General features: G+C 44.3%; 68 protein-coding genes and 1 pseudogene (1 of these 69 running past the window's edge). 33 read left to right on the top strand and 36 right to left on the bottom strand.

Annotated features, from left to right (window positions below; all coding sequences use genetic code 11):
- The 4 genes from QNI24_RS15465 to QNI24_RS07110 all read left to right on the top strand — a co-directional run.
- On the top strand, positions 1 to 90 hold a 90-nt coding region (locus QNI24_RS15465; RefSeq protein ID WP_430539204.1), incomplete at its 5' end, for an integrase core domain-containing protein.
- Position 91: 1 nt separating this feature from the next.
- Positions 92 to 1,234, top strand: coding sequence for an ATP-binding protein (locus tag QNI24_RS07120; RefSeq protein ID WP_267177655.1), 1,143 nt, complete (start codon positions 92 to 94; stop codon positions 1,232 to 1,234).
- 345 nt (positions 1,235 to 1,579) lie between these two features.
- Complete coding sequence (gene pyrC, locus QNI24_RS07115) at positions 1,580 to 2,632, top strand: dihydroorotase (RefSeq protein ID WP_267177654.1); 1,053 nt, start codon at positions 1,580 to 1,582, stop codon at positions 2,630 to 2,632.
- A gap of 49 nt (positions 2,633 to 2,681) precedes the next feature.
- The gene (locus tag QNI24_RS07110) at positions 2,682 to 3,143 is read left to right on the top strand and encodes a hypothetical protein (RefSeq protein ID WP_267177653.1); all 462 of its coding nucleotides are present in this window, start codon (positions 2,682 to 2,684) and stop codon (positions 3,141 to 3,143) included.
- Positions 3,144 to 3,375: 232 nt separating this feature from the next.
- On the opposite strand, the gene QNI24_RS07105 is transcribed toward QNI24_RS07110, so the two are convergent.
- Positions 3,376 to 4,020 (bottom strand): sulfotransferase family protein, encoded by a 645-nt coding sequence (locus QNI24_RS07105; RefSeq protein ID WP_267177652.1) that lies wholly within the window; start codon positions 4,018 to 4,020, stop codon positions 3,376 to 3,378.
- 108 nt (positions 4,021 to 4,128) lie between these two features.
- Positions 4,129 to 4,461 (bottom strand): PRC-barrel domain-containing protein, encoded by a 333-nt coding sequence (locus QNI24_RS07100; protein ID WP_267177651.1) that lies wholly within the window; start codon positions 4,459 to 4,461, stop codon positions 4,129 to 4,131.
- A gap of 242 nt (positions 4,462 to 4,703) precedes the next feature.
- Between QNI24_RS07100 and QNI24_RS07095 the strand changes: the two genes are divergently transcribed.
- Positions 4,704 to 5,129 carry a hypothetical protein gene (locus QNI24_RS07095; protein ID WP_267177650.1) on the top strand — a complete coding sequence of 142 codons (426 nt, stop codon included), beginning with the start codon at positions 4,704 to 4,706 and terminating at the stop codon, positions 5,127 to 5,129.
- 18 nt (positions 5,130 to 5,147) lie between these two features.
- Here the strand turns inward: QNI24_RS07095 and QNI24_RS07090 are convergent, their stop codons facing one another.
- Positions 5,148 to 6,605, bottom strand: coding sequence for a sodium:solute symporter (locus QNI24_RS07090; protein ID WP_267177649.1), 1,458 nt, complete (start codon positions 6,603 to 6,605; stop codon positions 5,148 to 5,150).
- Positions 6,606 to 6,697: 92 nt separating this feature from the next.
- Between QNI24_RS07090 and QNI24_RS07085 the strand changes: the two genes are divergently transcribed.
- Together QNI24_RS07085 and QNI24_RS07080 are read left to right on the top strand one after the other, a co-directional pair.
- On the top strand, positions 6,698 to 8,062 hold the full coding sequence (locus QNI24_RS07085) for a patatin-like phospholipase family protein (protein WP_267177648.1): 1,365 nt from the start codon (positions 6,698 to 6,700) through the stop codon (positions 8,060 to 8,062).
- Positions 8,063 to 8,200: 138 nt separating this feature from the next.
- On the top strand, positions 8,201 to 10,111 hold the full coding sequence (locus QNI24_RS07080; protein ID WP_267177647.1) for an MFS transporter: 1,911 nt from the start codon (positions 8,201 to 8,203) through the stop codon (positions 10,109 to 10,111).
- Here QNI24_RS07080 and megL read toward each other — a convergent pair.
- Entirely contained in the window at positions 10,066 to 11,289 is a 1,224-nt protein-coding gene (gene megL, locus QNI24_RS07075; protein ID WP_267177646.1) for a methionine gamma-lyase, read from the bottom strand. The two genes, QNI24_RS07080 and megL, sit on opposite strands and share 46 nt — an antisense overlap.
- 157 nt (positions 11,290 to 11,446) lie before the next feature.
- Between megL and QNI24_RS07070 the strand changes: the two genes are divergently transcribed.
- The 4 genes from QNI24_RS07070 to QNI24_RS07055 are packed head-to-tail and all read left to right on the top strand — an operon-like array spanning position 11,447 to position 16,763.
- Positions 11,447 to 12,940: a sigma 54-interacting transcriptional regulator gene (locus tag QNI24_RS07070; protein WP_267177645.1), complete on the top strand. Its 1,494-nt coding sequence runs from the start codon at positions 11,447 to 11,449 to the stop codon at positions 12,938 to 12,940.
- Positions 12,927 to 14,636: a bifunctional sulfate adenylyltransferase/adenylylsulfate kinase gene (locus tag QNI24_RS07065; protein ID WP_267177644.1), complete on the top strand. Its 1,710-nt coding sequence runs from the start codon at positions 12,927 to 12,929 to the stop codon at positions 14,634 to 14,636. The genes QNI24_RS07070 and QNI24_RS07065 overlap by 14 nt, the downstream gene beginning before the upstream one ends.
- A gap of 7 nt (positions 14,637 to 14,643) precedes the next feature.
- Positions 14,644 to 15,546, top strand: a complete 903-nt coding sequence (locus QNI24_RS07060) for a 5'-3' exonuclease (RefSeq protein ID WP_267177643.1) — start codon at positions 14,644 to 14,646, stop codon at positions 15,544 to 15,546.
- On the top strand, positions 15,543 to 16,763 hold the full coding sequence (locus QNI24_RS07055; protein WP_267177642.1) for a sigma-54-dependent transcriptional regulator: 1,221 nt from the start codon (positions 15,543 to 15,545) through the stop codon (positions 16,761 to 16,763). Before QNI24_RS07060 ends, QNI24_RS07055 begins: the two co-directional genes overlap by 4 nt.
- Before the next feature lie 44 nt (positions 16,764 to 16,807).
- Here the strand turns inward: QNI24_RS07055 and cysK are convergent, their stop codons facing one another.
- Positions 16,808 to 17,746: a cysteine synthase A gene (cysK, locus tag QNI24_RS07050; RefSeq protein WP_267177641.1), complete on the bottom strand. Its 939-nt coding sequence runs from the start codon at positions 17,744 to 17,746 to the stop codon at positions 16,808 to 16,810.
- 11 nt (positions 17,747 to 17,757) lie between these two features.
- The gene (gene cysG, locus QNI24_RS07045; RefSeq protein ID WP_267177640.1) at positions 17,758 to 19,200 is read right to left on the bottom strand and encodes a siroheme synthase CysG; all 1,443 of its coding nucleotides are present in this window, start codon (positions 19,198 to 19,200) and stop codon (positions 17,758 to 17,760) included.
- Positions 19,201 to 19,388: 188 nt separating this feature from the next.
- On the opposite strand from cysG, the gene QNI24_RS07040 reads away from it, so the two are divergent.
- The gene (locus QNI24_RS07040; RefSeq protein ID WP_267177639.1) at positions 19,389 to 20,369 is read left to right on the top strand and encodes a LysR substrate-binding domain-containing protein; all 981 of its coding nucleotides are present in this window, start codon (positions 19,389 to 19,391) and stop codon (positions 20,367 to 20,369) included.
- Between the two features lie 283 nt (positions 20,370 to 20,652).
- Here the strand turns inward: QNI24_RS07040 and QNI24_RS07035 are convergent, their stop codons facing one another.
- The 6 genes from QNI24_RS07035 to QNI24_RS07010 form a co-directional block, all read right to left on the bottom strand.
- Positions 20,653 to 21,321 carry a phosphoadenylyl-sulfate reductase gene (locus tag QNI24_RS07035; protein WP_267175178.1) on the bottom strand — a complete coding sequence of 223 codons (669 nt, stop codon included), beginning with the start codon at positions 21,319 to 21,321 and terminating at the stop codon, positions 20,653 to 20,655.
- Positions 21,321 to 23,024 (bottom strand): NADPH-dependent assimilatory sulfite reductase hemoprotein subunit, encoded by a 1,704-nt coding sequence (locus tag QNI24_RS07030; RefSeq protein WP_267175179.1) that lies wholly within the window; start codon positions 23,022 to 23,024, stop codon positions 21,321 to 21,323. The genes QNI24_RS07035 and QNI24_RS07030 overlap by 1 nt, the downstream gene beginning before the upstream one ends.
- A gap of 1 nt (position 23,025) precedes the next feature.
- Positions 23,026 to 24,819 (bottom strand): assimilatory sulfite reductase (NADPH) flavoprotein subunit, encoded by a 1,794-nt coding sequence (locus tag QNI24_RS07025; RefSeq protein ID WP_267175180.1) that lies wholly within the window; start codon positions 24,817 to 24,819, stop codon positions 23,026 to 23,028.
- Positions 24,820 to 25,031: 212 nt separating this feature from the next.
- Positions 25,032 to 25,793 (bottom strand): class I SAM-dependent methyltransferase, encoded by a 762-nt coding sequence (locus tag QNI24_RS07020; RefSeq protein WP_267175181.1) that lies wholly within the window; start codon positions 25,791 to 25,793, stop codon positions 25,032 to 25,034.
- A gap of 79 nt (positions 25,794 to 25,872) precedes the next feature.
- Entirely contained in the window at positions 25,873 to 26,172 is a 300-nt protein-coding gene (locus QNI24_RS07015; protein ID WP_267175182.1) for an FmdB family zinc ribbon protein, read from the bottom strand.
- A 74-nt stretch (positions 26,173 to 26,246) separates the two neighbouring features.
- Positions 26,247 to 27,797, bottom strand: a complete 1,551-nt coding sequence (locus QNI24_RS07010) for a peptide MFS transporter (RefSeq protein WP_267175183.1) — start codon at positions 27,795 to 27,797, stop codon at positions 26,247 to 26,249.
- A 250-nt stretch (positions 27,798 to 28,047) separates the two neighbouring features.
- Here QNI24_RS07010 and QNI24_RS07005 point away from each other — a divergent pair, with 250 nt between their 5' ends.
- Complete coding sequence (locus tag QNI24_RS07005; RefSeq protein WP_267175184.1) at positions 28,048 to 28,725, top strand: SDR family NAD(P)-dependent oxidoreductase; 678 nt, start codon at positions 28,048 to 28,050, stop codon at positions 28,723 to 28,725.
- 88 nt (positions 28,726 to 28,813) lie between these two features.
- On the opposite strand, the gene QNI24_RS07000 is transcribed toward QNI24_RS07005, so the two are convergent.
- A complete protein-coding gene (locus QNI24_RS07000; RefSeq protein WP_267175185.1) occupies positions 28,814 to 30,703 on the bottom strand; it encodes an autotransporter outer membrane beta-barrel domain-containing protein in 1,890 nt (629 codons plus the stop codon).
- 296 nt (positions 30,704 to 30,999) lie between these two features.
- Between QNI24_RS07000 and QNI24_RS06995 the strand changes: the two genes are divergently transcribed.
- Together QNI24_RS06995 and ligA are read left to right on the top strand one after the other, a co-directional pair.
- A complete protein-coding gene (locus tag QNI24_RS06995; RefSeq protein ID WP_267175186.1) occupies positions 31,000 to 31,614 on the top strand; it encodes a cell division protein ZipA C-terminal FtsZ-binding domain-containing protein in 615 nt (204 codons plus the stop codon).
- Positions 31,611 to 33,635, top strand: a complete 2,025-nt coding sequence (gene ligA, locus QNI24_RS06990) for an NAD-dependent DNA ligase LigA (RefSeq protein WP_267175187.1) — start codon at positions 31,611 to 31,613, stop codon at positions 33,633 to 33,635. Before QNI24_RS06995 ends, ligA begins: the two co-directional genes overlap by 4 nt.
- Before the next feature lie 28 nt (positions 33,636 to 33,663).
- Here the strand turns inward: ligA and QNI24_RS06985 are convergent, their stop codons facing one another.
- The 3 genes from QNI24_RS06985 to QNI24_RS06975 all read right to left on the bottom strand — a co-directional run bounded on the left by QNI24_RS06985 (position 33,664) and on the right by QNI24_RS06975 (position 37,524).
- Positions 33,664 to 34,053, bottom strand: a complete 390-nt coding sequence (locus QNI24_RS06985; RefSeq protein ID WP_267175188.1) for a hypothetical protein — start codon at positions 34,051 to 34,053, stop codon at positions 33,664 to 33,666.
- Between the two features lie 98 nt (positions 34,054 to 34,151).
- Entirely contained in the window at positions 34,152 to 36,314 is a 2,163-nt protein-coding gene (locus tag QNI24_RS06980) for a patatin-like phospholipase family protein (RefSeq protein ID WP_267175189.1), read from the bottom strand.
- A gap of 130 nt (positions 36,315 to 36,444) precedes the next feature.
- Entirely contained in the window at positions 36,445 to 37,524 is a 1,080-nt protein-coding gene (locus QNI24_RS06975) for a S1C family serine protease (protein WP_267175190.1), read from the bottom strand.
- Positions 37,525 to 37,803: 279 nt separating this feature from the next.
- Here QNI24_RS06975 and petA point away from each other — a divergent pair, with 279 nt between their 5' ends.
- From petA to QNI24_RS06935, 8 genes are all read left to right on the top strand, one after another.
- Positions 37,804 to 38,391, top strand: a complete 588-nt coding sequence (gene petA / locus QNI24_RS06970) for a ubiquinol-cytochrome c reductase iron-sulfur subunit (protein WP_267175191.1) — start codon at positions 37,804 to 37,806, stop codon at positions 38,389 to 38,391.
- On the top strand, positions 38,391 to 39,632 hold the full coding sequence (locus QNI24_RS06965; protein WP_267175192.1) for a cytochrome b: 1,242 nt from the start codon (positions 38,391 to 38,393) through the stop codon (positions 39,630 to 39,632). Before petA ends, QNI24_RS06965 begins: the two co-directional genes overlap by 1 nt.
- Positions 39,632 to 40,369, top strand: a complete 738-nt coding sequence (locus tag QNI24_RS06960) for a cytochrome c1 (protein ID WP_267175193.1) — start codon at positions 39,632 to 39,634, stop codon at positions 40,367 to 40,369. The genes QNI24_RS06965 and QNI24_RS06960 overlap by 1 nt, the downstream gene beginning before the upstream one ends.
- A gap of 114 nt (positions 40,370 to 40,483) precedes the next feature.
- Positions 40,484 to 41,116 (top strand): glutathione S-transferase N-terminal domain-containing protein, encoded by a 633-nt coding sequence (locus tag QNI24_RS06955; RefSeq protein WP_267175194.1) that lies wholly within the window; start codon positions 40,484 to 40,486, stop codon positions 41,114 to 41,116.
- Between the two features lie 7 nt (positions 41,117 to 41,123).
- Positions 41,124 to 41,525 (top strand): ClpXP protease specificity-enhancing factor, encoded by a 402-nt coding sequence (locus QNI24_RS06950; protein WP_267175195.1) that lies wholly within the window; start codon positions 41,124 to 41,126, stop codon positions 41,523 to 41,525.
- 1 nt (position 41,526) lies between these two features.
- Complete coding sequence (locus QNI24_RS06945; protein ID WP_267175196.1) at positions 41,527 to 42,684, top strand: mechanosensitive ion channel family protein; 1,158 nt, start codon at positions 41,527 to 41,529, stop codon at positions 42,682 to 42,684.
- 14 nt (positions 42,685 to 42,698) lie between these two features.
- Entirely contained in the window at positions 42,699 to 46,505 is a 3,807-nt protein-coding gene (hrpA, locus tag QNI24_RS06940; RefSeq protein WP_267175197.1) for an ATP-dependent RNA helicase HrpA, read from the top strand.
- A 12-nt stretch (positions 46,506 to 46,517) separates the two neighbouring features.
- Complete coding sequence (locus tag QNI24_RS06935; RefSeq protein ID WP_267175198.1) at positions 46,518 to 47,168, top strand: tetratricopeptide repeat protein; 651 nt, start codon at positions 46,518 to 46,520, stop codon at positions 47,166 to 47,168.
- Here the strand turns inward: QNI24_RS06935 and QNI24_RS06930 are convergent.
- On the bottom strand, positions 47,163 to 48,383 hold the full coding sequence (locus QNI24_RS06930) for a cysteine desulfurase-like protein (protein ID WP_267175199.1): 1,221 nt from the start codon (positions 48,381 to 48,383) through the stop codon (positions 47,163 to 47,165). The genes QNI24_RS06935 and QNI24_RS06930 overlap by 6 nt on opposite strands.
- A 163-nt stretch (positions 48,384 to 48,546) precedes the next feature.
- Between QNI24_RS06930 and QNI24_RS06925 the strand changes: the two genes are divergently transcribed.
- The 4 genes from QNI24_RS06925 to QNI24_RS06910 all read left to right on the top strand — a co-directional run bounded on the left by QNI24_RS06925 (position 48,547) and on the right by QNI24_RS06910 (position 53,186).
- Positions 48,547 to 49,014 carry a DM13 domain-containing protein gene (locus QNI24_RS06925; protein ID WP_267175200.1) on the top strand — a complete coding sequence of 156 codons (468 nt, stop codon included), beginning with the start codon at positions 48,547 to 48,549 and terminating at the stop codon, positions 49,012 to 49,014.
- A gap of 138 nt (positions 49,015 to 49,152) precedes the next feature.
- A complete protein-coding gene (locus tag QNI24_RS06920; RefSeq protein WP_267175201.1) occupies positions 49,153 to 50,949 on the top strand; it encodes a DUF885 domain-containing protein in 1,797 nt (598 codons plus the stop codon).
- Between the two features lie 70 nt (positions 50,950 to 51,019).
- Positions 51,020 to 51,541 (top strand): DUF6265 family protein, encoded by a 522-nt coding sequence (locus QNI24_RS06915; RefSeq protein WP_267175202.1) that lies wholly within the window; start codon positions 51,020 to 51,022, stop codon positions 51,539 to 51,541.
- 88 nt (positions 51,542 to 51,629) lie between these two features.
- Positions 51,630 to 53,186 carry an AbgT family transporter gene (locus QNI24_RS06910; RefSeq protein ID WP_267175203.1) on the top strand — a complete coding sequence of 519 codons (1,557 nt, stop codon included), beginning with the start codon at positions 51,630 to 51,632 and terminating at the stop codon, positions 53,184 to 53,186.
- 51 nt (positions 53,187 to 53,237) lie between these two features.
- On the opposite strand, the gene QNI24_RS06905 is transcribed toward QNI24_RS06910, so the two are convergent.
- The 6 genes from QNI24_RS06905 to QNI24_RS06880 all read right to left on the bottom strand — a co-directional run bounded on the left by QNI24_RS06905 (position 53,238) and on the right by QNI24_RS06880 (position 59,746).
- The gene (locus QNI24_RS06905) at positions 53,238 to 54,098 is read right to left on the bottom strand and encodes an alpha/beta fold hydrolase (protein ID WP_267175204.1); all 861 of its coding nucleotides are present in this window, start codon (positions 54,096 to 54,098) and stop codon (positions 53,238 to 53,240) included.
- A complete protein-coding gene (locus tag QNI24_RS06900) occupies positions 54,095 to 54,850 on the bottom strand; it encodes an undecaprenyl-diphosphate phosphatase (RefSeq protein WP_267175205.1) in 756 nt (251 codons plus the stop codon). The genes QNI24_RS06905 and QNI24_RS06900 overlap by 4 nt, the downstream gene beginning before the upstream one ends.
- Positions 54,851 to 56,848 (bottom strand): tetratricopeptide repeat protein, encoded by a 1,998-nt coding sequence (locus QNI24_RS06895; protein WP_267175206.1) that lies wholly within the window; start codon positions 56,846 to 56,848, stop codon positions 54,851 to 54,853. It lies immediately after the preceding gene.
- Complete coding sequence (locus tag QNI24_RS06890; protein ID WP_267175207.1) at positions 56,845 to 57,804, bottom strand: YheT family hydrolase; 960 nt, start codon at positions 57,802 to 57,804, stop codon at positions 56,845 to 56,847. Before QNI24_RS06890 ends, QNI24_RS06895 begins: the two co-directional genes overlap by 4 nt.
- A complete protein-coding gene (locus tag QNI24_RS06885; protein WP_267175208.1) occupies positions 57,773 to 58,558 on the bottom strand; it encodes a lysophospholipid acyltransferase family protein in 786 nt (261 codons plus the stop codon). The genes QNI24_RS06890 and QNI24_RS06885 overlap by 32 nt, the downstream gene beginning before the upstream one ends.
- 111 nt (positions 58,559 to 58,669) lie before the next feature.
- Positions 58,670 to 59,746 (bottom strand): M24 family metallopeptidase, encoded by a 1,077-nt coding sequence (locus tag QNI24_RS06880; RefSeq protein WP_267175209.1) that lies wholly within the window; start codon positions 59,744 to 59,746, stop codon positions 58,670 to 58,672.
- A gap of 147 nt (positions 59,747 to 59,893) precedes the next feature.
- On the opposite strand from QNI24_RS06880, the gene mpl reads away from it, so the two are divergent.
- Complete coding sequence (mpl, locus tag QNI24_RS06875) at positions 59,894 to 61,252, top strand: UDP-N-acetylmuramate:L-alanyl-gamma-D-glutamyl-meso-diaminopimelate ligase (RefSeq protein ID WP_267175210.1); 1,359 nt, start codon at positions 59,894 to 59,896, stop codon at positions 61,250 to 61,252.
- Positions 61,253 to 61,259: 7 nt separating this feature from the next.
- Here the strand turns inward: mpl and QNI24_RS06870 are convergent, their stop codons facing one another.
- A complete protein-coding gene (locus QNI24_RS06870) occupies positions 61,260 to 62,534 on the bottom strand; it encodes a cation:proton antiporter (RefSeq protein WP_267175211.1) in 1,275 nt (424 codons plus the stop codon).
- 27 nt (positions 62,535 to 62,561) lie between these two features.
- Positions 62,562 to 63,419 (bottom strand): alpha/beta hydrolase, encoded by an 858-nt coding sequence (locus QNI24_RS06865; protein WP_267175212.1) that lies wholly within the window; start codon positions 63,417 to 63,419, stop codon positions 62,562 to 62,564.
- Between the two features lie 72 nt (positions 63,420 to 63,491).
- Between QNI24_RS06865 and QNI24_RS06860 the strand changes: the two genes are divergently transcribed.
- Positions 63,492 to 64,634, top strand: a complete 1,143-nt coding sequence (locus QNI24_RS06860; RefSeq protein ID WP_267175213.1) for a patatin-like phospholipase family protein — start codon at positions 63,492 to 63,494, stop codon at positions 64,632 to 64,634.
- A gap of 25 nt (positions 64,635 to 64,659) precedes the next feature.
- Here the strand turns inward: QNI24_RS06860 and QNI24_RS06855 are convergent, their stop codons facing one another.
- Both QNI24_RS06855 and QNI24_RS06850 read right to left on the bottom strand, forming a co-directional pair.
- On the bottom strand, positions 64,660 to 65,325 hold the full coding sequence (locus tag QNI24_RS06855; RefSeq protein ID WP_267175214.1) for a YehS family protein: 666 nt from the start codon (positions 65,323 to 65,325) through the stop codon (positions 64,660 to 64,662).
- 24 nt (positions 65,326 to 65,349) lie between these two features.
- The gene (locus QNI24_RS06850; RefSeq protein ID WP_267175215.1) at positions 65,350 to 66,219 is read right to left on the bottom strand and encodes a pirin family protein; all 870 of its coding nucleotides are present in this window, start codon (positions 66,217 to 66,219) and stop codon (positions 65,350 to 65,352) included.
- A gap of 143 nt (positions 66,220 to 66,362) precedes the next feature.
- Here QNI24_RS06850 and QNI24_RS06845 point away from each other — a divergent pair, with 143 nt between their 5' ends.
- Both QNI24_RS06845 and QNI24_RS06840 read left to right on the top strand, forming a co-directional pair.
- A complete protein-coding gene (locus QNI24_RS06845) occupies positions 66,363 to 66,755 on the top strand; it encodes a VOC family protein (protein ID WP_267175216.1) in 393 nt (130 codons plus the stop codon).
- 77 nt (positions 66,756 to 66,832) lie between these two features.
- Entirely contained in the window at positions 66,833 to 68,905 is a 2,073-nt protein-coding gene (locus QNI24_RS06840; RefSeq protein ID WP_267175217.1) for a S9 family peptidase, read from the top strand.
- 10 nt (positions 68,906 to 68,915) lie between these two features.
- Here QNI24_RS06840 and alkB read toward each other — a convergent pair whose 3' ends face one another.
- Genes alkB through QNI24_RS06825 form a run of 3 tightly spaced genes read right to left on the bottom strand, consistent with a single transcriptional unit; the run spans position 68,916 to position 71,288 of the window.
- Positions 68,916 to 69,551 (bottom strand): DNA oxidative demethylase AlkB, encoded by a 636-nt coding sequence (gene alkB, locus QNI24_RS06835; protein ID WP_267175218.1) that lies wholly within the window; start codon positions 69,549 to 69,551, stop codon positions 68,916 to 68,918.
- A gap of 14 nt (positions 69,552 to 69,565) precedes the next feature.
- The gene (locus tag QNI24_RS06830) at positions 69,566 to 70,342 is read right to left on the bottom strand and encodes a class I SAM-dependent methyltransferase (protein WP_267175219.1); all 777 of its coding nucleotides are present in this window, start codon (positions 70,340 to 70,342) and stop codon (positions 69,566 to 69,568) included.
- Positions 70,343 to 70,361: 19 nt separating this feature from the next.
- Entirely contained in the window at positions 70,362 to 71,288 is a 927-nt protein-coding gene (locus tag QNI24_RS06825; RefSeq protein WP_267175220.1) for a hypothetical protein, read from the bottom strand.
- Positions 71,289 to 71,634: 346 nt separating this feature from the next.
- On the opposite strand from QNI24_RS06825, the gene QNI24_RS06820 reads away from it, so the two are divergent.
- Positions 71,635 to 72,150, top strand: a complete 516-nt coding sequence (locus QNI24_RS06820; protein ID WP_267175221.1) for a hypothetical protein — start codon at positions 71,635 to 71,637, stop codon at positions 72,148 to 72,150.
- Between the two features lie 56 nt (positions 72,151 to 72,206).
- Here the strand turns inward: QNI24_RS06820 and QNI24_RS06815 are convergent, their stop codons facing one another.
- The 6 genes and pseudogenes from QNI24_RS06815 to QNI24_RS06790 all read right to left on the bottom strand — a co-directional run bounded on the left by QNI24_RS06815 (position 72,207) and on the right by QNI24_RS06790 (position 80,874).
- Positions 72,207 to 72,578 (bottom strand): hypothetical protein, encoded by a 372-nt coding sequence (locus tag QNI24_RS06815; protein ID WP_267175222.1) that lies wholly within the window; start codon positions 72,576 to 72,578, stop codon positions 72,207 to 72,209.
- Between the two features lie 4 nt (positions 72,579 to 72,582).
- Positions 72,583 to 75,705, bottom strand: coding sequence for an nSTAND1 domain-containing NTPase (locus QNI24_RS06810; RefSeq protein ID WP_267175223.1), 3,123 nt, complete (start codon positions 75,703 to 75,705; stop codon positions 72,583 to 72,585).
- 185 nt (positions 75,706 to 75,890) lie between these two features.
- On the bottom strand, positions 75,891 to 76,370 hold the full coding sequence (locus tag QNI24_RS06805; protein WP_267175224.1) for an NYN domain-containing protein: 480 nt from the start codon (positions 76,368 to 76,370) through the stop codon (positions 75,891 to 75,893).
- A gap of 308 nt (positions 76,371 to 76,678) precedes the next feature.
- Positions 76,679 to 78,046 (bottom strand): annotated as a pseudogene (locus QNI24_RS06800) (DEAD/DEAH box helicase); the annotation flags it as partial.
- 181 nt (positions 78,047 to 78,227) lie between these two features.
- On the bottom strand, positions 78,228 to 80,594 hold the full coding sequence (locus QNI24_RS06795; RefSeq protein ID WP_283708588.1) for a M14 family zinc carboxypeptidase: 2,367 nt from the start codon (positions 80,592 to 80,594) through the stop codon (positions 78,228 to 78,230).
- A 43-nt stretch (positions 80,595 to 80,637) separates the two neighbouring features.
- A complete protein-coding gene (locus tag QNI24_RS06790; protein ID WP_267175226.1) occupies positions 80,638 to 80,874 on the bottom strand; it encodes an accessory factor UbiK family protein in 237 nt (78 codons plus the stop codon).
- 94 nt (positions 80,875 to 80,968) lie between these two features.
- Here QNI24_RS06790 and rnr point away from each other — a divergent pair, with 94 nt between their 5' ends.
- A protein-coding gene (gene rnr, locus QNI24_RS06785; RefSeq protein ID WP_267175227.1) for a ribonuclease R crosses the window boundary here: on the top strand, positions 80,969 to 82,551 show its 5' portion. It continues 757 nt past the right edge of the window; the window shows 1,583 of its 2,340 coding nt (coding positions 1-1,583); its start codon is at positions 80,969 to 80,971; the stop codon falls past the right edge of the window.

Genomic DNA, 82,551 nt, shown 5'->3' with positions numbered 1-82,551 from the left:
AACAAATGGAGAAAACACTACAACCACATTAGGCCACACAGTTCATTGAAATATATGACGCCAGTGGCATTTGCTAATCAGGCAGCATAAAATGAATTATCTCATCCAAGCCGCGGTACTAAGTTGGGGGAAAGGTCACAGTGAAGTATCCCTTTTAGAATGTAAAAGAGAGATTACAAACAAAGAAAAGCGTAGAGTAGCCTTTCTTGTTTCAATTATTTCTCTTGCAAATTCTGCTTCTATTCAAGGAAAAGATGCATACTTTATATATGGTGTAGCAGAAAATGATAATCAATTAGTAATTGATGGCTTGTCGGAAACACCAGATGAAGCAACATATCACCAACTAATAAATGTTAATACTAAAATCAGCAATGATATTGATTTTGAGTGTGGGTATGTTACCAATGATAATGGTACAGTATTATTAGTAACAATCAAACCTCAATCAAAGCTGATATTTTCACTAGTGGATATTCATTGTGCTAAACAGAAAAATAAAATTAGAATGCGAAAAAACATTTGTTATTCTCGCAATGGCCCATCACTCTCAGAACTATCCCCAGATCAAGTATTTGAGTATTATAGTTCATCAAAGTTTCCTAACTTAATCCCGTTTTTACTGAAATACGGAGACTCAGACAGTTGTAAGCTTAATCACGGAGAATCTTTTTCAATATACAATTATGAAATGCCATCAAATTTAGATATCGGATTATCTTTCTCAACTATGCTTGTCGGTTCTTTTTCAACGTTAACACCAAATTCTCTAAGTAATTTTGCAAGCTCAATTGCATTTGAATCTCGATATTTACTATTTGAGATAGGTGTTTTAAATTCAGGGAAAAAAGTTGCAAACAATTTACAAATTGACCTCGAAGTTAATACAGATAATTTAGAAATTATTTTAGGAAATGATTATAACCAAGGGGTATCAAGATCTCTTGATGTTAGAAACGAGCCTGAAAATACTACCGAGTTATCAAAAAACGGTGAAAAATACTCAGTCAAAATGTTTATCTCTAAAGTGAGAATTACAAAAGAGATATTAGGAAATAACTTTATAGCTATCAGGCCAATTAAAACAGGCGAGTTTCATTTTACTTTCACAATTGTTTGTGATGAGTTTTCTGAGCCTGTCATTCAAGATTTCAAATTCACTTGTGAAGTAATTGAAAATAAAATTTCTGTCTCTAAACTTATAAACATGTACCAAGAAGAGATTGATGATTAATAAAAGTTTGACATTTATAACAATGTCAAAGATAAAGATTTATAAAATTTTTCTTATTAAATTAAAACATTAAATATTGTTTAATATTCACTGGACACTAAATTAAAGTCTTTAGTTGTCAAATCAGCATTTTTAAAAAAAAAGTTAAAGAGTTTAGTTGGGCATCCAAAGGGCAAACTATTTATGGAATCAATACGTTAATTGCCTCTATGTCCAATACCCCTCAGTATCGGACGTTTTCCACAAATTGTGTTTGAACCCATCAAAAGAGAACAATAAAAAAGTCTGTCATCAATTTGGCTCAATGCCAGTATAATTACCGCATCTCAATCACACACAAATCCCATGGCTGCAGAATCAATCACAATCACTCAACCTGATGACTGGCATGTACACCTGCGAGATGGCGATATGCTGAAACAGGTCGCAACTTATACCGCCAGGCAATTTGGCCGGGCCATTATCATGCCCAATCTCACGCCACCAGTGACCACAGCGGCCATGGCCGCGGCTTACCGCGATCGGATTTTAGCTGCCACCGCTGATTATCCTGATTTTGAACCCTTGATGACGGCGTACTTGACTGACAGCATGGACCCACAAGAAATCATCGATGGCCATCAAGCGGGTGTTTTCACCGCAGCCAAACTGTATCCCGCCGGAGCCACCACCAACTCAGATGCTGGCGTGACCGATGTGCGTAAAATCTATCCGGTGTTGGCAGCGATGCAAGAAATCGGTATGCCGCTGTTGGTGCATGGTGAGGTGGTTGATGCCCAGATTGATGTGTTTGATCGCGAAGCAGTTTTTATTGAGCGAATCATGCAGCCTTTGTTACGAGAGTTTACAGCATTAAAAGTGGTGTTTGAGCACATCACCACCAAAGATGCGGTCGACTTTGTGATGGTCTCTGGTGACAATATAGCTGCCACCATCACCGTCCATCACCTCCAGATTAACCGCAATGACATGCTGGTCGGTGGCATCAAACCACACCTGTATTGTTTGCCCATAGCCAAGCGTGAATTGCACCGCCAGGCATTAAGAAAAGCTGCGACCTCAGGTTCTAACAAATTTTTTCTTGGCACCGATACAGCGCCACATGCCATTGGTGACAAAGAAAGTGCTTGTGGTTGTGCCGGTATTTTCAGCGCGCCGCATGCTTTGGAAAATTATGCGCAGGTGTTTGAGGAAGAAAATGCTTTGGACCAATTCGAAGCTTTTGCTTCATTGAATGGTCCTGTGTTTTATGGTTTACCCGTGAATCAAAACACAGTGACTCTAGAAAAAACCACCAAAAAAGTACCTAAAGTCTTAGGTAATGGATCATTAGAAATATCGCCATATCGTGCCGAAGAATTTATTTCTTGGTGTTTCTTAAAAAACCAAAGTAATTGATTAAATGTGTCGGCGGCATAAAAAACAATTGTATACATTAAGTGTTTTTTTGTTTTTATTTTTGACCGCTTGTACAGTAAAAAAGCAACAAGTTAAATCTGAGTTGTGTCCTTTGTTAAAGAATTTCGCCAACAGTATTCCAGTTGGAGAAACCAAGCAGATAGTGCTAGAGACTTGTTGGGAGTGTGAAAATTCACTATTGTGGAAAAAATGTGAGTCATTTGAATATGAGCCCGCTCAAGCAGTTTGTGCTTATTTCTTGGAATATGCCCGAACAGAAAGACCTCAGTATAATTTAGATAAAACCATTGCCTGTTTGGCAGAGGAAGATCGTGAACCAGTAAAAAACGCATGGATTGTCATGCATGATGTGGAGCTGGTTTTTTCCTCTGTGAATGGTGTGCAAGATGATGTTGGTATATCTTTGGAATTCGATGATGCTAAACATCAAGGCGTGCCTACATTAATAATATCCGCTCAACACTTCAACGAAAATTGGCCAGATGAGTAGAAGATTTATTTATACTGAGTATTGTGAAGCCTGACAAGTCTATTTGAATCCTATAGCTCAGGAAAGATAAAATTTCACCCTATCAAGCAGCCATAAACTGACATGGGCTTTGGCTTGAAATAACGGTCATTCATTTTCTCTAAAGAATTGGGGATTGAATGGTTGGCTCACAGTTTGATTTTCCCTAGGCACTGACCTGATTCAAGCGCTTTGAAGTTGAACGGTGTCAGTCTCAGTTGCTGTTGAACTTTTTTTCGTAGTCAAAAAATTTCCGCCGCTCCGGACCAAAAGCATCTGAGTTGACTTTGTTGGGGTGTTTGATGTCTTTCCAGCCGGTGACCATGCGGCCTTGATTCAAGTGCGGGAATGATTTGTTTTTGCTGCCATCGTGATTAACAAAATGTATTAACCGTTGAAAACTGTCAGCATCGCTGACATTTATTTTGAGCTGGTCATTGCGGTGCTTAAAATACCTGCGCACTTGTTGTTGGTGATTCTCATAACATTGGATCAAGTGTTCATCGGACAGCGGATTATGGGTTTGACTCAGTGCGAAAGTCTGTTCATAACAACGATTGAGTGTTGGGTTGAATTTGGCTTTCTTTTGGAGGTGTGGAATTAATTTACTCAGCATCATCTTGATTGATGGCAGCCAGTCATCAATGTTCCGTTCTAAATACACAAACTTTGACTCAGGAAACAGTGCATCCAGTTGTGGGTAGTCACAATAACAGGGCGTGTCCGCGATGGCATCAGCCAGCACAAAGCTGTGTTTGCTGAAAGCCGTGTGTGCCACTTTGAAACCTTCATCAAGTAAGGCAGCACAGATGCTGGTGGTGCCGGTTCTGGGCAGTCCAATGATGAAAAGCTTATTCAAAGTATATGGATGTTTAATTTTTTAATAAATTTAGGTTACACCATAACTCAAAGAAGGGGCATAAAAAAAGCGCCACATGGACGCTTTTCTGAATTCATCAATAAAGTTTTAGTTGATGTAAAAGTTATTGATGTTGGCTCGCCATTTCGGATCTGCCATGTTTGGCCAATCGTCCTTATCAAAGCCCTCAGCACGCTCGAGGCGTTCTTTGGGTTGGTTGATGCGGAAGCATTCTTCTTTGGTGTCAAGCTGAAGCGCTTGCATGGGCACAGCAAATAATTTATTACCTATATTCATGAAACCGCCAAAGTCCAACACAGCATACTCAATGCGACCGTCAGTTGAATCAATCATAAAGTCTTTGACTTGACCCAGGTCTTCGCCTTGGTAGTTTTTGACTTCATTGCCGATTAACGAATCTGATGATAGTATCGTACTCATGTCTGTATCTCCTTTTGTGGTTAAGAAAAGGTCCTGGTGGACCGCCTAATTCGTGTACCATTAGACCACGTGACAAATAAAATCACCGTGAATCAAATGTTAACTAACAAATGGGAAGTGTTTGTTATTATTGATTAATTTTTATTAGTAGGTGTTTGGCTTGATTTCGTTTAATCTAATCAAAATCCATAATCATGAATATGATACTTCTTTATTGGTTGATTTTTTAAAGAGAGGGATAAATGTATAAGTCTTGGAAGCCATTAGGGAAAAATCTAGAGTTTTTTCCAGGTATTGAAGTTAAACTTGATTGTCGGAATATAGCAATAGTCATTTCATATTGGCGTTCTGGACATTGTTTTTATGCTTTTGAAATAAGTTTTATTAATGCTTTAGCAGGGATCAAAGTGGTAGATGAGAGTAATTTCTTGTATCACTCCAAAGACTGGCCGAAAAATTCGGACTTTGAAAAAGCTGAGGATTCTCCGATTTGGGTTGAAAAAAACAGTGACAGAATTAACTTGTACAATGATACAGATCCTGAATTGAAGTTATATAATGAAATTGATAGCTACTATTTCAGTGGCCAGAATGTGGTTGTTGTTCTTGACGTTGAGTCAAAAAAACCAAGAATTAAAGAAATAGACCCTAAGTCTCTGAATGACTGAATAGATGCTTTTAACCTATCAATCGTGAACGTAATCAGTTTTTTTTGAAAAAAGCCACAAGCCGGCAAACACCAGCATGCCGTTGAGCAGTAAAATTTCATAACCAAATTGATAGCCGTTCAGCCATTGGGCACTGTGATTGGCCAGCAACAAACAAGCAATTGGTGACAGCACAGCAATCACTGCAATCCTTCGGCCTTGCAGTTGCCTGTTGGTGAACATGCCAAAGGCGAACAGTCCCAGTAAAGGGCCATAGGTGTAGCTGGCGGCTTTGAGCAGCGCATCAATCGCATTGGTCTGCATGACATAGTAAAACAATACCACCAGCGCCCAAACTAAGATTGAAAAACCCACATGTATGAACTGTCTTTGTTGTGGCGCCTCATCTGCTCGCTTTTTCAAAATGTCGAGATAAAATGAAGTGGTCAATGAAGTCAAGGCTGAATCAGCGCTGGAATAAGCACTGGCCAATAAGCCCAACACGAAAACCACAGATAAGGCCACAGGAAAGTGGAACAAGGCCACGGTTGGAAATAATAGGTCTGCACGTTCAGGCAGGGGCACAGCAAACGCCTCGGCGTACAGCAACAAACCAGCACCCAATAACAAAAAAATAAAATTCACTGCAACCAATATCAACACAAAGCTGTACATGTTTTTTTGTGAAGACTTGAGGTTTTTGCAGGACAGGTTTTTTTGCATCATGTCTTGATCTAAGCCAGTCATTACAATCACAATCAAAATGCCTGAAAGGAATTGTTTCCAAAAATAGCTGCTACTGGTCCAGCCATCAGCAAAGAAAAATACCTGGGAGTAGCTGCTTTCAGTCATTAGTTTGATGCCATCCCAGGTATTGGAGCCCAGACTCGATGCGATGAACCACAGTGCACCAACGGCTGCGGCAAGCATAAAAGTCGTCTGCAGTAAATCACTCCAAACAATGGTCTTGATGCCGCCTTTCACGGTATAAAGCCAGATCATGGCAATCGAAATCAAGGCCGTCAACCAATACGGCAAGCCAAACTCAGCTATGATGAAAGTGTGTAATACCAGTGCCACCAAATACAGGCGGAAAGCACAGCCAATCACCCGTGACAACAGAAAGAACGCTGATCCGGTTTTGTGCGCATGCCAGCCAAAGCGCTCATCTAAATAGGTGTAGATGCTGGTATAGCCACCGCGATAGTACAACGGCAGTAACACCTGTGCCACAATGGCATAGCCAATGATGTAGCCCAGAACCATTTGAAAATATGCAAACTGTGATGAGCCCACCCAGCCTGGTACAGAAATGAAGGTCACACCAGATAAGCTGGCACCAATCATGCCAAAGGCCACCACCGGCCAGGGTGATTGGCGTGAACCAATGAAGAAATCTTGGTTGGTGGCTTTTTTACTGGTCAGCCTGGCCACTGACAGCAGAAAAATAAAATAGAGGCCGGTCACCACGGCCAATGTGATTGGATCAATTTGCATGTTTTGATTGTACTATGAAAAATGAATGGATAGAAAACAGGCCGCCCGTGTGGTAGTATTTATACTTTAAAGCCATTTAATTTCAACAGCTTATGAAACAAAAGTCAAAATTTTTGCTACAGATTTTATTCGCTGTGTTATTGATCTCTGGCTGTGCCAACAACAAACAAATAATCAACCAATCTTTAAGCGATGAATCCAAGCGCTTGACTGTGCCCGAGCGTTTTGAACAGTATGGCCATAATGACGATGTGACCATCATTTTAACCTTCTCCGGTGGTGGTACCCGTGCCGCAGCTTTTTCATATGGTGTGATGAGAGGTTTGAAAGAAACGTCTATCAAATTGAATGACACCAATCAGGTTGATATGTTGTCTTTGGTTGATGTGATTTCTTCGGTTTCCGGTGGTAGTTTCACCTCGGCCTATTACGGTCTGTTTGGCGAAAAATTATTCACTGATTTTGAAACAGACTTCCTCAAAACCACTTTGCAGAGCCGTTTATCCAGACAGCTGTTGATTAACCCAATCAACTGGTTTCGCTTCATGTCCAGTGGCTTTTCACGCAGTGATTTAACCACCCATTACTATCAAAAATATATTTTCAAAGACAAAACCTTCGCCGATATGCGCAATGATTCACCCTTGATCATGATCAATGCCACCGATGTAGCCACTGGTACAGGTTTTACGTTTTCTGATGATCATTTTCGCTGGTTGTGTTCAGACCTGGCTGCCTTTCCTGTCGGAAAAGCAGTGACCGCCTCATCGGCAGTGCCGGTTTTGTTCTCTCCTGTGTTATTAAAAAACCATGGTGGCTGCGATCCCTTTGAATACCAAAAAAGTCAGGTCGATGATGACATCAGGTACAAGCACCAAGCGCTGAGAATCAGGAATTTTCGCAACAAAGAAAAGCATCCCTACCTGCATTTAGTCGATGGTGGTGTGGCAGATAATCTCGGGGTACGTGCCTTGCTCAATCAAATCTACCGCCAAGATGATAATTTTTGGCAGACTTTGAAAGCATACAGACTGACCAGCACCAAGCGGGTGTTATTCGTGGTGGTCAATGCGGCAGCGACATTGAACCCAGAGTTATCATTATCAGCCAAAACCCCCAGTTTGTCGCAGACCTTAAATGCGGCGACCACCATTCAATCACAGAACTATAATTCAGACACCCTGGATTTATTGGAACTGAGCGTGCCGAAGTGGACTGAACAGGTCAAAGAAGGGCGCTGTGCTGAATTTTTTTCTGCGGATTGTGATGATTTCGCCTTTTATACCACTGAACTTAATTTTGGCCATGTCGGCGAACCCGAAGCTTCACAGCTGGCAGCCATTGAAACCGCATTACAATTACCTACTGAGGAGGTCAATCAATTGATCCAGGCTGGTGAGCAGCTGGTGTTGAACTCAAAGGTGATACAAGCTTTTATCAAAGACATCCAAAACTGATGTCATCCTGTATGCAGGTCAGCTGGGTGGTGGCGTTAAATGCCACCGAAGTGGTGGGATGTGATACCAGTGGTTTTGTCACTGGAAACTCAAAGTACTGATGATAAACTGTGTCCTATTCAATGAAACATAAATCTCATGGCAGAAAAGTCACAATTTAAATTACTTGGTGAGCGCCGCTTCCTCCCTTTCTTTTTGACCCAGTTCTTTGGTGCTTTCAACGACAACGTATTCAAAAATGCTTTGGTCATCATGATTGCTTTCCGGGTGGCTGAGGAACAGGTTGATATCTTGACCAATTTGGCTTTTGGTTTGTTTATCTTGCCGTTCTTTTTGTTTTCTGCATTTGCCGGCCAAGTGGCTGATAAATATGAAAAATCAATGTTGATTCGACGGGTCAAAATCGGTGAGATGTGTATCATGACTTTGGCATCTTTGGGGTTTTACCTCAACAGCATACCACTGCTGATTTTTGTGTTGTTCTTGATGGGCGCACAGTCCTCTTTATTTGGGCCTGTGAAGTATGGGTACCTGCCTGAAAAACTCAACAACCATGAATTGATGGGTGGTAACGGCTTGGTTGAGGCCAGCACTTTCATATCAATTTTACTGGGCACCATTTTGGGCGGTGTGCTCATTGCGCTGGATTCTTTTATCCCGGTGTCTGTTGCGGTGGTTACCTTTGCTACCTTGGGATATTTGTCTGCGCGCAACATCCCATTGTGTGAAGCAGCTGAGCCTGGGATTAAGCTGGACTGGAATCTGTGGCGAGCATCGGCGAAAAACTTGAGGATTATTCCTGAAAAGCGGGTGGTTTTCTTATCTATCTTGGGTATATCTTGGTTTTGGTTTTTTGGTTCGGTGTTTTTGGCCCAAATGCCGAATTTTTCTCGCACCGTTCTCAATGGCAATGAACATGTGGTGACGCTGTTGTTGACCATGTTTTCCATCGGTATTGGGGTTGGGTCTTTGTTGTGTGAGAAGCTTTCAGGGCGCAGGGTGGAAATCGGCTTGGTGCCAGTTGGTGCTTTGGGCCTGGCTTGGTTCGGCTTTGATTTGTATTGGGTCAGTCACCAATGGCCGGTGTCGGACTTGAGTGATCTGGGCATAGCTGCGGTGATGGCTACACCAGGCGCCTACCGGGTCTGCTTTGATTTGGCCATGATTGGTATTTTCGGTGGTTTGTATATTGTGCCGCTGTATTCACTGGTACAGGAACGCTCAGATGCCAACAAAGTCTCTAGGGTCATAGCCGGCAACAACATCATCAATGCCATGTTCATGGTGGTTGCGGCCTTGCTGGGCATGCTGGTGCTGGGCGTGATGGGGTTGAGCATTCCCGAGTTGTTCTTAATTACAGTCGGTTTGCACATCGTTGTGTGTCTTTACATTTTTACCATTGTGCCCGAGTTTATCTTGCGTTTGATTGCTTGGTTGTTGGTGTCGCTGGTTTATCGAGTCAAATACAAGGGGCTGGATAACATCCCTGCCGAAGGCCCTGTGGTGTTGGTTTGTAACCACATTGCATTCGTTGATCCGGCCATCATCATGGGTCGCGTCAGAAGACCAACCAAGTTTGTCATGCACCACAAAATTTATAACAAGTTTGGCATGAAATTTTTATTCAAATCGGCCAAAACCATCCCCATTGCCAGTGCCAAAGTGGATCCTGAAATGATGGAGGCAGCTTTTGAATCGGTCAAAGCAGCGCTGGAGGACGGTGATGTGGTGTGTATTTTCCCGGAGGGCCGGTTAACGCCTGACGGCCAGATTGGTCAATTCAAGAAAGGCATTGAACGCATCATCAAGGAAACGCCAGTGCCAGTGATACCCATGGCGTTGAATAATTTGTGGGGCAGCATGTTTTCTCGTTTTTCGAAACAAGTGATTAAGCGACTGCCCAGAAAGTTCATGGCCAAAGTTGATTTAGTCGTCGGTGAGGCCATCCCACCCGAGCAAGTGACTGCTGAAAAACTAGAGGCAGAAGTCAAAGCACTGAAAGTTCAGGCAGAAATGGTCAATCCAGAATCGGCGGCAAAAACTGACTGAAAGGCTTGTTCTAAATCAGCAATGATGTCGTCAATGTGTTCCAAACCAACCGAAAGGCGTATCAATGTAGGGCTGATTAAATGTGCCATCAGTTCCTCTTCGGTGTATGTGGAATGCGTCATCGAAGCTGGGTGTTGAATCAAGGTCTCAGCGTCGCCCAAACTGACCGCACACAAGATCATTTGCAGGGCGTTGACAAAGGCTGCAGATTGTTCGCGGGTGGCATCCAGTTCAAAAGCGATCATGCCGCCGGCTTGGTGCATTTGTTGTTTGGCCAGCTGTTTTTGTGGGAAATGATCCAGCCCGGGGTAGAAAGTGTGTTTGACAAAAGGCGAATTACTCAGGTAATCAGCCACTTTTTGGGCGTTTTCACAATGCCGGTCCATTCTCACATGTAAGCTTTTTAAGCCGCGCAACAACAACGACACATCAAAACCGGAAATCACCGCACCAGTCATGTCTTTTAAGCCCACCATGCGAATCTCATCAATGTCCTGTTGTTTGCCAGCAACGAAACCGGCTATCAAATCACCATGACCGCCCAAGTATTTGGTGGCTGAATGAACCACCAAGTCAGCGCCCAAACTCAATGGGTTTTGTAAATAGGGTGTGCAATAGGTGTTGTCTATCATCAGTCTGCAATCATGTTTATTGGTGATTGCTGCCAGTGCCTCGATGTCAATCAGGCGCATGTTGGGATTACTTGGGGTTTCAGAATAGACCATTTTGGTTTTATCTGAGATGTGACGGCTTAAGTTTTCTGCTGCGGATAAATTAAGGTACTTAACTTCAATGCCAAACTGTTTCAAACCATGTTCAAGAAAAGAAAAAGTGCAGCCATATAAGCTTAAATCAGCAATCAGCTCATCTCCAGGTTTGAGGAATGACCACATGGCACTGGTGATTGCGCCCATACCAGAGGCGGTGGCCAGTGCTGCTTCAGCCTGTTCTAACTGAGCAAAGCGCTGTTCCAGCAGCTGTTGTGAAGGCGAGCCGAGTCTGGCATATATGAACCGTTCGTTCTCCCCTTGGAAGGCAGCGCCGCCTTGTTCGACTGTTTCAAAAGCATAGGTGGAGCTGATTTGAATCGGTGGTGTTAAGGCGCCTTGGTGTGCTTCAGGGTGGTAGTTAGCGTGTATGGCTTGGGTGGCAAAATGGCTTGAGTGATGTTTTGTCATATCCTTAGTTCTATTAATTCTGAGCTTTCAGCCATTTTAAGTTGTGGTGAAATTACAACCAAGTTAGAATACGTAAAAATTTCATTACAACCAAAGCTTGGCAAGCCTTAAGCAACTGATAATAAACACATAATACATTGTACAGAATACTTTACACATGAAGTTAGCAATCACCACTGAGAATAAACTGGGTATCACAGATGATGTTTTGGCTTTGTTGCGCGAACACCATGCCGATCTGATAAAGGTTGAAGTTGAGGCTGGCAAAATATATTTGCAGACCCAAGAATTAGATAAACCGACTCAGGGTACGCTCGCTACTTTGTTGATGAAAATCCCCGGCATCAAATGGGTCAATCAGATAGATGTGTTACCCGGCGTACAAACCCAAAGCATGTTGGCCTCCTTGATGCAGGCGATGCCTGATCCGGTAGTTGGCATCGACAACAAGGGGCAACTTTCTTACGCCAACGAAAAAGCCAAATCTTGGTTCAAAGCACACACTGCGGATAACCAAACACCTTCAAAAATGAGTCAGATTTTTGTTGCCAAGGGTTGGCAGGATAAAGTCAATGCAGCGGCCAACTCGCACATTCCAGTCAACATCAATACCATTGCCGGCAACATGCTACTAGAGGTGCAGGCGATAAAAGGGACCCAGGATAAAGTTCTGGGTGCTTTGTTGTTGTTCCGTAATCCAGATAAGATATTGGCCAGTAGTTATGTCATGAAAGGTGAGGAGATTGATGGTTTGGAACGCATGGTTTATCAATCAGAGGCTTTTGCCCAAGTACTACAAAAAGCCAAGACTTTGGCTGTTGTTGATGCGCCGTTGAACATTGTGGGTGAGACTGGAACGGGTAAAACTTTGTTGGCTCATGCCTGCCATTCTTTGAGTAACCGCAGCAACGAGCTGTTTACTGTGGTTGACTGCCAATCGATGAAAAGTGACGAAATGGAGGCGAAACTGTTTGGCTCAGGCAATCGCCCTGGCATCTTTGAATTGAACCGCACAGGTACCTTGTTTTTTTCGCACATTGAGTTCATGCCGCAACACACCCAAGAAAAAGTGCTGAAGGCATTAAAATCGAACAACCAAGCCACTGGTGTCAGGGTGGTGGTTTCCTCGGCACAGAAACTCAGTGTTCACCAACAATCAGGAAAAATGCTGCCTGAATTGATGGTGATGCTGGATGTGTTGCGTTTAGACGTACCACCATTGCGTGAGCGTACCGAAGACATTGAGCCATTGATGCAACATTTTCTGCATCAGTTCAATCAACAACTGGGCCAAGATTTGTCCTTTTCTTTGGATGCCACAACTAAAATGAAACGCTATTATTGGCCGGGTAATGCCAGCCAATTGCGACATGCCATTTACAAAGCAATGATGTTGGCCAAAGACGGCGTTATTGATGCCGCCGACTTGGATTTGGAAGGAGCCATAAGCTTAGAGGCTGACTTAGAGGACATGACTTTGAATGAGGCTGTCAGTGAGTTTGAAAAACATTTTTTACAGCATTGGTATCAAAAGTACCCTTCAACCAGAAAATTAGCCAGGCAACTCGGGGTGTCGCACACCACTATTGCCCAAAAAATAAACAAATACAAATTAAACCTATCCAAACGAGAAACGTATGAAAATAATTGAAGCCCATGGCGGTGAATTAATCGACCTCATTCCTGATGAGAAACTGAAGGCTGAACGACAGCAACTGGCCAATGACATGCCAAGTTGGGATCTCACAGACCGACAAGTTTGTGACATTGAGTTATTACTTAATGGGTCATTTTCACCTTTGAATGGGTTCATGAATCAGGCTGACTATCAGGCGGTATTAAATGACATGCGCTTGGCCGATGGCACGCTGTGGCCCATGCCCATCACATTAGATGTCGATGAAGAAACCATGTCAGCAGCCAAGGCCAGTGGTCATTTAACCTTGCGTGATGAGGAAGGTGTGGTGTTGGCAGTGCTGAAAGTTGAGGATGCTTGGAAAGCGGATAAAGCAGCTGAGTCGCAAGCCGTTTTTGGCAGTACCGACATCAAACACCCAGCGGTCAATTATTGTATGAACATCGCCGGTGAATATTATTTAGGTGGTGAATTGCTGGGCTTACAGCTACCGACTCATTACGATTATCGCCAACATCGCCATACACCGCATGAGACTCGCACCAAATTCAAAAAACTGGGTTGGTCACGGGTGGTGGCATTCCAGACCAGAAATCCGATGCACCGCGCCCACCAAGAACTGACTTTCCGTGCCGCTCAACGGGTTGAGGCCAACCTGTTGATTCACCCAGTGGTTGGTTTAACCAAGCCGGGGGATATTGATCATTTTACCCGCGTGCGTTGCTATGAAAAAATTATGGACATGTATCCTGAACGCACCACTGCTCTGTCATTGTTGCCGTTGGCGATGCGCATGGGTGGTCCAAGAGAAGCTTTGTGGCATGCCATCATCCGTAAAAACTATGGTTGTACCCATATCATTGTTGGCCGTGATCATGCTGGGCCCGGTGATGACTCAAATGGCCAGCCATTTTATGACCCATACGCAGCCCAAGAGTTATTAAAGCAACACGAAGACGAATTGGGTATCAAAATGGTTGAGTTCGAGATGATGGTTTATTCTCAAGACAAAGCCCAATACATCCCCATTTCTGAAGTTGAGGAAAAAGAAAACATCCTCAACATTTCAGGCACAGAACTCAGGCGCCGATTACAACAAGGCTTGGACATACCTGACTGGTTTTCTTACCCAGATGTGGTTGCTGAGTTACGCAAATCTCACCCACCACGCAACAAACAAGGGTTCACGGTGTTTTTTACTGGCTTGTCAGGTTCGGGAAAATCGACCATCGCCAATGCTCTGCGGGTGAAGCTGATGGAAATGATCAACCGACCGGTTACTCTATTAGATGGTGATGTGGTGCGCAAACACCTTTCTAGTGAGTTGGGTTTTTCAAAAGAACACCGCAACATCAACGTCCAGCGAATTGGTTTTGTGGCCAGTGAAATCACCAAGAATGGTGGTGTAGCCATCTGTGCCCCAATCGCGCCCTATGAAAAAATGCGCTCAGAGGTTCGTGACATGATTGAGCCCTTGGGTGGTTTTGTTGAAATCCATGTAGCGACTCCTTTGGAGGAATGTGAAAAAAGAGACCGCAAAGGCCTGTATGCATTGGCACGCCAGGGTGTGATCAAAGAATTCACCGGTATCAGTGATCCGTATGAAGAACCACAGGATCCTGAAATGAAAATCGATACATTAGATTTTTCACCGGATCAGGCAACCCAAAGAATTGTGTTGAAACTGGAAGCCATGGGCTTGATTGCCTGAGCATGTAATGACTGATTCAAAACCACAAAAACCGACGGCCTTTCTGATTGATTCATCGGTTTTTGTGTTTCGCAGTTATTTTTCCATGTCACCAGATTTGGTTGACAGTGCAGGCGACAGCAACCATGCGGTCTATGGTTTTGCACGATTTTTGGTGCGGTTCATGAAACAAACCCAGCCGCAGTATATCGCCACGGCTTTTGATGAGGCTTTGACCACCTCGTTCAGGAATGAGATTTACCCACCCTATAAAGCCAATCGCGATCCGGCTCCTGCCGATTTAAAAAAACAGTTCAAGCACTGTCAACAACTGGCCAAATTATTGGGCATTGCGGTGTTTGCTGATGACAGTTACGAAGCCGATGACCTCATCGGGACGCTACACAATACATATGCAGAAAAAGGCCATAACATTTGTATCGTCAGTGCTGATAAAGACCTGGCCCAATTAGTTAGACCGTCAGATTGGTGGTGGGATTATGGCAAATCAAAACCATTGGGTTACAACGCATTGACAGATAAATTTGGGGTCAGGCCAGATCAAGTCTGTGATTTTCTTGCTTTGGCCGGCGATCAAGTAGACAACATCCCTGGTGTGAAGGGAGTTGGGGTCAAAACGGCTCAGGTTTTATTAAACCATTTCAATGACTTAGATACCTTGTTGTCGCGCTGTAACGAGATTGAGTTTTTGAGTTTGAGGGGTGCTAAATCATGCCAGCAAAAAATTAAAAACCAAAAAGCGGAAGCTTTGTTGTCCAGACAGTTGGCAAAAATTGTGGTGGATGCACCGATAGAAAATGATGCTATAATCAAATCTAAAAGCGACCAATCAGCGTTGATTGATTTTATCGAAGCGATGAATTTTGGGCCCATGTTAAGACGAGAATTGATAGAAATAGCGGTTAAATGAGCAGCGAACAAAAAAAGATTTTAATAGTAGATGATGAACCGGATATCTTGCAACTATTGGAAATATCTCTTACCCGGATGCAATTCAAAGTTTACAAAGCGGAAAACTTGGGATCAGCCAAATACCAGCTGTCAAAGACCACTTTTCATTTGTGCTTAACAGATTTCAAATTACCAGACGGTACAGGCAGTGAATTGGTTGACTTTGTTGCCAGTCATTACCCCAACACACCCATCGCAGTCATCACCGCATTTGGCACCATCAACCATGCGGTTGAAACCCTCAAGAAGGGGGCCTATGATTTCATCACTAAGCCAATCAGTTTGGAAACCCTCAGACAGCTGGTCATCACTGGCTTGCAGCACAGTAACCAAGAGGAAGACCAAGGGGAAGCGGTCAAGATTGGTATACCCACAGATTATTTCAAAGGTTTGGACGACGCCATTGGTAAATATGCCCAAAGTAAAGCGCCAGTCATTATTTATGGTAAAAGAGGCACATGGAAAGAAAAGTTTGCGCAGCTGATACACAAAAACAGTGGACTTGCACAGCATGAAATAACTCTGGTTGACTGTCATGATGCCGATTTGAACTTAACTCCTGAGCAAGCTGGCACTTTGGTGTATAAAAATGTTGAAAAGCTGCGTCCCGAACAACAAACCACCTTGATCAATTTCGTAAAGGCTTTGTCAGATAATCAGCGTATTGTGGTAACGACCGACTGGAGTGAAGATGAGTTCAAGCATTCCTTGGGAGTAAAAAAATCATTACTCAGGGTCTTATGTGTTGGCGAGATTGAAACCCAATCAATTGCTGAACTGAATGATGATTTGATTGAAATTTGTAAGACTCGTCTGGAACAATTGGCTGACAAATGGAACAAGTTGCCGTGTAAAATTCATCCCACTGCGATGGCCAAACTCAAAGGCCATGAGTTTTCAGGTAACATGCGCGAACTGGATTTTGTGCTTTCTAAAGCTGCAGTCAACTGTCAAAATCAACTGATACGAGAAGAAGATTTACAGTTAGAGAACACTGGGTTCAAACCTCAACTCAGTAAAGAGATGAACTTGGAAAAGTACATTGAGGAGATTGAAATTCGCGAAATCACCAATGCATTGGCCAAAGCCGATAACAACAAAACCAAAGCGGCTGAACTGTTAGGTATCAGTTTCAGGGCTTTGCGTTATAAAATTAAAAAATTGGGCATTGATTAAAATCCTCTCAACCAACGCCCTTGATAGATAAGCTTAGTGGGTTTTCAGACCTCGTCAGAGCCTTCATTGAAATCTTCAAACAGGTAAGTACTCAAATAGCGTTCTCCGGTATCAGGTAACATGGTCAGAATCACTGAACCAGGTTGTGCTTTTTCAGCCACATGCATCGCTGCAGCAAAGGTGGCACCGGCCGAAATGCCACAAAAAATACCTTCTTGTGACGCCAAGGCCAATGAGTATTTCTTTGATTCGTGTTCATCAACAGGAATCAGGTCATCGTAAATTTCTTGATTCATCACTTCAGCAATAAAATCTGGTGTCCAGCCTTGTAGCTTGTGTGGTGACCACTCTTTGCCGGCCAACAAAGCCGCCTCTTGCGGTTCGGTAGCGACTATTTGGATGTCAGGTCTGGCCAGTTTTAAAACCTCTCCAACCCCAGTGATGGTGCCGCCGGTGCCATATCCACTGACAAAATAGTCCAGTCTTTTGCCGGCGAAGTCTTTAAGGATTTCAGGACCTGTGGTTGAGCGGTGGTAGGCTGGGTTGGCTGGATTTTCAAATTGCCTGGCCAAAAACCAATTGTTTTGTTCAGACAATTCCTTGGCTTTTCGAACCATGCCCGTGCCTCTTTCAGCAGCTGGGGTCAAAACCACCTTGGCCCCCAAAGCGCGCATTAACTTACGCCGTTCAATTGAAAACGTTTCGGACATAACGGCAACAAAAGGATAGCCCTTGGCGGCACACACCATGGCCAGTGCAATACCGGTATTGCCCGAGGTGGCCTCAATCACTGTTTGGCCAGGTTCAATCAAACCTTTGGCTTCTGCATCAGTAATGATGGCATGTGCCAAACGGTCTTTGACAGACGCCATGGGGTTGAAAGATTCGACCTTGACATACATATCAATGCCCTCAGGTGCCAGTCGATTGATTTTTACTATGGGTGTGTTGCCGATGGTTTCTAATATGGATTGATAAATCATGTGAATACTCTTTATGCTATTTTTAGTTGATTGGTTGTAGTTATCTTGGGGTGGTCGTTGATAAACCAAGCCAAATTCTCATTCAATGCGGCCACTTCGCCAATGATAATCAAAGCAGGTGATTTAACTTTATGCTTATTAATCAATTCAGTCAACTGACTTAACTGGCCACGAATAACGCGTTGTTGTTGGGTGGTGCCATTTTCAATGATGGCGACAGGGGTACAGGCTTTCCTGCCGTGGTTAATTAGTTCCTTACTGAGTACAGCTGACTTCATTAAGCCCATATAAACAGCCAGGGTCTGTCTTTTTCTGGCCAAGGCTGGCCAGTCCAATACATCAATGGAGTTTTTACAGTGTGCTGTCACAAACAGCACATTTTGGGCATGATCACGGTGGGTCAGTGGAATACCGGCGTAGGCAGCACAGCCAACTGCAGCCGTGATTCCTGGAATGATTGAAAACTTAACCCCAGCAGATTGACATTGTGCTAGCTCCTCACCCCCTCGCCCAAAGACAAACGGATCACCTCCTTTGAGCCTGACTACTTTGTTCCCTTGCAAAGCATATTTCACCAACAGCGAATTGATCTCATCTTGCGGGACACTGTGAAAACCTTGGGTTTTGCCAACACTGATGATTTCGGCATCACGACGAATCAGCTCTAATATGTCATTAGAAACCAAGCGATCGTGCAGTACGATGTCGGCTTCTTGAATCGCTCGCAGTGCTTTGATGGTTAACAACTCAGGGTCACCCGGACCGGCGCCGACCAAAAGCACTTCACCGCCTTTATCGACTTGGTTGTGGATGTCATCAATGAGTTTGTCGTCATCAGGCACTGCTCTGCTGTTGATCAAATCAGTGGCATGACTGCTGCTGAAGAAGCGTTCCCAAAACCTTTTTTTAAGGGTGAATGAAAGTGGTAATTGGTTGACCTTGTGGCGTAAGGATTGTGCTTTTTCAGCCAAGCGCCCCAAGTTCTTCGGCAATACCTGCTCAATTTTTTCTCTGATGTTTCTGGCCAGTACGGGCGCCGAGCCAGCACTTGAAATGGCCACCATGATGGGGTCTCTGTCCACCATGGCTGGTGTGATGTAGTTACACCACTTTTTTTCATCCACGGTGTTGACTAAAATTTGGTTTTCCTCACCAATCTGAAACACCCTGGCACCAATCTCATCATTGTCAGTGGCAGAAATGATTAACCTGAAATCTGATAAATACAAAGCCGTTAAATAATGTACTGATTCGGCCAACAAATCGGCCCTGATAAGGTGCAGTTTTTGTTGTTGTGCCAGTGTTTCAATGGGTGGCTCAAAGCTCAGGCTGATGCAGGTGATTTGGGTACCGGCTTTCAATAACATTTTGATTTTGCGGTATGCCACTGAGCCGCCGCCCAAGACCAGAGTGGGCTTGTTCTTGATGTCGATATTGATTGGCAGGTATTGCATCACCAGCTCCGAAAATTTGATGAATTCAATATTACAGATGGTGCATTGATTGTAAAAATACCAAATAGGTATGTTCATATAACCTTTTTTTATTGGACGTTTAGATGTCTAAAACTTGCATGTAAGGAAATTATCAGTTAACCTGTCTCTTATAAAACTAAGACTCATAATTGTTTAGCGATAAAAGCATGAAATTACAGCAACTTAGGTTTTTTGAAGCCGTGTGCAGAGAGAACCTTAACGTAACCGCAGCGGCCAAAGCGCTGTTTACCTCACAACCAGGTGTCAGTCGCCAAGTCAGGATGTTCGAAGACGAGCTGGGCGTTTCATTGTTCAAAAGACAAGGCAAATCATTGGTTGCATTGACTGCTGCAGGTGAAGAAGTTTTGCTGCGGGTCAAAAGGGCGCTGAAAGAAATAGAAAATATTTCAGCGGTTTCAAAGGAGCTTGGCCAAGTCAAACAAGGGCGATTGAATATTGCCACAACCCACACCCAAGCCAGGTATGTATTGCCTGCGGTAATTAAATCATTTCATCAAAAGTTTCCTGAAGTTAAAGTTAATTTACACCAAGGCACATCCAAACAAAACATCCAATCAATTCGTGATGGCGAAGCTGATTTCACCATTGCATCAGGTAACATATCTGATGACAAACAGCTGGTTAAGATTGATTGTTTCAAGTGGCAGCGGTATGTGGTGGTTCCAAAAGATCACCATCTGGCGGACAAAGAAAACATCACGTTGGCAGAATTATCCAAAGAACCACTGATTGTTTATGTTTATAACGATCAAGAAAATTCATCATTGGTCAAAGCTTTTCGGGCAGCAGGCTTAGATTTTCAAATCGTTTTTACAGCCCGAGATTCGGATGTGATCAAAACCTATGTGCGTTCCGGCCTTGGGGTTGGTATCATTGCCTCAATGGCGATTGAAGCGGGTATTGATGATGATTTGGTGGCATTGGAGACCAAAGACATTTTACCGTTGTGTTCTACCTGGATAGCGTTCCAACCGAGTTTGTATTTGCGCCAGTACATGCAGGAGTTCATCACCTTGTTTGCGCCGCATGTATCAAGCAATCAAGTACAAGATGCCATTGATCAGGAGAATGCGGTGGTTGATCCACAGAAACAATCCTTGCCGGTAGATTCAGTGTGGCATATTTGAATCTTGCTTCCCTGCTTTCATCTTTTGAAAAAAGCAAATTGAACAAAAGCACATCATCTAGATGAAAGGCGGCTGCGCAAGATGGCTTGGTTTGATGGGCTTGTCGCTCTGACCCGCTGCGCGTGCCAACCGCTATAAGCCGAATGAATCTTGCTTCCCTGCTTTCATCTTTTGAAAAAAGCAAACTGAACAAAAGCACATCATCTAGATGAAAGGCGGTTGCGCAAGATGGCTTGGTTTGATGGGCTTGTCGCTCTGACCCGCCAGCGTCTGTAAAATTGCATTAAAAATTGATTTCGTGGATACCACATTCTCTTTTCAGGCCATGAAAACGGGTTTGCGTAACGTCATTAACCGCACTCAATGGTCGGGTGGTGTGAACATCACCAATAGAAACATATCCCTTTTCCCACAAGGGGTGGTAAGGCAGCTGGTGTTTTTTTAGGTACTGATAAACATCGCGATCAGTAAAATCAATGATGGGATGAAACTTGGTGATGTCTCCTTTTTGTTCAACCATCGGTGTGTGTGCCCTGGATGCCGCTTGACTGTTGCGCAATCCAGAAAACCAGGTTTTTACTTTTAGCTCTTTGAAGGCTCGCTCCAGTGGTTTGACCTTGGTGATTTGGTTGTATTGTTCAATGCCAGCCAGATCTTTGCGCCACAATTTGCCGTATCTGGACTCAAGCCAAGCGGGTGAAAGCTCACTTTTGTAGACTTTTAAATTCAGCTTCAGTCGCGCAGTCAATTCGTCAATGAACTGGTAAGTCTCTGGGAATAAGTAGCCTGTGTCTATCAATACCACTGGCAAATCGCGTTGGTGTTGCGTCAGTAAGTGTAAGCACACTGCCGATTGTGCCCCGAAACTTGAAGTTAACACATACTGCGAGGGCAAATGTTCAAAAGCCCAAGCGACGCGTTGATCAACGGATAGTTGTCTCAGATCAATCATCACACCACCGCCAGAGGTAAATGAACTTGTGAGCCATGTGTCACAGCATCAATATGGCCTTGGCGAATGACAAAATCACCAAACCACTCACCATCCAACGCGTTGCTGGCATAGTCTGCAAATAAAGCATCCAACTCTATAAGGATGGTGTCCTCATCGATGTTTTCTAGGTACATTCGGTTCAGTCGTGTACCAGTGAATTCTCCGCCCAAATACATGTTGTATTTACCTGGCCCTTTGCCAACAAAACCTAACTCAGCCATATAAGGTCGAGCACAGCCATTGGGACAACCGGTCATGCGTGTGATGATGGCCCGGTCCTGAATGCCGTGTTTGATTTGTAAATTTTCAATTTTATTTAATAATGTGGGTAAGTAACGTTCAGCCTCAGCCATCGCCAATGAGCATGTGGGCAAAGCCACACAAGCCATGCCATTGAGTTGGGCCAATGATTGGCGGTTATTTTCAAGCACACCAAAAGGCGTTAGGGTATCAATGACCACCGCTTTTTCATCAGCGGTTAATTGACCAATGATTAAGTTTTGATTGGCGGTGATGCGAAAATCGCCATAATCTAAATGAGCGACTTGTTTCAGCGCACTGCGCAGGGCAAGTGAATCGCTGTCAATGACTCGACCGTTTTGGATGAACAGGCACAAGTTCCAGGTGCCATCGTAATTTTCTGACCAGCCGAACTCATCTCCAGTGGATTTGAATTCGAAGGGTTTTTCTGCCAGTAGTGACCAGCCCAGACGTTTGTTCAGTTCTTGTTTGAACCAGTCGATGCCGCGATCATCGATGGTGTATTTAAAACGCGCATGTTTGCGGTTGGTGCGACAGCCATAGTCTCGCTGTATCTTGACCACCTGCTCGGCCACTTGTGTAACTTGGTCAACGGCACAAAAACCAATCACTTGAGCCAACAAGGGGAAGGTCTCTAAATCACCATGAGTGGCGCCCATACCGCCACCAACAGTGACATTGAAACCAATCAGTTGGTGTTTTTCTACTACCGCTATAAAGCCCAAATCGTGGGCAAAAACATCCACATCATTGGCCGGTGGAATGGCCATTGCAATCTTGAATTTACGCGGTAAATAGGTTTCACCATAAATGGGCTCGATATCTGGTGTGCCAGCGACCTTTTCCTTATCCAGCCAAATTTCATGGTACGCGGTGGTTTGTGGTGTCAGGTGACTGCTGATGGCAGCAGCAGCTTGATAGGCTTGTTGGTGCACTTCAGATTGATGGGGATTAGGCGTGCACATGACATTCCTGTTCACGTCTCCACAGGCAGCGATGGTGTCTAACAATGATTGGTTGATCGATGCAATGGTGGTTTTTAGGTTCTTTTTAATCACACCGTGTAATTGAAAGGCTTGTCGGGTGGTTAAACGGATTGAACCACCACCGTATTGAACCGCTAAATCATCCATCGCCAACCATTGTTCAGGGGTACAAATGCCAGCTGGAACACGAGCACGAATCATAAAACTATAAAGCGGTTCGAGTTTTTGCTTGCGCCGAGTGACCACTGATTCGCGATCATGTTGTTGGTAAATGCCGTGGAACTTGGTTAACTGTGTGTCGTCTTCTGCCAATGAGCCCGTGACATTGTTATCCAAGCCGTCAGCAATGCCGCCACGTAAATAGTTACTGGCAGTTTTGATTGTTTCAACGGCCTCTAATTTTTGCTTTTTCATCTTAATAGACATCCTTTTGATAACGTTTTTGACGTTTGAGTTGTTGTAAATAAGCAGTTGCTTCGGCGTTATCGAGCTGGCCATGTTGTTCAATGACCTGTATCAACTCAGCTTCAACGTCTTTGGCCATGTGGTCTTTGTCACCACATAGATAGATGTGAGCACCTTTCTCAAGCCATTGCCAAATAAGCGCACTATGGGCTTTTATTTTGTGTTGGACATAGATTTTTTCTGCTTGGTCACGTGAGAAGGCCAAGTCAATGCGGCTCAACAATCCAGTTTTGAGGTACTGCTGCCATTCCAGCTGATACAGGAAGTCATGATCAAAATTAGGGTTGCCAAAGAATAACCAATTATCACCGGTATGTTTCAAAGCCTGACGTTCTTGCAAAAAGCCCCTGAATGGTGCGACCCCAGTACCGGGGCCTATCATGATGATGGCCGTTTGGGGGTCTTCCGGCAGTTTGAAATGGTTGTTGGGTTCAATGAATATGTTGACTTGATCTCCTACATCCAAAGTGCCGTGGAAACTGCCACTGACTAAGCCCATGCGCGTTTCTTTGCCATCGACTAAGGCAATGGTTAAGTGCACTTCATCAGGGTTGGCATGATGGCTTGAAGCGATGGAGTACAATCGTGGTGTGATTTTGGGTAAATGATCAATCAAAGTTTGGGCATCTATAGCAGCTGGATATGCAGTCATGACATCAATTAATTGGCAAGTTTTTGTCAAATCAACAAAACCTTGGTGGCTGCTGATGCGTTGTGAAAGCTCCGATAGATTAAAGTTTTCGGCATACTGATGTAAAAACTTCTTGTTCAGCAAACTGATTTCCAGTTCACTAATTAAAACTGATTGTAAGTCATGTTGCTGCTTATCAAAAGTCACTGGCGTTGAGGGATCCAGTTTTAATTGCTGGAGTAAAGCGGTCACATCATCCGCGCGGTTAGGGGCGCAGATACCAAGACTGTCACCGGCTTGGTATCTCAGGTTTGATCCTTCCAATGATAATTCTATGTGATAAACCACCTTGCTGGATTCAGTGGTGGTGATGCGTTGTGATGCCAGAATTTCAGCGGCGAAGGGTTGCTTGCGACTGATTGTATTTGTGGTGTCATTTATCGCGGTTGTCAGTGGCACCACATTAGAGCCTTTGAACTCAGTTGTTTTGAGCTTTTCTATGAGCAAGTTTAAAGTTTCTTGCTGCCAGTTAGCTGCTTGTTCTTCATAATCCAAATCACAATCGACTCGGTTGGTCATTCTTTGGGCGCCGAGTTTTTCCAGCTGTTGATCAAAATCAATGCCGGTTTGACAGAATTGCTCGTAACTCGAATCGCCCAGAGCCAAAACACTGAAATGAAGTTGTTTCAGCTTGGGTGCCTTGGGTGAAAACAAATACTCATATAATATTTCCGCATCATCTGGCGCATCACCCTCGCCGTGGGTTGAGACTATAAGCACCAAATACTGTTCCTTGGTTATTTGTCGGGGTTGGAAGTCTGCCATGGATACCAATTGCACAGTCAGGCCTTCTTGCTGTGCTGTTTGGTAATATTTGTTGGCTAGTGATTTGGCGTTACCGGTTTGGCTACCATAAAGCACTGTCAGTGATGAAGCTGTATGTGGTTGATTGGTAATTTCAGCAGCCACTGGTGGTGTTTGTGTCGAAACTTGACCCGCTAAATAACCGGATAACCAAGTTTTTTGTTGTGCACTGAGGCTGGCTAAAACAGTGTCGAGTTGAGACAGTTTTTGTTGGTCAATAGGTGTCACATCGCCCAAGTTTGTTAACATTTAACTTCCAAATAAAAAACATGAAAAGGAAGTATAGATGTCTATAATTCTGCTGTGAAATATCAAATAGGCATACCTTTATTACTTTTAACGGTGGTGCAACACCAGCAATTGTAAGTAACAGCTAAGCATATGTTATGAGCGATATTTTGGACATAAAAAAAGCCACTGGAATAACCAGTGGCTCTGATTGGCTAACTTTGATTGCCAAATTATTTTTTCACTTTTTTGAACTTCAGCGTCCAGCGATCGGTGTTACCGGTGACTGATTTTCTGCCCACTTCGTATTCCAACTCATCATCGGCTTTGTAGTGTATGTCAGAGAAATCCACCAATTCGAAACCAGCAGCTTGAATTTCTTTGATGGCCTTTACTGGGTCAAAACGGCGGCGGTTTTCGTCGTTGTTGCCTTCCATGTGTCGTCTGGTGTGGTCAACCACTCCATATATGCCACCCATTTTCAAAGCTTCCCAAGCAGCATCGTTCATCGCCATGCGACCGTCTTCAGCAAAATTGTGGTAGTTTCTAAAGGTCAATACCATATCGACTTTCTTAACACCCAAATCAGCATTTTCTAAGGAATAGAAACGAGCCCCTTCTTTGCGGTAAATGTTAGATGCTTCAGCACCCACTTGGACGTGTGACAATGCTTTGTTGTCTTTGATCATGCTTTCAACACGACCAGTACCCAGAGCCACTATCAACTCGCCATCGTCTTTCAATACCGGTGCCAGAATTTTCGTGTACCAGCCACCACCGGGTACCAATTCAACTACTTTCATGTCATGTTTCAAACCAAAGAACTCTAAGGTTTGAACCGGTCTGCGATTTCTGTCTCGGTCCGTCTCTGCCTCTGTTCTCAATTCAGATTTCATCGCCTCTTTGATGAGGTCGGATGTTGAGTGCTCGTGATTATCTGCTTGAGCGGTCATAGCCATGCCAGCAAACAGGCCTGCGATTAAAAGTTTTTTCATTGGTGTCTCCCTAAGTTAAAACCTTCGGATTGTATCAGTGGGGTGTGTATTGCTTGTGAAATTGAGGCCGATTCTTGCCTTAATCTGCATCAATGGTATCCGGGCCTTTACCGGCGCTTTTTTCATATTTGCCTTTACCAACCTTGCGGTATTGGGTAAAGCCTTGTTTTTCGATATTTTTTTGGCTCAATGTGGACTGGCTTGAGCCAGTTATGGAGCCTTGGAGGTTTACGCTTCTGATGATTTTTTTAACTGGATAGCCACAATAGGTGCAATGAGTTAGTTTTTTATCACTGAGTTTTTGCATCACATCAAAGCCACCCAAGCAATAAGTGCAGTGCTGGTCTTTGTTGAGGTTTTCATAAGTATAAATAGGCATAGTTTTTAATCTCAGGTACAAAAAAAGCACCATCACTTTTCAGTCATGGTGCCTTTAAACTCAAAACACAAGAGTCAGTGAATACCGTGCATGCGCTTTTTCAAGAAAGGTGAGATGATGAACATGATCAAACCTGCCGCAATTGGTATCGCTGTGAATACCAAGAAAAAGCCAGATAAGCCAATGGCTTCATTCATCGCATCAATGGTGCTGGCGGTTAAACCACCTAAGAGGTTGGCAAAGAAGTTGGCTAAGAACCAAACGCCAAACATCAGGCCAAGTAAGCGTTTAGGGGTTAATTTACTGACATATGACAGCCCTACTGGAGACAAGCAGAGTTCGCCAGTGGTGTGGAAGAAATAAGCAGCTATTAACCAAAACATAGATACCGATGCAGTACTTGCACCAGATTCAATGCCCATCGCACCATAGGCCAAGAAAGCAAAGCCGATACCTGCGAAGATTAAGCCCAAAGCAAATTTAGCTGGGCCTGATGGGTTGTATTTTGATTCCCAAATTTTTGAGAACAAAGGTGCCAAGGTGATGATGAAGAAAGAGTTCAAAATACCGAACCAAGAGGCCGGCACTTCAATTTCACTGGCTGAAGAAAACTCAGTATAAACTTTCCAAATCACAATCGCCCAAATTAAGACAAAACTAAAGCCCAGGAACGCATTTGAAAGCGGGATGGTTTTGAAGGTTTGCTTGAATAATAACCCCAAGACCCATGTGACCACCAGTATGGGCACCACAGTTAAAAAGAAATTGGCCCAGACGTATATGGTTGCCGTGCTTCCGGTCAGTACTCTTTGGGTGTAGTCTTTTGCAAATATTGTCATAGAAGAACCGGCTTGTTCAAACGCCCACCAGAATACAATAACGAAAAGTGATAAAACACCAATCACTATGATGCGGTCTTTTTCAATGTTGGTCAGTTTGGTATCAGCCACTTCACTTGGGTCTAAATCGATTGCTTTTTGCGGTTTGGCTCCGTTGTCACCAAATACGCTTTGGGCAAAATAAAATTGTAACAAGCCAAAGAACATGAATACGCCCGCCAGTCCAAAGCCGTAAGACCAACCAACTGTTTCACCGACGTAGCCACACAGCATGATGCCCAAGAACGCGCCGGCATTGATGCCCATATAAAAAATGGTATAAGCGCCGTCTTTCTTGGTGTCGTCTTTATACAATCCGCCGACCATAGAAGAAATGTTTGGCTTAAACAGGCCGTTACCAACAATCAAAAGGCCCAAGCCCAGATAGAAACTTGAAACGGTTTCAACAGCAAGAGCAGCATGCCCCAATGTCATCAACAACGCACCCACAACCACAGCTGTTTTAAAGCCCCAGAACTTGTCGGCAATCCAGCCACCAACCAGTGGTGTCAAGTAGACCAAACCAGTATACCAAGCATACAAAATGGCGGCGTTTTCACGCGACCAACCCCAGCCCCCACCATCGATGGCAGTAACCAAAAAGAGCACCAAAAGTGCCCGCATACCGTAGTAACTGAAACGCTCCCACATTTCAGTAAAGAATAAAATAAAAAGTCCTGCCGGGTGGTTCAGGACTTGAGGATCGAGATTCGCTGTAGAGTTGTCTAGCTGACTGGTTGTATTCATATTGTTATAGTTTTTTGATTAAGAATTACATAGCGCACACTTTGGTAGAAAGCCACACCACGACCAAGGGCATAGATGATAACACAACTTTTCTGAATGCCAGCCGACAACTTAATACAAATTATTAACCAGTTGTGATGGCTTTAAATATGATTTGGCAAGTGAAACACAAATCACCTTAATCTGATTTTATTTTTCTATTATGAAAAAAAACTGATAGAATTCTTCCACCTTATTCGAGTTAATCATCATGTCGGGTGACTTAAAATTAAGCAATAAAACCATTTTTTTAACCGGGGCTTGTGGCGGTTTAGGCTCTGCCCTTGCTGTGAAATTATCACAACAAGGTGCCAATTTGATTGTCAGCGATAAAAACCCCAAGGCACTGGATCGCTTGTGCGACGAATTGGTCAAAAGGAAATTGCCAGAGCCAGTGATTTACCCGATGAACTTGATTGGTGCCACACCCAATGATTATCTGGAACTGGCCAAAGTCATCAAACAACACTTTTCAGGCTTGGATGGTCTGATTCATACGGCTGCTGAATTCGGCAGTTTAACGCCCTTTTTGCTGTATGAAGCTTCGAGGTGGCTGAAAGAAATGCAGGTGAATGTCAATTCGCCGATTTTTTTAACCCAAGCCTTGTTGCCAATGATATTGAAAAATAAAGGCACCATTGTATTTACATCGGATGATCAAAGCACTTTGGCCAAGGCCTATTGGGGACAATATGGCGTGGGTAAAGCAGCGATAGAACAGTTTGCTAAGATTCTGGCCCAAGAGTGTGAGAACCAAGGTGTGAATGTCGAAATCATGACACCGCCGCCGATGCACACCCAATTACGAGCCAAAGCTTGGCCGGCAGAAAACCCTGAAACGTTGGCCAAACCAATGGATGTGGCTGCGCTTTACGTTGATTTGTTCTGAGTCATTGAATTAAAAAAACCCCAGCAAAGCATTGCCGGGGTTTTCACTAAGTCTTGAGCCGTCCCAGGCTCTTTACTCTTACTTGATGTTATAAAATGCCACCGGCAGTTTCAAATCCATTTTTGAATATGATGTCAGTTTGTTCATCGTAACCGACATCAAAAGAGCCAAAATTGTCACTGATGTTGGACCAGTCAAAGCCGCGCTCATCACCATCTGAGTCGCTAAACTCTGGGGCATTGAAGTCATCACAATAATCGACCGCTGGTGATGTGTTGGGATTAATGTGGTAATCACCATTGGCACGATCTATGAATTCAGGGTCGTCCACAGTGATGCCGAAAGTGGTGCCAACAATCGAAGTGTCCTCATGTACTATCATGCAATCAAACACACCAACAACAGGCGAAGATGAATCATATATGTTAACGGGGTTGTTTTCATGCACAATACTTGATTGCAGTCTCAAACTGGATGAGCCGTTATCAATAATTTCATCGTCGTTATTGATGTTGTTATCTGCAACAGTACTCCAACTGAGGTTGATAGTTGCCCCAGAGAGCAGTCTGAACACATTGTTATCAGAGAAACCATCGGCACCATTATCGCCATTGCCGGTTACCAATAAGCCCTCACCTTCAAAACTGGTATCAGCAGCTAAGGCATAAACGGCAGTACCAAAATTGGCACGGTTGCCTTGGATATGGGTGCGGTTAAGATCTGCAGTGGCACCTGTATCCAATCGGAATGCACCGCCAGTAGTTAATGCTGTATTTTCATTGACTTGATTACAAGAGCCAGGGCTCCAACATTCAATTGAGTTGCCAAATAAGTCAGTGGTGACGATGCCGCCAGTGGCTTCGGCCAAATCAGCCAAATACATACCGCCACCTTGGTCTGCATCGTTGTTAACAATCAAAGCGTTGGTGAAGTTAACCCTTGTGCCACTGCCTGTGGCATAGATACCACCTCCAAAGCCACCATCAACATCATCCGAATTGGCCTCGTTGCCGGCCACTAGTACGGGTTCCTCGTTGTAGCCATTACAACCAAAGAAACAGAATTGGGCACCATTGAGGTTCACCGTACTGCCGCTGGCTGCATAAATACCGCCGCCGTTTTCTGTGGCGCTGTTACCCTGAATGCCTTTGAGGTCTAGAAACCCGCCTGAAGTGCCCACATAGGAAGTGAAATTACAGCCACTGACCAGAGCCACACCACCACCATTGCCGCTGGTGGCTTGGTTATTAAAAATACCATAGCCATTGTTGGCTTCTCCATCAATAAAGACCGATGAAGTGCCACTGCCATCACAGTAGATACCACCACCTTCATCAGCAGTGTTACTGGCTACCATCAAGTTGAACGCAACTAAATCAGTGTCACCGAGTATCAAAGAGATACCACCACCAAGAATCCCAGTATTGAAATCAATCCACACGTTGTTCAGGTTCAAACTGGCATCGGAATTTAAGGATGTTAATCCCCCGCCTGCAGCAAAACCTTGACCTGTTCCTCCAGTGAGTTGTACAGTGTCTAAAGTAATCACATTTCTTTGTGTGTTACCAGTGATCAGCACCACAGGATCAGCAGTTGCTGCTTCGATAACCGTAGCGCTTGGTAGCCCTGTTTGATTATCAGCAACGGCCGCAGCACAATCGGCATAGCCACCTTTCAAAGTAACGCTGTAATCATTGATAGTTAGGTTTTCCTGGTAGGTGCCGATGGCAACTCTGACTTCGGGAACCCCAAAAGTCAGTGCATCATCCAGTGCATCTTGAATTTTGGTTGTACCCAGCCTGAAATCACAGTCATTGGTATCACCCACGGTGTAGAATGCAGGGCCTCCTTTGTTCACCACTTGAGCCTTTTGATTTTCCTGTACATTTATGGCATGTTTCTCCGCCTCTGATGTCGCTCTTGCCAATACACCTGTGGTGCTTGACAAGATGGCTGCTGTTAAGATTAATTTTTTCATTGTTCACCTCTGAATCTTTCTTACTTATTAATTTGATTCCCTATCAAATTTTGTAACATTATTTTACACCTTAGTTTTTTATTTTCCCAAATAAAACCGAGACTTCAATCACAAAAATGAACAAAAAGCCATATATTTGAATGGAATGCATCTTTTTTTTATCAAAAAATACATTTTTGCTGGTCAGGTTCTGCCTAGATTTGTGTTAATGTCAAGCAACGTCAGTCGCAATTGGTTGCAGTCTTCAGAGGGTTTTTGTATGATTCACTTACTTATCTTTTTAGCATCATTAAACTGTGTCTGCGTTTGAATTAAGAATCATTATTTTTGTTATTGGCTTGTTGGTACTGGGCTTGATTTATTTCATGCACACCCGAAAGCCTTCTCATACGCGAGCAGAAATCAGCGAGGATGAACTGTTTCAGATTGAACCAGAAATCAATGTGCAAGAAACAGAGACCGCAGTGAGTAGCCAGTCAGAGCAACAGCCTGAAAAGACCTCAGAGAGAAAACTGGTGACCTTGTTTTTACATGCCAAGGATGGATTACAATTCGATTGGCACCAAATCAAAGATGCTTCAGCCAAAGCAGGGCTGGAATATGGTGAAGATCATTTGTTTTATCGTTACAGGCGCATTGGAACCGAGAAGAAAGCCTTGTTCTTGGTGGCCAACATGTTAAAGCCCGGTGTGTTTGATCCGGATTTGAGAACCACTGGTCTGGTTTTTATCATGACTTTGCCAGGTGAAATGAACGCCTTGGATTTGTGGGATACGATGTTTCCTGTGGCCAAACGAATGGAGGAGTTGCTTGATGGGTCCTTAACGGATGAGAATCACAGCAGCTTTTCTCGACAGAGAATTGCCTCAATGCGAGAGGAAATGCGTGCTTTTGAAAGCACCGAAACATGAGCAATCACTTCAGCCACGAAGAGTATCATGCGCTCAAAGAACAGCTCAATGAGCACGCCTATCATTATTATGTGTCAGATGAGCCGCAAATCGCCGATGCTGAATATGACCGGCTTTATAGACAACTGCTTGAAATCGAGCAAAACAACCCCGAATGGGTGGCGGCTGATTCACCCACACAACGCATAGCCGATAAGCCGCTGAGTAAGTTTGAACAAGTTAAACATGCTTTGCCAATGTTGTCACTGGGTAATGTTTTCAGTGCCAAAGAATTAACCGAGTTCACTGAACGCATCAGTAAGTTACTAGAGAAATCCGCGCAAAGTGTCAACCAAATTGAGTTTTCTGCAGAGCCCAAATTGGATGGCTTAGCCGTTAGTATTCGCTATGAACAAGGTCAGTTGGTGCAAGCAGCCACGCGCGGCGACGGTCAAACAGGTGAGGACATCACTGCCAACATCAAAACCATTCAATCAATACCGCTGAGTTTGCGCGGCACTGATATTCCTGATGTGTTCGAAGTTCGAGGCGAGGTGGTTATGCCGCGAGATGGTTTTGCGAAATACAATCAGTGGGCGCTGGCAAATGACGAGAAAGTCTTCGCCAACCCCCGCAATGGTGCCGCTGGATCACTGCGTCAATTGGATCCAAAGAAAACAGCTAAGCGACCATTGGCCTTTTATGCATATTCCATCGGCGTGGTTGAACCGGCGCATAATTTGGCTCGTCACAGCGAAGTTTTGGCTTGGGTTAAGTCATTGGGTTTACCGGTCAATCATTTGAATGATGTGGTCACTGGTCACTCTGGTTGTGAGGATTATTATAAGAATATTGGCAGGCAGCGTCCTGATTTGAATTTTGACATTGATGGCGTGGTTTACAAAGTTGATGATTTGGCTTGGCAGCAAATTTTGGGCTTTGTAACCAAATCACCCAGATGGGCAACTGCACACAAGTTTCCAGCCGAAGAGGCTACTACAGTGGTTGAAAACATCGATGTACAAGTGGGGCGTACTGGCAGCATCACACCAGTTGCCAGACTCAAGCCGGTCACAGTAGGTGGTGTCACAGTGACCAATGCCACCTTACACAATGAGGACGAAGTTAAACGCAAAGACGTCAGAGTCGGTGACACTGTCTTTGTCAGGCGTGCCGGTGATGTGATTCCCGAAGTGGTGAAAGTGGTGCTTGCTAAACGACCTGATGGAACCACCGCTTTTGCAATGCCCAGTCATTGCCCAGTGTGTGACACCGCATTACACAGGGTTGAAGGTGAGGCTGTATTGCGCTGTCCAGCGGGTCTCAGTTGTGATGCCCAATTAAAAGAGGGTATCAAACACTTTGCCTCCAGGAAAGGCATGGATATCGAGGGTCTCGGTGATAAATTGGTTGAACAATTGGTTGATGCAGGATTGATTAACAATCCAGCAGATTTGTATCATTTACGTGAGTCACAAGTATCCGGTTTGGAGCGCATGGCGCAAAAGTCAGCACAGAATTTATTGCAGGGCATTGCTCAATCCAAAGACACCACGCTGCCGAGATTCATTTATTCTTTGGGCATCCGTGAGGTGGGTGAAGCCACCGCTTTGACTTTGGCCAAGGAGCTAAAAAACTTAGCTGATATCATGGCTGCCGACGAAGAGCGCTTGGTGGAATTGCCAGATGTGGGTTCGGTGGTGGCACAAAAAATAACCAGTTACTTTGCTGTTCCATCAAATATTGAGGTGATTGAAGCTTTGCTCGATGCTGGTATCCATTGGCCGGAGTTTGAAAGCCGTGATTCGGGCAGTCAGCCGCTACAAGATCAAACCGTAGTATTGACCGGTAAACTCAGTGTGTTTACCCGCGCTGATGCAAAGCGACACTTGCAAGACTTGGGCGCCAAAGTGACTTCAGCTGTGTCGAACAATACCAATTATGTTTTGGCAGGTGAGAATGCGGGATCTAAACTAAGTAAGGCCGAGGCGCTTGGTATAGCAGTGGTTGATGAGGCTTGGTTGGTTGATTTATTGAATTAATAACACCTATGGCTTTAAGCATAAATATTTAAATACCTGTTGAATCGAAACTTTGGACAAAAATCTGATCGACAAAAACTCCATCATCACAAAGCAAATTGCTGGTTTCACTGGTCAAGTACAATAAGTTCGCAGCAACTACCAAACGATTCCTTTCAATACCAATGTCCTGATTATTGGTCTCAAGGGTGAAGTTGCCAGGCGTGTTCAAGGGAGTTGAACCTGATGGCTGAAGGCAATTACTTGCTGCAGAGTCAGCAATGGTAAAAGTCTTGTTAGGCAGGTCAATCAGTACATCACTGAAGACTTCATAAGCGTAGCCGTCTAAAATCAATTCCAATGGGTTTTGGGCCAAAGTGTTGGTGCTCACCGACAGGGTGAAGAAAAAAGTCAGTAGTGACGTGTTTGGTTTTTGCATGTTCTTTATCAGTTCATTGTGGTTGACTGCTGCTCATGATATAGGTTGATGTGTTCAGATTTGGCTAAGTGGTTGTTAATATACTGTTTGTAAGGTGTTTAAAATCCGGTACCTAAACGCAGATAAAAACGCGCTTCACCATCATGGCTGTAACCGGTGCCAAGGAACATCACAGTATCCTGTACATCAAATGAAACACCGGCAGAAAAACCGTAAATCATGTCTTCTATATTGATGTTTCGTTGCCAGACATTGCCCCAGTGGGTTTTGAATGTCAAATCGGGTGCACCAATGATGGGTAGATCCAATGAACTGAATGGTGTGTACCAACCCAGCTCAAATAAAAACGCATTTAAGCCTAACAAAGACTGTGTGGGGTAGCCTGCAAAATCATCAATGCCACCATAGGCTTTGAAATACTCATCATTGTCCACCAGATCAGTGAAATCAAACTTAACCCGCAGGTGGGCGGCTGATTTTTCGAAAAAAGGAAAACGCTTAAAGCCGTCAAAACTAAGGAATTGGACCCGGTCAAAAATTCCTAACTCAGCTTTGATGTCGTAGCCGTTTCTGGCACCGATGACCTTATCTAAGGTGTCATAACCATAATTGACTTTCAGTCCAATGGTGCGATTGATCGCGGTTTCAAAATCGATGTCATTAATAACTGGCACGATACTCTCATCTAAATACCAAATACCAGCCCTGAGTTCGCTGTTGATGTCTGGGTTGTATCCCAAGTTAAAGCCGAAACCAAATTTTTTGTGGTCGTATTCACCGGTGGCATCCAAGCCGTTATAAAATCGCCGTGTGTCTTTGATGGTGTCGATGTTGGCGGTGGCAAAATAAGTGCTTTCAAAATCCAGCGGTTGATAGAGTTCACTTTGCCACGATAGGATTGAGCCAATACTTAAATCGTTGATCCAGCGGCCGCCTTTGCTGTTGATGTTGTAACGGTGGTGTCGTACCAACAATGATATCAAGGTATTTGAGTCGAAATCATCGGCCACTTTCAGCCCGAATTTGAGGTAATCAGGCCCCCAACGTTTTTCCTGGACTTTAAAAACGATGCCTTTGTTTTTCTCATCGTTTTCAGCGACGTGGTAGGTGATGACCTGAATGTCTTCTTCTTTGGCGACCACTTGATCAACAAAGTCTTGCACCAGTTTGGCTTTGAACTCTTGACCAATCAATTCATCTGCCTTAGCCATCAGGCGTGATGAAGAAGTTCTTTTGTTGCCAGTGAACTCGACATAGCGAATGCGGCTGGGAATTTCTCGTGGCAGAAAATTGCGGCTTTCCAAATGGGTGATGTATTGATGTTCAGGTAGTCTCAGAGCGTGTAATTTCTCAGAAATTGCATAAGTGCTTAAATAGCCGTCATTGATCATGTCTTCGGCTCGATTGAACATCCCTGCATCAATGCCTTCTAGTTCAGGTTGAATCACGATATCAGCTTGTTTCAATGAACGTTTGGTATTTTGTACCAACGCCACATCAATGCTTTGGTAGGTTACAGCAAGTACCGAGGATTCCTCATTGACTTTGGCCAAAGGCGATGAAATGTTCACTGCAATTACAATGTCCGCGCCCATCGCTCTGACCACATCCACCGGTAAGTTATTCAGCATGCCACCATCAACCAACATCCTGCCTTGGTGTTTTACCGGTCCAAAAACCAGAGGTACTGCCATCGACGCCCTCATGGCCATGGCCAAGTCGCCATGCTCAATAACATAAGGTTCGCCCTCATTGAGGTCTGTGGTCACCGCCCGGTATGGTATGGGAAATTGGTTGAAGTCTTGTTCATTGAAAGTGCCGACTAACCTTTGTAATTCCAACATCACTTTGTGGTCACCAGCCAGTCCTGTACCTGATTTAGCACCTTCTTTTGAAATACCAATCTCTAAATCAGCAAAATAGTCTTTTTCCTCTTGTCTTTGTTGGTAGTCTTTGAGCTTTCTTTTGGGTGACGGTTTCAGGGCATCGTCCCAATCAACCGATTGAATGGCCCACTCTAGATCTTCTGGGCTCATACCAGTGGCGTAAAGGCCGCCCACAATACTTCCCATGGATGTGCCTGCAATGTAATCTATCGGTATGTTTTTTTCTTCCAGCGCTTTGAGCACACCTACGTGCGCCATGCCTCTGGCGCCACCGCCAGACAATGCCAGGCCAATTTTTGGACGCTCTTTGGCAGCTGCTATTGAAGGGATCAATAACAACAGACACAGCATCAATAATTTAGTGTGGAGTGGCATGGCACGTACTTATTTCTTTAGGTGATTATAATCAGCGATTAAAATTTTAATCAATAAGTCCAAATAAAACCATGACTTAATGTTTGAATTGTGACGTAAATCCGTTTTTATGGCGGCCATTTGTTTTGCTTCAGCCAGTGCTCAGTGGTGGTTCAATGGTCAAGTTATGGCTGAAATCACCGTCTTGGTTATAACCAGTTAAGGTGACGGCATCACCAATGCTGTTTTCATATAGTATCTTGCGATACTGTTCAAACGAATTGACTGTTTGATCATTGATGTGAGTGATGACATCCATCGCTTTGATGCCGGCCAAATCGGCGGCACTGTCTGGATGTACCTTGTGCACCATGATGCCTTTGGCTGGTTTGGGAATACCATACATGGCATAACCTGCATCCATCAAAAAGCCCAGGCCAACCCAACCCCTGAGGACTTTGCCATGTTCAATCAATTCGTTGACTATTCTCACAGTGGTATTAGATGGAATGGCAAAGTTGATGCCTTCGGCACCAAATTGTCCATAGCTGGCAGCGCTTAAGCCAACCACTTGGCCCAGGGGGTTAATCAATGGGCCACCAGAGTTACCTTGGTTGATGGCAGCGTCGGTCTGAATGTAGTTTTCTAGTTGTACTGCTTGACTCTCAACCAAACCCTGTCGACCTGTGGCGCTGACGATGCCGAGTGAAGCGCTTTGGTTCAAGCCATAGGGATTGCCAACCGCGAGCACCACATCACCGGTATTAATCAAGTCGGAGTCCGCAAATTCCGCCGGATTGAGGTCTGCTGCATTGATTTTGATCACGGCCAAATCAGAAAGTGGGTCAGCACCCACAAAGCTGGCCTCAAAAGCCCGGTTGTCCCACAGGTAAACCACCACGCGGGTGGCACCATCAATCACATGCTTGTTGGTTACGATGTGTCCATTGGTTGAGACGATAACACCTGAGCCCAAGTAATTCTTTGTTTGATAAGGTGTGCGCGGTGAAATGCCGGGTGCGTTGATAGGTCGTCTTTGGTTACTTTGGATGTGGATGCTGACAACAGAGGTGGTTATTTGATTGATTGCTGGTGCGTAGGAAAACAACAATTGAGGTTGTTGAATAGTTTTATCTTGGGGGTTGATTTTTCCCGAAATCAATACATATAAGAAAGCACATGCCAAACCAATGACTGCATATTTAGTGATGAATTTTAGTGTGGCGCTCATAAGGTCTGTTACGTTTGCTGTGAGGTGATTGTATATGAAATTACATGTTATGGTAATAGCCATGGTATGGACTCATAAAACATTTCAGAGTTCCCGCCATTGTTGTTAATCAAAAAAGAACCTGGCAAAGCCTATTTGCCGCAATTACTATTTGATGATTAAATTACGCCTTAGCTATGAAATATCATTAAAATCTTGTAAAATTGCCGCGATTTAATAATAGATTCATCTTGAGCGCGACTTCAGTTCTCAAGAATACATTCATTAGGGGTTAATTCAATGACTGATAATGTCAATAAAAGTCGCCGCACTTTATTGCTCAGTACCGGCGCTTTAGGCGCTGTAGGTGCTGGATTTGCAGCTGTGCCTTTTCTCAAATCCTGGTTGCCCTCCGAGCGCGCCAAAGCCGCCGGTGGTCCAGTGAAAGCTGATGTTTCAAAGCTTGAGCCAGGCCAGATGCTGAACGTGATGTGGCGAGGCCAACCGGTTTTCGTGGTTAACAGAACCGACCAACAAGTTGGTGTTTTAGAATCACTCAACGACAAGCTGAAAGACCCAGAGTCGACCAGCAGTGTACAGCCTGAATACGTTGATGGTCTTTACCGTTCAAGAGAAGAGAACCTCTTGGTTGTGGTTGGTATTTGTACGCATTTAGGTTGTTCGCCGAAATATTATCCAGACTTGGTACCTCAACAGTTTGATGCAGAGTGGAAAGGTGGATTTTTCTGTCCATGCCATAGCTCTAGGTTCGATATTTCTGGACGCGTTTTCTCGGGATCGCCAGCCAGTCGTAATTTGGATATCCCTCCATACACATTTCTAGATGATAAAACCATCGAAATTGGTAACGATGGGGAGCAAGTATAATGGGTAAAATTGCCAGTTCAAGCAGTAAAGGTGGTATCGGTGGTTGGATCAATGACCGACTTCCAGTGACACAATTTTATAAAGACCACTTATCTGAATACTACGCACCAAAAAACTTTAACTTTTGGTATTTCTTCGGTTCATTGGCCTTGTTGGTATTGGTTAACCAAATTGTCACCGGCATTTGGCTGACCATGCATTACAAACCAGATGCTGATAAAGCATTTGGTATGGTTGAATACATCATGCGTGATGTGCCATGGGGTTGGTTAATCCGTTACCTGCACACCACTGGCGCTTCAGCCTTTTTTGTGGTGATTTACTTCCACATGTTCCGTGGCCTGTTATATGGCTCATTCAAAAAACCCAGAGAGTTGGTTTGGATCATTGGTATGTTGATCTATTTGGCATTGATGGCTGAAGCCTTCCTGGGCTATGTATTACCTTGGGGTAACATGTCTTACTGGGGTGCAAAAGTAATCACACAGCTATTTGGTGCAGTGCCGTTTGTTGGTGATGCCCTGGTTGAGTGGGTGCGTGGTGATTACGTTATTTCTGATGCCACTTTGAATCGATTTTTCGCCTTGCACGTGGTGGCTTTACCATTGGCTATTGTCGCCTTGGTGGTATTGCACATAGCTGCGCTACATACTGTGGGTTCAAACAACCCCGAAGGTATCGACATCAAAAAACACAAAGACGAGAACGGTAAGCCACTAGATGGCATTCCATTCCACCCCTACTACACTGTGAAAGATATTTTTGGTGTGGGTGTTTTTCTGTTGATATTTTTGTTCATTGTGTTTATCAAACCGGATATGGGTGGCCTGTTCCTAGAGCATGACAACTACGTTCCGGCTGATCCGTTGGTTACTCCGGCACTGATTAAACCAGTATGGTACTTCACGCCGTTTTATGCCATGTTAAGGGCTGTACCTGACATGCAATTAGGTGCATTGATTATGTTTGCAGCCATCATTGTGTTGTTCTTCCTGCCTTGGATAGATCGTTCGCCTGTCAGGTCTGTTCGTTACCGCAGGTGGCCATTTAAACTGATGCTGGGTTTGTTTGCTGTGTCTTTCTGTATCCTGGGTTGGTTGGGTATGCAGGCGGCATCTGAATTGTACAAATTAATGGCGCAGGTTTTGACAGCCTTCTATTTCTTCTATTTTGTTTGGTTGTTCTTTTACAGCCGCAATGAGAAATACCACGAAGTGCCTGAGAGAATAGAGGACCACTGATGAAAAAAATTATACTATTGATGTTTTTAACCACCAGTCCATTACTGATGGCTGCAGGTGACTATTACATTGGCGAAAAAGTTCAGACCAACATCCGTTCAACTGAGTCTTTGCGCAACGGTGCCAAAACATACATGAACTATTGTATGGGTTGTCATTCGATGGATTTTCAGCGTTACAACCGCGTGGCCGAAGACTTGGAGTTGTCAGAAGATGAGATGATGAATGGTTTGGTTTTGACTGATGCCAAGTTCACCGACAAAATGACCATCAGCATGGGTGATGCTCAAGCCAAAGAATGGTTTGGTAAAACACCACCTGACTTATCAGTAATTGCCAAAGCGCGTGGTTTGGATTGGTTGTACAACTTTTTGATTAACTATTATGCTGATCCAAATTCTGTGACAGGTTGGAATAATTTAACCCTGCCAAATGCCTCTATGCCACACGTGTTATGGGAATTACAAGGTATCAGAAAGGCCAACTTTGATATTTATGATGATGAAGATGGCAATGAGCACAAAGATTTCCAGAATTTTGAGATGGTAGAAGCTGGTTTACTGAGTGAACAAGAGTACAAAGATTTGGCCCGTGACCTGGTTAACTTTTTGGACTATTCTTCAGAACCTGCTCAGTTAATTCGCATGTCCTACGCCCCTTGGGTTTTGTTGTTTTTGTCGTTGTTTACATTCATGGCATATTTATTGAAGGTTAACTATTTCAGAGACATTCACTGAGCTGGCTGAAACAGCCATACTTAACAAAAAAGCCAAAATTTGGTAATATAAAGGGTTTTTGTGGTCTTGTACCGCGAAAACCCTTTTAACGTTAGAACAAAGGAGAAATTATAGGTGTCTATTATCGAGCGTGGACGATCAGTTATAACCATTTACTCAGAGACAGACGCATTTGACTCACATCGAATTCGTTTCCTTTTGGCCACTAAAAGCATCAACTGCAAAATCATTTCGGTCGATCGATCCGATCCGCCAGAAGACTTGCTAGCAAACAACCCCAAACTAGAGATTCCAACTCTGGTTGACCGCGATATGCACCTCTATGGTGTTAATGTCATCACAGAATATTTAGATGAAAGGTATCCACATCCACCCCTGATGCCACCTGATCCAATGACCCGTGCAAGACTGAGGTTCACTGTCTATAGGCTTGAAAACGGTTGGTTCCGCTACGTTGACAAAATTGAAAACAGTGTGGGTGAGAAGAAACAAAAAGCCATCAATGATTTAACCGGTGAATTGGTTGCTGCTGAGGCGCTTTTCAGTGAAAACCCTTACTTTATGAATACTGACATGACCTTAGTGGATACCAATTTGGTGCCATTTTTATGGCGTTTGGAACATTATGGTTTGGATTGGGAGTCATTACCCAAATCTTTGCGTAATTATGCCCATCGCATGTTCCAAAGTAAGGCTTTCAAGAAGAGTATCACTGAATCTGAACGCGAGTACCGATTTGATTTTTGATGCTGACATGACTTCAGTAAAGCCTTATTTCGTTCAGGCATTACATGAATGGATCACCGACAATGGCTTGACGCCATTGGTGGTGATCGATGCCAGTTACCCGGGTGCCCGAGTACCAGATGGTGTGATTGAAGATGGCAAGGTCACCCTCAATGTGTCTTATGATGCAGCTGAAAACATTCAAATGGATGACGAGTTGATGACTTTTAATGCACGTTTTGGTGGCGTTTCACATGCGGTTATTGTGCCCATGGAGTCAATCACTGCCATTTATGCCAGAGAAAACGGCAAAGGTATGATGTTTGATGTGGATCATGAGGAAGCTGACACGGATGATCAATCAGCGGATGAAACCGCAGAATCAAGTGAAAATAAATCGTCCAAACCTCACTTAAAACTGGTAGATTGAGATGCAAACCGCAGGTGCCACAGAAGCCAATGGAGCCCCACCACCAGTCAGTGACATAACACAGGCAATCAACAACTTATCCAGTTACATACCTGATTCATGGCAACCCTATTGGGAACAAATTCAGTCGATTCCGATGTTGGCATTCATCGTCACTGTTGGTTTGGGTTATGTGTTAGCAAAAATTGCGGTCATGGTATTCACCAAGAGTTTGTCGCAAATCACCAAGAGAACCAAAAGTGATGTAGATGATCAGCTGATTGCTACACTGAAAAAACCGTTCTTTTTGACCATCTTTTTCTTCTTCTTAGGTGTGGCAGTAAAGACTGTTGGCCTGTCAGCAGGCTTGGAAGGTGGTTTGATCAGAATATTGGCCAGTTTGTTGGTCATCAGCTGGATGATGCGAGGCTTTAAAGTACTGCACTTGTTATTGGATACCTTATCCAGAAACAGGGCTCGCTTTGAAATCATTCAACCCAAAACCATTCCTTTGTTTGAGCTGGTGGGTAAAATACTGCTGATTGGCTTAGGTTCTTATATCCTACTGATCATTTGGGGTATCAACCCAACGGCTTGGTTGGCCTCAGCTGGTGTCATCGGTATTGCGGTTGGTTTCGCTGCCAAGGATACTTTGGCCAACCTATTCTCTGGTTTTTTTATCATTGCTGACACACCTTATAAAGTGGGTGATTTTGTTAATTTGGACTCAGGTGAGCGTGGTATGGTCACTCATGTGGGTATGCGCTCAACGCGTTTATTAACACGAGATGATGTAGAAATAACCATACCGAATAATGTGATAGGTAATGCCAAAATCATCAATGAAAGTTCTGGGCGATGGGAAAAGAGCCGCATTCGTATCAAGGTAGGTGCTGCTTATGGTAGTGACAGCAAACAAGTTTGTGACGTGTTGATGGCTGTAGCCAATCAACATGATGAGGTGGTTAAGGAGCCAGCTGCCAGGGTCAGGTTCAGGTCATTTGGTGCCTCGTCATTGGACTTTGAGTTATTGGTTTGGATTGCGCAACCGGTGTTGCGTGGAAGAATCAGTCACGAACTGCATATGCAAGTATACGATGCGTTCAATCAAGCAGGGATTGAAATCCCTTACGCCAAACAAGACCTGTATATCAAAGAATTTCCAAGTAATAAAGTCTGAACGAAAGCACGCTCGTGTCAGCTGATATTGAAAAATTAATCACCCAGTTACCTGGACATGTCTTGGCCAAAGATTTGCACCGTTTACAAAACCAGCTGAACAATGCCAAAAAGACACCAAAAAAATTAGCGCCTGTATTATCAGCCATCAATAACAGCCAACAACAATATGAAAAGCGCTTGGCAGCACTGCCGAAAGTTGAATTAGAAGCTGAATTACCCATCAGTCAACAAGCTGAAAAAATTACCCAGGCAATTAAAAATAACCAAGTGACCATCATTGCGGGTGAGACAGGTTCAGGTAAAACCACCCAAATCCCCAAAATTTGTTTGCAAGCGGGGCTTGGCTTGACCGGTCAAATTGCTTGTACCCAACCCCGACGAATCGCAGCAAAATCTGTGGCACAGCGAGTCGCTGATGAAATCAACCAACCACTGGGACAAGCCATTGGTTATCAAGTGCGTTTTGATGATCAATTCAGCGAAGATGGTTACGTCAAGTTCATGACTGATGGAATCTTGTTACAGCAAACATTGCGTGACAAATGGCTCAATGCTTATGACACCATCATCATCGATGAAGCCCACGAACGCAGTTTAAACATCGACTTTCTGTTGGGTTTTATTAAGCAACTGATCAAAACAAGAAAAGACCTCAAGGTGGTCATTACCTCAGCCACCATTGACACTGAAAAGTTTTCTAAACATTTTGATGATGCACCGATTATTAATGTCAGTGGTCGTTCTTATCCAGTAACCACTCATTACCGTTCACTTGAAGAAAATAACTTAGAATTGAATCAAGGCATTATCCGTGCTGTTGATGAAATATATGCTCACGATAAGGTCGGTGATGTGTTGATTTTCCTGCCAGGTGAGCGCGAAATCAATGAAGCGGCAGACCAACTACAAAGAAAACACTTGCCGAACACTGAGGTGTTGAAGCTGTATGCCAGATTAACCGCAGCTGATCAGATGAGGATCTTTAAACCTGGTGATAAACGACGGGTGATTTTATCAACCAATGTGGCTGAAACTTCACTCACGGTACCAAGAATCCATTACGTCATTGATTCCGGCCTGGCTCGCATCAGTCGTTATTCAGCCAAAAGTAAAATACAAGGGTTACAAGTTGAACCCATTGCACAAGACAGCGCCAATCAAAGACAAGGTCGGTGTGGAAGGATTGCTGATGGTCATTGTTATCGACTATACAGTGAGCAAGATTTCGAAAGCCGACCTGAACATACCGATGCAGAAATTCTGCGGACTTCATTGGCTTCTGTGATATTACAGACGCATGTACTGAAATTGGGCCACCTGACAGATTTTCCATTCATAGATCAACCTGATTTTAAAATGATCAATGATGGCTATCAGCTTTTGATTGAGCTTGAGGCCTTGGATGAAGGGCAACAACTGACCCAAACAGGCAAAATGATGGCGCATTTACCCATCGATGTGCAACTGAGTCGGGTGTTAATCAAAGCCAATGGTTTGGGCTGTTTGAGGGAACTGTTGGTCATTGTCGCTGGTCTGTCTATTCAAGACCCCAGAGAACGGCCCTTGGAGTGGTCGCAGGCGGCGGACAAAGCCCATGCTAAATTTAACCATGAACGTTCTGATTTCATGGCTTTATTAAAAATGTGGAAAACGCTCAATAAAAAACGCCAAGAACTTAAAAACAAAGGCTTCAAACAATACTGTCGAGATAACTTCATTTCAATCAAACGCTATATGGAGTGGCGCGATGTGAATCGTCAATTAAGCCAATTGGTGAAACGACAAAAAATGCAACTGAATGAAAAACAGGCAGATTATGAACAAATTCACAAAGCCCTGTTAGCTGGTTTTATTTCTCACATTGGTTTGCATCAATCTGACAAAGAATACATGGGCACCAGAAACAAAAAATTCATGATATTTCCAGGCTCAGGACTGTATGGCAGAAACCCCAAATGGTTATTGGCAGGTGAAATTGTGCACACTTCGCAGGTGTTTGCGCGCATGGTGGCTGATTTGGATGTGATGTGGATCAACGATGTTGGGCGTCATCTGATTAAAAAATCTTTTTATGATCCATTTTGGTCAAAAAAACACGGTACCGTCATGGGTTATCAACGCAGTGTTTTGTTGGGTTTGGTGTTGAGTGAAAAGCACCAAATTCACTATGGGCCTAAGGATCCCAAAACAGCCCGAGAACTGTTCATCAGTCAAGGCTTGGTAGAACAGTTCATGCACACCCGCATGGCCTTTTTTCACCACAATGCCAAATTGATAGCAGCGATTCAAAGTGAAGAAGACCGGTCACGAAAGAAAGATTTATTGATAGACCATAACACCTTGTATGACCTGTATGACAAAGCGATACCAGCCGGTATTTATTCAGAAGTACAGTTGCGTAAGCACATTGCTAAAAACGGTGATCATGATCTGCGATTTACTGATAATGACCTCTACATGCGGCAGGCGCCGAAAGACCGTGAACAACTTTTTCCAGAACAGATCAGTATCCGTAACCTGAAATTGAAATTAAGCTATGAATTTCAGCCTGGCAGTGATTCTGATGGCGTGACAGCACATATCCAGTTGCCCTGGTTGAATGCTTTGAACGCCAATGACTTTGAGTTTTTAGTACCTGGCTTATTGCCTGAAAAGTTGGAGATGTTAATCAAAGGTTTACCAAAAAGCATCAGAAGAGGGTTGTTTCCAATCAAAGAATATGCCGAAATTTTGAGTGAGTCCTTGGATCACAATGAGGATTTTTATCAACAATTAGTCAAGACGGTATTTAAGAAAAATGGTTTGCAAACCACCATTGAGGACTGGCAAGCGACGCAGTTAGACGATCACTTGAAATTCAGATTTTTAGTCTATGATAACAACAACAAAACCCTCAAAAGCGGCCGAGACTTTGATGCCTTAATTACAGCTTTCAGCCAACAGGCCAACCGCAGTTTTCAAAAAACCGCCTCAAAAACCAAAAAAATTGATGGCGCGCGAGATTGGGTGTTTGGTGAGCTGGTGGAGCAAGTGCAATTAGACAATGGTTTACCGGCCTATCAGGCGATTGTTGATCAGGGTGATGTGGTTGGTTTGCGCATGTTCGAACACCCGCAGCAGGCCGCTGCCAAACACCTGCAAGGGATTAAAAAATTACTGCAATTGAAATACCCCAAAATCATCAAACAAGCCAAGAAAGTTCAAATCAGTCTGAAAGCAGAAATGGCCTGGAATGCATTGGAAAGTGGTCAAAAACTGATAGATGAGGTGGTCGATGCCTTGTTGGAAAAACACATCAATTCAGCTGGTTTTATTGCCAGTCAAGCACAATTCGATCAATTGGCAGATGTTTTGGCACAGAAGCTATATAAAAATACCTATGATTGGTCAAAAGTATTGGGGCCTGTGATTGAAAAGTGGTACCAAACATGGCAATTGGTCGAAGAGAAGAGCGACTTGTTAACCGAAGCCACTTATGCTGACATGCATTATCAGCTGGATTATTTGGTTTATGCTGATTTTGTTCATCATGTCAGACTCGATGACTTGAGCCATTACCAACGGTACTTCAATGGCCTGGAAATGCGCTTGGAAACCGCCATGCATTCACCGCAAAAAGAAATCGATAAACTCAAAGAACTGACCATTGTCAGTAAGCCATTTTATGATTACTGTGACCAAGTGGATGAGTTCACTGATGAGCATCAAGACTTTTTGATGCTGCTGGAAGAACTACGGGTGTCACTGTTTGCGCAAAGCCTCGGCACCAAACAAAAAGTATCAGTGAAGCGATTGAAGCAGGTTTTTAAGGCGCTATAATTGTAATGCTATATGTTTAATCAACCATCAAAAATCTGGATAATTTTTACTGCGCTTTCACTGAGTTTTAGTAACCAAAATGACATTGATATTAATCAAATAGGTGAGCAGGGTATAGAGCTGTACCAATCAGAAGAGTATGCTTTGGCATTAAAGTCTTTTGATCAAATTTTGAAAATAAAAAAAAATAATTTCCAGGCAAACTTATGGAAAGCATACTGTCTAGAAGCATTGGAAAAATATTCTGAAAGTATTGCCTTTTATTCAATTGCAATTGAAATCAAGCCGTCAGTAGCTTCGACGTACTTCAATAGGGCGGTTTTGTACCAAAAAACTCACGCCTATCATCTGGCAGAAAAAGACTACCTATTATCACTGGAGAATGATCCAACAAATCAAGATGTCATTCCAAATGACAATATATATAACAACCTCGGATCAGTTTACAGCATACAAGAAAATTATGATAAAGCAGTTATTGCATTTATGAATGCAACAAGAATTAATAAAAAATTTCATGAAGCACATTTTAATCTTGGACTGGCACAAGAGGCTCGGGGTGCCTTTAAATCAGCATTGAGTAGTTATGAAAAAGCGCTGAATCTTGCACCCAATAATTTTGAATACCAGAGTGCCTACATCAGATTAGCGTTGACTTTATAGGAAAAGAACCTTTAATGATTTAATTAATTTTTCTACTTCATCAGCCGTGTTGTAATGTGCCAAACTCACTCGAACCACACCTTGTTTTTCTCTCAAACCAAGATGATTAATTAATTCAACCGCGTAGAAATCGCCAAATCGGATGCCGATTTGGTAAGGATCAACGTGTTCAACAATGGTTTTTGAATCGATGTTCTTATGCACAAATGATAGAGTGGCGACACGCTTTTCAGCTGTGCTCTGGTTGATTCCTATGATATTAATGGCTGGGTGTTGGTGTAGATATTTAATCAGTGGATTGATCAGTTCTGCTTCATACTGAGCGATTTGATGATAAGCATTTTTTAAATGATAGCGATTGATTTCAGCTTCCCTCTTACCCGCTCCCAAGTCACATAAATACTGCACCACCGCGCCCATGGCGTAACACAGCTCGTAATTGACATTGCCAGGTTGGAATTTATACGGTGAAGTTTTAATGAAGGCATGGTTAAAGCCTGGTAGTTGATTGAGCAAGTCACGTTTGCCGTACATCACCCCTTGATGCGGGCCAAAGGTTTTATAAGTACTGAAATAGTAATAATCAACATCCCATGCTTGCACATCTATCAGGCGGTGTGGTGCGTAAGCCACGCCATCAACACACACTTGAGCGCCGTGCTGATGAATCAATTGGGTCCATTGTTCAATCGGATTGATGCTGCCCAATATGTTGGAGACATGGGTGAAACAAACCAACTTTGTGCTGTTGGTCATTAAATCCAATAAGGCATCGGTTTCAAGTTCATATGTCTGAGGGTTGACTTGCCAGGTCTTAACCACAATGCCTTGTTTTTCAAGTTCAAACCACGCCGCTCGGTTACATTCATGGTCGACATCTGTGACGATGACCTCATCACCTGCTTGCCAACCTTGAGCTAAACTCAGGCATAAAATTCTGACCAATGAGGTGCTGCTGGCTCCCACAATGACCTCATCAATGTGCGCTGCATTGAGGTAAGTTTGAACCGCTTGGGTGGCTTGTTGTAGTATTTTTGCAGCTTGGGCGGAGGTTGAGTAACTGGCGCCCAGTTGCACATCATAATGGGTCAGGTATTCGCTGATGGCAGTAATGGCATGGCCCACAGTTTGTGAACCACCGGCGTTGTCCATGAACACCATTTCAGGGTCTTGATTGAATACGGGGAACTGCGCTCTGACCCAATTGATGTCCATTAAACCACCTCAAAAATGACACATTCTATACAGGTTCATGTGGATGAGCAAACGCCGTGGGGATGATGCGCTGAAAAATAAAACCATGTTAAGCTGTCATTTTATTGTCAGCCTGTCAGATAATTCAGGTCAATATATAAACAACCATTAAATTCGAGTAACTATGAAGAAACTATTTTTAATACTGACCCACTTACTGGCAGGCTTTATTGGCTTTGCTGCTGGTATCTATGCCTTGCCCATCTTGATCGCTCCAGATGCACCCAGTGCCAGCCAAGTAGCCAGTATGGCGGCTGCGGCCAATTACCAAACCACTTTCAGCAAGGATTTACAAGACAGTGATTTCTTACACCAAGCTGAAGGTCAAGTGACGATCAGTAATGAGCACATCACATTCAATGGCACGATGTCGCCTGGCCCTGATTACATTTTGTATTTGTCGCCCCAGTTTGTCGAAACAGAGTCTGACTTTAACCAGTTAAAATCTCAAATGACGCCTGTGGCAGCGGTAAAGACTTTTGATAATTTCATTATTGATGTGCCCACAGGTGTGGATGTTGAAGCCTTTAACACGGTCATTGTATGGTGTGAATCATTTGGACAGTTCATCACGGCAGCCCAATATCGTTAAAGACTATTACTTTTGCTGCCCAAAATTGAGAAGCAAAGACATGCGAGCTGTTTCATTTCCCCTTTGACATCAAATAATTGGTAACATCTAAAGGTTTGATTCGTTGATAAGTCATTCATTCATTAGGAGCGTATAGGTATGGCAAGTAGGGCTTGGAAATTCACCAAAAGAACATTGTTGGTGGCGTTGTTTTTGTTGTTGGTGTTTGTGGTTAATCTGATTTGGTTCAGACCATTTTTCATCAATCACTTTTATGAAAAAATCTTTGTTGAGTTTGTTTGGGAAAGTCCCCAGACCATGACTGATTTGGGCATTGGTTTTTGGAATGATCAATTGGATGATAATTCAGCAGCTGCCAATGAAAAGGGCTTGGCGTTGTTGCAGAAGAGCTATGAGCATTTGCTCGAATATGACCGCAGCGAACTGACTGGACAAGCGGCAATTTCATACGACATCTTGAAGTTTTTCCTGCAAGGCGAGATGGATAGCTTGAAGTACAAAGACCATGGTTACAGTGTGACCCAAAGGGGTGGCAGTTATCAGGGCATCATCAATTACATGACCACCACCCACCGCATTGAGGATGTGGGTGATGCCGAGGACTACTTATCCCGGGTGTCACAAATCGGTCGTTATTTTGATAACACTCTGACCGCCGTGAGGAAAGAACACGCATTGGGCATCTTACCGCCACGCTTTGTGATTGAAAAAATCATTGAAAATTTACATAACATCCGTGATCCCGAAATGGCTGAAAACCCTTTGGTTAAAGACTTCTTTGAAAAAGTAGATCAATTGGGTGAAGTTGAAACGGCCCAAAAGGAACAACTCAAAGCGCAAATGGTCACACACATGGAAGACATTGTGTTACCGGCTTATGATCGATACCTGGCACTTTATAATGAATTGTTGCCACAAGCCACCACCGATGCCGGGGTATGGAAATTACCCGATGGTGATGCATATTATCAAAGTCGTATCAAAGCCATGACTACCACTGAGTACACCGCTGAAGAATTGCATCAATTGGGTTTGGCTGAAGTGGATCGAATCCTGTCAGAGATGTCCGAGATTTTATCAGCTCAAGGCTATAACCAACAAACAGTGGGCGAGGCCATGCGGATGTTGGGTGAAGATCCACAGTTTCTCTATCCAGATACCGATGCCGGCCGTGAACAAATCTTAGTTGATTATGTGGCCATGATTGATGAGATTGAGTTGGGCATGGATGCTGTTTTTGACATCAAGCCCAAAGCCGATGTGGTGGTCAAAAAAGTGCCCGAATTCAGACAAAAAACAGCCGCTGGCGGTTCCTACAGAGGGCCAGCACCAGATGGTTCAAGACCTGGTATTTTTTATGCCAATTTATACGACATCAAAGCCACGCCAAAGTGGAGCATGCGAACCTTGGCTTATCATGAGGCCGTGCCGGGTCATCATTTTCAGATAGCTATCAGGACTGAATTAGAGGGCTTACCCAGTTTCAGGAATTTCATTGGATTTACCGCTTATTCAGAGGGTTGGGCTTTGTATGCTGAACGTTTGGCTTGGGAACAAGGTTACCAACAAGAACCCTTCAGTAATTTAGGTCGCCTACAAGCCGAACTGTTGCGTGCAGTGAGGTTGGTGGTTGATACCGGTATCCACCACAAACGTTGGAGCCGCGAACAGGCCATTGATTACATGGCATCTACCACTGGCATGACCATGACTGATGTGGTTTCTGAAATTGAACGCTACATTGTGTGGCCAGGTCAGGCTTTGGCCTACAAGGTGGGTATGATTAAGATCATGGAATTGAGAGCAAAGGCCAAAGCTGCTTTGGGCGATCGTTATGACATCCGTGAATTTCATAATGTGGTATTGAAAAATGGTGCCGTGCCATTGACCATTCTTGAAGGTTTGGTTGACAAATACATTGCTGAAGCCGTTTAATGGTGTAAACCAACACCTCACAGCTCACTCAAATTGTTTTGAGTGAGCCCTCAGTGAAGCAGGAGTTAACATGAACAAAACAATCCTGGCCCTCATCATCTGCTTTTTCAGTGGCATGGTTATGGCACAAGAGAAATTGACTGAACATACCTACCATCTATCAACTGATGCACCACTTGGCAAAGGTCAATTGACTGATGTCGCTTGGCTGGTAGGCGCTTGGCAGGGCACTGCCTTTGGCAGTCGTTTTGAGGAAGTGTGGAATCCTGCTTCAGCCGGATCGATGGTTGGCATGTGGAAACTGTACGATGAAGATAAGGGTGTCGACTTTTACGAACTGATGCTGATCAAGGAACAAGGTGACGGCTTGGTTTTATTGGTTAAGCACTTCAGTGCTGATTTTGTTGCTTGGGAAGACAAAGCGGATTTCGTAGAGTTTCCTTTGGTTAAGATTGAAGACAAAGCCGTGCACTTTTCGGGTTTAAGTTTTTATCAAAATGGTGCAGATAAAATAGATGGGTACATCGTTATGAAACACCAAGATGGCAGTAAATCAGAACATCACATTGCCTACAACAGGGCTGATTTTTAACTTCAAGTATTTGACCTTTTCAAGCTGGCTGGCTTGAATAAAGGCAGCATATTGGGTATAACATTTCCAACTAATTGAGGAGTCCAATGTGAACGATACTGCAGCACCTGAAACACCAGTGAAACAAAGCTGGGTTCAACGCTTTTTAAATTCAGTCGAGCGGGTGGGTAATAAGTTACCTGATCCTGCCATCATCTTCCTTTTTGCACTGTTAATCATTTGGGTGCTTTCTTGGTTATTATCTGGGGTTAATTTCAGTGCCATTGATCCGCGCAGCGATGCCCCGATCATCATCAACAATTTACTTACCGGTGATGCACTGGCCAATTTCCTCTCAACCATGGTCACCACATTCACTGGGTTTGCACCACTGGGTGTGGTGTTGGTAGCGATGATGGGTGTCGGTGTTGCCGAACACTCTGGCTACATCAACACGGCCATTAAACTGATGCTACGCAGGACCCCCAAAGCACTTCTTACCCCGGTGATTATTCTGGTGGCAATCGTCTCTCACACTGCCACAGATGCGGGTTATGTATTGGTGATACCTTTAGCAGGCGTCATCTATTACGCCATGGGGCGTCATCCATTGGCTGGTATTGCTGCAGCATTCGCTGGTGTTAGTGGTGGTTTCAGTGCCAATTTTGTGCCATCTGGTATCGACCCCTTGCTGCAAAGTTTTACCCAAAGTGCAGCGCAAATCATTCAACCTGAAATGGCGGTTAATCCGTTGAATAACTGGGCCTTCACATCGGCCTCTAGTTTATTCATCGTATTGGTTGGTTGGTACATCACTGATAAAATCATTGAACCCAGACTGGCATCCACAGAACTGGACGGTGATACCGAAGACTTGCCTAAGCTGGATGAGATTTCTGTTACCGAGAGGAAATCATTTTATATTGCCTCGACAGTGATGTTAGTGGGTATTGGCTTGTTGGTTTGGGCTTCTTGGTCAGAAGATTCACCGTTGCGTTATGAAGGCGAATTGGCGGTATTTCAAGCACCGCTGATGCAGTCCATCGTACCTTTGATTTTCTTATTGTTTTGGATTCCTGGTGCCATCTATGGTTTTGTTTCAGGCACCTTTAAAAGCTCTAAAGACATGATAGATGCGATGACCAAAGCCATGAATGGCATGTCTTACTACTTGGTTATGGTTTTCTTCTGCGCCTTATTTGTGGCCGCTTTTGCCAAATCTAATCTCGGTGCTTTATTGGCGATTGAAGGGGCACAAATGCTCAAAGCGCTGGCTTTACCCAGTGCTGTTACAGTGGTAGGCATTATCTTTTTGACGGCCTTTGTTAACTTGTTTGTTGGATCGGCCTCAGGTAAATGGGCGTTGCTCGCGCCGATTTTTGTGCCGATGTTGATGCAGTTGGGTATATCGCCTGATTTGACTCAGGCTGCTTATCGTGTCGGTGATTCGAGTTCCAACATCATCACACCATTGATGCCGTACTTCCCATTGGTTGTGGTGTATTGCCAGAAATATGTCAAAGACACTGGAGTGGGTACATTGATCGCGTTGATGATTCCGTTCTCTATAGCCTTTTTGGTTGGTTGGACGTTGTTCTTATTGGCTTATTGGTACTTAGGCATTCCATTGGGTCTGCAAGCCAGCTACGTTTACCCTGCAGGTTAATTAATAAAAACAGTCAGCAACCTCCGCATTAATAGGCGGTGGTTGCTGATTTCAATCCTGGCTTAAAAAGCTGAGTATTTTTTCAGCAACATCACTGGCTTGGCTCATGTGCAAGTGATGATCACCTTTGATCTCTACAAATTCATCCGGTTTCAATGACTCAAGCCGTGCCTCAAACATCGGGTACTGCAGAGCATAAGTCCTGGGTTTACCGATGATCAGTTGGGTCGGTACAGATGTGGCTGCCAAGTATTCTTGAATTTGTGCCTCAGCCATCCTAAAAAAACTGCGCAAGCGCAAGCGTTTATCGGTACGCCAATGGTAGCCTTGTGGGGTTTCGCACAAACCCCGCTCAACCAACGGTCTGATGATTTCAGCAGCCATAGGGGTGGCTTCATTGCGTGCTGCGATGGCCTCATCAATATTCTGATAAAACCTTTTGTGTACCAATGAGTGCTTATCCCATAACTTCAAAGCTTCGCGCAGCGACTCAACGGCTTTACCGGGTTGGTAGGGTGGTATGGGACCTAAGTTTTCTAACAACACCATTCTTTTGATGTGCTCAGGAAAAGCCGCGGCATACATAACGGCGATGGCGGCACCCATTGAATGACACAACAAATGTACAGGCGTTTCCAGCTGTTTAACCACTGCTTGGATGTCCATCACATAATCAATGAAACCATAGTTGTGCCCAGGAGCACGATGATCCGAATGCCCGTGTCCAGGAAAATCAATGGCAGTGACTTCATGTCCTTGTGCTGCCAGTAGCGGGGCGATGTGTGAAAAACTGGCCGCGTTGTCTAACCAGCCGTGCAAGGCCAACATTTTATGGCTGTTTCCAGCGCCCCATTGTAAGGCAGCAATGTTGCCGTAGCGGGTCTCAAATGTGATGGTTTTTGGGTTATTCATAGCAATGTCAGCATGATCAAAAGAGCCAATAATATTCGGTAGTGCATGAACCAAATAAAATCAATTTTTTGGATGAACTTCATGAAGAAGTGGATACACAACCAAGCGGCAAGAAAACTCAGCGAGGTGATGGTAATGACTCCAGTGATGTCATAACTTTGTGGTGTTTGTAGCAGTTTCAATGCACCATAGGCCGAAACCATTAAGATGGCTGGGATGGCCAGCAGAAAAGAAAATTTAGCTGCAGCGGTTTTACTCAGTCCCAATGCCATTCCCGCGGTCATGGTGACCCCAGACCTTGAGGCGCCTGGAATCAGAGCCAGGCACTGGGCAAAACCAATGATCAGCGCTGCTTTTAAGTCGAGTGTTTTGTTGCTGCTGTGTCTTTGGCTGAACCACAGTAACACCCCAAAAATAACCGAGGCTGCGGCAATTACCCATGCGGCACGGAGGTGGCTATCAATAAAATCTGCAAACAACAAACCTGTCATCGCCAAAGGGATACTGGCCAATAAAATTTGTTGAAACAAAGGCCAGTCTTGGCCAGTTAACAAACTCAGAACATCTTTGCGGTAATACCAAATGACCGCCAACAATGAACCAAAATGAGCAGCGATGTCCATCACCAGACCTTGGTCTTGCCAACCTGCGAACTGCGAGGCCAGAATCAAGTGAGCAGAGGATGAGATGGGTAAAAATTCGGTCAAACCCTGAACCAAAGCCAACACCACCCATTGTAAGACCTCTGCCATTTACTGATTCAAATGCTGTTGATAATGCTTCCAATGCATGTAGGGAAACATCAATTGATCCAGCGGGGTTGATGCCTTGATGGCAAATGGTTTCAGTGATTTGCCAAATACTTTTTCAATGTTTTCAACCGCTATTGATTCGCCTTGTTGCCAAGCATCAACATCAACCACCGATAGATTAGGGTTCATCGCCACCATTTGATTGATCACTTTTGAAAATTGAGAATAATGTACTTGATAGCTACTAAATACTTTTTGATGCAGGCGCATATCAGCAAAGTTTCGATTCAAAACAAGCACTTGCGCTTTAGGGAAAATACGTTTAATGATGGCTAAGTTAATGGGTGAAAATGGTATGAAGTCAGCAACACTGGCTGTGTCTTTATCAATCACTAAATTCATTTGTTTGACGTATTTTTTGCGTAAGAAATGAATCTTGGCTTGATCCAATTCAGCCAGCTTTTCAACCGTCCAATGTTCGCCAAACACATCTTTTCTTAGTGCTCCTTTAAAACGGTCAATCAATGGGGTGATGTTATTCTCCAATAACCAATTGGTGAAATCATGGTGGCCCGTAGCTGGGTCTGTAAAGACAAACTTAAATGATGATTCGGCTGATTCGGAAGCAAACGCCTGAACTTGTTTTTCTTCTGCTGAAGTTAACAAGTTTACCAGCTTAGGCTTATCAGACTCGATCAGATTGAAATGCTGCCAAGCTTCATCATACTGTTGTTTGGCATCCAATAACAGGCCTGCATACAACGCCATTAGTTGATTGAATTGACTGGTTTGTTTTTCTTGATCAATTTCAGAAATAACTGCTAAAGCTTCATCAATGCGGTTCAGTTGAGACAAAGCATTGAGTTTAAGCTTAATGGCAGTGTTGTGATTGGCCTGTTCTTTGAAGACAGGTTCCAAATAGCTAATAACTTGTTCATATTTATGATCTGAATACAGACAATCTGCTTGCAAGATGATAGCTTGCAGGTAGTCTTCACTTTCAAAATTCACTTCTTGGTAAGTCTTTATGGCTTTTGCATAATTTTTATTTACTTGATGAATTTGACCAAGCATTAACAACGCCCTGCTGTTGTTGCCTCGTTCCAGAACTTGTTGTAATGCCGCTTGCGCTGAATTGGGCTGTCCATTGCCAACCAGCGCATGGGCCAATGCCATCAACCAGCTGGGATAAGCCAAACCTGATTGACACATGTGGGTGAGGTATTTGATGGCCTCGTTGTAGTTATTGGTTTTCACATACATCATACCCAATGCCAACATCAGTTCAGGAATTTTGATTTGTTGGTGAACCATTTCAGTGATGATTTTCATAGCTTCAGCGGTGTTGCTGTTTAACAATGCGATGCCCAGATAGGCCTTAGCAACTTGGTTTTCTGGCTCATCCTCTAATAGCTTTTTGAAATACAACTCAGCAAAGCCTTCTTGGCCTAGTTCTAGACGTGTGATGCCCATTTGGAGAATTAAATCAGGATTGTTTTGAAACTGTAATTCGGCTTGATTCAATAGATTTTCTGCGGCAATATAATCACTTTCTATAGTTAATAACCTGGCCAGTTTAACCATAGCTGGGAGGCCGTCGGTGTGGACTTTTAAAGCAAAGTTATAGTTCTCTTTGGCCTTGTTCGATTCATTTTTAATGGCGTAAATATCACCAATGGCTAAATATGAATAGAACAAGTTAGGGTTTTCTTTGACTGAGGCTTTGAATGCCTTTAAGGCCTCATCTATGCGGTTATTTGCCAACAACATTTGGCCTTTGAATTGTAAGTAGCGGTCGGTTTTTGGAGATAATTTGACGGCTTCTTCTGCGTGCTTCAAGGCGACTTCAAGCTGGTTCAGGCGGCTGCTGGCATGGGCCAAACCAAAATGCGCTTCATCGCTGTTTGGTTCAGTTTTTAAAATATCTAGGTAGCCGTCAATGGCTTGTTCAAATTGGCCGTCGGCATGCAGTTTTTTAATGTTTTCTAATTCACTCATTGGTTTATCTCATTAATCACATGGTCTTCAATCCATGATCGCATTGACCAGCCCTGAATGAAGCCACAGTGGCCTCCTTGCTTACTGGTAATCAACTTGATTTGTGGCAATCGATCGATGGTGGTGAAGTCTTTGAATGGTATCACAGGGTCGTCCCAAGAGGTAATGACGTGGGTGGGACATTTGATTTCACTGATGATCTCGGGTGTGATGGAATAGCCATTGAAATAATCATCTGTGCTGGTGTATTCAGTGTGCGCCACAATCAACATTTGGGTCAGGCGCTCTAAGTTTTCTTCTTGTTGCCAAGAATGGTCGCTGAAAATATGCGGAAACAGCTGATGTTTTATGTGTAAGGAGCGTTTCCATTTGCGCAAGAAATATTTATTGTAGAGTTTGGAAGCGTGAATGGCTTGCATACTGTGTTTGGGAATGATGGGTGGAGAGATTGCAAACACATGTGCAAAAGACAAACCGGCATCTGTGGTATTGGCAGCCACCCGCAAGGCAAAATTACCACCCAATGAAAAACCACACATGATGAATTTTTTGTCTGGGAATTGTGCTTGGATGTCTTTAACTGCATGTACCACTTCATCAATCCGGCAGGAGTGGAACAAATCCTCATTCATGTGGTGTGAATCTCCGTGATCGCGTAAATTCAAGCGATAAATATCAAGTCCTTGGCGGTACAGGCTGTCAGCTATTAATTGGATGTAAGTGGATTGTGAACTGCCTTCCCAGCCATGTAACAATATGGCCACAGTATCAGATTCTTCTGCGTGTTTGGTATAAAATCCCAACAAGGATGCCAGCGGGTTTTTAAGTATTTGTTTGGTTTCGTTTTCAACCACTGGATTACTTTTTCGCAGCCGCAACAGGCGCAGTTTGGCACTGGCCAAAATCGATTGTAGGTGCTTGTTCTTAGGCTTGATGGGTGGTTGACATATAATCATTTCTCAACAACTCCTGTTCAATGTAAGCCCTGGCTTGGGTGGTAACGGTTCTGGCCCCTAAATCAAAATCGGTGACCAAGCCACCACAATGTACTTCGACAGTAGAATTCGGCAAAGTCAGAATGCGCCAAACGCTGCTGAGGAAAAACTCATCATTCAAAAACCCCACGCGATCATTGCGTGTGCCATTGCTGTTAATGAATTTTATTGCCACTGGCAATATCGGTGTTTTGGTCTCAATCGCGGCATGAATCAATTGTCGATGAAAAGTTCTTAAATGACTGCCATCGGTGACTGTGCCCTCAGGAAAAACCGCAACGGATCTACCGGCATTCAGTCTTTTCTTGATTTGGGTGATGACGCCTTTGCGGGATTGGGCATTTCCTCTTTTCAAAAACAAGGTATCACCAACCATGGTGATCAAACCGAGAATTGGCCAGTACTTGATTTCATTTTTAGCCACAAAACCAGCGCGCATCAAGGAATGAATCACTGGAATATCGAGCCATGAGACGTGATTGGCTACCAGAAATACCGGAGCATCTGGTTTGACGCCATGCACATAGACTTTCAGTCCACAAATGAAGCACAACAAGCGAGACCAGTAAACCAGTAAAAACTCATTCACTGGGTTGTTGCGAAACAATTTAGCCAGCAATATGCCCATGATCACAAAAGGCAGGACAAAAACCAATGCCAGTATGAACGCAGTGATGCGCAAGGTGAATCTAACTATGTGAATCAGGGTTTTCAAAAAATATTTAGCTCTGCTGAATTTGGTCAGCCGCACATTATAAGAGATACCAGTGGGCTTTGCATTGATGTTGTTGCGTTTTATGGCAGACTGAGTGAATAAAGAAACGCGCTATAATTCAATCATTTCTCTGGGAAATTGGGTCAATTGGACCAATCCGTTATCGGTTAAGACCACATCATCCTCAACCCGAACGCCACCCCATCCCGGAATATAAATGCCTGGTTCAATGGTGATGACACAGTTTCTCTTCACCATCAAGTTTTTGCCCATACCAATGAATGGCAATTCATGCACGTCCATACCCAGCCCATGGCCCAGGCCCTCACCTTGGTACTTGGCGTAAGGTGATTGGTTCAATATATGTTGTGAGGCCTGATGCAGCTTAAGCCCTTCGACTTCTTCACTCAGTGCATCCATTGCAGCTTGTTGCGCACCCAAAACAGTCTGGTAAACCGTTCGTTGTTTTTCATCTGCCTGACCAAAGACAAAAGTTCGCGTCATGTCAGAATGGTAACCGTTGACGACCGCACCAAAATCAATCAACAACAAATCACCGTGTTGCAGTTGTCTGTCGCCGGGAACGCCATGTGGTAATGCACTGCGTTCAGCCATCAACATGATGGTGTCAAAAGAAGGTCCTTGAGAGCCTCTTTGGGCCATTTGGTACTCAAGTTCAGCCGCCAATTCACGTTCGGTCACCCCTGCCTTGACACTTTTGAGCATTTCATGCAGCGCATCATCAGCAATTTTTGCTGCTTGTTGAATCGATGCAATCTCCCCATCATCTTTGGTGTAGCGCAAATCCTCAACCAGGCGTGAGAATGGCACAGCGTCAGTCTCGGGCCAATGGGTTTGCATGCCCAACCAAGCACTGTGGCTGATGTGATCAGCCTCAAAAGCCAGTCTTCTGATCCCATGCTTTAGTAACAATTCGGCTATCAGCTCAGCCAGTGACTGCTTGATCCGGTCACGACAAATCACCTCAAATACACTGCACTCGGCCTTGGCCTGTTCGAAATAGCGGTAGTCTGTTAACAAATAGGCATGTTGACCCAGCACCAAGGCAGTGGCGGCATGGCCTGTGAAGCCAGACAGGTAAGTGATGTTATTGGCATCAAACAGCAAAAAGCCATCCAGCTGTTCTGAATTCAGGGTTTTTATGATGGTATTCAGGCGTTCAGTCATGTTGGGTGTCAGTCATTAAAGGGGTTACATTGTAATGGCACTGGCCTGCAATATGCCATGTTTCAGCGTGTACATGTTTTGCCGGTGGTGTGGTAAATGTGATATAACCGCCAATCTACCAAACACCATTAATCAATTAAACAAACAATGAATATTCATATCTTGGGCATTTGCGGTACTTTCATGGGCGGCATTGCGGCCATCGCCAGGGCCATGGGGCATCAAGTAACGGGCTCGGATCAAAACGTCTACCCACCGATGAGTGATCAGTTGGCACAATTGGGTATTGATATCCACACCGGTTATGACCCAGCGCCTTTGAAGACGGTTGAGTTGGATGAAGTGATTGTGGGTAATGTGATGACTCGAGGCATGGCAGCCACAGAATATTTGTTAGAAAATCACACCAAATACGTCTCTGGTCCACAATGGTTGGGTGAGCAGGTGCTGCGCCATAAGCGTGTATTTGCGGTGGCTGGCACCCACGGTAAAACCACCACTTCGTCTATGTTGGCGTGGATTTTGGCTGACAATGATGTTGATCCAGGTTTTTTGATTGGCGGCGTCTGCCAACATTTCTCACAATCAGCCCGCATCACTGAAGGTGATTGTTTTGTCATTGAAGCAGATGAATATGACTCGGCCTTTTTTGATAAACGATCGAAATTTGTGCATTACCACAGTGATGTGGTGATTTTAAATAACTTAGAGTTCGATCATGCCGACATCTTCGAAGATTTGGCCGCGATTAAAAAGCAGTTCCATCATTTGCTGCGAACCATCCCACAAAACGGAACCATCATTGTCAATGCCGATGATGCCAACCTGCATGCAGTACTGAATATGGGCTGTTGGACGCCAGTGGTTACTTTTGGTCAAGATAATCAAGCTGATTATTGGGTCGAAACAAATGCAAAGGATGCCAGGAGATTCAGCATCCATGACCAATCTGGTCAATTGGCTGACGTGCAATGGAACATCACTGGAGCGCACAATCAGTTGAATGCCTTGGCGGCTATTTTAGCGGCCAAAGAAGCCGGTGTAGAAATCGCGGCAGCGGCACAATCAATGGCTGCCTTCCAAAACGTCAAGCGCCGCATGGAATGGGTGGGCGAGGCACAAGGGGTAACTATTTATGATGATTTTGCACACCATCCAACCGCCATCGAAACCACATTATCAGGGCTGAAAGCAGTCAGTAAAGGCCGCACGATTGCAGTTCTGGAGCCGCGCAGTAATTCGATGCGTGCTGGTGTGCATGCCGATGCCCTGCCACAGGCGTTGGCCGGTTGTGATAAGGCCTATGTGATGATTTACCCTGAGTTGGATTGGGATGAAGTCATTAAAACAACTTTGGCTGAACAATACGTGGTGGTTGATTCTGTCTCTGCTTTGATTGCACAGTTGGTTGCAGATTCAAAACCTCAAGATCAGGTGGTGTTCATGAGCAACGGTGGATTTGAGGCCGCGCCCAAAAAGTTGCTGGCGGCCTTGTGCAGTGAATAAGCCCCTTTCAGTCTTTTTTTCGGCTCATGAGGTTGATGTGGCTTTTGTTGTGTTTGGGGTGGGTTTGTTGCAGCATCCTTGGCACGGTTGGGGCTTGGACAAATAAGGTAAAAAGCACCACCCCAAAAGCCATAGACTGGATGGTCCACCAGGCCTCAAGCTCAACTGGTAGAGACAGCGCCAATGCGACTGTGACTGCGCCTCTGGTGCTGCCCCAGAACAACATCTTCTTGGTTGGCTCGTTCACAGGTTTTTTCAACTTAAAAGCACACAGCGGTAACAAGCCATATATGGCAATCGCGCGGGTCAACAGCACTGCAGCTATGGCTATTAACATCGCCAACCAGCGCTCTTGAAACATGCTGATGGTTATGGTTACGCCCAATAAAATAAAAATCATGGCATTGGCAAAAAAACTGATCACTTCCCACCAATAATTGACGAAAACCCGGTCCTCAGCTGGAATGAATTTTTCATGTGCTTTGTTCATGATGAGGCCAGCGGTCAGAACTGCCATCATGCCCGATACGTTCAGCGTGTCTTCCGCAATCAGAAATGAGCCATAAGCGACCGAAACCAACAACACATTCTCTAAGATTCTGGTTTTGATGATGTAACTGAAAAAAGTGCCCAAACAGCCACAAACAAAACCAAATAAAATGCCACCAAAAAATATTTTGAGAAAGCTCAACAATGTTGCCCATCCAGAGAAACTGGCATCGGAGGCTGATTGTTGATTCAATGCCAAAGTCAATAATGTGGTGAACAACACCACAGCGATGGCGTCATTGAATAAACTTTCACCCTCAATCAATGTGGTAACTTCCTGTGGTGCATTGATGCGTTTGAGGTGACTGACCACAGCCATCGGGTCGGTTGCCACCAATAAAGCGCCTGCCACCAAGGCGGTATAAATGGGGAATCCAGAACTGTGTCCGACACCCCAGTAAATCAGTAAAGCTGCAATACCTGCTGAAACCAACATGATCGGTCCTGCCAACATCAAAATCACAAACAAGTTCTCTTTCAGTGCCAGGCGGTTGATGCGATAAGCTGATTCAAAAATAATGATCGGTAGAAACACATAAAACACCATGGTATTGAAATTAGAGGCCCGAATGCCGGTATCAAACCCCAGCATCACCACCAGTTCCGAACCGAGGAAACCAACGATGATTAAAAATGCCACAAAAGGCAGTCTGAATATTCGAGCCAAGGGTTCAGCCAATAAACTGGCGATGATTAATATCACCAGTGAAAAAACCACATTTTGTATCAGCATGTTTGCCATCATTTCCCCCGTTTAATGTTACTCGTTTTTACTGTCACTGAGCAGCTTCAACAAGCTATCGAAGGCTGCAGTGCCAGGGTGAATCCAGTCAAAATGTCCTGCCTCATTGAGTAGTTTAACTTTGATTTGATGCAATTCAGATTGACTTATGGGAACGATTTTATCCGCATCTCCTTGCAATAATATCGTTGTGTTGGGTAAAAAGTTGGTGTTTAAGGATGCTTGTCGGTAAGCCTCAGCGGCCTCCTCTGGCTTGCCGCCCATAAAAAGCGGTGCGGCTTTTTGACAACTGTTTTCACCTTTAGCATAGCTGCTCACATCGGTGATGGCTGCCAAGCCAATGACGTGTTTGAAGTTGATATGACTTAATTCTGAAGCGGCTAAGAGTGCCAAGTGGCCACCGGCTGAGTGACCCATTAAGATGATTTCACCGGTATTGACGTTGAACTGTTGTAAGGCATTGATTTGGTTGAGGGCTGACTTGATGTCATCAAAGCTACCCGGCCAACCGCCGCCTTCATCGCCGGTGCGCCGATATTCCAAGGCGTATACCGGGTGGCCTTTTTGGGCCAAAGCCGTGGCTGCTGCCAGCGCATGATCAACGCCAAAAGCATTGAGCCAACAGCCACCATGAATCATTACAATGAGTGGTTGTTTTTTGACACCTGCTGAAGGTTGCCACAACAAGCCAAACTGCAGGATGTCATCACCATAGGAAATGGTCTGGGTGGGTTGAGTAAAAGCCAATTCAGTGACTGATTTAAAGCTCACCGCAGATGCAGTAGTGGGATAATCAATGGCATTTTCATGATCAGCTGCGCCAACCATTTGGGTTGAAACCATCATAAGAACAAAAGGCAGTAATTTTTTAAGCATGTTTCAACGTTGTAGTATTGTCATCATTACTATAACAAACCCAACCACAAAAAACATTTATAATGTATGGCTATGAACAGCCAAAAACCCATACCAGCATTGATGTTGCCAGGCGGTGGCGCCCGTGGTGCCTATCAAGTGGGCGTTATCCAAGCCATCATGTCCTTCATGCCAGATGGTTTTCGTTTCCCCGTGATTAATGGCACTTCCGCCGGCGCCATCAATGCGGTGGTCATGGCCACCCATGCCAAAGACCAAAAATATGGCGTGGCTCGTTTACATCATTTTTGGAGCAACATTCATTGTGAACAGGTTTACCGCACGGACAGCAGACAAATTTTCAAGACCATGGCGCGGGTCATGGGTGCTTTGGTGTTTGGGCGTTTGGGTGTGCGTCCGCCTGATTCACTGCTGGATAACCAACCATTGGCTGAGTTATTATCAAGTGAACTGAAATTACATCAACTTCAAACCGCCATTGATGACGGTGATTTGATGGGCTTATCCATTGCAGCCTCATCTTATGACACCGCAGTGGCCAAATGTTTCTATCAAGCCAGAGAAGCTGTGGTGCCATGGCATCGCTCTCGCCGGGTGGGTTTGGCAGAGGACATCACAGTTGAACACATCATGGCATCAACCGCATTGCCATTTCTGTTTCCGGCCCAACTGATCGGGCATGAATACTATGGCGATGGCGGCTTGCGGAACTCTGCACCGCTGTCACCCGCCATTCACTTGGGTGCAGATCGCATTTTGGTTATTGGCACCCGTGATGAGAGTCCGATAAAAGTACCCAATGAGGCTGGGCCTTATCCCAGTATGGGTGAACTCGGTGGTTATATGCTGGATACCATATTTATGGACACCATGATGGCTGATTTATCGCGCTTGAATCGCATCAACCAAACCCTGCGACTGATTCCACCTGAAAAAGCCACCCAAACCCATTTGAAACAAATCGAAACCCTCATCATCAAACCCAGTGTCGATGTGCGTGATATCACGGCAGCGAATGCAGCAGCGATACCTAAACCAGTCAGGTCTTTGCTAAAAATGATTGGCGGCTGGGGCAAGGATTGGCGCATGCCCAGTTATTTATTGTTTGAGCCAAGTTACACCGAGGCATTGATTGAATTGGGCCATGAAGATGCGCTGGCTCAGCAAGAACAGATCAAATCATTTCTGGCAGCAAGCAAGCCCGATAATAATTGATTGAGGTGCGTTCACACCCAGCCAGTTAATCCCCTTTAGGGGCCTTCTTCAATGATTTTTGCCAAATGCTCGCCGCTTTGCTGGGTGGCGTTTCATCTGTGGTTTTTGTTGTGGTTTTTGGGGCAGGTTTTGATTGCGTTTTCGCAGCTGTTTTTGTTAATGTTTTCGTCACAGTTTTACGGGTAGTCTTTGGTTCGGTTGTTGCGCTCGGTATGGGTTTTTTAGCCGCATTGTGCCCCCGGCATTTGATTTGTAGTCCTTTCATGAACTTGCGCAAGATTTGATTTTTACATACCCGGTAATGCTTGTGGTCTTTCTTACGAAACAAGGCACTGAGTTCATGTTTACTGATTTGGAAGCCTGCGAGCTTCATCAAATCCAGCATGTCCTCTGACTTTAAATTAAAGGCTATCTTGAGTTTCATCAGAATCAAGTTGTTGGACATGGCTTGGATGTATTTCACTTGAGGACCGTCTTTGGGGCCCCTTTGATCAATGATTAAACCATCTAAAAACAAGGTCAATTCATGGGCGGATAACGTCGCATAGCCATCCTCCTCCTCGCGTTTGAGCCAGCGGTTCACTTGTTCAGTGGTTACTGTGTGATCGGCTTTGGCAAATATGGCAGCAATTTTGTTGTCTCGGGCATCTAAAATATATCTGATGCGACGCAGTATGTCGTTATGGGTCATGGTGTGGTCCTGTGGTGTGTTGTCCTATTCTGGTAAGGGAATATACTCTTTATCATCGCCGGGAACGGATGGAAACCTTTGTTCGCGCCAATCATCTTTGGCTTGTTCTATGCGAGATTGACGGCTTGAGACAAAATTCCAGTCGATGAATCTGGCTCCTATGTTTTCGCCACCAATCAAGGCAATGCGGGTGTTGTCATGCTGCGCAGTGATGGTTACCTCGACTGCATCCAACACGGCCATATGATAACTGTCGATGACCTTATCTGCAATCAATACCGACCCTTTGGCCACATATAAGCCCCGTTCTGCTGCTGTGGGTAACAACAGGGATTGGCCTTGTTGTAAAGTGGCTTCAATGTACAAGGTTTCAGCAAATGTTTTCACCGGTGATTGCAGACCGAAGGCTGAACCCATCATCACCCGCACCGGCACGCCGTCGATGTCTTTGCCTGGAATGGCCTTGCGGTCATAATGATAAAAGGCCGGATCGATTTCTTCATCAGCTTGAGGCAGAGCCAACCACAACTGCAAGCCATCCAACTTGTGATCCTGGTTGCGAATGAAATCGCGTTCTCGTTCAGAATGAACGATGCCTTTACCTGCCACCATCAGGTTGATGTCACCGGGCACAATGGGCTCGCTGGAACCCAACGAATCGCGGTGGTAAATTTCACCCTCAAATAAATAAGTGACGGTGGCTAAATTAATGTGAGGGTGCGGTCTGACATTGATGCCTTGGCCGGCTTTGAAATCGGCTGGTCCCATGTGGTCAAAAAAGATCCAAGGACCAATCATGCGTTGCCCAGCTACCGGTAAAATGCGACGCACAGAAAAACCACCCAAATCTTTTTCTCTGGGTTCGATCAGGCGGGTAATGGTGGTTTGTGTCATGTTAAAAACAGGCTGTTAAACAGTTGAAATGGTAACATGAGATGATTGTTGATTTGTGCCAAAACCTTATTTCTGTGAATCGAAAGTTGGTCTGAGGGCTGAGATTGGCTATTATGTGTGGGTACTTTTCTCAGGAGCGATACATGACAAGCAATCAAACAAACATGCCTTTGGGTGCTTTTTCAGTCAGTTTGGCTGTCAAAGACATCGAACAATCAAAAGTGTTTTATCAACAACTGGGTTTTTCTGTGGTGGGTGGTAATCAATCTCAAAATTGGCTGATCTTGCGCAATGGTGACAACACCATCGGTCTGTTTCAAGGCATGTTTGAGGGCAATGTATTGACTTTCAACCCAGGATGGGACGCAAATTGTAATGACCTCAATGAATTCACCGATGTGCGTGAGATTCAGCAAAAACTGCAGGCTGCCGGCATCGAAATTACCGACGCCAATCTGGCCGCTGAGTCAGGCCCCGGTCACATCAGCCTGGTTGATCCGGATGGCAATGCTATTTTGATAGATCAACACCGTTGAAGTATGATGTGAATCAACCGACGTGTTCGTCAAATACAAAACACATATCCCACAACAAAAAACTATTAAGGTTACCTATGAAAAACCAATTGACTCAAATTTTTTACATCTCACTGTTTTTGTTTGTTTTTAATCCCACAGTCTGGGCTGATGAGGACCCTGACTTGAGTGCAGTCAACAACCCCAAGCACTACACTGGTATGGATGTGTTTGATTTACAGTATGTCAGTGATCCACGCATATCACCCGATGGCAAGCAGGTTGTTTACCGCTTGAACAGCAACGACATCATGACTGATAAGACCCATTCAAACCTGTGGATTATCGATGTTGATGGCGCCAAAAACCGGCCCTTACTGACAGGAAAAAACAGCTACACTTCGCCCCGCTGGTCGCCATCAGGTGATCGCATTGCCTTTGTTGCTGCCAGTGGTGGCAGTCCACAAATTCACCTCATGTGGATGGATACTGGGCAAGTGGCTGTGATCAGCGATCTGCGTCAACCACCGGCATCAATCACTTGGTCACCTGATGGTAAATACCTGGCGTTCACCATGGCGGTGCCAGCCAAACCAAGTAAACTGGTGAAGAAAAGACCGCAGCCCAAAGGTGCCAAGTGGTCTGAGGCGGCTGTTGTGATTGATAGCATCAGATACCAGCGCGATGGCCGTGGCATCATTCCAACAGCGTTCAACCATGTTTTTGTGTTGCCGGCCAATGGCGGCACCGAACGCCAATTAACCACAGGCAATTTTCAGCACCAAGGGCCATTGTCCTGGTCGAATGATTCACAGCACCTGCTGTTTTCAGCCAACAGGGATGCTGGTTGGGAAAGGCAAACCATTGAAAGTGATGTGTACCAGATTGACCTGCTGGGTAAGTTGACCCAAATCACCAGTGAACCCGGCGCAGAAAACCAACCAGCGTATTCACCTGATGGTAAAAAAATAGCCTACATCAAAACTGAAAACCTGAAACTGTCATACATCAAGTCAACTTTGGTGGTCATCAACAGTGATGGTTCTGGGGCCAATGATTTGAGTAAAAATTTCGACGTGAACATCGATGATTTTGCTTGGGCGGGTAACAACAAATCATTACACATCCAATATGATCAGCGCGCCATCAGACGGCTGGCTGAAATTAATCTGCGAGGTAAAATATCACCCAAGGTACAAGGCATCAGCGGCACCTCCAATGGCCGACCTTATGTTTCAGGTGATTTCAGCATCAATGACGATGAGGTGATAGCTTATACCAAAGGTTCGGCATACCGACCTGCAGACTTGGCTGTTTATAAAGCCAAAAAGCACAAAGTACTGACTGCAGTTAATGAGGATTTATTGGGCCACAAAAAACTTGGAGAAGTGCATGAAATCATCTACAACTCATCTTTAGATCAACAACAGATACAAGGCTGGTATATCACGCCACCTGATTTTGACCCCAACAAAAAATACCCTTTGATCATTGAGATTCATGGCGGCCCATGGTTGGCCTATGGGCCATATTTTTCCGCAGAACTGCAGCAAATGGCCAGCGCCGGTTATGTGGTTTTCTATAATAACTTCCGTGGTTCAACCGGTTATGGTACTGATTTTGCGATGCTATTACATGGCAAATATTCCAGCGCTGATGACTTTGCCGATCACATGTCTGGCATCGATGCCTTGATTGATAAAGGTTTTGTCGATGAGCATAATTTGTTCATCACCGGTGGCTCGGCAGGTGGCATTGCAGCGGCTTATGCGGTTGGTTTAACCAATCGTTTCAATGCTGCAGTGGCGGCCAAGCCAGTAATTAACTGGGTCAGTAAAACCTTAACTGCCGATTCATCCATTGGACAAATTCGTCATCAATTTCCTGGTATGCCTTGGGACCATTTAGCGCATTATTGGCAGCGCTCACCTTTGTCTCTGGTGGCTAACGTCAAGACCCCAACTATGTTGCTTACGGGAGAGGATGATCGCCGCACACCAATTTCAGAAACAGAGCAGTTTTATCAAGCACTGCAGTTGTTGAATGTGGACACCATGATGGTCAGGATTCCTGATACGCCGCATGGCATCGCTGACCGCCCATCGCGGTTGTTGACCAAAGTAGACCACATCTTGGCGTGGTTTGAGAGGTACAAAAAAGACCCTGAATAGGCCGCAGGCATTAAACCGCCCTGAAGGTTAAATTAATGCGGTGTAAGCCCAGTTTTGGATGAGGTATACCACCTTTGGTTTTCACCCCGTGGTAAATCAGCCGGGCAGTGCGCCCCCAGACCATGACATCGCCGTCATACAGTTCAATTTCTTGTGGTGAATTATTTCTGCTATCACCATAAATTTGGAATCGTGCACTCATGCCCAAAGACACTGAAACGATGGGTTGGGATAAATCGGTTTCGTTTTTATCTTGGTGCGCAGTCAGCTCTTGTCCTTGTTGGTAATGGTTGATCAGACAGGCACTGGGCTGAAAATTTTTAAAGCCTGCCATTTCGGCTGCTTGTTGGGCCAGTTGAGAAAACGCATCAGGCATTTTAGGCCAAGGTTTTTTTGAACTGGGGTCATGTTTGGCATAACGGTAACCAGCCGGTTCGCTGATCCAACCTAAATCACCGCAGTTGGTCATTGAGATGTTCAAGCGTTTGCCACCAGGCGTGCGCATAAAGCGAAAAGGTGCTTGATCAGTGATGGCCTTAATCAGGCTAATCAAATCATCATGTACTGCAAAATGACGAATCAGATAGGTATCAGTTTGTAACTCTATGAGTTGCTGGTCTGTGGTTGTGGCAAATAAATCTGACATCAGCCGCGATTACTTCAAGGTTTTTTCGCTGCGATGCTATAAACCATCGGGACGTGGTGATTTTTATGTTCGAGGTAGAATTTTCCTGGCTGTTTCTCAATCATACCCTCGAAACAGTTGTAAGGGCTGTGATCATATTCATTGACTTTTTCAATGCTTAAGCCAGCATCAATCAAAGCAGAAATAACATCTGCCATGGTGTGGGTCCAAACCGCAAACTCGTGCTTTGAACCATCACAGTTTTCGGTATAGGTATCTTCCTGTTCCACATCAGGTTGGGGTTTGTGAAAATAGTCATATCCAGCCAGTAAATCAATCATCGGGTGAAACTCAGCCATAAAGAATTGGCCACCGGTTTTGAGTTTATTGGCCACTGTTTGCGCCCAAAGTTTGATGTCAGGTAACCAACATATGGCACCATAAGAAGTGTAAACAATGTCATACAGCTGTTCAGATTGGGTGCCATAGGCATAAACGTCGGTACAAACGAATTGTGCGTTCAACTTCGTTTGTCGTTGTAACTCGTTGGCTTTTTTGATCGCGGCATCAGAAATATCTACGCCAGTGGCATCAGCACCCAGGCGGGCCCAAGATAGGGTGTCCAAACCAAAATGACACTGCAGGTGTAACAGGCTTTTGTCATTCACATCACCCAAGCCTTCAAGTTCGATGCTGTTTAATGATGATTTGCCTGCCAGGAACCCTGGCACATCATAAAACTTAGATGTGAAGTGGGTCTCAACCCGTTTGTTCCAAGAGGTTTTGTTGGTATTGAAATGTTGTTTGCTCATGCCCTAATGATAACGCATTTCATTCAAAATCATCAGCAAATATCAGTTCATCAATGGTTAAAAAGGCTTGGGTACAATCGTTTTGGCTTTGCGGTATTGAAGGCGCAAAACGGATGAAATCAAAACGTGCAAGCAAGCCATTATCACCGTTCTGCCAGCTGTGCCCCATGATACCCAGTTGGACCGTATCTGGCATACCTGCATGATCAAAGTGCATCGGTGATGATTGGCCCACAGCGGGGACATTGATTTCAGCCGTTACGCTGCCGCTGTTGCGCCATGTGGTGGTATTCGCCCCATCGACATCGAACTGGTTATAAAAGGTTTCTTGGCGCCACGCGCCAATGGCATCGGCCCAGTAATAAAAATAGAACACATGACCCACCCGACAAGCGAGTAAATATTCATCCACCCCCACTTGTTCTGTCAAATACAAATTGGAAACTGAGTTCACTGTTTTCTTCATTTCGCGGGCATAAGTCACACCATTTTGGCCTTGGCCGCCCATGTTGTACATCACCCAGTTCTCATCACCATTGTGGCTGCCATTGGCATCCCGGATGACAAAGCCACCGGCATTGAAACCCAAGTCAGCAGGTTGTTCTGGGTCAGTACTTTGAGTCACACTTAAAGCAATGGCGACTGCAAAATTACCACTGACATTTTGGTAAACCAAGGGTCCATACTGATCTTCAAACCAAGCATTCATAGCGAAAATTTCAGGCTCAACAGTTAATGCTCCTTGATCAATGGAAAGTGACAATGCCCTGCTGTCATTGATCTCAGCGCCCAGAACAGACCATGCCGTGGTGTTGTTATTTAACAGGTCGGCATAGTCGTTGAATTCATCAGAAAAGGGTCCGCCTGCAAGCGCCAACTGATGCGTTGTTGCAATCAGTAGCAGAGTGAAGCCAATAAAAAGTTGGTGGCAGTATTTTTTTATCATCACGTATTTATCATAATATATTCTCAGCGGAAGCGTAAGCCTGCGTCAGAAACATGCTGTCAGTGCGTTGAAAACCATGAAACTGTTCACGAAAAAACGTTGATTGAAATCATTTTTTAGCTGGTTCAATGCCGCAGTTTATGATACTTGCATGGTAGGAACATCGCTGGTTTTCTCCAGATTTTGGTAAGAACTTTGTGACTTGTGCTGAGTAGTATTGAAGGTGTCGAGGAGGTGTTCTCCTTGATGGGTGAATCCTTTGGTTCGATTAAGAAATGCACACACCCGTGTTTTTTTTATTGACTCAAACAAGACACCCAAAACCAATCATTTTCAGGAGCTTCTTATGAAATATTCAATCTTAACAAAAAGCATCGCATTGTTATTATTCATTGCATTTATCAATCCAGTGGTGGCCCAAGTCAACACCTGTCAAGCGCTGAGTTTTTACGGCAACGCTGTCAACGAAGGGCTGTGTAAGGGCTTAAGCCCAGGTAATCAAAACCTCTGGGTTTGTGACCTCACCGGTGGTTCACCGGACATTCACACCACATTCAATGCCGTCACTAACCTGCATTTAACTGTCAGAAACAATCCGGCTCCGCCTCAATGTCAGGGCAGCAGCCAACTCACTGGTGTCTGGCCAGCAGGCTTAAACATCATGGCAGGACAGCCTAATATGGTTTGTGGCGTCAGTGTCCAAAACTACGTCGACCGATTCAATGCAGTGAATCAGGCAGCAGTGATTCCAGGGCACAGCTTGTGTGAGTCTGGTTTTTTGAATGCCCAAGCCAATTTGAGGCTGACACCAGCACAAACGCATTTGTATTTATTGAATTGTGCCGCCAATCACTGCCCTTGATGGTATGACAATATGATGCGGTAGCCGTTTTTTAACGGCTACCGTATGTGGGTTGCTTAATCAGGCTTAACTTGCTGACCCAAGTCAGGGTCATTCAATACTTGGGGATCGCAATTAATCAAAGTCTTATCTGACTTGTCTTGAACAATCACAGAAACATTGATTAATTGTGATTTTTCGCTGTTGGTTTTGATACTCAGGCTGCGATGTCCTGAACCAAAAGTAGGGTTGGTGAAGGTGCTGTTATTATCGCTGGAGACCACAGCCAGCATGGCAAAGTCTTCAGCTGTACTTGCAGTGAATTCAATGGTGAACTCAGACTGCTTATCGGTGATAAAAATGGTTTGTGGTGAAAAGGCATAAAAATATTGTCCTTCACCGGTATTACCGCCAAATTCAACTTTGGCTACACTTAATTTTATGATCATTGCTTTATATCTCCGTTAAAAAATCAGGGTTTTTAAATTCAATGCCATTCAGGTAAGCAACTTGTCCTTTATCGAGCGGTTGACCTAATTGACTGGATAGTTGCTTGGCCAATGCCAGTGCTATCCTGTTGTGTTTGTTGGCGGCAATAAACTGACTCAGTTCGGTTTGTGCTAGAACAAGGGTGCTCGCTTCGCCTTGGCTGACTGCTGATTGCAACTGATACTGCAATAACTGCAATTCAACATGATTCAAAACATCCTTGTGGTTTGTAGTGGCTTTGAAAATCCGAGTGAATCTGTCCCATGCTGCCTTGTGCTGTCCCAGTGCGGATAATATTCGAATGTTTTCAGTTTCAACTTGTTGGAGTTGTCTATTTTTTAATTTTTGTACCGATTGAGGAAACTGCTGAAACAAATTCAACGCTTGGTTGTTAAATAACTGGGCCTGATCGATGTCGCCGCTGTGGCGACTGATTTTAGCCAATAAGGTGTTGGTTTTTATCAGCGTTCCCCGCCAATTTTGGTTGTCTTGGTCTGCTTTTGTCAGCTCAGTAAATAACTGTGCAGCTCGGTCGCCATGATTTTTGGCTTGCTGTAATTGACCCAAATCATAATGGCTCAAACTCAAGCGGTAATTAGCCAAGGCCAGTCGGTGTTGCCAGATCTTGTTGTCACTTTCAGTTTGAAATAATTGTTCAGCCAGTTGCAGTGATCGGGCGTACAACATGTTGGCATCGTTTAATTGGTTGTTGCGGCTTTTACTGGTGGCCAACCATGAGACGGTGTCGGAATAGTCGGCTAAATACTGTAGCTCATCGGGGTGTTGGTTCACCAATTGTTGCTTTAAGTTGGCAGATTGATTAAAAAACGTTGCTGCAGCATCCAACTCAAACATTTTAAGTTTAAGGCTGCCCATGTTATTTAAGGCATAGGAAAGTTCTAACTGCCATTGCTTATTGTTGGGTTCTGCTTGCATGAGTTGTTGTGCTTGGTGTAAGTATTCAAGCCAGAAGCCTTGTGCTTGTTGAAAGTCTTTTTGTAAGTAGTCAATGTAACCAAGCCAGTATTGGGTTTGACTGAGTAAATATGTGGTTTCTGTGGTTTGCGCTTGCAGGTCTGTGAGTTTTTGTTGGGCGAGTGTGAGGTGTTTGTGGGCATCTTGCCAACGCCCTTGGTTGATGTGAACTTCGGCCAGTGTGTTCAGTGCTTCAATGTGGTGCATTTGGGTGGTGGTGCTGGGATTTTTTTGATTCTTATAATGGGCAATGACCTTGGTGCTGAGCATTTCCAGAAGGTTGAGTTGGCCAATAGGATATAATTTTTGCTTCAGGTCTTTGATTAAAAAATTATTCAGGGCCTCCGCGCTGGTTTGACTGACCAGCAGCGCTTGGTTGATGTTTTGGTTCTTGACCAGAAGCACACTGACGCTGGCCAACAACAACAGTATGGTGGCTGCAAAAAATTGTTTGATGCGGTGTTTTTGGTGAACTTTGGCTTTTGATTTTTTGATGAAAGCGCGTTCATTGTTATTGAGGTTTAATGTGTCAGCTTGATCCAATAAATAGGTATTATCTAACAGGTAATCATTCTGTTTGTTATTTTTGATCCACCAATGCGCTTGCGTTTGTAGGTTTGTTTTGATACTCAGTTGCAGTTGGTTGGCATTCAGCCAAGACCGAATGGTAGGACTTTCACTGAGCAGTGATTGGTGAACCAATGTGATGTAAGTTTGTTGCTCGTGCATTTGCGTGCTAATGATATCGGCATCAATCAGCTGATTAATGACAATCATGGCGTCAGTGTCATTGATTGTTGCTAGATCACATTGGCTGAGTTGTTTTACACCCTCATTATTCACCCTGATTAAATGGTTTAAGTATTTTTTGAATGCTTCGACTTGATGTGCCTCACAAACATCAAAGACTGCTTCGGCTTTGTGTGCCAGAAAGCCACTGAGCCTACCCATTTTTCGATAGGCATGAAAGGTAAATTGGTTGTGATCATTGACCTGTAAGCAAAGATGACGCATGGCTTGACTGATGACAGGCAAGGCATTGTTCAGGTTTTCTGCATCCCGTGTTATGTGTTCTGACAATGACTCAAAACATGTTTTGTCATATTCAAAACGCAAACCTGCAGCGGCCACTGGTTGCTTAATGATTTGTTTTATTTCGTCGTCATTGGGTGGAATTAAGTCATAAGAGACTGCGGCTTTTTTGTATTTTTGAAAACCCTCTTGACGCATCAGGTCTGCATAATATTCATTGGCGATTAAGCTGATGATGAAAAACTTTTTATCAGCCATTAGTTGATTGAGGCAGGCAAAAAATGCAGTGATTTCAGCTGCTTCTTTATTAATGACGACTTGCTCGAATTGATCCAATACCAAAAGAAATTTTGCCTGTTCATGTGGATAGGCATTGGTAAAATCAGCACCAGCACCGATGTCAATATGAGCCTTGAGTGTTTGCTGCAATGACAGTGCCATGGCTTCATCTGAGGCATTGATACTGTGTTGAATGAAACCACAGAATGGGTGACTGAGGGGCTTCACCGGGTTTTTTAAAAAAGGCACAATCTCAGTGTTAATCAGTGATGTTTTACCCGCTTTCTGAGCGCCCAGTATCAACAGTGCATGGGTTTCATTGAAGTTCAATTTATCAATGATTTTTTTGATTTCGGAACTGGCTTTTTGGCGACCAAAAAAAATACTTTTATGGCTTTCTTGATAGGGTTTTGAGCCCAAATATGGTGGGCCGTTTAACCAAGTTGGTCTGACCATTGCATTGGGTCTATCAAATCCCTTGACTGCAGCGATGATGGCATAACCTTTTTTGGGAATGGTTTTGATGTAACTGGGCTTTCGGGCATCATCACCCAAAGCTTTGCGTAATTGCGCCACGCATTTATGTACTGGGTTGTCACTGATGTATTGATTGGGCCAGCAATTTGTTACCAGTTCATCGGTACTGACAACTTCGGGGGATTTGAGGCTAAGGTGTAACAAAACCTCCATCAACTTTGGTTCTATGGTTTGAGCAACCCCAGCCTTGGTGAGCTGATTTTGTTTGGGTTGAACCAGCCAAGCACCGAGGTAAAAACCACTATGAGTCAATTCTATAGACAAAATGCGACAAATTAATAATTATATAATATAAACATTATATATAATTAAATGTATATTATGTCTTTTATTCAACACCACTGATTTCAGCCTACAAATAATGAGCTCAAGCCGTAACAGATGAAGCTGAGGCTTTGGCCTTAAATCAAAAGATAGCTTATGCGGTGGTCAATTAAAATCAGTTGGGTTTATTTTGGGTTTTGTAGCCAAATACCATCAATGGCGGTGAAATCGGTACAGGCATTGATTAAGGAATCTGAGGTCAGTTTCGGTACACCAAAAACTTGGGTTTTGATTCCGTGCTTTTTCATGATGTGCTGTAACAAAATAGCAAAATCACCATCTCCTGATAATAAGATGACCCGATCCAATTCTGCAGCAGCCTCTAAGACATCAATGGTGATGCCAACGTCCCAATCGCCTTTGGTGGTGCCATCCTGGCGACGAAACATGGGTTTTAAGATGACATCAAAACCGATGTGTCGCAATGCGCTTTGAAATTTCTTTTGGTCATCTACATTGCGACTGATGGCATAGGCTTTGGCCACTTCAATCTGGCCCATATCACTGACATGCTGCCAAAACTTGCGGTAATCAAAGGTTCTGCCAAAAGCTTCTCTGGTGGTGTAATAAATGTTCTGTACATCAACAAAGACCCCAATCTTCATGACTGCTGTTTATTTTTTGGTTGGCTGCGGCGGTTATTGGATTTTTTGTTCTTGTTGTTGCTGAACGGTTTGCCCCTGGCAGGTTTTTTTTTCTGGCCGCTATTACCGTGGTTACTGCCTTTGGGTTTTCTGTGTGAATTTCCTGCTGGGTGTCTCTTACCCGCTTTGCGTTTGTTGCCTTGCTCATCGTCCTCATCAGACTGCCATGGGTTGTGGGCTTTTTTACCTTGACCGGCTTTGGCCATTTGGCTGCGGGCATAGGCCAGTTGGTTCTCTGCTTCACTGCGGTTGGCCCATTTCTCTCTAACGGCTGCTTTCACAAAGGGTCTTTGTTTGGGTTTTTTAGGTTTTTTCTTGCCTTGGTATTCATTATTACCGTTGGCATTTTGAGACTGATTGGCTCGGTCATTGTGACGTTTTTTCGGTGGGCGTTGCTGGCCTTTGGAATTATTGTGTTGAGATTTTTTTGCTTTGTTGCGCTTCGGTTTTACAGCAGATTTGGCCAATTCTCTGCGCATCGCTTGTTTTGACACCGGCACATCGTGATCAGGTTCGAAATCATCCACATATTGGCGTTCCAATGGGTGTCCTAATAGTTTCTCAATATCAAACAGCTGCACAAATTCATCGGCACTGACCAATGACACTGCCTCGCCTTCGGCACCGGCACGACCTGTTCGACCAATGCGATGCACATAGTCTTCAGGCACATTGGGTAGATCGAAATTCACCACATGCGGTAACAAGTCAATGTCAATACCGCGGGCCGCAATATCGGTAGCCACCAAAACGCGTACCTTGCCTTGTTTAAATTCAGCCAAAGCTCGGGTTCTGGCTCCTTGGCTTTTGTTGCCATGAATGGCCAGCGAGGTCACTCCAAACTTGTTGAGGTAATCAGAAAGTTTATTGGCACCGTGTTTGGTGCGGCTGAAAACCAATACTTGCTGCCATTGTCCCTTAGCAACCAAATGCAACAACAGTTCTTTTTTGCGGCGTTTATCCACTGGGTGCATGACTTGGGCCACACTTTCAGCAGTGGTTTTTTCGGGGTTGATGGTTATTTCAACCGGGTGGTGCATGATGGTTTTGGCCAACTGTCTGATTTCGGTTGAGAAAGTGGCAGAAAACATCAAGTTCTGACGTTTCTTGGGCAACAGTTTAATGATGCGTTTGATGTCGTGAATGAAGCCCATGTCCAACATGCGATCGGCTTCATCCAGGACCAGAACCTCTAAATCATCAAAGCGCACGGCATTTTGACTGTACAAGTCCAACAATCGACCCGGTGTGGCCACCAAGACATCCACCCCACGACGCAGTTTTTGCATCTGAGGATTGATTTTAACACCACCGAATACCACTGCAGAACGGATTTTGACGTGCTTGCTATAGGTTTTTACACTGGCTTCTACTTGCGCGGCTAATTCTCGGGTAGGGGTCAATATAAGTGTTCGGGCACTGTTGAATTTGGCTGGTTTGCCACGACCCAGTATGTCTAATATGGGTAGGGTAAAACCGGCGGTCTTTCCGGTGCCAGTTTGTGCTGCGGCCATCACATCCTTGCCGGATAAGACGGCAGGTATGGCTTGGGCTTGAATCGGTGAAGGTGTGTCGTATCCTTGATCTGCAACGGCTTGTTGCAGTGGCTTGGACAGGCCAAGTTCTGTAAATTTCATTCATTTCTCTGTATTTAACAGCCCATTGGCTGTTGCACTTTAAGGTGTGCGACAAATAGCAGATTAAATGAAACTGTTTTGCGCACGCTGGTAGGTGATACCCACTGTCTCCGCTTTATTGCGGGGCGCGTACTTTAACTGAAGTGTGTGGGTATAGCTACTTGTTTTGGCTTTTATTTAATTAATTAAAGCCATTGGCGAAGATAACATCATCAATAAACTGCCCACAAACAGGCCCCGATGCTTTCACACTGACATCATCTATATGCCACCCATCGCGTGTCACTGTGACGTCGGTATCTAAGCGAAAACGTAGCCTAAAATCTATTGCATTCACCGGTGGGTTCAACTGGTTATTGGCCGCTTGCCAGCTGTTTTGGTTGTCACATCGGCTGATTTCCTGCCATGCACCCTCATCATATTGAACTTCAAATATGCCATAGTCATAGCCTGCCTCAGTGTCACAGATATTCATATAACTGACCTGCAATGAATTTGCGCCAGCTATGTTAATGGTTGGTGAAGTGAGGCTGATGTTTATTTGGTTGTCATATTCGCTACCGGGGCTGTCAGTCCAAGCACGAGTTGGGCTGTTACTTTGATCTGTACTGATGGCCCATGGCGCATCAGCTTGCCAGCCTACATTACCACCCTCTACATCATCAGCAAAGATTTCACAAAAAGGTTGAAGTTCAATATCAAGTTGTAATTGTTCGCCAGCAACCAAACTCAGGCCTGCTTGAGAAAACCCGGCATAATCCTCAGCGCGAACTTGCAAGGTTGAAGTGCCAGCTTGAACGTATTGGTTATAATTGCCATCCGCTGCACTGAGCGCTTCAGACTGATTGACAGATAGCAAAGCACCGGCTATCGGTGCACCACTCAGTGCATCACGCACAACGCCCGAGAGTTGCGCCACTTGACTGGGTTCAATGACGTCAATGAATCGAGCAAAAACAGCACCTTCGTATTGACCATCAGAGGCTTGAACAAACACGGTGTTTTTACCTGTGTTGAGGTTTTGGGTATCAAGTTGACCACTGAAAGCTTCTTGTGCCGCATCATAGGCTCCGTCTGAGGCTGCTAACGTTTGTTGGTTTTGGCTGTCACTGGGGAATTCGTTCAAAGCGGCATGAACTGCTGTCACGGTTTGGAAAGCTTGGTTTGTATTACTTTGGTTGTAGCGATCATCATCGGCCAAGCCCGAAATTTCAACATTGGTTCCAGCTGTTATGACATTGGGTATCACCCGCAAGGAATCTACATCGGGACCCAATGGCTGCTGATAGGGTGCCGATGTGACTCTGGCTAAATAGATCAAAGCTTTGAGGTTGTCTGGCCAAATTTGGGTTTCAAAGGTTTCACAGTCTTGAAAAAATGATGTGCCTAACTCAAAAGCCAGTGACGCCACGCCCAGTTCACCATAAACAGCATCGATTGAACCCCCGCCAGTGATCACCAGTTGGTTGACCGGTTGTGGAAAATAATTATTGATGAAAGCGGTGCGTTTGCCAATGGCTTGTAATTGGTTGTCGTTGGGCGAAACACCGTTGGTGTAGCCCCAGGGCCACAACATCAATTGGCCGAAGCTGTGAATGTCAATAAAAATGCCGGTGGCATCATCGGCTGCTGCATCGTCATCTCCAGGACCTCTGTTGTCCTCGAAGATTTGGCGCAAGTAGTCCATTTGTGAAGCCACTTCGGGTTCAGAAGCTTGGTTGAGACCATAAAAAACATCACTGCATTCATTTTCCGAACCGCCGATACCCCACTTGAATGGGTAGTTGCGATTCAAGTCGACGCCTCTGGAGTTACTGTTGCTGCAGTAGTCATTGTTGGTATTTTTGCGCCACAATATACCGGTTTGGGCTTGTTTGCGACCGTCGGGATTGGTGATCAATGACAGGTGTATTTCATGGTTATCTAAAATCCATGTCACATCAGCATCGATACCATAGTTATTGACCAAATACTGAGCGAAGCGTGTATTGAGCTCAGCAGTGGCATATTCTCTGGCATGAATTGAAGATGCCATAAATAAGATTGGTTTATCGGCTTTGATATTCTCATTGGTGATTTTGATTACCCTTAAATCATCACCCTGTTCCCCGTTTTGAATTTTTTCCCAACTGTCACCAATGTCAATTAAATCAACTAAATTCGGTTGTTCGGTTTCCAATTGCTGGATTTTTTGGAAAGTCTCGGACACGGTTGAATAACAGGCGAATCCGGGTATGCCAGCCCCAGATTTTTCAGCTTGTTTGATGCGCAATAAATCGTTCTGGTATTGATTCATCAGCATCAGATCTACCTTGGTGGGGAGGTTCTGCTGCAGCAGCAGTTGCAACTCGCTTGCATCATTGAGTTGGATGGTGGCAAATTTTTGCGCCTGGTTGATGTGCCAAACATCAAAATCATCGACCAAAGGTTGAAGTTCTGCGGGTTGTTTATAATACACCCGCACCACGGCTGGATATTCCAGATGCGATGCGTGGTTCAAGTGGTGTTCGGTGATTGCCAATGCTTGCACACCAAGTAACAACGACATGGCGCATGCCATAAGCTTTTTCATTTGCATAAGAGTAATTGGGTTAGGAGTTGAACTGTTCTAATTGTTTTTCCAGCGCCTCAAGTTTGGCACGGGTTTTGGCCAGAACGGCTTTTTGTACCTCAAATTCTTCGCGTGTGACCAAATCGGCTTTCTGCAGACTGGCAGTGAGGATTGATTTCATGTTTTTACTGAAATCTTCGCGCATGGTTTTTAAATCCTCTGGAATGTATTGTTCTACTTTGTTGACGATGTCTTCAACGACTTCTGCTTTAATCATAGGTAAGTAATCATGTGTGTTTTGGATATTTTACCATCATTAGCGCTGCAGCAACAATTTACTCATTGTGATTGCATGATGCTACAATGGCACCATGAAAAACCCATTTAACATCCCTGATCCGGAATTTGCCGAACAGGTTAAAAAATATGATAACCCCATTCCCTCAAGAACAGCACTGATCGACTTTCTAGAACAAGAAAAAAAATTACTCAAATTAGAAAGCATTGCGATGAAAATCGGCATTCAGAATGATGCCCAGTTCGATGGCCTGCGAATCCGCCTAAGAAGCATGGTCCGTGATGGTCAATTATTGGTTAATCGCCGTGGCGGTTATGGCGTCAGAAAAAAACTGGCATTGATTCAAGGCCGCATCAGCGCCCACAGTGATGGCTTTGGATTCTTGATTTCTGAAGAATTGGAAGAAGACGCTTTTATCACACCCAAGCAAATGCGCATGGTGATGGATGGCGATGTGGTCTTGGCCGATGTGCAAGACTCTTACAAAGGCGGCGGTAAACAAGACGCCTATATTGTTGAGGTGCTCAAACGTGCCCATGCCACTGTGGCTGGTCGCTTGGTCGATGAGGAGGGTTTGGCTTTTATGAAAGCCGATAATTCGAGAATCAGCGACATCATGATTCCACGTGAATACATGGGCACAGCCAAACACAATGATTACGTTACGGTCAGTATCAAAAAATACCCAGATAAACACCGCCCAGCGGTTGGTGAAGTGATTGCCATTTTAGGTCAACAGCTGAATCATGAACTTTCGATGCAATTGACCATTGTCAGTGAAGGTTTGCCACATGATTGGCCTGATGCTGTTGAAAATTACCGTTCACAAATACCCAAAGAAGTGGATGAGCCTAACATTGGGCCACACGTTGATATCCGTCACTTACCTTTGGTCACCATTGATGGAGCTGATGCCCGGGACTTTGATGACGCGGTGTATGTGGAGCCCACCGATAAAGGTTATAAACTGCTGGTGGCCATTGCCGATGTGTCGACTTATGTCAGGCCTGATTATCCGCTGGATAAAGAGGCTTATAACCGTGGAACCTCGGTTTATTTTCCTGGTAAAGTCATTCCGATGTTGCCGCTGGAATTATCTAACGGTATCTGCTCATTGAACCCTGATGTGGATCGTTTGAGTATGGTCTGTGAAATGCACATCAATGGCGCCGGGGAAATCCAGTCATACGAATTTTACCGCGGCCTGATGCATTCGCATGCGCGCATCACCTATGATGAGGCTTGGGCCTATTTGGACCAAGGTGAAAATCCCAAAGGTTGGTCTGATAAAGTTACTGATTCACTACAGCACCAATACCACCTGTTTAAAATTTTACAGCAAGAAAAGCATGCCCGCGGTGGCATTGAGTTCAACTCATCGGATGTGTTTATTGAAATCGGTGAAGATGGCATGGTTTCAAACATCCAGCAGTACACCCGCAATGATGCCCATAAGCTGATCGAGAACTTCATGATTTCAGCCAATGTTTGTGCAGCTAAATTCATTGAAAAGCATGGCGTGCCGGGTTCTTTCAGGTGTCACAATCAGCCTCCTGAGGGCAAGATCAAGGATTTAACGGCGTTTTTGAAAGGGCTGGGTGTTACCCCAAACTTTAAAGACCATCCAACACCGAAGGACTTAACTAAGTTATTGAA

The organism is Marinicella marina, assembly GCF_030065545.1.
Lineage (GTDB): Bacteria > Pseudomonadota > Gammaproteobacteria > Xanthomonadales > Marinicellaceae > Marinicella > Marinicella marina.
The sequence above is the reverse complement of the archived record's forward strand: the minus strand, read 5'-3'. Positions and strand labels throughout refer to the sequence as shown.

Coding starts and splice junctions, on each gene's coding strand:
- QNI24_RS06980 (WP_267175189.1), bottom strand. CDS start 36,314: ATGCCACTCCACACTAAATTATTGATGCTGTGTCTGTTGTTATTGATC.
- QNI24_RS07005 (WP_267175184.1), top strand. CDS start 28,048: ATGTCGGGTGACTTAAAATTAAGCAATAAAACCATTTTTTTAACCGGG.
- QNI24_RS07000 (WP_267175185.1), bottom strand. CDS start 30,703: ATGAAAAAATTAATCTTAACAGCAGCCATCTTGTCAAGCACCACAGGT.
- QNI24_RS06945 (WP_267175196.1), top strand. CDS start 41,527: ATGCAAACCGCAGGTGCCACAGAAGCCAATGGAGCCCCACCACCAGTC.
- QNI24_RS06870 (WP_267175211.1), bottom strand. CDS start 62,534: ATGCTGATACAAAATGTGGTTTTTTCACTGGTGATATTAATCATCGCC.
- QNI24_RS06905 (WP_267175204.1), bottom strand. CDS start 54,098: ATGAATAACCCAAAAACCATCACATTTGAGACCCGCTACGGCAACATT.
- QNI24_RS06900 (WP_267175205.1), bottom strand. CDS start 54,850: ATGGCAGAGGTCTTACAATGGGTGGTGTTGGCTTTGGTTCAGGGTTTG.
- QNI24_RS06795 (WP_283708588.1), bottom strand. CDS start 80,594: ATGTCGTTGTTACTTGGTGTGCAAGCATTGGCAATCACCGAACACCAC.
- QNI24_RS06930 (WP_267175199.1), bottom strand. CDS start 48,383: ATGGACATCAATTGGGTCAGAGCGCAGTTCCCCGTATTCAATCAAGAC.
- QNI24_RS06890 (WP_267175207.1), bottom strand. CDS start 57,804: ATGATTATATGTCAACCACCCATCAAGCCTAAGAACAAGCACCTACAA.
- QNI24_RS06805 (WP_267175224.1), bottom strand. CDS start 76,370: ATGAAGATTGGGGTCTTTGTTGATGTACAGAACATTTATTACACCACC.
- QNI24_RS06985 (WP_267175188.1), bottom strand. CDS start 34,053: ATGCAAAAACCAAACACGTCACTACTGACTTTTTTCTTCACCCTGTCG.
- megL (WP_267177646.1), bottom strand. CDS start 11,289: ATGACAAAACATCACTCAAGCCATTTTGCCACCCAAGCCATACACGCT.
- QNI24_RS06850 (WP_267175215.1), bottom strand. CDS start 66,219: ATGACACAAACCACCATTACCCGCCTGATCGAACCCAGAGAAAAAGAT.
- QNI24_RS07035 (WP_267175178.1), bottom strand. CDS start 21,321: ATGATTGATCTGAGACAACTATCCGTTGATCAACGCGTCGCTTGGGCT.
- QNI24_RS06975 (WP_267175190.1), bottom strand. CDS start 37,524: ATGAGCGCCACACTAAAATTCATCACTAAATATGCAGTCATTGGTTTG.
- QNI24_RS07085 (WP_267177648.1), top strand. CDS start 6,698: ATGAAACAAAAGTCAAAATTTTTGCTACAGATTTTATTCGCTGTGTTA.
- QNI24_RS07120 (WP_267177655.1), top strand. CDS start 92: ATGAATTATCTCATCCAAGCCGCGGTACTAAGTTGGGGGAAAGGTCAC.
- QNI24_RS07095 (WP_267177650.1), top strand. CDS start 4,704: ATGTATAAGTCTTGGAAGCCATTAGGGAAAAATCTAGAGTTTTTTCCA.
- QNI24_RS07040 (WP_267177639.1), top strand. CDS start 19,389: ATGAAATTACAGCAACTTAGGTTTTTTGAAGCCGTGTGCAGAGAGAAC.
- alkB (WP_267175218.1), bottom strand. CDS start 69,551: ATGTCAGATTTATTTGCCACAACCACAGACCAGCAACTCATAGAGTTA.
- QNI24_RS06960 (WP_267175193.1), top strand. CDS start 39,632: ATGAAAAAAATTATACTATTGATGTTTTTAACCACCAGTCCATTACTG.
- cysG (WP_267177640.1), bottom strand. CDS start 19,200: ATGCAATACCTGCCAATCAATATCGACATCAAGAACAAGCCCACTCTG.
- QNI24_RS06840 (WP_267175217.1), top strand. CDS start 66,833: ATGAAAAACCAATTGACTCAAATTTTTTACATCTCACTGTTTTTGTTT.
- QNI24_RS06925 (WP_267175200.1), top strand. CDS start 48,547: ATGAAGAAACTATTTTTAATACTGACCCACTTACTGGCAGGCTTTATT.
- QNI24_RS06915 (WP_267175202.1), top strand. CDS start 51,020: ATGAACAAAACAATCCTGGCCCTCATCATCTGCTTTTTCAGTGGCATG.
- QNI24_RS07070 (WP_267177645.1), top strand. CDS start 11,447: ATGAAGTTAGCAATCACCACTGAGAATAAACTGGGTATCACAGATGAT.
- QNI24_RS06895 (WP_267175206.1), bottom strand. CDS start 56,848: ATGAGTGAATTAGAAAACATTAAAAAACTGCATGCCGACGGCCAATTT.
- ligA (WP_267175187.1), top strand. CDS start 31,611: ATGAGCAATCACTTCAGCCACGAAGAGTATCATGCGCTCAAAGAACAG.
- QNI24_RS06820 (WP_267175221.1), top strand. CDS start 71,635: ATGAAATATTCAATCTTAACAAAAAGCATCGCATTGTTATTATTCATT.
- QNI24_RS07065 (WP_267177644.1), top strand. CDS start 12,927: ATGAAAATAATTGAAGCCCATGGCGGTGAATTAATCGACCTCATTCCT.
- QNI24_RS07060 (WP_267177643.1), top strand. CDS start 14,644: ATGACTGATTCAAAACCACAAAAACCGACGGCCTTTCTGATTGATTCA.
- QNI24_RS06830 (WP_267175219.1), bottom strand. CDS start 70,342: ATGAGCAAACAACATTTCAATACCAACAAAACCTCTTGGAACAAACGG.
- QNI24_RS06845 (WP_267175216.1), top strand. CDS start 66,363: ATGACAAGCAATCAAACAAACATGCCTTTGGGTGCTTTTTCAGTCAGT.
- pyrC (WP_267177654.1), top strand. CDS start 1,580: ATGGCTGCAGAATCAATCACAATCACTCAACCTGATGACTGGCATGTA.
- QNI24_RS06880 (WP_267175209.1), bottom strand. CDS start 59,746: ATGACTGAACGCCTGAATACCATCATAAAAACCCTGAATTCAGAACAG.
- QNI24_RS06935 (WP_267175198.1), top strand. CDS start 46,518: ATGTTTAATCAACCATCAAAAATCTGGATAATTTTTACTGCGCTTTCA.
- cysK (WP_267177641.1), bottom strand. CDS start 17,746: ATGATTTATCAATCCATATTAGAAACCATCGGCAACACACCCATAGTA.
- QNI24_RS06815 (WP_267175222.1), bottom strand. CDS start 72,578: ATGATCATAAAATTAAGTGTAGCCAAAGTTGAATTTGGCGGTAATACC.
- QNI24_RS06950 (WP_267175195.1), top strand. CDS start 41,124: ATGACTTCAGTAAAGCCTTATTTCGTTCAGGCATTACATGAATGGATC.
- QNI24_RS07100 (WP_267177651.1), bottom strand. CDS start 4,461: ATGAGTACGATACTATCATCAGATTCGTTAATCGGCAATGAAGTCAAA.
- QNI24_RS06825 (WP_267175220.1), bottom strand. CDS start 71,288: ATGATAAAAAAATACTGCCACCAACTTTTTATTGGCTTCACTCTGCTA.
- QNI24_RS07020 (WP_267175181.1), bottom strand. CDS start 25,793: ATGAAAAAACTTTTAATCGCAGGCCTGTTTGCTGGCATGGCTATGACC.
- mpl (WP_267175210.1), top strand. CDS start 59,894: ATGAATATTCATATCTTGGGCATTTGCGGTACTTTCATGGGCGGCATT.
- QNI24_RS06790 (WP_267175226.1), bottom strand. CDS start 80,874: ATGATTAAAGCAGAAGTCGTTGAAGACATCGTCAACAAAGTAGAACAA.
- QNI24_RS06865 (WP_267175212.1), bottom strand. CDS start 63,419: ATGCTTAAAAAATTACTGCCTTTTGTTCTTATGATGGTTTCAACCCAA.
- QNI24_RS07010 (WP_267175183.1), bottom strand. CDS start 27,797: ATGAATACAACCAGTCAGCTAGACAACTCTACAGCGAATCTCGATCCT.
- QNI24_RS07090 (WP_267177649.1), bottom strand. CDS start 6,605: ATGCAAATTGATCCAATCACATTGGCCGTGGTGACCGGCCTCTATTTT.
- petA (WP_267175191.1), top strand. CDS start 37,804: ATGACTGATAATGTCAATAAAAGTCGCCGCACTTTATTGCTCAGTACC.
- QNI24_RS07030 (WP_267175179.1), bottom strand. CDS start 23,024: ATGAAAAAGCAAAAATTAGAGGCCGTTGAAACAATCAAAACTGCCAGT.
- QNI24_RS07015 (WP_267175182.1), bottom strand. CDS start 26,172: ATGCCTATTTATACTTATGAAAACCTCAACAAAGACCAGCACTGCACT.
- QNI24_RS07025 (WP_267175180.1), bottom strand. CDS start 24,819: ATGTTAACAAACTTGGGCGATGTGACACCTATTGACCAACAAAAACTG.
- QNI24_RS06860 (WP_267175213.1), top strand. CDS start 63,492: ATGAACAGCCAAAAACCCATACCAGCATTGATGTTGCCAGGCGGTGGC.
- QNI24_RS06920 (WP_267175201.1), top strand. CDS start 49,153: ATGGCAAGTAGGGCTTGGAAATTCACCAAAAGAACATTGTTGGTGGCG.
- QNI24_RS07080 (WP_267177647.1), top strand. CDS start 8,201: ATGGCAGAAAAGTCACAATTTAAATTACTTGGTGAGCGCCGCTTCCTC.
- QNI24_RS06855 (WP_267175214.1), bottom strand. CDS start 65,325: ATGACCCATAACGACATACTGCGTCGCATCAGATATATTTTAGATGCC.
- QNI24_RS06965 (WP_267175192.1), top strand. CDS start 38,391: ATGGGTAAAATTGCCAGTTCAAGCAGTAAAGGTGGTATCGGTGGTTGG.
- QNI24_RS07055 (WP_267177642.1), top strand. CDS start 15,543: ATGAGCAGCGAACAAAAAAAGATTTTAATAGTAGATGATGAACCGGAT.